This window comes from Collinsella aerofaciens, assembly GCF_902501475.1.
GTDB lineage: Bacteria > Actinomycetota > Coriobacteriia > Coriobacteriales > Coriobacteriaceae > Collinsella > Collinsella aerofaciens_AL.
The window spans coordinates 1-86,105 of sequence record NZ_CABWIF010000001.1 but is presented as its reverse complement, the minus strand read 5'-3'; the positions used below and the strand labels follow the sequence as shown (position 1 = coordinate 86,105).

The following is an 86,105-nucleotide window of genomic DNA, read 5'->3' as shown; positions in this document are numbered from 1 at the left end:
GGGCAGGGGCAGACGGCCATCCGGAGGCGCCCGATCGGCGGCCCCTCGGGGCTTGCCCGTATCGTAGGCAATGCGCCGAATGCTCGCCATCGAAATTTATCGGTGGCCCACTTCAGACTGTAATGGGGCTGCGGGGACGTCAGAAGTGGCAACGCGAGCCGCAAAGCCCGCCTCGGTCAGCTCGATGACCTCGGTAAACGTTGCGTCGAAGAATTTCTCGGTCAGCAGGCGGTATGGCGGATGGTCGGGCTCGCCGGGGTTTTCGCGCACGATCTCGTGCATAACGCCGATGGTCTTGAGCACATACTCTTTATGGATGGGATACTGCCCAAAACGCGTCGCAGCGGTATACAGGCGATCGGTCGCACGCGGAATCGAAACAATGCCGAGCGTCTTGCCAAACCAGTCAAAGTCGCCTTGCTTTTTAATGCGGAACTCCTCGCACGGCTTGCCGCCGTGCGCCTCCAGGTACTGATTCACGCGCGTATTCCATACGGTATCGGCCACCAGGTGCGACCAGACGCCCAGTGTCAAATCGAGCAACGACTGCGCCACATCTTCGGACGCAAGCGAGAACTCACGAGCGCCGGGACCGGCAACCGGCTCGGCATCCTTGTAGCGCTGGGGATAGTGCACGCGATTCAGTCGCTCCCGCTCCTCGATAATCGAGGTAGCCTCAGCGGGTTCGCCCGCGGGTGCGCCTTTAAGCAACGGTGCCACATAGGTATCCCAGAACTCATGCTCACGAGGCTTAGGGATGGGCTCAGGCTTGGCAAAGTGCGTAATGCGGTACGGGATGGGATCGGCGATACCAGGGACCATATAGCCCACGAAGATATCCGGAACCACGCAGCCAAACAAAAAGGCATTGCGGTCGCGCACGCTATTGGCAAGCGCACCGGTGCGCTCCAGCAAACGCTCCGTCTGAGCGATATGAATGTTCCAGCTTGGCATAGCCACCCCCATAAAAACCTGGATAACTATACCATCACGGCAAAGCCGCGCGGGCGGCTACGCACGCTCTACGCAGCAACTATTCCGCAGCGCCGCTCTCGGTTCCATACGACGACACCGGCGCCTCGACCACATGGTGATATCGATCGATATAGATGGCGCGGGCACCCAGGCGCCGCACCAAATCCTGATGATGTGTGCTCATCAAGACCGTCTTACCCGCCGCGACGTAGGCCAGCAAGAAGTTGACCACGATGTCGCATGAATCCTCGTCGAGCCCATTGGTAGGCTCGTCAAGGACCAAGATATCGGGGTTCATCGATACGACTGCCGCCAGCGCCACACGCTTCTTTTGCCCACCCGAAAGCTGATAGGGCGAGGCATCGACCAGGTCGGCAACTTGAAACAGTTCCATGGCATCATGCACGCGACGGTCGAGCTCGTCTGCCGGCAGCCCCATCTGCGCGGGACCAAAAGCAACTTCCTCACCCACCGTAGCGCAGAACAACTGGGCGTCGGCATTCTGGAACACAAAGCCCACGCGCTGATGAAAACGCTGAGCGGCCGCAGAATCCTTTAGAAACGCCGCATCGACCGCATGCCCGTCGAACAGGTACGCACCCGCGTCCGCAAGCTCAAGGCCGTTGATAAGACGCATAATCGTCGTCTTGCCGCAGCCGTTAGGACCAAGCAGAGCAACGAGCTCTCCACGGTTCACCTGCAATGAAACGCCATCGACCACCGTATGACCCGCATAGGAAAACACCACGTCGCGAAACTCGATGAGCGGCGTGACCTCGGCGCCGGCAGCACCGCTCGCACCCATCGCGTTATTCGTATCGTTTGCCAAAACGTCGCCCTTCCCTACTCACATCAACGGTTCGACCGTCCGCGCTACAGCACCGCGCACAACACGGCGAGCAACGCCACAACGGCCGCGTAAACCGCATCGCGCCAGCCAAAGCCGCCCCGCGCAGGAGCCGGATACGCACCGGCAAAGCCGCGACAGAGCATGGCCTCGTCCATCGCGCGGCTGCATTCCATCGCCTTGATAAAGGTCATGCCCATGATACCCGCGATCGAATCGGTACGCGAAAATCCCTCAGGCGCACGGCCAACGCTGCGCAGCATGACCGATTCGCACAAATTGTGCGCCGTGCGACCCAGCACCTCAATGTGCTTGAGCGCCATATCAAACGTAAAGATAACTTCGTCGGGCAGATGAAGCATCTTGAGCGCCGCCGACATGCGGCTCCACGTGAGGGTCCACGAAACGCCCAGCACCAGCGACACATTAATGAAGGTCTTGAGCGCAATTTTGAGCATGGCGCCCGTAGCGGAAGCGCCCAGCAGCAGGGCAGGCAGCGCCAAAACCACTGCGAGCCCCGCGGCGCCAAGCGCCGGCACAAAGGTCGCCCGCAGCCCGCGTACGGGGCGCACGGCAACGAGCACCAGCGCAATGGCCGCCATCAACATGAGGTACAGCGGGCTCTGTGTCAGACACACGCACAGGACGCAAACGAACATCCCCACCAGGCGCACCGGAGCCGAAACGCAAGAAAGGGCGCGGTCGACCATCGACCCGCCCTCGTGCGCGCCTCCACCCAGGCGAACCCGCTCAAGCAGGCTCGCCAGGTGCAGGACATTCTGTTGCATTACGCGATGCCGAGCGCCCGTGGGCTCGTAACGCTGCTCGTCCGCAAGCCAGCTAGGCAGCTCGACCGTCGCCATGAGCCCCGTTTTCCTTAACCGTCAGCGATATCAAACGAAATGCGATGGTGAGCACCGCCACGCCAATTACGCCCGAGAGGATATACATGGCAGCCTGGCCGGCAAAGCCAAGACCCTGCTCCTCGGAATAGGCCTGCAGATAATCGCCCGTGGGCAGTGCGTCGGCAAAGGTCGGGGTATCGAGGCCGACCGAAGCCTGCAGGCTGTCGTCGCCAGCCTCCTGAACGGCAGTCGCGGCGCCCTCGGCGTCCCACTCGCCCCAGGCGTCACCCGTGGCCAGCAGGCCCAGCGGCGTGGCCACGACAAGCACGGCGACCAGAATGAGCGTGGGGACCAGCGAGGTCTTCTTGGCAGTACCATCGCCGGCAAGCTGTCCATCGACGGCCTCGGGCCCGACGATAACACTCGGCGCCGTCTTCTTAATGAAACCGTAGATGGCGGCCGTCGCCACGCCCTCGATCACGCCGGCAACCAGCATATGCGGGATCAACATGGCCGGAATAGCCACGGACAGCGGGAAGGGGCAGTACAGCGGCGCGCCCGAAGCGTTGGTAAAGAGCATCGGCTGAATACCAAACTCGATTGCCGCGCACAGGGCCGCCAGGCACAGGCCGACCCAGCCGCTTACGACGGCCGAAACCGAGATGCCCCAGCCCTTGCCATGCAAACGGCTGTTGAGCGCACGAAACACGATAGCAGCGGCAAACGGCAGCACGAAGGCCATGTTAAAGCAGTTGGCGCCAAAGGACAGGATGCCGCCGTCGCCAAACAGCAGCGCCTGCAGCGCCAGCGCGACCGAGACAGCGATAGCCGCGGCCTCGGGGCCTAGCAGCAGCGCAATGAGGGCGCCGCCGACGGCGTGGCCTGTGGTGCCGCCAGGCAGCGGCACGTTGAACATCATGAGCAGGAAGGAGAACGCGGCGCAGATGCCCAGGAAAGCCATATGCTCGCGATCGAGCGTGGCGCGCACCTTCTTGATGCAGTGGACCCAAACGGGCACCATCGCCACCGCCATGACGGCATCGGTCTGCGGGGACAGATAATTATCTGGAATGTGCATGTACGCCTCCCGGTTATCGGCGCACGGAATTGCAACGCCGCTTGAATCACCTTGCCAGTGTTACGTATTGTCAGATTCGTAACACGCCGCGGGCTATCATAGCAAAACGGCGCACTGCCGACAAAGCAGCACGCCGTTATGTAATGCGCGTGTCATATATGCAGGCTCAACGGTGCCTCATACCGAGCATAGCGGTCACGTAGGACTCGGCAGCAGCCACCGCTGACCCATACCCCAGTGCAGGACCTAGCCGCGGACCTCGCCGTTTACGCCCTTGCACACCTTGGTAACGATCTTCTGGTGCGCCTTCTCGACCTCTTCGCTGGTGAGCGTGTGGTCGTCGGAGCGATACGTAAGCGCAAAGGCCATGGATTTCTTGCCCGCACCGATGCGGATGGGATCGCGGTAGACGTCGAACAGGCGCACGCCCTCGAGCAGCTTGCCGCCGGCGCTGGTAATACGGCGCTCAAGATCCTCGCAAGTCACGGAGTTGTCGACCACGATAGCAAGGTCGTGTTCAACGGCAGGGTACTGCGAGAACTCGCGGTAGTTCTCCTGGTTGCGGGCGCCCTTGATCAGCTTGTCCAGGTCGAGCTCAAAGGCAACGACAACCTCGTCGATGCCGCAGGCCTCGCGCGCCTCGGGGTGAATCTCGCCGACCCAGCCCAGCACGGTGCCGCCGGACAGAACCTCGGCCGCACGACCCGGCTGCAAGAAAGCGTAGCCCTCGCCCTCGACGGGACGGAAGCGAACCTTCTCGATGCGCAGCTGGGCGAGCAGCTCCTCGACAATGCCCTTGCCAAAGAAGAAACGCAGCTTACGGTACTTCATGCTCCAGGACTGCTCGCTCCACTGGCCCGAAAGCACACCCGCCACGGACTTGGTCTCCTTGGGCAGGCTGGCGTTCTCGCGACCGTGGAACAGGCTGCCGACCTCGTACAGGTGCACGTTGGGCGTACCGTGCGCCTCGTTGTAGGCCACGGATTGCAGCAGACCCGGCAGCAGCGAGCGACGCATCTCGGTCTGCTCGGCTACCAGCGGGTTCATGAGCACCACGGGGCAGCCGCGGCCCTCGGTGGACATGCCGATCTTCTCCAGGTCGCCCGGGGCGGCAAAGCCAAAGGTCGTGGTCTCGTTAAGGCCGCAGGCGCGCAGGATCTCGCCGACCTTGCGGGTGAGCTTCTGCTCGCGGGTCAGGCCGCCGATGTGGTTCTTGGCAGCCGGGATGGTCGCCGTCACACGGCCCATGCCCCACAGACGCAGGACCTCCTCGATCAGATCGATCTCGCGCGGCAGGTCGGGGCGGAAGCTCGGCGGAGTGACCATAAAGTCCTCGCCGTCGCGCTCGACGGTGCAGCCCAGGCGAGTGAGCGAACGCTCGATAAAGTCGGGCTCGATGTCGGCGCCGCAGATGGCATGCACGCGGGCCAGACGCAGCTTAATGCTGTCGATGGTCTTGGGCGCGGGGAAAACGTCGACATAGCCGGGAGCGACCTCGCCGCCGGCGATCTGTTCGATGAGCGCGCACGTGACGTTGGCGACATCCACGCAACCGGTCTCATCGACCTGGCGTTCAAAGCGAATGGAGGCATCGGAGATCAGCGACAGGTCGCGGCTGGTGTGCGAGGTGCGACCGGCGTTGAAGCAGGCACTCTCAACCATCACATCGACGGTATCGTCCTCGATCTCGGAATCCATGCCGCCCATAACGCCGGCCAACGCCACGGGGCGCTCGCCGTCGGTGATCAGGCCCATGCCGGCGTCGAGCGTGCGCTCCTCGCCGTCGAGGGTCGTGAACTTCTCGTCCTGTTGGGCGGCGCGAACCACCACGCGGCGATGGCCATCGCGCTCGGCAAAGGTGTCCAGGTCAAAGGCGTGCAGCGGCTGACCGGTGAGCATCATCACATAGTTGGTGATGTCGACGATGTTGTTGTGCGGGCGCACGCCCAGGGCGTTGAGGCGCTTGACCATCCAGTCGGGCGAGGGGCCGACCTTCACGTTGCGCACGATGCGGGCGACGTAGCGGTCGCACAGGCCCTCGTCGGCGATCTCGACAGAAAGCTCGTCGTCGGTCGCGCGGCCAGTCTCGGCCTTGATGGCGGGCAGCTCAACGTGGAAATCGCGGTCGAAGATGGCGCCGGTCTCGCGGGCCATGCCGATCATGGACAGGCAGTCGGGACGGTTGGGCGTGATCTCGCAGTCGAGCACGGTGTCGCTCGAGCCCACGTACTCGGCAAACGGCATGCCGCAGGGCGTATCCTCGGGCAGGATCATGATGCCGGAGTGGTCGCCGCCCAGGCCGAGCTCGCGCGCGGAGCAGTTCATGCCCATGGACACGACGCCGCGAAGCTTGCTCTTCTTGATCTTGACGTCGCCGGGAAGCACGGCGCCGATCATTGCCGTGACGATGTGGTCGCCGGCCTCAAAGTTCTGCGCGCCGCAGACGATCTGCAGCGGAGCGGGGTTGCCGTCGGCGTCGAGGTTCTTGTCGCCCACGTCGACCGAGCACACATACATGTGGTCGCTATCGGGGTGCGGGGTCTTGGTGAGCACCTGGGCGGTCACCACGTGGTCGAAGGACTCGCCCACGGTGTCGATCGCCTCGACCTCGGTGCCGGTACGGATATATTCGTCCGAAAGGGTCTTGGGATCCTCCGGAATATCGATCATGGTCTTGAGCCAGTCGTAAGAAACACGCATCTAACTGGTCTCCTTTCATCTGTAACGTCTGCAATAAACAGACGGAAAACTCCAGCTACGGAGACGGGTTTCCGAGGTGCCGCAGATTGCCTTGAAAGAGGAGGGCCGCGTACTTAGGTACGCAACCGACGATTGAAAGGCAAGGTGCGGTGGCTCGGGAAGCCGCCGGGACAGGTCAACTTAAAATTGGTTCAAGAAGCGCATATCACCTGTCATGAGCGTTCGCAGGTCGGGCAGGTCGTAGCGCAGTGCCGCGACGCGCTCGGCGCCAATACCAAAGGCGAAGCCGGTGTACTTCTCGGGGTCGATGCCGCAGTTGATCAGGACGTTGGGGTCGACCATGCCGCAGCCCAGGATCTCGATCCAGCCGCTGTGCTTGCAGAAGTTGCAGCCCTTGCCGCCGCACACGTGGCAGCTCACGTCCACCTCGCAGGAAGGCTCGGTGAAGGGGAAGAAGTGCGGGCGATAGCGCGTCTTGCGATCCTCGCCAAACATGCACTTAACAAAGTAGTCGAGCGTGCCCTTAAGATCGCCAAAGGTGATACCCTCGTCGACGACCAGGCCCTCGATCTGGTTGAACTGCGGCAGGTGGCAGGCGTCGGCCGTGTCGGGACGGTAGACGGTGCCCGGGCAGATCATGTAGATGGGCGGCTTCTGCGACTCCATGGTGTGGATCTGCACGCCCGAGGTCTGGGTGCGCAGCAGCACGTCGGACTCACCGTGAGCGTGAGCCTCAGGATGCGCGACGCTGCCGGGGTTGTTGTCGACCACATAGAACGTGTCGCGGGCCGATCGGCTCGGGTGATCCATGGGCGCGTTGAGCGCGGTGAAGTTGTAGTAGGAGGTATCGACCATGGGGCCGGACTCGACGGTGTAGCCGATGCCGCAGAAGATGTCCTCGGCCTCCTCGATGATCTGCTTGATCAGGTGCTGGTGACCGATCTGCGGACGGATGCCCGGCAGCGTGATGTCGACGGCCTCGTGCTCGAGTGCGTGCTTGAGGGCGGCGGCCTTCATCTCGGTGGTGCGCTCGTCGAGCATGCCCTCGATCAGCTGGCGCATCTCGTTGGCGCGTTTGCCCATCATGGGACGATCCTCGGGAGCGAGCTTGCCCATCATGCGCATCAGGCCGGTGATACGGCCCTTGCGGCCGAGCAGCTCAACGCGCGCGGCCTCGAGCTTGGCGGCGTCGTCAGCGCTAGTGACGAGCTCCTTGGCCTCTTCCTCGAGTTTGACCAGATCATCAATCAGACTCATGTCTTCCCTTTCGTCTCTCGCACATCCGCGCTCCGGGACGGCTGACGCCGCCCGATGTTGCGGATGCGCGGCCCGGTTCGGTAACAAAAAAACCGCCCTCGGGCATGTACATTGCCCAAGGACGGTTGAATTCCGCGGTACCACCTTGTTTGACCCGGCGGATGTCTGGCCCGCCGCGCCCACTCTGTGCCTCTTGTCGCGAGGCTCACGGCTTCCCTACTGGGGCTTCGCCGCCGCTGGCCGCGCGCCCGTTGAGGTTGCTGCTCGGGAGTGAACGCTTGGCCCTTGCCACCGCAGGAAGGCTTGCAGCCCATGACCTTCCCTCTCTTGCCGGCGACGCGGCGGGCAAAAACCCTCTCCGTCAACGCATTGGGTTATAGGATAACACATTTCGCGAGCGCATCGCCGCGTTCCGTTTTGTTCGCGCTGGGTACAAGGCAGGTAGCTGTGCAAACTGGCCGCGCACCCGCCTGCGGCGCTCGGCCTGCGAGATTAAGGATACGGCATGGGAAAGAAACTCGATAAGAAGGCCAAGACCGCCGTGGCAAAGGCTGCCAAGGGCGTCAAGGCTGCTAAAGTCAACAAGGCCGTCAAAAAGTTCCGCAAACTCGAGGGCAAGCTGTGGACTCGCGAGTACCTGCTCAAGATTGCCGAGTTCGATGGAGCGACGATTGCTCCTGCCAACGGCGCTACCGCCCGTGCCGACGCCATGGGCACGCTTGCCGGCGAGCATCACAAGCTGCTGACCAGCGAGAAGTCCGTTGAGCTCGTACGCTCGTTGGCACGCGAGACGGTTGCAGGCGGACACGTAGACGACCCGCAGTTGCTCGACGAGATCCGCGTGCTCGGCCGCGACCAGCGCGAGGCAAGCGTTATTCCTACCGAGGAGGCCGAGGCCTGGACCAGGCTCACCTGCGAGGCCGACGCCGTGTGGCACAAGGCCAAGACGGCCAACGACTGGGCGAGTTTTGAGCCCTATGTGGATAGAATCGTCGCCCAACTTAAGCATCAGGCCGAGCTCATGGACCCCAAGCGCGATCCCTACGATGTTTGGCTCGACCAGTACGAGCGCGGCCTTTCCGCCAAGAGCTTCGATGCGTTTTGCGATGAGGTCAAGGCGACGGTCGTGCCGCTCGTGCACGCCATCGGCGAGCGCGGCCAGCAGCCCGATGCCGACTTTTTGCACGCCCGCGTGCCCGAGGCCGCCCAGCGCGCCATGAGCTTCGACCTGATGAAGCTCGTCGGCCTGAACCTGGACGACACCACGCTTGCCTTTACCGAGCACCCGTTTAGCGAGGGCTTTGCCGTGGGTGACGCGCGCATCGCGACACACATCTACGAGGACGATTGCATCTCCAACGTCTACAGCATCATCCACGAGGCGGGGCACACCATGTACGAGCTGGGCGTCAATCCCGCCTATGCGCGCACCTGCCTGGAGGGCGGCACCTCCATGGGCATCCACGAGAGCCAGAGCCGCTTCTTTGAGAACACCGTGGGCCGCAGCCGTGCCTTTATGGGACCGCTGCTCGAGGTGCTGCGCCGCCACGCACCCGAGGTCTACGGCGACGTCGACGAGGACACGCTCTACCACGCCGTGAACATCGCGCAGCCTTCGCTGATCCGCACCGAGGCCGACGAGCTCACCTATCCGCTGCACGTTATGGTGCGCTACGAGATCGAGCGCATGCTGTTTGCCGGCGAGGCCACGGCCAAGGACATCCCCGCGCTTTGGAATCGCTTTATGGATGAGTACCTGGGCATTCCCGTTCCCGACGACACGCACGGCTGCCTACAGGATACGCACTGGAGCGGCGGCTCGTTTGGCTACTTCCCCACGTATGCGCTGGGCAGTGCCTACGATGCCATGTTTGTGCCGGCCATGTGCCGCGACGGTGTCGACCTTAACGGCGCCTGCGCGAGCGGCGACCTGACACCTGTCCGCGCCTGGCTGGGCGAGCACATTTGGCAGTGGGGCCGCGCCAAGGACGCGCCGGAGCTCATCAAGGGCGCGTGCGGCATGGCGTTCGATGCCCGCTACTACTGCAGCTACCTGCAGGACAAGTTCACCACGCTCTACGAACTGTAAGGCATAACCGACACGCCAACGCAAAGGGGACGCCGCGGAACCAATCCGCAGCGTCCCCTTTTTTCACCCAATAACTAGGTACCCAATGACTAGTTCGTTGACGCTAATGTCTTGGCAACGTCAGCGAAAACGGCCCCAAGCGAGCAAGGTGACGTGAAATGAAAGGGCGCTGACCTTCTGGTCGCGCCCTTGAAATTGAACGTCAGATTGCCACTTGGGGCCGTTTGCAGCGTCGAGCAGCTACGCGGTTTGGTAAAACCGCGTAGCTATAAAGCCTCGAGCGCGTTGGCGATGCGCTTCATGGCGGCATCGGCGGATGCTTGGTCGGGCGCCTCGGCCAGCACGCGGATAACCGACTCGGTTCCGCTCTTGCGCACGAGCACGCGGCCCTCGCCTGCCAGCGCAGCCTCGGCCTCGGCGATGGCGTTCTGCACGCCCATATTCTCGAGCGCGGCGTCCTTGTCCGCCACGTGCACGGCCACCTGCGCCTGTGGCAGCAGCTTGCACGGAGCCGTGAGCTGCGAGAGCGTCTCGCGCTCGGCACGAATCACTTCCATCACGCGCAGCGAGGTCATAATGCCGTCGCCCGTGCGCTCGATATCGCCAAAGATCGTATGGCCCGTCTGCTCGCCGCCCAGGCTGTAGCCGCCCTCGCGCATCTTGGCATACACGTGACGGTCGCCCACGCCGCTGGTCACGGCACTCAGGCCGGCAAGCTCCAACGACTTGATCAGGCCAAAGTTGCTGGCGATCGTCGGCACCACGGTACCGCCCGAGAGACGCCCGTGCTTGTTCAGATACACACCGCACACGTACAGGATCTGGTCACCGTCGACCACGCGGCCGCGCTCGTCCACGGCCAGGCAGCGGTCGGCATCGCCATCGTAGGCAAAACCCACATCCAGGCCCTGCTCCACCACGTGGCGCTGCAGGCGCTCAATATGCGTAGAGCCGCAGTCGACATTGATGTTAAAGCCGTCGGGCGCGGCATTGATCACGCGCACATCGGCGCCCAGTGCGTCGAACACCGGCTTGGCCACCGAGGATGCCGAGCCGTTGGCGCAGTCGATACCGATCTTGACGCCCTGCAGCGAAAAGTTCGCGCTGGCGATGAGCGAAGCAATGTAGCGGTTGCGACCCTGCATGTAGTCCACCGTGGCGCCGATGTGGTTGCCCGTTGCCAGCGGCACCTCGCTCTTGCCATCGATATAGTCCTCGATGAGCTCCAGTACGTCCTCGTCCATCTTAAAGCCGTCGCTGTTGACTAGCTTAATGCCGTTATCGCAAAACGGGTTGTGGCTCGCGCTGATCATGATGCCGCAATCGAAGCAGCCTTCCACAGTCTGATGCGCTACGCCCGGCGTCGGGATCACATGCAGCATATAGGCGTCCGCACCGCTCGCGACCAGGCCGCTCACCAGCGCCGCCTCGAACATATAGCTCGAGCGACGCGTGTCCTTGCCCACGATCACGCGTGCCTTGCGCTCGCGGTTGGCGCCGTAATACCAGCCCACAAAACGGCCAATCTTATAAGCGTGCTCTACCGTCAGCCCAACGTTGGCCTCACCGCGAAAGCCGTCGGTGCCAAAGTACTTCATATCTTACTTATCCTATTCGAACGTTTGAGCGGTTGGCGTGGTACGAACCTTAAGCTCTTTGTGCCCAGAGTCCTTCGAAGTCGTGACCGTGTACTCGACCTTTATGTCTTGTCCAAGAAGCATGTGGACACCGCCCCATGCAACCTTCAAGCCATCGTGCGTCGCTTCGTTCATCTCGATAGAACCGGAGCCCGAAGTCTTAATGTCCGAAATGCTGCCTCCCGCAGGAGCATAGAGATAAAGCCTCAGCACCTCATCATCAATATCCTGGCTAATGCCGTTATGGCCCTGGAAATAACCAGGCATCTCGGCCTTCTCCTGAGGGGTCATCGTGTTCTTGAGCGAGGTGGTCACTCGATACGTCGTCGAGCCATCGGCATTTTCAACCGAAGAATCGATGGTGACTCGCTTATCGAGGAACCAATCCATCTTTGAATAGCTGTAGTTGTTCACATAGACGCCCAAGATCGGAGCCTCCGACGTATCGGTTTGGAGAGCGCCCGATATTCCAAGAGCCTTCGCGGCCTTTTCCTCGTCATCATTTCTCGAATACATGAGGATGCGACCCTCGGAAGCACCCTTTTCGATGGCGGCAGCAATCTTAGTAATATCGCTGGAGCCCAGTTCGTCCACGATCTTGTTAAAAGCTGATCCGGCAACCGCCGCAAAAATGGCGTCCTGTTCCTCTACCGGGTAATTCCAATAAATATCGTGCAGCAGCACCTTTGCGGCGTTACTTCCATCAACGACGGTGCCGTCAGGAAGCTGTGTGCCGCCTACAACGCCGAGCATATACTGCAAAAATACCGGATCGACTGCAAATACGCCGTCGATGTCATCTCCGACAATGGCCTTCTGCATATCGCTGGCAAGCTGAGCCGCACGCGGATAATCAGGCGTCATCGTAACGTCGCCCATCGTGTATCCGAGCGTGTTGAATCCGGTCAGGCCCCATCCGGTCGTGAACAAGTTTGCCTCTTCATCGGTGATGGGAAGCGGGCTCAAAGGCTCTTTCATCATGTCGACTTTGACAAAATCGCCCAGTTCGAGCTTACCGTCAGTCACCGACATCACGCCGCGAGAACCGGGGAAACCGCCGCAGGCGCGGATCTCGACATTGCTCATCGCGAGCACAAGGTAATGACGCGTCTGGCCGTTGGCGCCGAGCATCTGGGGAAGGATGGGGGCGACCTTCTCCGCCGCGTCAACCGCGCCGTTGAGGGTGGCAAAGCCGTCCTTGGCCTTATCGACCAGCTCGGTCACCTGGGAAATATGAGTATCGCCAATGCCCTGAATCTTCTCATTGGCGCTCTTGAACACCTTCGAGCTGCTGGAAAGTGAATCGGCAACGGCCTGCAGCGCGGACACGTTAATCATACCGTCCTGGAACAGCTTGCCGGGCGTGGCCTGCGAAAGGTTGTCGGCCATGGGAACCAGCGCGTTGCTCGAGACATCGGACAGGGCATCAATCATGGTGCGGGCTGCGTTGATGTCACTGCCATACACCGGGATAAACGAAGCCGCCGTCCACAGCGGGCTCGAAGTCTCCGCCTTCATGTTGTCGCAGAGCTCATCGATCTTCTTCGCGTCGTCAGGCAGCGTCGAAAAATCGCCCGACGTGACCTTGTCCTTAAGGCCACCGACGATCTCGACAGCCTCCTTCGCTTCGCTCTTTACGGTCTTTGCCGAGTTAAGCAGCATAAAGCCGCTTGCGCCAAGCGCAACGAGAAGCACCGCGACTACAGCGGCAATAATGGCGCCGGTGTGACGCTTTTTGCGCTCGCCCTTGCGATGGCGATGACGGACCAGACCGTCAGAGGTCGAACTCGACGAAGCGTCGCTACCGTAGTTCAAGCCAAAATCGTAATAATCTTCCTTGGAACCCGAGCCCGCAAACTCGGTACCGCTATCATCCAGGCGGGCGAACGTGCCTGTCTCGGAGGCGCCGGTGTAAATCGTGCCGAGGTTACCCGTAAGCCCCGCGCCATCGGCAGAGGGAGTATTGTTGTCGGCCTTGCCGGCATTAACGTTGCCGGCGCCATTCGCGGCGTTGGCAGCACCTGCGTTGTTCGCAGGTACCGAAGGAGCCCCGCTCGGCTGCGACGCGGAGGTTGCACCGCCCGCAAAGACATTCCCTTTTGCACGGCCGGTCTTTTTTGCCTTTTGAGACTGCTCGTACAGAGCGGTAAACATCGCCGTCTCGCCCGGGGACACGCGCTTACCGGAACCGCCCTGTCCAGCGCCGCCCGGCGTGCCGGCCTTACCAGCCCCGTTCGGACGCGGCGGAACTGCAGGACGGCCGCTATCGCTGCCCTTAAAGTGATTACCAGCCATAAAGAAATCCTCGCAATTGAGTCGCAATGAAAAAGTCCATAACGTTACTAGTTTATGGCATTTTGAGCATCGACAGCTAAACTCCAGACACGGACGTCAATTGGCGAAAATGCGGCACAACACCTTTTCTGTCTTGGCGGCGGCGCTAGCTACACCGTGAGGAACATCATCACGATGATCATGGCAAAGCCGATAAGGTCGGTCGGCAAAAACACCGTACCCAGCATAACGGCGCTGGTGATGGTCGCCGAAACCGGCTCCACAGTTCCGATGAGGCTCGCACGTACCGAGCCGATGTCCTTAACGCCCTGCATATAGAGCATGTAAGCAAAAAACGAGCCGATAACCACGAACACCGCGAGCGCCTCGACGCCGGCAGCGTCGAGCGCCGGCATATGCGCCCAGGGCTGCACGAAGACGCACGAGACCACGCCCGCCGTGAGCATTGCCGAACCCGTGACGATGGGGCTGCCGTATTCGGGCAGGATCTTGGCGGGAATCACCGCCATACACGCGGCGCTGACCGCACACATAAGACCTGCTGCCAGGCCAAGCGGCGAAATATTCAGGCTGGTGGGGTCACCGCCGGTGGCGATTAAAAAGGTTCCACCCAGAGCCAGGCCAATGCCGATGACTTCGCGAGTACGCGGCATGCGGCGATCGATCACGCAGGTGTAGCCCATGATGATAACGAGCTGCAGGCACTGGAGCACCGTCGCGGTTCCGGCGTTCGTCAGGCGCACGGCCGAAAGATAGCAAAACTGGTTGAACAGCAGGCCAAAGGCGGTAAAGAGCAGCAGCTGCTTGCGATCGGCGGGTGTGGTCCAGAGCTTAATCAGGCGCTCGCGGTCGCGCGTAACAACCACGGCCATAAAGAGTAGACCGGCGAGAATCTGACGCACGCTCATAAGCCACAAGGTGTCGACGTGGTAGGTATCGAACAGAAAGCTCGCGCTGGTGCCCGAGAAGCCCCAAAACGAACCGCCCACCAGCGTAGCCAAAACGCCCGTGATCATCTTGCGCGACGACGCATCGTTAAGGCGCTCGCGCCAGGCGCGACGGGTGTTGCGGCTGAGCTCGTCGGTGCCCTCGGGCACATCAATGTTCGATATATCGGTCATCGGCACCGAAGCCCCTGCGCCTTCGACCTGCTCGACACACTCTTTGCTCATTCCACTCCCCCGAAACAGCCTGGAAACAATTCGTCTTACCTTACCACGGCGAAGTCACCAGCTGGAGGCTTGTCCGCTTATCGGTAGGACAATTCCGCAGGCGTCTTTCCATAGCTCGATACCGCAATGGCCTTGCATTATGCGACAGCCAAATCGCGGCAGCAGGCACTTTTGAGATGGATATGACAAAGCCCCCGAATTCCACAATGTAAGCGATTTTTAAAAATGTTCTTGCCACCGAGTTCAGGCTCCGTTATATTATCCCTTGCGCGCTTGCGTACCCTTGATCGGGCGTTTAGCTCAGGGGGAGAGCGCTTCCCTGACACGGAAGAGGTCAGAAGTTCAAATCTTCTAACGCCCACCAAATATTCGCAGCTCAGAGGCTATGCCCTCTGGGCTGTTTTGTTTTATGTCGCCAAATCCGCTGGCAGCTCCAACCGCCCAAACAACCACCCTGCCCATACACAAAACCGCGTCAGCGACCCAGGTGCCTATCCCGGCTGACTCCGCAGTCAATCAAAACCGCCCCAATAGCCACCGAGGCCGAGACCAACGCGTCTCGAACCCATCCGCACCGCAGCTTCTCGGCAAAACGCCGCGATGTCTGCGCCCTGCGGTATCCTTGAGCCACTTACACCTGCAGCACCAAGGAGCCGCCATGCGCACCGAGCTCGATGTTCCCTTTTCGCACAAAGAAGAAGCCAAGGCGCTGGGCGCCAAATGGGACCGGATCAAGAAAATCTGGTATGTACCCAGCGGCGTCAACCCCGAGCCCTTTGCCGAGTGGCTGCCCGGTGTTGACCGATCCGACCCCTCAGCGCCGTATATATATCTAGTACTGGGCAAGCGCGAATGCTGGAAGTGTCACAAAGAGACCTCGGTCGCGGCCTTCGGCATTCCCTATCGAACCGATAGCGACGAGTGCGTCGCCATCGCGCACGCGCCCAACGAATCCGGGCACATTGCCATCGACACGGCCAACGCCAACGCACTCGCCATCGTGCCCGCTCTTGGCTGCGTGCCGGGCGAGATCCGCGACTACCTTCATAAGCGCTGCGGCTACAAGCCCGTAGGCGCGCGAGCCTCCAAAGCCCCATCGCTCGGCAACACGTGCACCAGTTGCGACGCGCTGCAAGGCAGCCGCTATCTGTTCGAGGAGCCCTCGTCCCCGTTTGCCCTCACTGCCATCAACAAGCTGCCGGCACTGGAGTTTATACGCGTCGAAGTTGCCGGCGTCTTTGGCGTCCCGGCCACGCGTACCGACTTTGACCAGGCGCTCTTTACCTGGGCACGCGACCATCACGCCGAGTTCCACAAGCAACTCGGTGAGGGGATTTATTTGTAGAGACGGAGAAGCCTTCACAGCCAGCTCCTCCGCATCACCTATCCCTCGTCGCCGGCGTCATACACGATATCGAGGCCACAAACAGGGCATTTCTCCGGATACACCGGCATATGAACGCCTGTCTGTTTTCTCACTTCGTCGCTGAGTCTGTCGCGCGCATCGATGAACCGAATGTCGAGACACGGTATTTGCGAGCCGCAGCAAGGGCAGGTGACGACAAACGACCCGCAATCAACCTCTACGCTCGGAAACATATTGTTGTCTATAAGGGCACACGGCAGTTTTCCGTACTTCCCCATTGCAATATCGCCTCGCCAGCTCATACACGCTCCCCTCTCGCTATACAAAACAGGAAGAGCATGCACCGGCGGGCGTGCGCGAGATTGTATCGCCACGCGATCCGATCAAACAACACGATCGTCAAAGAATGCCAAAGCCAAATACGCTAATACGGCAGAAGCCCCGCCTTTTCACGCTTCTTTTCCGAGCGATCGAACTCAATGCGATGGGCCTCAAGAAACACCGTATTGGGTCGCCACTGACGCTCATTCGGCTGCCTTAGCGTCGCACCCGCAAAGGAAGCGTAGTCGGTCTTATCCAGCAGGTACGATCCGCACAGCCGATATTCGCCGCAAACAGGCTCAAACGAAATCAGGTGAGCATCAAATAGGGAATGAAGATCGCGCCGAAGCAGAATGCCATTGCTGGCAACCTGCGATTTGGGTCCCGAGTAATTCTCGATATGTGCAGCCTCCAGAGCTTCGCTGACGCCGCAGTCCGACACCGCGCAACGGCCGTCATAGGCGGCAACGAGCTGCTTGCGGAACCATTGCTGCCCCAATCGCTCGCGCCTTAACGCATAGCGGACCTTTTCGTCGTCGGTCGCACCCTGTCCGGCAAACTCAATATAGACGGGCATGTGCTTCAGATAACTCATGTCGGGTGCAAAACGAGGGTCCGGTCCGCCTTTATGAACAGGACCGTGCAGAACAAACCATCCGTTTTCGGGCTCGAACCGCTCAACAAACGCAAGGCCGAGCACCTTGTAGCCCACCTCGGTTGCAAATATGACTCCGACCGGAACGCCACATTCCATGCAGTTGAGCATTTTACGGTTATAGTCTTGGTCTCGAGAACCAACGGCGCCTGGCGCTTGAACCGAATACTTAATGACCCACGTACCGTCATCCAAATAGAGCGGAGGAACATCGGTGTAGAAGCTCTTTTTAGAGTTATGGACCGAAAGCGCAAAGATCTTATTGGGATCTTGCTTCACCCGATCCTGGCCCGGCCAGAAGATCCCTGAATCCCGCGTTACGGGAAAGAAGTCCGCGCCAATTCTCAAACGATACTGATACTGAGGGCTATCTTCCTTGGTGCGATGCGGAAGGCTGGTCCAAACGCCGCCGCGCTGTTCCTCACCCAGAAACCACTCCCATGCCTCAACGTATTCGGAAGGCACGAGACTGCAGGCACGGTCATAGCTTGGTCCATCCATCAACGGAACAGCAAGGTCAATGTCGTTCATCACCAGCACCTACAACCATACGAACGCGAGTCATGCCCCTCAATAATATGGCCGAGAGTCAATTATTACGAGATCTCATTCCGCGATCGGCACATCGTTGATGCTCTCGGTTTGCCGCTGGCGCGCTCATACCCCGCTATCCCACTCCCCTGTATACTGATGTAGCACGTGTTTCATCCGGGCTTATTGGGCCGGATTGTTCATGGGAGGGTCTTATGGCTGCTTCGAATCCGCCTAAGGGAAGCGTTTCTTCTTCGTCCATCAAGCCGGTGACGCGCAAGGCCGTGCGTTGCCAGCGCGAGGTCGCTTGGCTTGTCACGCAGGCGGCGGGCAGGCTTGTGGCGACCACTCAGGACGTCAATGCGCCTACGCCGAGCTTTGTGTTAGCAGCGGCGCTGGATTTTGTGCGCCAATTGGAGCTTGCCGCACAGGATGCCAGCGGCCACCTCGACTACCAGAATGTTATGGCGCCCGACCTGCAAACGTTCTGCCACATGGCCAAGTTGCCCGCCGCGCCCAATGCGCTTTCGGACGCGGGCTACATGTTTACGCTTTCGGGCGCGGACCTTATCCGCGACATCTATGCATACTGCAGCGAGCTCGCCGAGCGCCACGTCTTTGACGCGGCAGAAATCAAACCGGGATATGCTATCAAGCTGGTTCTTAGGCTGTTCTTGATGGATGGGTTCGGGACTATGCCAGCGTAAGCCGGATTTTTAACTTCGCCGTCGACTGGGCAACAACCGCCTTACCTTAGCGGGCGCCAATCGAGAGTCGATTATTGGGTCACCTCGTCCGCTGGCGCATTTATTCCGCACGCTCCGACAGTCGATACTTGCGGTTGCGACTCGTCGCCGGCGCTGTAGGCTCAAGCTCGCCTTGAGCAATGAGTGTGTTGACGCGCGACCTAACCTGGGAAATTGTGAGCCCTGTGTGCTCCGCCAACTCGCGCGTACCCAGCTCACCGCAACGCTTAAGTGCCGCCACAATTAAGTCACCGCCGTGGTCGACCGGCTCGACCTTTGAGCGATAGAGAACCACTTTGAACCGATCGAATCCCGGGCAGAACAGGGGCTCGGCCAAACCATGAGCACACATGGCGTCGATCATCATCGGAATGCCCGAGCCATTGCCCTCAGCCGGCGAACCTGCGCCATCCGGCAGCGGAACAATCGACATGAGTTTCATGAGCGTCGCGTTGCGGCACCGGGAGCTGCCGTCAAACAAGTTCTCGCGAGTCTTTCCTCCGTATAGGCCGCCGGGGTTCGTCACTTCGATACGGTCATCAAAGACGTCAACAGCGACCGACTGCCCACAGAACCGATCTCCGTATTCTCGGTGGATTACGGCGTTGGCGATTGCCTCGCGCAGGACCTCCTCGGGAATCTCCAGCGAGTCGACACGCGAGACGCCTTGGATCGTCGAGGTTCGCCGCAAATTCTTGGCGACTGCCGCGACGGCATCCGAGATCATTTCGCCCAACGTTCCCTCGCAGATCGTACGGTCCATGAACCTCAACGACCCCGCCGCGCCCTTCTGCGTTCCGGCATAGACCGCCACATCGATAAAGAGCTTAGGATAGAACTGCTGAGGATAGGCACCCGCAGCCAGGAGCCCGGCCTTAGTAACTTTGCCCTGGGAGTCGAGGAAATTCAGGCGCTCCAGCTTCGTTTTCTTGTCCGGCGCGCCGCGCATTGCCCGAGGTGTCAGCGAGAAAGCACGCTCTATCGTGCGATCGACCAGTGCCTCGTCAAGATCGCCTGCAACCGCGCCGGGCACTGCATCGCGATCGCTAGGACTCGTCCGCTCGTATGACGACAGTGCCAAAACCTCGGTCGATGAAAGTGGCACGTCTTTGTCATCAATGCGCTTGTAGCTGCCGCCCTGGGCGCCGCGTTCTATTACATAGCAGGGCTTGCTCGACGGGTCGAGCTCCTCAATCGTGATAACGAGAACCACGGTGCCCCGAAGCTCCACGCGCTCAATAGTGTATTTGGGCGGATTGGCCAGTTTTCCGCGACCGCCGGCATCACCCATGCCTGCGACAAATTGGTTGAGCACCTTCTCGGTCTCAAAGTCCTCAACCGGGACAAAGCCCGCGCGCTCGCTCACGCCGAGCACGATAATTCCGCCGGCGGTATTCGCGAATGCGCTAACCGTTTCCCATACGTCGCGAGAAAGCGTCGTGGCGCTCTCCTTGACCTCGACGCTAAGATCGTCCGAGCCCATGCGCCTTAAAGACTCGAGCAGACCGATCAGTTCGTTCTCGTTCATCTGCACGTCCTTTCGCTCGGTCCGGCGGAGAATGCCGCGAATAGATTTCCTTCGTCTCTCAGTTATCTCTCGTAATTATCTCTTGTCTCTCTGTTATCTCTCGTATTAGAGATGAGTGAAAGATGAGAGATAAGATATCTACCATCTGTTTCATTTAAACATGTTTTTGCTGGTAGAACAATCAGCATTGAGACAATACCGTGATTTCTTGTCTCTTTGCTGCTCAGTTATCTCTCATATTCATCTCTCGTCTTTCTGTTATCTCTCGTATTAGTGACGAATGAGAGATGAGAGATGCGTAAGCAATGGACGAGCGTGGATTTTTGGACAGTCGGAAAATCCCTCAAAAAAACGGGGCCGGCCTTACGCCGAGCCCCGTTTTCAAACGGTCAGTTAGCTATCCAACGCGCGAGCATAGGAGTTAACATTACGCCGCCGCGAACACTCCCAAGCCCGTTCCGATGATGCAGATTGCAAAGATGCCCAAGATGATCCAAATGGTCTTGACGCCCTTTTTGTACAGGGCGACGCAGGCAAAGGTTGCCAGCAAGGGCAGCAGACCGGGGAAGATCGAATCGAACAGATCCTGCAGGACAATCTCCGAACCGCCCACGTCAAAGGTCAAGGCAGTGGACAGTGAGACCTGTGCCGCAATCATGGCGCCGATAACGGTCATTCCGAGGACACCGGCAGCATGCGTCATGCGAGACATAAGGTTGTTCTCTTCGGACTGCTGCAAAAACTTGGTTCCCAGGTCGTATCCCAGATGGGCTGCGACGATACGCGTTGCAAAGTTAATCACGGAGTAAATGAGCGCGTACACGATGGGGCCGAGCGGGTTGCCCGTCGAAGCGATACCAATACCAATGCCGGCAGCGACCACGCGGAACGTACCCCAGTAGAACGAATCGCCAATGCCGGAAAGCGGTCCCATGAGACCGACCTTCATGGCGTTAATCGAGGACGTGTCGAAGTTCTTATCGGCAGCCGCCTGCTCTTCCATCGAAACCGTTAGGCCGGCTACAAACGGAAGCACATGAGGCGTGATGTTAAAGAACTCAGTATGGCGATCGAGCGCCGCATAGTAATCGTCGTCGTTGGGATAGATCTTTCGCAGGGGCTTCTGAATGGTGTACATGAAGCCCATTGCCATCATCTTGTCGTACGACTGCGAGCACTGGCTCGTAAACTGGCGAAGGAACATGCTCCGATACATATCGGGAGTCATAATCGCATCCTTCTTGGCCTCTTTGAGGTCGGTGTTCTGGGTAGCCATTAGAAGTCCTCCTCTTCATCTGCAGCAACCGCCTGCGGACCGGACGAGCCCTCGCGGAAGGCCAGGAGCAGCGCGACGCAAATGGCAGCTGCGGCGACGCCGACCACGTCCATCTTGAGGTAAATGACCATAATGAAGCCGATGAACAGCCAAGGAAGAAGCTTGTTGTCGCCCATGGTCCTAATAAGAAGAGCGAAGCCGATGCAGACCATGACGCCGGACGCAACGTTGAGGCCGTCCATCACAAACTGCGGAATAGCGTTAAGCGCATTGTTGATGAGGTCGGCACCAAAGAACAGCGAGCAAAACACCAGCAGTGCAGACGGAATGCCAATCGACAGCGGCACGATGGTCAGATGGTACAGATTCGCCTTGGCAAGATCGCGATTTGCCAGAGCGGTCTCAATCTTCTTGCAGGCAAAGGCACCCGGAACGGCGTAGCAGAAGTTGCGCCACACCTGAAGGAAGACGGAGACGGGAAGGGCGAGTGCGACGGCAGTTGCCGTGCCCGTACCCGTAATGACGGCAAACGCGCAGCCAAGCACGCCGGAGGCATAGACCTCGGGAGGAACCGCCGCGCCGACCATGATGGCGCCCATGAACATGGACTCCAAAGCAGCGCCGACGATAACGCCCTGCTGGACATCGCCAAGAATCAGGCCGACAAACAGGCTCGTAAACAGCGGACGACCAAGCATCGTAATGCCAAATAATTGCTCGTCCATGGACGCAATAAATGCGACCAGTGCAATTAGAAGATACTGGACAACCATTTAGATCAACCCCAGAAACAGGTCTGCAGGCGAGGCATTCTGCGCAGCTCGCCTGCAGACAACCACAGCAATTTGAGAGGATTAGTAGTTCATCTGGTGATAGTAACGACGCGTGGTGAGCGGGTGGTTACGGACGTGCTCGAGATGGCAGCTCAGACGCTCGGTGATGGTGTAGGTGACCATCGGGGAGACGATCTTGCGGAACTCGGGGTCGCTGAACGGCAGCTCGACCTCGGCGGTGTCAAACTTGTTCACGCGGACGTTGACGCCCTTCTCGTCGGCGAGCATGTGGGTGAAGTTGTCCACGCGGTCCATGAGCTTGCGGGTGTCGTCCTCGCCGTAGAGCATGATGAGGCTCGTGCCCTCCTCGCACAGTTCGATGGTGCCGTGGAAGAACTCGGCGGCGTGGATAGACTTGGTCTTGATCCACTGCATCTCCTCGAGAATGCACATAGCGTAGTCGTAGGCCTCACCCCAGAGCATGCCGGAGCCAATCACCATGTGGTAGTCGGTGTCCTTGAAGTCCTCAGCCATGGCGGCGCAGCGCTCGTCCTGGGCGTCCTTGGCCTTGATGAGGTACGGAGCGATGTTGCCGAACTCCTCCATGAAGGTGTCGTACTTGGGGAAGGCGCCGGCGTTCTTGAGGAAGCGGGCGACCAGCGTGATCTGGTAGGTGTAGATGGCCTCGCACAGAACGTCGTCCTCGGCGAAGCTGAAGAACTTGTAATCGGCGTACTCAGTGGCCGGGGTGTTGTCGTTGGAGACATACATCAGCGTGCGGGCGCCCTGCTCCTGGCAGAACTTGGCGGCCTCGATGATCTCGGGGGTGGTGCCGGTACGGGTGGAGAAGACGCAGACCGAGTCCTTGTTGAAGGTCTTGGGCGGGCATGCGAGGAACTCAGCGGCGATCTCGCAGTGGACGTCGACGTCGGCCGTGGTGGTCTCGACCCAATACTTCATCGGGAGCGTGTGGGCCCAGGTGCCGCCGCAGCCGATGAAGAAGATGTTGGAATAACCCTGCTCGCAGACCTCGTCCACGGCAGCCTCAATCTGAGGACGGAGAGCGAGGGCATCGCTCACAACCTTCTCGTAACGAGGCTCATCGAAATTGAACATCCCTTACTCCTAACTCACTTGGATGAACCCTTCATTCATCCCATGACGTTATAATACTTTATATAACTAACTATGCAAGAACTATTTCAGATTTTTTTGATTTTTCTTTAATAAAAAGCCCGCCGATCAAATAATCGACGGGCTAAAGAAAGGAGGATCTAGTTAATAAATGCTAGACAATGGCATGTTTCCAGCTAGAAAACGTCCTTGGCAAATACCTTTGAGTCATTGGGAACCTGACGGATTTCGATAACCACGCCATCGTTCACAAGCTCTTGGATATGCTCGGCATCGGTTTCGGTCGCAAAGATCGCGGGGGTCGGATGAAGCGTGGTCTCGGGAGACTTTCGAGTTCCGCCCAAATTGATCTCCTTGATGTCTTTGCAACCCTTAGCAAGGCGATAGGCATCCTCGATCGTCTCGACAATGATAAACAGCGAATACTTGTCGGTGACGCCGCTGTTGAGCGCCTCGATGGCCGCGTTTACGTCTTTTATGACGAGCTTCACGCCGTTGGGACGAGCCAGCCTCAAAGCGGCTTTTCTCATGTCGTCTTTTGCCACGGCATCGCTGGCACACAGGATGCAATCGACATCCAGCGCATGCGTCCAAGACATGGCGACCTGGCCGTGAATCAATCGGTAATCGACCCTCGTAAGCTTAATCATCGTAATCATCTCCGCGCGTAATAAAGGTAATGACAGGGTTGAATTATTCGTTGAAGCTTGAGCTAGAACTCTTCTTCTTCGACATCGGCAAGCATGTCCGCCGCCTCGCAAAGCTGAATAAACGAACGCGACCCCTCGACCGCGGCTTTGGCCTTGTCCGCATCCAGGGAGTCCAGCTGTGTAACCATTTCCACCAGCAGCGGCAAGTTCATTCCGGCGATCAACGTAAACGATCCGGTGGTCTGTCTCTGAATGAATTCGTTGTTTACAGAGCCGCCAAAGATGTCAGTTACGACAAACCACGTGTCGGCCGGATCCTTCGACTCCATCCAAGCATCGATAAGCGCTGCGACATCCCTCGTGTCGTCATCGACATAGGCGCACAGACACTCGATTCGGTCGTTGGCGCCCATCAGAATCTCCAGAGAGCTTTTCATACCTTGGGCGAGATAACCATGACTCGCTAGCAATATCTTATTCATAGTTCTCCAATATCAATAAGACGTACTATATTGTCATAACAAAGTATATAAGCAATTTCCTTTTTGCGGTGCGTTAATTCTCTAATTCCGCGAACGGTAACAATTGGTCGGTAAAACGGCCGCTCCTTTTACAGAACGGCCGCCCTTGCTTACAGATAGAACTTCAGTCGCTCGGTGCAGTACACCTGACGGGAGATGAAAAGCGGCTCGCCGCTTGGAGCATAACGTTTATCGACAAACAGAAGCAGCGGAGAGTCCAGCTCCACGTTAAGGTATGCCGCCTCGAGCTCGCTCGCATAGCAGACCTCGAGCGTACGCGTGTTGGGGCCCATCTTGATCCCCTGGCGATCGAGTACCGCCATCAGCGAATCCTCGAGGGATTCATGCTCCAAAAAAGAAAGCGCAGCGGAATAGCTATTGGTTTCCAGCATCGTGGGCTTGTCATCCACAAGGCGCAGACGACGACTACGCAATACCTTTTGGGTATCGTCTACGCCCAGGAACTTCGCGTCTCGCAGGCTTGGGAAGTCCCAGCCCATTGCGAGAACCCTGGTAGACGCCTGTTTTCCCGCAAGCTGGCACGAATGGGTAAAGCTCTCACGGTCGTCCGCGGCATACATCTGTGTGTCCGACGAAACGAACGTGCCCTTGCCGCGGGCCCTCTCAACAAGCCCAGCATCTTCCATTTCTTTAATTGCGGATCGAACCGTTATTCGGCTCACGCCAAATTGCTCGATGAGCTCCGCCTCGGTCGGGAGCTTATCTCCCGGGCGGTACGTGCCGTTGGCGATCGAATCAGAAAGCGCACGAACAATCTGTTTGTACAGGGGGATAACGCTATTTGCTTCAACCATATCAACCATACCTTTGCAAGGAATCAGCAGCTTATAGATAGATGACTTATATTGTATTAGAACTTTTTAGGAGTCCATATATTTCCTAAATGATTCGGTAAACGGGGTGTTATTTCACTTTAGCGGGATGCAGCGGCTACCCGCGGCATTCGTTATCAACCTAGCTAGGCTAGTCCACCCACATCGTCTCCAGTTCGCCGCAGAGCCGCGGCCCCATATGGGTATACTCTCGAGGATTCGACTCGATTCGCCCCCGCTGGGGCGTCAAAGGAGACTGCATATGTCCACCACCTTAACCGACCCGCGCGCCGCTGCCGCCGCGCTGCTGGTGCCCGGCACCACCTGTCACGGCTTTGCCGTCGAGCGCTGCGAGACCGTGCTCGAGCTCGACTCGGACGCCTACGTGCTGCGCCACACCGCCTCGGGCGCCCGCCTGCTGTACCTGGCGTGCGACGACGAAAACAAGGCTTTTGCCATTGGCTTTAAGACGCCGCCGGCCGATTCCACCGGCGTGTTCCATATCCTCGAGCACTCGGTGCTGTGCGGATCGGCCAAGTTTCCCGTCAAGGAGCCGTTTGTCGACCTGATCAAAAGTTCCATGCAGACGTTCCTCAACGCCATGACCTACCCCGACAAAACCATCTACCCCGTTGCCACCACCAACGAGCAGGATCTGTACAACCTGATGGACGTGTACCTGGACGCGGTGTTCAACCCGGCCATCTACACCAAGCCCACCATTTTTGAGCAGGAGGGCTGGCACTACGAGCTGGACCTGCCGGAGGGCGCCGAGGGCGAGGGCAACGGCAGTTCCGCAAGCCTGCGCGAGGGAACGCTACGCTATAACGGCGTGGTTTTCAATGAGATGAAGGGCGCGCTGTCCGACCCCATGAGCGTGCTGGACGACGCCGTCAACGCCGCGCTTTATCCCGACACCGCCTATGCGCACGAGAGCGGCGGCGACCCGCGCGCGATCCCTGCGCTCACCTACGAGCAGTTCCTGGACACGCACGCGCGCCACTACAATCCTTCCAACTCCTACATCACGCTCTACGGCGACCTGGACGTGGACCGTGCACTGGCCTTTTTGGACGAGCGCTATCTGTCGCAGCCGAGTGCCGCGAGCCGCCGCATGGACGCAGCCGTCGCCGCCGGCGAGGACCCGTCCACGCTGGCGCCCAATCCGCTGGTCGTGCAGGCGCCCGTGACCTGCGAGTACAAGCGTGTCGAGATGGCAACCACACCCGAGAACGCCCTGGTGGGCCTGGGTCTTGTGCTGGGCAGCGCGCTCGACCGCAAGCGCACGATCGCGGCGGACATCCTGTTCGAGGCACTGCTGGGTTCCAACGAGGCGCCGGTTAAGAAGGCCATTCTGGCCGCCGGCCTGGGCGGCAACGTGGTGAGCTACACCGCGGCCGAGAGCCTGCAGCCCTACGAGATCATCATGCTGCAAAACGCGCAGCCCGGCGTGGCGCGCGAGCTGCGCCGCGTGTTCCAGGACGCCTGCCGCGACCTGTGCGAGCACGGCGTTCCGCGCGAGCGCCTAGAGGCCATCATCAGCAGCAACGAATACGACCTGCGCCAGCGCGACTACGGTATCGCCGACGGCGTGGCCATTGCGTGCGACGCGCTGAGCACCTGGCTCTACGATGACGACGCCGCGACGCTGGCGCTCAAGTACGGCCCGGTGTACGAGGAGCTGCGCGGCGAGCTGGACGGCAGCTATTTTGAGGACCTGCTGCGCGAGCTGGTGCTGGAAAACGACCACATGGCGCTAGTCGAGCTGGTGCCGGTGGATGCCGCCGAGGGTGCGGAGAGTGCCGAGGCTGCCGAGCTGGCAGCCAAGCGCGATGCCATGACCGATGCCGAGCAGGCCGATGTGGTCGAGCGCACGGCCGCGCTGCGCGCCGCGCAGGAGGCGAATGACGCGCCCGAGGCCAAGGCTACGCTGCCACGCCTGCGCGTGTCCGACATTGGCGAGGCGCGCCCCGAGCCGCCGCTGGTCGTGGACACGACCGCGCCCATCCCCTGCCTGTGCCACGGCATCCCCACCAACCGCCTGGCCTACGCCATGCAGTATTTCGACCTGAGCTGCGTCGCGTTTGAAGACCTGCCCTATGTGACCCTGCTCTGCCGCCTGCTCAAACAGCTGCCCACGAGCGAACACTCGGCCGAGGAGCTCGACAACCTTATCGCCGGCAAGCTGGGCTTTTTGAGCTTTACGACCGAGGTCATGACCCAGCCCGACGTGGACGGCGTGCGCCCCTACCTGCTGGTGAGCGCCGGCGCCCTGTCCGAAAAGATCGATGCGCTGGCGAGCCTGCCGCGCGAGGTGTGGTCGAGCACGCTGTTGCTCGATGCCGACGCCGACCGCGTGCGCGACGTGCTCACGCAGATTCGCATTGGGCTTGAGCAGGGCTTTATTAACAACGGTCACTCGGCGGCGCTTGGTCGCGCGATGAGCTACAGCTCGCCTTCGGCCGTGGTGCGCGAGCAGCTTTCGGGCGTGGACTTCTACCTGTTCCTGCGCGATCTGCTCGACCACTTTGACGAGCGCCTGGACGACCTGCGCGCCAAGCTTGCCGAGCTGGCAGGCCGCATCTTTGTGTCCGATGGCTGTCTGGCGAGCTTTACCGGCAGCGATGAGGACTTTGACGCGTACTGGGCCGCCGCGGGCGACCTGGGGTTGGGCGCGGGCGACGGTGCTGTTGCCGGCCGCGACACGCTCGTGGTGCCGACGCCGTGCGACCGTCACGAGGCTTTCGTCATCCCCAGCGACATCTGCTTTGCGGCAAGCGCATGCGACCCGCGTCGCCTGGGCATTGACGTGACGGGCGCCTGGGCGGTTGCCGCCAACGCGCTCTCCTACGACTACCTGTGGAACGAGATCCGCGTGAAAGGCGGGGCGTACGGCTGCGGATTCCGCGCGGCAGGCGAGCGTCAGGCGGCGTTCTACACCTACCGCGACCCGGCAATCGACCCCTCGATTGAGCGCGTGGCGCGCGCAGGCGAATGGCTCGGCAGCTTTGAGCCCGACGAGGCAGCCTTTGAGGGCTTTATCGTGAGCTGCGTGAGCGGCATGGATGCGCCGGTGAAGCCGTACGCGCTCACCAAACGCCGCAACACGACCTACCTGGCCGGACTCGATCCGCATGCACGCGAGGAGCGCCGCGCCCAGATGCTCGCCGCCACGCCCGGTGAGCTGCGCTCGCTCGGCGCCGACGTGACGCGCATCGCAGCCGTCTCGCCCACCTGCGTCTTTGGCGGCCGAGACGTCATCGCCAAGAGCAACGCCGGCTTCAACGTCATCGACCTGCTGGGCTAACGCACAGCAAAGGTAGATTTTTGGGACATGCCTGAAAATCTACCTTTTCTTTTGCCGCTGCCTGGGCGGGGCAGCTCAGCCCGTCACACCAGTTTGTCTAAATCTGTAACATCTAGGCAGCAATATTGGCTCCAGATGTTACAAATCGAGACGTTTTCGGATGACGCCGGCCCTTTGTCTCAATCTATAACAGCTAGGCCCGATTTTGCCGAGTTACTGTTACAGATCGAGACACACCGCCGCGAACACCCACTCTTCGTCAAAACCCACGAAGATGTCCATGAACTGCTCCCCTTGCGATGGTTTGCGTGGTGGTTTCGACATTTGACCAGATAAAACCTACCAAAATAAACCTGTCCCTTTTTGGCAGGTTTGAGAGAGGGGCCGGGATGGATAAGGCCGAGTTGCGGCGGGCGGTAATTGCCCGACGCGACGCTCTAGATTTGGATATGCGGGCGGCAAAGTCTGCTGCTGTATGCGCGCGGCTCGTTGAGTTGCTGGGCGGCTCGGGTCCCGTGGCCCCGCGCACCGTTGCCGTCTATGCCGCCATGGGCTCCGAGGCAGATCCTGCCGCGTTTGCCGCAGCGGCCGCAAAACACGGCTGGCGCGTGGCCTATCCGTGCATGTTCTCGGCAGCTGACACCGTGGCTTCTGGCCAGCGCATGTGCATGCGGGCAGTTACTGCCGGCGATGCGTCCGAGGCCCCGTTTATCGCCCACCCTACGCGGGCCTTCGCAGCCACGGACGTCGACAGCAGCCGTTTTCCTATCGTGCCTGCCGAGGCGCTCGATATGATCGTCGTGCCGCTCGTAGCCTTCGACCACACCGGCGCGCGCCTGGGCTATGGCGGCGGCTGCTACGACCGCTACCTGCCCACGCTCTCGCCCGCATGCCAAATCATCGGCATCGCCTTTGACGAGCAGCGTGTCGACCACGTTCCCACCGACACCCACGACCTGCCGCTACCCCACATCATCAGCGCCTAACCGCCGTTGTATCGCACCCGCAAGATGGGCATCCGAAAATCCACGCTCGTCACGCCGCAGCCACAACCGCAACCGCGGCCGTAGCCTAGTGCTCCTCGCCGGCGCGGGCCAGGTCGTAGGGCGTGGTCTGGTAGACGTAGTAGTTGAGCCAGTTGGTGTAGAGCAGCTGGGCCTGGCTGCGCCAGACGTTGCGCGGCTCGGCGGTGGGGTCGTCACCGGGGAAGTAATGCGCCGGCACCTGGGGGTTGAGCCCGCGCTTCACGTCGCGCTCGTACTCCAGGCGCAGCGTGTCGGTATCGTACTCGGGATGGCCAAAGACAAAGAAGCGGCGACTGTCGGTCGACTTGACGATGTACAGGCCCACCTCGTCTGATACGGCCACGACCTCAAGCTGCGACTCGGCCTCCACGTCCTCGCGGCGCACATCGGTATTGCGTGAATGCACGGCATAGAAGCGGTCGTCAAAGCCGCGGACCAGCGGGCTTTGCGGCTTCACCAGATAATGCTCAAACACGCCGCTCGCCTTGGCCGGCAGGTCGCACTTCTGGATACCGTAATGATGGTAGAGTCCTGCCTGTGCACCCCAGCAAATATGCAGCGTAGAGTGCACGTGCGTGGTGGACCAATCCATGATCTGGCAGAGCTCGGGCCAGTAGTCGACCTCCTCGAACGGCATCTGCTCCACCGGCGCGCCCGTGATGATCAGGCCGTCGTAGTGAATATCGCGGATGTCGTCGAACGTACGGTAGAACGTCTCCAGGTGGCCGGCACTCACGTGCGTGGCCTCGTGCGTCTTGGTGCGTAGCAGGTCCACCTCTACCTGCAGCGGCGTGTTGGAGAGCTTGCGCATGATCTGCGTCTCGGTGGCGATCTTGGTTGGCATGAGGTTGAGGATGAGCACGCGCAGCGGACGGATGTCCTGGTGCAGCGCGCGGTACTCGGTCATGACAAAGATGTTCTCGCTCTCGAGCTGCGCGGCGGCAGGGAGGGCGTCGGGGATGCGAATGGGCATGGATGCTCCTTACGAGTCAGTTGCAGCTATGGTACAACGAGCGGCCCCATCCGCGCGAGTGCATCGCCCCGAGACACCGTCAGCGGCCCAAATCACTCCAAAAGTAGAGATTAAGGCATGTCCCAAAAATCTACGGCGCTTTAGCCTAGCAAAGTGGCAGCAGGACGCTACAATGGTTCGATGCGAAAAACTCGGCCGAAAGGATACGTATATGTACCAGACGCGTAAGATCGGTGTGGTCGGCCAGGGCCACGTAGGAGCACATGTCGCCAACAGCCTGCTCATGCAGGGCATTGCCGATGAGCTGTACCTCTGCGATATCAACGAGGCAAAGGTGACGTCCGAGGTCCAAGACCTGCGCGACTCCCTTTCGTTTGTCCCGTACAACACCAAGATCGTCAACTGCTACGACCACTACGAGGAGCTGGCCTGCTGCGACGTCATCGTCAACGCCGCCGGCAAGGTCGCACTGGCCGCCGGCAACCGCGACGGCGAGCTGTTCTTTACCACCGACGCCGCCCGCACCTTTGCCAAGCGCATCGTCGATGCCGGCTTCGACGGCATCTTCGTGAGCATCTCCAACCCCTGCGACGTCGTGTGCACCGAGCTGTGGCACCTGACCGGCTACGATCCCAAGAAGATCATCGGCTCGGGCTGTGGCCTGGACTCTGCCCGCCTGCGCACCGAGATCTCCAAGAAGGTCGGGGTGAGCCCCAAGTCCATCGACGCCTACATGATCGGCGAGCATGGCTTTAGCCAGCTGGCCGCCTTTAAGGCCGCAACCATCGCCGGCAAGAGCCTCAACGAGCTTCAGGCCGAGAACCCCGACAAGTACGCCTTCGACCACATGGAAGTCGAGGAGCTCGCACGCAAGGGCGGCTATGTGACCTACGCCGGCAAGCAGTGCACCGAGTACGCCGTTGCCAACTCCGCCGCGCGCGTCTGCGCCGCCGTGCTGCACAACGAGCACGCCGTGCTTTCGGCCTCTACGCTTATGACCGGCCAATATGGCGAGGAGGGCATCTTTACCTCCCTGCCGTGCGTGATCGGCGCCGAGGGCGTCGAGGAGGTCTACACGCTCGACCTTTCCGAGCACGAGCTCGAGGGCTTCCACAAGAGCTGTCAGCACATCCGCGACAACATCGCCCAGCTCGACTGGTGGGACGCCGAGGCCTACGACGCCAAGTAGTCCGCCGGTTGATGCGACAACTCACTCATACGGACACAATGTAAAGCGGGCCGCGCCGGAAACCCACCGGCGCGGCCCGCTTTTTGACTCACGCGACACGCCTGCAGATTTAGGTCTAATACTTTTCCCGAAAAGTGAACGAGCAAAAACGAGCCCTCGAAGCATCGGCACTTTGTGGAGACCATTTCCTGCAGTTTCATTAAGATTTTCCTGCTGTTTTGGCGTCAAAAAATGTCGATGCTTCGGGGGTCCAAAATAGGTCGTTCACTTCTCGGGAAAAGTATTTGACTTCGTTTTCGACAAACAGAAAGGGGCGCCGTGACGCAAACGGGGCCCGCGCTTGGCGAAGGCCCCGTCATGAAAAATCGCGTTCCCCGTTACCTAGTACTGCTCGACGCCCATGTAGCGGCGAACCTCGGGACTGTGGTCAAATACCTTGCCGCGGGCGGCGCGCAGCTCACAGCTCATCGCATAGAAGAAGATCGGCTCCAGGTACGAACGCACGCTGGCGGGCACCTCGCCCACGCCGTACTCAAGCGCATCGAGCACCATGACTGTATCGGTGTGCGTGTTGAGAAATGCCAGTGCGCGCTCCTCCATGGGGCGACACTCGCCAGCGCCAAGCTGCACAAAGTAGAACACGCCGGGCTCGGTAGCCTCGAAGGGACCGTGGAAATACTCGCCGGAATGGATGTAGCAGCAGTGCTGCCACTGCATCTCCATGAGCGAGCAGATGGCCATAGCGTAGGTCTGGCTAAAGTTGGGGCCGGAGCCCAGGATATAGAAGAACTTGTGCTGCTGGCAGAGCTCGGCAAAGCGATCGCCCAGCTCGGCGTTGACTTTCTCGCGGGCAGCGGGCAGCAGTGCGTCCATCTGCTTAAGGCCGGCGTACATGTCGGCGAGCGCCTCGTAGCCCTCCTGCTGGTCGAGCAGCTCGGCGGCGATCAGAGCGCCGATGCCCTGCGGAACTTCGGCCTGCGACTCGCCCTTGCCCCACGGGTAAACCCAGGTGGTCCACTTGCCGTTATCGATCTTGGAGCCCGCGTAGTCAGTCATAGTCACGACCTCGGCACCGGCGGCCAGCGCCATCTCGCAGCCGTCGACGACCTCTTGCGTGTTACCGCTGTGGCTACAGGCGATGACGAGCGACTTCGGCCCTAGACTCTTGGGGGCCATAAGGCAAAACTCGCGCGCCGTGTAGACCGTCGAAGTAAACGTGGTTGCCTCGCGCTTGAGCAGCTCATTGGCCGGCATAAGGTCAATCATCGAACCGCCGCAGGCGATCCAAAAGACATTCTCGATCTTACCCTTGCGCTCGATAATTTCCTGAACCAGATCGTGTGCGTTCACGGTGACATTCCTCCCTGTGTGGCGGCTTTGAGCGGCGACAGCTCGTACCTGCGGTCGTTCTATATTGTCCTATTTATAGCACGCAAGCTGTCGCAGGTGAATTCATTTCACCAAACTTGTTCTGTATTGTTCTATCTATGGACGTTAGATGTCGAACACGTAGCGCGACCCCACGATCTTTTGGCGCCCGAGCAGCAAGGGCCGCTCGTCCGCATCGGTAAAGTACGCCTCCATATAAAAGAGCGGCTCGCCGACCGGCACCTCCAACAGCGGGGCCGTCTGAGCATCAGCGAGCGCGATCTCCACGGTACAGGGATCGGACTTGAGCGGTGCGCGGCCCGAATGCACGGCAACGAGCGCAAAAATCGAATTGTCGGCGAGGTCCTCGTCGGCAAGCTGCTGCAGATAGGGATGGTCGGCCAGCACAAAGGCGTTGTTCTCGAGCATGACGGGCACGCCATCGGCCGTGCGCACACGCTCGACCACGATGAGCTCGCAGCCGGGTTCCACGCCAAAAAACGCCGCGTCCTCGCGCGTCGCCGCAACCACCGTGCGCGACACCAGGCGCGCTCCGGCCGCCATGTCGTTGGCAGCGCAGGCCTCGGTAAAACTCTGGACGTCGCCTTTCTGGACAATCTTGCGCTTGAGCTTGGGCGCACACACAAACGTGCCCCTCCCCTGCTGACGGTTGAGATATCCCGCGCGCGACAACTCCTCAATGGCGCGACGCACGGTAATGCGCCCCACGCCGTAGGACTTCGCGAGCTCCATCTCGGAAGGAATGCGCGAGCCGGCAGCGTACACGCCGCGCGCGATCTCGCCCTTTAGGTCGTCCATAACCTGCTGGTACAGCGGCACGGCGGACACGTCAGTACGGTCGGTCTTGCTATCGGCTACCATCGTTACGCTCCATCCCGTGCATGCTCGGATTCAAACTCTTCAATCGCCGCCATAAACTGCTCGCCAAAGGCGTCGGCTTTTTTCTCACCAATGCCGTTGACCCGGATAAGCTCGTCGCGCGTCTGAGGGCGCAGGCGGCACAGACCGCGCAGGGCCTTATCGGAGAAGACCATGTACGGCGCCATCTCCAGCTCGATCGAAATCTCCTTGCGGAGTGCCCGCAAGCGCTCGAACAGCTCGGCATCGTCGCCCACGCGCGGGCGCTGATCCAGCTCGGCCTCCTCGCGCAGCAGATCCACCGCGCGGAGGGCGCGGGCCGAGGCCTTGCGCTTGGATGCACGACGCTTAACGGTAAAGGCAAACGCCTCGTCCTCGACCTCGCCGGCACGCGGGCCCAGTCCCACGACCGGGTACTGTCCCTGTGAGGTTGCCAAATAACCGCGGCCGCACAGCTGCCCGATGATGTCCTTGATGCGCCCGACCGATTCGCTCGACAGCTCACCGTAGCCGCGGTCCTCGTCCAGATGCATCTGGCGAATGCGCTCGGTGTTGCCGCCGTGGAGCACGTCGGCGATCAGCGACTTGCCAAAACGCATGGGACGCGTAGCCACATAGCGCACGGCGGCGCGGGCCATATCGGTGACGTCCTCGACCTCGAACTGCGTGAGGCAGTTGCTGCAGTTGCCGCAGCCCTCGGCGTCGTCCGTGGCGGCACCGCTAGCACCGGCTGCGGCGGTATGCTCGGCCGCAGCCTCGTCGCCAAAGTAGCGCAGCATGTATTCGCGCAGGCAGCCGGTGGTATTGCAGTAGCCCTCCATCTGGCTGAGCAGGCGGTATCGATTCTGGAGCGCCCACGCGCGTTGCTCGTCATCGAGCGCCTCGTCGGCAGCATCGCCGCGATCGATCAAAAAGCGACGCATGCGAAAATCATTGCCGTTCCACAGCAAATGGCAGCTGGCTGGGTCTCCATCGCGGCCGGCGCGGCCCGCCTCCTGGTAGTACGCCTCGATGCTCTCGGGCACGTTGTTATGAATCACGTAGCGCACGTTGGGCTTGTCGATACCCATGCCAAAGGCGTTGGTGGCAACCATTACCTGGATATCGTCGTCGATAAAGGCGCGCTGGCTTTGCCGGCGGGCGTCGTTGCCCATGCCGGCATGGTAGCGGCCAACGCGAATGCCGCTGGAGCCCAGCGCCTCGGCAAGCCCGCTTGCCAGCGCATCGACGGTCTTGCGAGTCGAGCAATACACGATGCCGCTTTCGCTCGAATGTGCGATCACATAGTCGCGCACCCACGCGGCCTTGGCCTTGTCGCCCATCTCCTCGCAGCCAAAGTAGAGGTTCTTGCGATCGAAGCCCGTCACCACCGTCGCGGGGTTTTGCAGGCCGAGCATCTGCTGAATGTCCGCGCGCACGCGCTCGGTCGCCGTAGCGGTAAAGGCAGCCACGATGGGGCGCTGCGGCAGGGAATCGATGAACTCGCGAATCTGCAGGTAGGCGGGACGGAAATCCTGGCCCCACTGGCTTACGCAGTGGGCCTCGTCAATGGCCACGAGCGGCACGCCAATGCCGGCGGCGGCCGCGGCCTCCCGCGCAAAAGCTAAAAAGCGCGGCTCGAGCAGACGCTCGGGCGCCACGTACATAAGCTGGTAGCGGCCCTCGCGCGCCCGCTTGAGCACGGTGTTTTGCTGGGCCGGAGTAAGACTGGAGTTGAGATAGCTGGGTCGCGCACCCGCCGCGAGCAATGCACGGGTCTGATCCTCCATAAGCGACAGCAGCGGACTCACCACAAAGGTGATACCGGGCAGCATGAGCGCGGGCACCTGATAGCAAATGGACTTGCCGGCGCCCGTGGGCATAACGCCCAGCGCATCGCGGCCGGCAAGGATCGCATCGACCATGCGGTCCTGCCCCGGGCGAAACGAGGTGTAGCCAAAATAGGCGTCGAGCGTATCGAGCGCCATCTGCTGCATGCTATCGGTCATGGTTTCCTAACGTTCAAGTCATCTGCCGCCGATTATACGCCGCCACGCGGACAGCAGCACACGGCCGCCGCCCAGACTAGTCGTTTAAGAACGCCTCCAACGGCTAAGGAGTGTCCCCAGGTGCCGGCAGAAAAGGAACGTCCCCAAGTGCCGGCCCGGCAACGCCGATGTTTTGGCGCGGACAGCGAAAGCCCGCCAGAGCGAGCAAGGTGCCTTGAAACGAGGCGGCATTGACCTTCTGGTCATGCCGCCGAAGTTGAAAGGCAGATTGCCGCTCTGGCGGGCTTGCAGCGTCGAGCCGTTGCGCGGTTTGGAAAACCGCGCAACTAGAGCTACATCACCATAACGTAGCGCGATCCCACGTAGTACTGCTTACCCATCAGGACCGGCTCGCCATTGGGGCCCGTGAAGCCGGCACGCAGGTTGAGCAGCGGATCGTGCGGAGCAATGCCCAGCTCGGCCGCCTGCTCGGTATTGGCACGAACGGCCTCGACCGTGCGGTAGCCAACCGAGACAATCGGCGTTCCGCCAACACGCTCGACCTCGGCAAAAATCGACTTGTCCTCAAGATCGGCCGTCAACAGCTCACGGTAGGCGTCAAACGGCACAAAGATGTTCTCCTCAAAGATGGGCTCGCCGTCGGCTGTACGCACGCGCTTAATATGCAGCAGCAGCGCGTCCTTCTGCAGGCCAAAGAACTCCATCTCGTTTTGACGTGCCGGCACAATCTGGCGATCGACCACATGTGCGCCCGCCTTCATGCCATTATCGGCACACAGCGCGGTAAACGTCTGCAGCGTCGAAGCGTGGAACTGGCGGTTGATGTGCGGCGTGGAGACAAAGGTGCCACGGCCCTGCTGCTTAACCAGGTAGCCATCGGAGCACAGCTCCTCGACGGCGCGGCGCACCGTAATGCGGCTCACATCGTACTGCTCGGCTAGCTCAAGCTCGGACGGAATACGCTCCTTGGGTGCATAAACACCTTTCTCGATCGCATCCTTGATTTCGTCGTAAATCTGCTGGTAAAGCGGTGCATTTTTGGGTGCAGGCATATCTAATCACTCTTATCGAAATATCGAAATAACTAATACGTATATAACGTCTAGTTTCATATTACCTCATAATGATAAAACGATACACCCTCCCTACCAAAAAGCGACAGCTTCATTTTGGTAGGTTTTATCTGGGCAAACGAGAGCCTCTCGAAAGCAACGGGGCTTTCGGGGGGCTCGTTCGGATGGGTTGCGCAGGACCGGCAAAATGCCAATACCCTACTTGCCGTCGTCCTGCTGCAGGCTGTCCTGTTCGCTGAGGCGCGCCTGCCTGCTGGCCATGCGTGCGGGCTTGTCGGGATCGGGAACGGCCGTGGGCATGGGCTCGTCGACATGACCACCCCACCAGCCGCCCACAAAGTTGAGCGTGTGGAACACGTTGATCACGGCGCCGGAATCAACGTCGCACACCAGCTTGATAATGTCCTGACTCTCGTAGGTCGAGACAACGGTGTTCAGCAGGTACATCTTTTCGCGGCTATATCCGCCGACGACCTCGGCGCAGCTAATGCCGTGCTGAAAATGGTTTACGTAGGCAGTCATGACCTCGTCTGCCTTACGCGTCGTGATCTGCAGCGTCACGCGATCGTAGCGACGATAGAAACTGTCGATGGTCTTGGTCGAAATAAACTGGAACACGATGGAATACGCCGCCTTGTCCCAGCCAAACATAAAGCCAAAGATCGCCAGGATAAAGCAGTTGAAACCAAAGATGACGCCCCAGATGGTCTTGCCCGTGTGGTTGGAGACCCACAGCGCGATAAAGTCGGTGCCGCCGGTGGATGCGCCGGATTTAAGTGCGATGGCAGCGCCCAGACCCGAGACCACGCCGCCAAAAATGATGAGCATGATCTTGTCGCCCAAAAATGGAGCGAAGTGAAAGACGTTGAGGAACAGCGACGAGAGCACGACCTGCATCATCGAGAAGATGACGAAGCGCTTGCTGATGCCGCTCCAGCATAGGAGCGCCACGGGGATGTTGAGCGCGAGCATACCGAGCGAGATGTCGATGTGAACGCCGCCCAGCGAGGTAACGCGATCGAGCAGGACCGCAACGCCGGTGAGGCCGCTCGGAAGCAAGTCGGCGGGCTGAATGAACGCCTGGATCAGGAATGTCTGGAGAACGGCGGAAATCGTGACCGCCACAGCGGTAATGGCGCGGCGTACGATGGTGAGGCGGCCGAGCACGAGCACGCGGTCCGTGAGCTGATCGATGGCGTTCGCCACGCAGGCTCCTTTCGAAGGCAGATGTAGTTGTGGGGTATGTCCGCGATTGTAGCATGGAGCGTGCGGGGGCGCTTCAATTCACCCTCTCTCGACAACCAAAGCGGGACCAGCAACTCCACGACCAAAGGCCCAAATTACAAGTGAGTAGACTTTACGCGACCTGCAGAGCACACCCAAAACCGCCACCCCTGTGACCTGCGGTTTTACTAGAGCAGATGCGCTTTGCGCTCGTCCTGCACCAAAAAGTCTACACACTTAATCCGAATCGAAGCCAAACGGATCCAAATAGATGACAAATTAAGCCAATCCGCAGCAAAAGACGCGTGAATCAGTGCTTCTCGCGGCGGATTGACGCTACAAAGCGGCCAAAATGTCGGTCAGATTATCGATAACGGCATTGGCTCGCGATTGATCGAGGTTGACACCCTCGTGCGGACGCAGCGCCAGGACGCGGGCGCCGGAGCGCTTACCAGCCTCGATGCCCAAAGGCGAATCCTCGATAACCAGGCACTCGGAAGGCTCCACCCCCAGCGCCTCCATGGCACGCAGGTAGATCTCGGGGTCGGGCTTAAACGCACTGCACTCGTGACCGCTGATGGTGTAGTCCAGCACGTCGGCGATGCCGGCAATCTCCACCAGCTCGTCAATCAACTCGCGATAGGACGAGCTCGCGATGGCACACTTCACGCCGCGCTCGTGCAGCTTGCGCATCACCGGCTCCGTCTGCTCGTTGAGCAGCTCGGCATACGGAACGGGGTGCTCCGGGCTGTAGACCTGCTTGTACTCCACGCGCAGGCGCTCGCGCAGCTCAACATCGTCGGGCACCAGCGCCTCCCAAATGGCCGGCTCGTTAGACCCCGAAAGATCGGGAATCTCGTCAAAGTGGAACCCCTTCTCTTCCATAAACGCCACGCGGCGGCGGTTGTAGAACCACTCGGTATCGACCAGCACGCCGTCCATGTCAAACAGCACTGCCTTGATCATACGCATCTCCTCCCACCTGCCAAAAAGGGGCAGGTTTATTTTGGTAGGTTTTATCTGGGGTTTTATGACGCGACAGACACGCCCCCAAAGCAAAAAGGGGACGGGGCGCAAACCCCATCCCCTCTCAATCAACCCGTAAGGTCTACTTACTTGTGATTAGTAGGAAAGCTTCCACATGTAGCGACGCATGGTCAGCGGGTGCTGACGGGCCTCGGCGATCTGGTTGCCGTACTCACGCATAACGGCGAGGTGCAGCAGCGGGTTGAAGTAGGTGACGACGCTCGCGGGCACGGCGTCAGCTAGGCCGTAGTCCTTGGAGTCGATCAGAGCGACCTTGGCGCCCATGCGCTCAAGGAAGGTGAGGGCGCGGGCGTCCATCGGACGGGTGGCGCCATCGGACATGAAGAAGACGTAGGGCTTACCCTCGGTGGAAACCTCGAACGGGCCGTGGAAGTACTCGCCGGTGTTGTAGGCGGCGGCATCGATCCACTGCATCTCGGTGAACAGGAAGGCGGCGTGAGAATAAGCCATCTTCTCGGAGGCACCGGAGGCCATGAAGTAGATCATCTTGTCGTCCTTGAAGTCCTCGGCGAACTTCTTGGCGAGCTTCTTGCAGTGCTGAGCGGCGTTCTCGCAGAGATCGAAGACGTTGGTGAGGCCGGTGATCATGTCCTCGTAGTGGTCATAGCCCTCGGTCTGCTGAAGGATCTCGACAGCAAGAGCGATGGCATAGCCGGGCTTCTCGCACTTGGCAGCGTAGTTGGCGTGGAAGCCGTGAACGATGACGTGGTCGGCGTCGACGGTCAGAGCGGAGCCAGCCTTGTTGGTGAGGGAGACGACCGGGCAGTTGTGCTTCTTGGCGGTCTTGTTGGCCTCGACGGTCTCGGGCGTGGAGCCACCGAGGGAGCAGGTGATCACGAAGGTGTGCTCGTTGACCCAGGAAGGCGTGTCGTAGTTGAACTCGTTAGCGGTGAAGATCTGAACGTTCAGCTTGTCCGTGTTGTTGGCCAGGAAGTACTTGGCGGGGTAAAGGTCGGACATGGAAGCACCGCAACCGACGAAGGCGACGCTGTGGATCTCGTGGTTGGACAGGACGTCAGCGACGATCTGCTTAGGGAGGTTAAGGTCGATCTCGTACATCTGACACATTCCTTTCGATTTTTGCGGCGCCACATTGCCGGGCGCTCGCAGGGTTACCGTGGTTTGGACCGAGTCGCCGGCCCGTTGAGGATGCGACAAAGGGACTGTCCCATTGTCGCATTTTGGGGATGGAAGCCTGCCTGGGGTATGGGATGCCAGGCAGGCCCCCGGGGGAAAGCGGTTAGACGCTTGGTCGCGACTAGGCCAGGATGCCGGCCGCGGAGAGGGCGATGCCGCCCACGATGGCGATCACGAGAAGCCAACCGGTGTTGACGTTCTTCTTGATGAGCCAGTACATAAGGCCGGTGAGGCCGAGGGAGATCATCTGGGGCATCATGCCATCCAGGATGTCCTGAATCACGACGGTGCCGTCAGCGAACTGCAGCGGGGTGGTGGCGCCGATCAGCGTGGCGATCATGCCGCCCACGGACATAAGACCCACGATGCCGCAGACATACATGAGCTTCTCCATGAGATCGCCGCCCTGAAGCTTGCTCAGGTACTCGTGGCCGCCCTGATAGCCCATCTTGGCTGCGAACCAAGTGATCAGCACAGAGGGGACGATGGAGATGAGCATGGCCAGGATCGGGCCCATGATAGAGCCCTGCTGAGCCAGCTGAACGCCCAGGCCAAAGGCGATAACGCGGATGGTGCCCTGGAAGAAGGAGTCACCGATGCCGGAAAGCGGACCCATGAGGGAGGTCTTGACCGCGTTGATCGAATCGGGATCGAAGTTCTCGGGATCCTTGGCGTACTCCTCCTCCATGGAGGCGGCGAGGCCCAGGATGAAAGCGCTCGTCTGCGGGGTGCAGTTGTAGAACGCCATGTGACGGTGGTAAGCCTCTTTCTTAGCAGCGAGCTGCTTGGGGTCGGACTCATCCGGATAGAGGCGATCGAGCGTGGGAACCATGCCGTAGAGGAAGCCCATGTTCATCTGACGCTCGTAGTTCCAAGAGGCCTGGATGGCCCAGGAGCGCCAGAAGAACTGGCTGACCTTCTTGTTCAGGGACACGTCCTTGGTTGCGGTTGCCATAGTGTGTTCCTCCTTAGTCTTCGTCGTCTTCGAGCGGATCGTAGTCGGAATCGACACCGGCGGCTGCATGGGAACCGTTGAACTTGAAGCCCATGAAGACGACAGCCAGGCACACACCGATCAGAGCGACCGCGATGACGGACAGGTTGAGGTAAGCGGCGAGCAGGAAACCGATGAACAGGAACGGAGTCATACCCTTCTTGATCATCATGGTGAGCAGCAGGGCCAAGCCGTAGGCGGTCATGATCTTGGTCGAAACGTTAAGACCAGTGGACAGCCACTCGGGAACCATGTTGACGATGGCCTGAACCAGGTCGGTGCCAACAAAGACGGCGAGGAAGATCGGCAGGAAGTACATGACGGCGTACAGACCGGAGCCGGCGCAGATGTGCATACGGTAGGCGGTCTTGAACTTTCCGTTATCGATCGCGCTATCTGCCACATGGGTGAGGGCGGCGATGATGGAACGGAACACGATGCCGAGGAGCTGACCCAGGACGGCGACCGGGATGGCGATCGTCATGGCGGTCTCGGCGGAAGCATCGGTCAGGCACGCAAAGGCAGCGGCCACGATGCCGCCCAGGACCATATCGGGCGGAACGGCGGCGCCGACCTGCACCAGGCCCATGGACACGAGCTCGACGGCGGCACCGACGGCAAGGCCGGTGGGCACATCGCCCAGCAGCAGACCGACGAGCGTAGCGCCAAGGAGGGGCTGCTCGAAGTTAAGACGACCGAGCAGGCGGGAGTCCCACATGCAGAACACGCCGACGAGGCCGACGAGCACCGCACTGATGAACGTATTCATACCCTTCTCCTTTCAGTCAGGCAAAAGCCTGGTTGATTACAGCTTGGCGTCGATGTCGACGCTCTGATACGTAGGGGTCTGCTGGACGTAGAGCTTGATGCCCATGTCGAGCAGCTGGTTGACGTCTGCCTTCTGGGTGGCGTCGAGGAAGACGGAGCTGTCCTTGCCGCCGACCTGATCGGCACCGTCGTGGTTGGCGGTGGCGCCCAGGTTGATGGCGTCGAGCTTGTAGCCCTGGCAGAACTGCAGCATCTCGGCAGTGTTGCCAAAGACGAACATGACGCGCTCGCCGAGGGTGTTGAGCTTGTCCATCTTGGCGAGGGCACGCTCGACGGTGAAGACGTTCAGGCGAACGCCCTGGGGCTTGGCCAGCTTAAGAGCGCCCTTCTTGATGTCATCGTTGGCGGCAGCGTTGTCGACGACGATGATGCGCTCGGCCTGAACCTTGGTGGTCCAGGTAAAGACGACCTGGCCGTGCAGCAGACGGTAGTCAAGACGTGCGAGGACGATCTTGGCGGGGCCGGAGCTGTGACGGGACGCCTTGGCCTTCTTGGCGGGAGCCGCGGCGACCTCGACCGGCGCGTTGGGGTTGGTCAGACCGGTGCGGGCCTCGTTGATGAGGGCTGCGAGCTCGGCGCCCTTGACGGGGACGGGGCTCATAGCGAGCGTGAGCGCCAGCGGAATGTTGAAACCGCTGACAACCGTGAACTTCGTGCCGTTCTTGGAAAGCTCGACCATGTTGTTGTTGACCGAGCTGCCGAGCATATCGGTCAGCACATAGACGGTGTCGTCCGCGTTGAACGTGGCGACCATGGCGTCCACCTTATTGGTGATGGGCTCCTTGTCGTCACGAGCAAGCGACACGACGTGGACGTTCGACACGTCGCCGAGAACCATCTCGAGCGTGTCTTTGGCGCCTGCGGCCAGGCCGCCATGAGATGCGAGAATGATCTGATTCATCTTGCCTCCTCCTTTTCGTTATGGTCATTATAACGTCTTATACGTTGCGGATATTGCTAATTAGTATAAAGACCGTTCGCGGATGAAAATCGACCGTTGACGGGTTTAACGTACTTGAAACGTTGGGGCTGGGTAGGCCGGCGATGGCTTGATAGCCCCAGATCAGACGCCTTGCCAATCCCCTATCGCACGAAGTACCAGGGGCTTTCCTGCACGGTGGGCTCCAACGCAATGCCCGTGCGCTCCTTAAACAGATCCATGTCCTGAGATTTTTCGGTCCACCACGCGTTGGGCTTAAAGGTCATGCTCTCAACAACATGACCGACAAACACACTGTTGCGTAGCTTGGAGAAGTCGGTGTTCATAATCAGGATGGACGCGAGCACCAGCACGATGCCCAGGACTTTGATCACGCCGGCGGGCTCGGCATAGACACCAATGCCCACCAGTACGGTGACGACCGTCTCGAAAGACATTACGACGGGAACTTTCGATGTCTCGAGCCCCATGGACAGACCCTGCATATATAAGATGTAAGCCACGGCTGTGGGGATGAGTCCAAAGCCAAGGAACAGCAGCAGCAGCTGTGGCGACATTGCCGCGGCGACATCCGGCCACGGAGCCGCGATAGCCGCCATAACCGCACCGCCAAAAACAAAGCCCCAAAACGTGACAGCCAGCGGGTGGACCGTCTTGGTTGCTATCCGGCTAAACACCGCGAGCGACGCACCACAAAGGCCTGCAATCACGCCCGACATGACGCCCCAAACCGAAAAATGAAAACCGGAAAGGTCGCCATTGGTCACCGCAAGCACGCAGCCAACGATGTTAAAGACAATGGCAACGAGCTTGTTGGGGGTCACGTCCTCGCGATAAAGCACGCGGCCGAGCATGACGCCAAACACCGGCGAGGTGTAGAGCAGCACCGAGGCCGTAGACATACCCACCTCGCGCATGCACTCGTAATAGCAGGTGTTGGCGGCGGCCAGACCGACGATACCGACAAGCGCGCAGGGAACAAGCTCTTTAGGGCTTGCCTTGAACAGTGCCAGCGGACCCTGAGCCACGGTAGACCCCTCACCCGGACGGCAGCCCATAAACATCAGGACCGGCGCCAAGATAAGCGCTCCGACCAACAGGCGAAAGGCAGCCATGCTCTGGGACGAAACGCCCATGGCCGAGATGCCGTTTACAAAGATTCCGATGCTGCCCCACATAAGCGCGGCGACCAGCACCAGCACATAGCCCAGATTGCTTTTCTTCAACGCAGCCTCCTCGGTATTGTTTCCAATATGTTTCACACTACGTTATAGTCGTTATATACATTTTTCAAGACACAAATCGGCGAGCGGAAAAATCTGCTCTACCGCTACAACCCATTGGTGCAAAGGGGTCAGGTTCATATGCGCCAACTTGGTGCAAAGTAACCTGTCCCCAATGACTAGGACTGTCCCCAAGTGCCGAACGTCTCCAAGTGCCGCATCTGGGCCAAGGCGACGCCGATGCTTTGGCAACGCCAGCGAAAACCCACCTGAGCGAGCAAGGTGCCTTGAAGCGAAGCGGCATTGACCTTCTGGTCATGCCGCTGAAGCTGAAAGGCAGATTGCCGCTCAGGTGGGTTTGCAGCGTCGAGCCGTTACGGCGTTTGGTAAAACGCCGTAACTAATAATCCAGCTTCCACATGTAGCGGCGCGTCATGTAGTCCTTGTGGGTGACGGCAGAGAGCGCGCGCATGTACACGTTGTTGAGGATCGGGGCAAAGATCAGGTGGTTGAAGTACTCGCTCACGCTGTCCTTGATGTCGTTGAGACCGAGCTCCTTGGCGTCGAGCTGATAGACGCGCTCGCCACCGTACTGGTTGACGAAGCGGATGCCGCGCTCGTCGTTGCAGCGGCTGCGGCCGACGCTGATGAGCTGGAACAGCGAGGTGCGCTTGTCCAGGATCTCGAAGGGACCGTGGAAGAAGTCGCAGGTGTTGATGGTGCATGAGTCGATCTGCAGCATCTCCTGCACGTTGCAGATGCTAAAGACGTAGGCGGCACCAAAGAGCGGACCCTGAGCCATGACGTTGATGCAGGGCTTGTCGGCGTTCTGCTCGGCCCACTTGGCAGCAAGCGGACGGGTGTACTCGACGGCCTTGCGATAGATGGGGTCGACCAAGTCGAACGCGGCCATGGCGGTCTCGTACTCGGCATAGCCCTCGGTCTGCTGCGTGAGCTCCATGGCGATCATAGTCACGACGGCAGAGTTGGTACGACCCATGCAGGACTCGTCGACGGCCAGGCTGTCGTACTGGATCTTGTAGTCGCAGACCTCGGTGAGGCCGGACTCGTCAACATAGATGGCGATGGTGCTGGCGCCGTGGTCCTTGGCGACCTGGGCGGCGACGATGGTCTCCTTGGTGCCGCGCATGGACACGACGACGGCCAGGGTGTTCTCGTTAACGTAGGCAGGGGTTGCGTGCACGAACTCGTTGCTAGTGTAGCTGGAGCTCACGACCTGCGTGGCCTCGTGCTCCATAAAGTACTGGGCAGGATAGTTACCGCCGTTGGATCCGCCAGCGCCAATCCACACGACGCGCTTGATGCCGCCCTTGTCAGCCTTGTCAGCCAAAACCTGGGAGACGACGTCCTTAACCTGTTCCTGAGTAGTCATCGTGCATCAGCCTTTCTTCTCGTTTGATGCTCATCACAGGCATACAAGTTACATACATGTTTTGGTTATGTCGACTAGTTGTATGCTATATTTGTCTTAGAAATTTTGCTGATGCTGTTTTCGATAACTAGTTACCAGCGGTTTTGTTGTTGTATTGAATACATGCTTGATTAGATACGCATATAGGTTAGATACAGGTTGATCGCATGAACGCTTCATCTAAAAAGAAACTGAGCCAATACGAGCGCTTGGCGGGCATGCTGCGCGACCGCATCGCCGCCGGCACCTACGCGCGCGGAGACAAGCTGCCGTCCGAGATGGAACTCATGGACGAATCGGGGCTGTCGCGTAGCACCGTACGCCACGCCCTTAAGGTGCTCGTTGATGAGGGCCTGGTGCGCACCGAGCGCGGGCGTGGCGCCTTTGTGGCCGACACGCCGGCGCTCCACGAGAACAACCTGGTGTTTTCGAGCTACACGACACAGGTCCAGGGTCAGGGTATGAAGCCCACCACGCGCACGGTGGACTCGGGCTTTGCCAAGGCCGCGGGCAATGCGGCCAAGTTCTTCGATGTCGCCGTGGGCAGCAAGCTCGTCAAACTTGTCCGCCTGCGTTATCTGGACGATGCGCCGCTGTGCCTGGAGACCACCTATCTACCACCGAGCTTTGAAGCACTCATCGATCGCGATATCAACGGTTCGCTCTACGCCACGCTGCGCCAGGAATTCCATCGCGCGCCGGCACAGGGGCATAAGACCTTTGAGGTGTGCTATGCCTCGCAAAACGAGGCGTTTTTGCTCAACGTTAAGCGCGGGCAGGCGCTGATTCTAATCACCGACTACGTCTACGACACCGACGGCCGCCCGCTCCATGTCTCCAAGCGCATCCAACGCACCGACCGCGCCAAATACACCGAGCCCATCGGCTAACCTGCCAAAATAAACCTGTCCCTAAATGGTAGGTTTGGGGAGGTCGGGGAACCAGGTTGGTTTGGGTTGGTTAGGGACGCGCTCGGCCAGGACCAGCTCCATCCAGCACATGTCGTACCAGCGGCCGAACTTTTGGGCGCAGCGGTCGAAGGCGCCCACCAGGCGATATCCCATATGGGCATGGAAATCCTGACTGTTGTGCGTCAGGTATTCGTCGTCCTTATCGTGCGGCACGGCAATGAGCGCGCACATGTTGGTGATGCCCATCGCGATCAGGCACTGCTTGAGCGCATCATGCAGCTTGCGGCCCAGCCCGCCGTGACGCGCGTCGCGCGCCAGGTAGATCGATGTCTCGACCGACCAGTCGTATGCCTCGCGGCTGTTAAGCGCGCTCACATAGGCATAGCCTACCGGACGCCCGTCCAGCTCCATCACCAAATACGGATAGCGCTTGAGCGTACGCTCGATGCGCCCGGCGAACTCCTCAACGCTCGGCACCTCATATTCGCAGGTAATCGCCGTCTGGCGCACATACGGCTCATAGATGGCAAGCAACGCCGGAGCATCATCGGGCGTCGCCAGGCGAATCGTCGGCTCGGACATCTCGGTCATACAACCCTTCCCCCTCAAAAACAAAGACCGCCTTGCGCCAAACCCAGCGCAAGGCGGCCCCTCGTCATTACATCAGGCTACAGGACAGCCGCCAACGCGTCGATATCCTCCTGCGTCGTGGCCCAGCTGGTGCAAAAGCGCACCACCGTGTGGGTCTCGTCGTACTTTTCCCAGTACTCGATCGCCGCATGCTCGCGAATGCGCGCCATGTCCTCGTTGGGCAGAATCACGAACTGCTGGTTGGTCGGTGTCTCCAAGAAGAACTGGTAGCCGCGCTCGTGCAGCACACGACGCAGCGCCTGAGCCGTCTCGATCGCCTGTCGACCAATCTCAAAATACAAGCCATCGGTAAAGAGTGCCTCAAACTGCACGCCCGTCAGGCGGCCCTTGGCCAACAGCGCGCCGTGCTGCTTAATGCGCGGAATGGGATGTGCCGGAGCGTGCATGCCGCAGAACACCACAGCCTCGCCGCAGAGCGCGCCGCACTTGGTGCCGCCGATGTAGAACACGTCGCACAGCTGCGCCAGCTCGGGCAGGGTAATGTCGCACTCATCGGCCGCCAGCGCATAGGCCAGGTGAGCACCGTCCACAAACAGCGGAATCTCGCGCTTCTGGCATACCGCATGAATTGCCGCGAGCTCGGCCTTGGAATACAGCGTGCCGTACTCAGTCGATAGGCTCACGTACACGGCGCCCGGGAACACCGTGTGCTCGTAGCTCTCGTTTTCGTAGAACACCTGGATATAGTTCTCGAGGTCCTCGGCGTGCATCTTGCCCTCGTAGCCGGGGATGGTGAGCACCTTGTGGCCGCCAAACTCGATGGCGCCCGCCTCGTGGCAGGCAACATGACCGGTCTCGGCGGCAACAACGCCCTGGTAGGGCGCGAGCAGCATATCAATCACCGTCGCGTTGGCCTGCGTGCCGCCCACCAGAAAAAACACGTCGGCATCGGGGGCCTGGCAGGCCTCGCGGATAAGTTGCTTGGCGCACTCGGTATGCGCATCGGTACCGTAGCCGGGCTGCGGCTCCATGTTGGTATCGACGAGCGCCTGCAGCACTGCCGGATGTGCGCCGTGGGAATAGTCGTTGTTAAACGCGAGCATGGCAATCCTCTCTTACCGGGTATCGGCCAGATGATTCAAACGGGGCTATTGTACGCCGTGCGGATAGGCAATGTGCGCGGCAAGGCACTCAAGCGCCAGCACCAGGGCAAAGCCGCAGCTCACGTCACTCAAAAAGTGCGCCCCGATCACGATACGGCCAAAGGCGACGAGCGCCGCGACCACAGCCGCCGTCCAAAAGACCACCCGACGGCGCGAGGGCTTTTCCTTAAAGGCCACCGCGGGAAGTCCGGCGAGCATAAGACCGATCGCCGCATGCGCGGTGTGCCCGCTCGCGAACGACTTAAAGCCGTCCTTGATTACGCCGGCCGCAATATAACTCCACTTGTCGGGGTTGCCGATCACCCACCACGGCTGAAAATTGAGCCCCGGTGTGACCTCGATCACGCGCATGCGCGGACGCGACCACAGCGGCTTGACGATCACGTTGAGGATAATGGCCTGAGCGACCCACACGGCAAGCACCATCAACGCCCAGCGCGTAAGCTCGTCGGGCTCAGTCGCGCGCGTGAGGCGATAGACGATAAGGTTGGCGACGATGACCAGCACAAACGTCAGCACCAACTGAGCCGCGATGAGTTTGCCGCCAACCCTCAGGGACGAAACGATCTCGTAGCCGGTCAGACCAACGTTGACGAGGATGCCGAGCACGGCGAGCCATTTGCTCCCCTTGGAGTCGGGACGCACCGCGCGCACGAGCATAACGCCCGCGATGCTCGCCGTCAGCTCGAACGGCAGCTCACCGGCCGCCTCGACAAAGCGACCGTACATGCTGCCGATATTGAACAGCGCGCTCGAGATCTGATAATCGAAGAAACTGCCCACGCCCAGACAAAGACACAGGACAACCGCGATAATGGCGACATCTTTCTTATAGATGTATCCGAACATGCTTTCCTTTCGATGGAGCCAGAATGCCCAAATGGGGTGTTTGCAGCGTCGACTCGCTAGTCATCATCACTAGCACCCAACTGCTGCAGCAGCATGAGCGCCGCCGCCACCGGGCCGGTGCCGTCGTTGGCGTCGAGGCCGCGACCCAGGCCGCTGCCCGCGCCAGCGCCCGCCTTGTAGGGCACCGACAGTTTGCGGCTCTTGGGGAAGTTCACCGCGCCATAGCGGGTCTTTAGTTCAAAGGCCACCTTCTTGGGCACGTCGACGCCCAAAAACGCGATGCGGCCGCCGCTGAGCGTGACGCTCTCGAGCCCCAAGCGCTCGCCGCGAATGCGGATTCGTGCGCGGTTGAACAGGTTGAGCCCCGCCAACGGCAACTCACCGTGCGCGGCCTCGGTCTCTTCCTGCACCTCATCGATGCTCTCCAGGTCCTCGGCCGCTGCGAGCTTACGGTACACGAGCACGCGCTGGTCCACCGCCGGCAGGTACTCCTCGGACAAGAAGTAGTCGGCCGGCAGGTTAATGCCCACGCTCGCCGCCTCCACGCCGGCATCGTCGTCGCCGCGCGCCTCGGCCACGGCCTGGCCCAGCATCTGCGTAAACAGGTCAAAGCCCACGCTCGACAGGTTGCCGTGCTGCTCGGCGCCCATAAGCGAGCCGGCGCCGCGAATCTCCAGGTCGCGCATGGCGATGCGCATGCCGCTGCCCAGGTCCTGGAACTCGGAAAGTGCGGTCAGACGCGCCGTAGCCTCCTCGGTGAGCGGCAGCTCACCCGGGAACATAAAGTACGCGTATGCCTGCGTGGCCGAGCGGCCCACACGGCCCTTGAGCTGGTAGAGCTGTGCCAGGCCCAAGCGCTGCGAGTCCTCGATGATCAGCGTGTTGGCCGTTGCGTTGTCGATGCCGCTCTCCACGATGGTCGTGGCGATGAGCACGTCGATCTTCTTGGTCGCGAACTCGATCATCACGTCCTCGACCTCGCGCGGGCTCATCTTGCCGTGCGCCACGCCCACGCGCGCCTCGGGCGCGGCCTCGTGCACGCGCGCCACGGCATCATCGATGGTCTTGACGCGGTTGGACACGTAATACACCTGACCGCCGCGGCCCACCTCCAGGCGAATCGCCGCACTCACCACGTCGGGGTCGTACTCCCCCACGTGCACGATCACGGGACGACGCCCGGTCGGCGGTGTGGTGATCAGGCTCATGTCGCGCACGCCGCTCGTGGCCATCTGCATAGTTCGCGGAATAGGCGTTGCCGAGAGCGTGAGCACGTCGATTTGCTCGCGCAGGTTTTTGAGCTGCTCCTTGTGCTGCACACCAAAGCGCTGCTCTTCGTCGATGATCACCATGCCCAGGTTCTTGGGGTTCACGTCGGCAGAAAGCAAGCGGTGCGTGCCGATGAGCACATCAATCGTGCCCTCGGCAAACGCCTTAAGCGCGCGCTTTTGCTGCGCCGGGGTGCGGAAGCGGCTGAGCACTTCGACCTCGAGGCCAAACGGGGCAAAGCGCTCAAAGAACGTCTCGTAGTGCTGCTGGGCCAGAATGGTCGTGGGGCAGAGCACCATGACTTGGCGGCCGGAGTCCACGCACTTAAACGCCGCGCGCAGGGCAACCTCGGTCTTGCCAAAGCCCACGTCGCCGCACAGCAGGCGGTCCATGGGCTTGGGCGCCTCCATGTCAGCCTTGATGTCGGCGATAGCCTCCAGCTGGTCGCGCGTCTCGTCGTAGGGGAAGCTCTCCTCCATCTCGATCTGCTCGGGCGTATCGGGCGGACAGGCGATACCGGTAATCGACGAGCGGCGCGTATACAGGTCGACCAGATCAAACGCCAGCTTTTTGGCGTTCTTGCGCGCCTTGTTGGTGGCACGCGTCCAGTCGGCGGTATTGAGCCTGGTCAGGCGCGGCTTGTCGCCGTCGGGGCCAACATAGCGTGTGATTCGGTCGACCTGCTCGAGCGGCACGTAGAGCTTGTCGCCGTCGGCATATTCCAGCAAAAAGTAGTCGCGCTCCTTGCCGCCCACTTCCTGGCGCGCGATCTCGCTAAAGAGCGCGATGCCGTGAGTAGCGTGCACCACGTAGTCGCCCGGCTTAAACGGGAACGTGATCTGCGTAATGTCCACCTTGCGGCGGCTGCGCGCGCGGTTGGCGTCCATGCGGGCGTTGAGGTCGGCGATCGAGAACACGGCCAAATTGGCGTCGGGCACCACCACGCCCTGCGGCAGGGCAGCGTCCACAAAGGTCACGCGCCCGCGCGAGATGGTGGGCACGGCGGCGCCGGCGGCAGCCTGCGCGGCGCCCGCCTCGAGCGAGCGGGCGTTAAGCGCGTCGGCGCGGCGCTCGCGAATTGCAGCATGAGCATCCTGGCGGACAGCACGGTCGGCGGAATCCGCCGCTGCCACGCGCACGCGCTCGCCAATGACGCCTGCGTTTTCGGGCGCGGCCGTCAGCGACTCCTCAAAGGTAATGCCCTCGTCGCCAAAGGTGAGCTCCATCGACTCGCGCGCACCGCGGTCGGGGATGGCAAACACGCAGGCATAGCGCTTGCCCACGACCTCCTGGATGCGCGTCATAAAACGGTTGTCCGAGCCTGCGATGGCCGGCTGCTCAATCTTGAGCTCGGCCGTCACCGCACCACCGGCACGGATGAGGCTCACATAGTTCAGGCGCTGCTGGGCACCAAAATCGAGCTGTTGGGCGCGCACGTACAGACCATCCAGGCGGTCGATCCCTGCCTCGCCGGCACGGGCCTCGATATCCTCGTAGGCGCGCAGACAGTCGTCGAACAGCGAGCGCGGCTCGGACAGGACCACGAGCGCCTTGCCGCTCACGTGTGCCAGCGGGCTTACGGTCTGGCCGTACATCACCGGCAAAAAGCGGTCGAGCTCGGGCGTGACGATGCGTGCATCCACCATCTCGAGCAGCGCCGCCAGTTTGCTATCGTCCTGGCTGGCGCGATAGAGCGCCACATGCATGTTGTGGACGGCCTCGTCGGTAAGCGCCAGCTCACGGCAGGGGAAGATCTCAATACTGTCCTCGTTACCGATGGTCTGCCCCGTTGAGCTCACCATGCGGCGGATGCGGTCAATCTCGTCGCCAAAGAACTCAATGCGCACGGGCGCTTTCTCCTGCGCGGGAAACACCTCGACGGTGTCGCCGTGAACGCGGAACAGACCGGGCGCATCAGCGGCGCCGGCATTGGTGTAGCCCATGCCCACCAGGCGATGCGGCACCTCGTCAAAAGGAATCTCCTCGCCCACCGCAAAGATCGTGGACTCCCAGTAGCGGCTCTCGACTGGTGGCACGCAGCGCAGCAACGCGCGAGCCGAGGCAACCATGATGCAGTTGTCCCCGCGCACGATGCGTCCCAGGGCCTCGCAGCGCTGCGCCACCACGGCGTCGTCGGGCGCCTGCTCGCGCCACGGATAATCCTTGCGCTCAGGAAAACGGCATACATGCGCCAGGCCCACGTAGGCGGCAAGGCTACGAGCGGCGCGATCGGCCGCATCCTCGCCACTCACAACGTAGACCGTGGGGCGCGGGCGGCGCGCAAACTGAGCGGCCGCCATAAGCGTGCGACCCGACTGCGACACGGCCAGCGTCACGTCCTCGCCGGCATCGAGTCCGGCCTCGACGGTCTGCAGCGCCTCGGCAGTGTAGAGCTGCGCGGCTATACGGTGAATGAGCATGCTGTTCCTCCGGCATCGCAACGCCAAAAGCCCGCCGGGGCAAGCTCGGCGGGTCGTACGTCAAATACATTGTCTGTCATGGTAGCGCATGGAGAGGACTCCGGCTCAAGGGCAAACCCAGCCCCGCAAAAAACGCCAGACGAAGATGCGTTCCGCCCTACCCCGCTACGCGCACGCTGGGGCACAAATCTGCCAGCGGACACTCGTCACACTTAGGCTTGCGGGCGTCGCAGATCTCGCGACCGAAGGTGATCCACTGATGGTTGACCGACTCCCAATACTCGTGCGGCAAAATCTTGAGCAGATCCTGCTCGGTCTTGAGCGGCTCCTTGGCATGCGTCTTAGGACTCAGCATCAGGCGGTGCGCAATGCGGTTGACGTGTGTGTCCACCGCAATACCCTCCACGATGCCATACCCCACGTTGAGCACGATGTTTGCCGTCTTGCGTCCCACGCCCGGCAGCTTCACGAGTTCCTTCATGTCGGCCGGCACCTCGCCGCCATAGTCGGCGACGATCATCTGCGCGGCCTCGACGGCATGCTTGGCTTTGCTCTTGTAGAAGCCGAGTGACTTGATAGTGTCTGCCACGTCAGCCACACTCGCCCCAGCCATGGCCTCGGGTGTGGGCCACTGGGCAAACAGCCGCGGCGTCACTTTGTTGACCTGTGCATCGGTCGTTTGCGCCGAAAGCAGCACCGCGATCAGCAGGCGGAAGGGATTCTCGTGGTCCAAAAAGCACTCGACCGGGCCATAGCGACGGTTGAGGCGCTCACACACCTCGATGGCGCGCTCGCGCTTGGCGGCATTGGTCTCGCGTGGCATAACGACTCCTCGGCTCAACGGCACAATAAACTTATGGGCACAATTGTCCCACGTCCGAGACGCTTACGCCTCCAAGAATGCGCCGGTCTGACGGCTCCACAGGCTCGCGTACTCGCCACCCGCCTCGACAAGCTGCGCATGCGTGCCGTCCTCGACAATCTCGCCATCGGCCAGCACCACAATGCGGTCGAGCGCCGCCACGGTGGACAGGCGATGTGCCACCACAATGGAGGTGCGGCCGCGCATCAGGTTCTCGAGCGCCTCCTGCACCAGCGCCTCGGACTCGCTGTCCAAGGCAGACGTCGCCTCGTCGAGCACTAGAATCGGCGCGTCGGTTAGGATGGCGCGGGCGATAGCCACGCGCTGACGCTGGCCGCCCGAGAGCTTGACGCCGCGCTCACCCACCATGGTGTCAAAGCCACGGGGCAAGCGGTCGATAAACTCGGTCGCATTAGCCAAGCGAGCCGCCTCGCGGATCTGCTCGTCGGTGGCGTCGGGGCGTCCGTAGGCGATATTCTCGCGAATGGAGCGATGGAACAGCAGCGCCTCCTGCGGCACGTAGGCAACCTGGCGGCGCAGGCTCTGCTGCGTGCAGCGCGAGACGTCTTGGCCGTCCACGAGCACGCAGCCGCCCTGAACATCGTCCAGGCGCAGCAGCAGCTTGGTGAGCGTCGTCTTACCCGAGCCCGATTTGCCCACCAGGCCCACGCGTTGGCCCACCGCCACATGAAGTGTCAGGTTATCGAACACGCTCTCGCCCGCCGCAGCGTCACGGTACGCAAAGCTCAGCTGCTCAAAATCAATCGCGCCCTCGGTCACTTTGAGCTCAGGGGCGTCCGGGTCATCTGCCACCAAACGTGGCTCGTCCAGCACGCGCGTCATCTCGGCCGCATCGCCGAGCGCGCGGTTAATGCGCTGCATCATGGAGCTTACGTAGTTCAGGCGCATGGTGAGGTTATAGGTGTAGGTAAAGATCATGACGAGCGAGCCGGCCGAGATGCCAAACCACGCGTTGCCGCCCGCCACGAACACACTCACCACGGCCATGGTGATGACGATAAGGCCCGATGTCGTAAAGTTGCGCTGCATCATGGCGTGCATCGAGACCGTCTCGGCGTCGCGCGCGGCACGATCGGCGGCGTCGAACAGATCGCGTTCAAAGTCCTCGCGCCCGCAGGTCTTGACGGCCAAGATGTTCGTGACCGCGTCGGACAGCACGCCCGACAGTTTGTTCTGCGCGGCGGACGTCGCGGCCGAAAGCGGCATGATGCGCTTGTACATAAGCCAGACAAACGCGATGTAGACGACCATGATGCCCACCAGGATCACGGTAAACGTCGGCACCACCGGGGCGAGTGCGGCCACGGTGCAGATGACCGAGGTGATGGTGGGGATGAGCGAATACACCGTCACGTCCACCAGCCCCGTATAGCCGCTCATAAAACGACTCGTCTGACTCACGAGCGATCCGCCAAAGCGGCTGGTATGGAATGTCATGGATTGGTTGGAGAGCGTGTCGAAGCATAGGCGCGCCAGGTGATAGTTGCCCGCGATCTCGAGCTTGTAGACGGTGTAGTCCTGCAACTTGGAGAGGATCTGACCCACCAGGTTAACGAGTACGAGCGCCAGGATATAGGGGCCGAAGACCTCAAACACCTGGTCACCCGCCACGGGACCGGCTTGAACGCGGTCGACAATGAGGGCCATCACATAGGTATTGGCAAACGTCAGCAAAAAGATGTAGCCCGACGACGAGAACACCGAGAGAAAGACAATCAGCGACTGCGTGCGCGTGACGCCCCAAAACCGCTGCAGCGTGCGACGCACGGTGGAGCGGCTGAGCGGGCTGGTGCTTCTCTGAGACATGGGCTTCCTTTCGCATCTGATTGGGCGAAACGCCATTGTTGCATACTAAAGCGCACTTCAGGCAAGTGCGACGCGAAAAGCGCCCGCGCCCCGCGCTTGCGCAGGCGCCCCGCCGTCTTGTTGCAATTAGTCCTCGTCTTCTTGGTCTGTGGGAAGGCCCGCGGGCGTGAGTCCCAAAATCTCATCGGCTTGATCGGCGTCTTCCAGCGCGTCGATATCCTTGAGCTTGCGCTCCATAACGTTGGTGCGCGTGGTGATAATGCCCTCGACCGTTTTGCCCGCGGTCTCGATCTGCTGCTGGGCGCGGCGCAGCGCCTTTTGATAGCGCGGCAGCTCGGCCTTGACAGCGGAGAGCACGCGCAGTACATCGTCGGTGCGTTTTTGCAGCTTAAACGTTTGGTAACTCATCTGCAGGCTGTTGAGAATGGCCGCCATGGTGCTAGGGCCGGCAACGTTGACGTGATAGTCGCGGCCCAGGGTCTCGATAAGCCCGGGGCGGCTGACGACCTCGGCGTACAGTCCTTCAAACGGCACGAACATGATGCCAAAGTTGGTCGTTGCCGGCACACTCAGGTACTTTTCGCAGATGTCCTTGGCCTCGCGCTTGACCATGGTGTCGAGCGTCTTACGCGCAGCCGCCACGGTCTCCGCATCGCCCGACTCCTGCGCGTCGAGCAGGTGCTCGTACGCGTCGCCCGGAAACTTGGAGTCAATCGGCAGCAGCACGGGGTCGCCCTCGTCCACCGGCAGCTTGACGGCAAACTCAACGCGCTCCGAGGCGCCGGGCTTGGTGGCGACGTTTTCCAGATACTGGTCGGGTGTAAGGATGTCCGCCAGAATTGCACCCAGCTGCACCTCGCCCAAAATGCCACGCGCCTTCACATTGCCCAGTACGCGCTTAAGATCGCCCACGCCGGTGGCGATGGATTGCATATCGCCCAGGCCCTTGTAGACGGCTTCGAGCTGGTCGCTCACCTGCTTAAACGATGACGACAGGCGATCGTTGAGCGTGCGGGAGAGCTTCTCGTCCACCGTTGCGCGCATCTGATCGAGTTGCACGTTGTTGTCTTTGCGGATAGCACCCAGCTGGGCATCGACCGTCTCGCGCACCTTGTCCAGGCGGTGCTCGATGCCCTCGCGGTTGGCACCGAGCTGTTGGGCCGTCTCGCGGCGCAGGTCATCCATCCGGTCACCAGCTTGCGAAAACTCACGCGCGATGGTCAGGTAACGTTGCTGCTCCACGGCCGCATCTGTCGTCTGCTGCTGCGCGATGGCATTGGCCGTGCGGCGAGTTTCGGCCAGCGCGACGTTCAGGGCATCGAGCGCGTTGTTGGCCTGCTCGAGTGCTGCCAGCGTTTCCGCGCTACTGTCGCCACGCTCCCGCAACTCGGCACGCAGGCTCTTGAGCTGGAGGGCGCAAGCCACAGCAACCCCCACCGCCACCAAGGCGATCACAACAAGCACAATATCAATAGCAGACATAAACTCCGCCCAACAAACCCAATCGAGCACCGATCAAAACCGCGATCAATCTTACCCCGTCACACACACGGATCACTCACTGCCTTGCAGACAAATTTCTCTTAGAGCCGCGGACGCTAAAACGCTAGCTCTCCCAGCCGGCACGAATGGTTGTTACGACATCGCCTAGGCGCTGGCCGAGGGCTGACAGATGTTGGAGCACTTCGCTGGGCGAAGCGCCGTTGAGGATGCAGGTGAGCGCATACGAGACCAAGAAAATCGCCGCAAGTCCTAGCGGAATGAGCACGATCATCGCCAATGTGCGCAGGCGCTGGCCCACGCGGCGACGACGCGCACGACGCTTGTCGAACGCGAGCTCCTGCGCATATGAATCTTGCTGTACGGAATAGGCCTCTGGTGCCGATTCGCACCCGGGCACAGCTGCAGGCACAGCAGCGGGCACGACATTTTGCGCAAAGGGCTGGGCTGCCGCCCCTTGCATTTGCATCTCCATGAGTCGTTGCTGCTGACGCAGCATGCGCTCAGCTTGTTGCTGCGGAGTCTCAAGAAACAGATCCATGCTGGCCTCCAAAATCGGAGCATTCGACGCTTACGACCAGCATCCCGCACCGCCATGACCGCGACAACGCAATCGCCGGCAATAGCCACAAAGTTTCTTTTGCTCAAAAGCTGTCGAAAAGCTCAACAACTCCCCTACCAGCACTTTCTCTGAGCTTTTTTCGCCAACAATCTTTTGGCCTTCCACCCTCACACCAACTGACCAAAATCTAACCAAAAGCTTGACGAAAATTGTGGAGACCGGGACCCCACACAAAAAGTGCCGCCCCAAAGGGGCGGCACACAAACTTATTATCAGCTTTTCTGTAACGAGCATGCGACGACTCAACGCCGGGGCGCAGGGCAGGGAAACCTTTGCCTCGCGCGACCCTGCGAAGCCGTGAGCGAGAGGGAAAGGTTTCCCCGCCCTGCGCTCCGTGGTCGGTGAGGACAGACTACATGCCCGCGAGACCGCGGGCGGCGGTGGCGCACATAAACGCCAAGGCTAAAATCACGAGCGAGCCCGCAATGTCTGCCAGCACGCCCATTGCACGGCGCTCAAACAACCAGCTCTCAAAGTGCGGGGCAACGTTGCGCCAAACACGCCACAGCAAGATGCCCATACCGATGACGCCCGGGATATTGAGCAGTAGGATCTCGGAGCACAAAAGACCGATCAGGTTGCCGGCGACAAAACCAGCATTGCCCTCGCAGTATTTGCGGTAGACCATATACAGCATGTACGCCACAAACGGCTGCAAGCACGCAGAAATAAACGTGACCACCATCGAGGGCTCCTGCGAAAAGACCTCGGTGAGTTTATCGACACTCGTGGCGTCCTTCGAAGCCAAGAATAAACCGATAACCACAAGGGGCACCACGCCCAAAATTACCTCGACCAGAGTAAACAACTTGGCAGTCAAATCCTCACTAGCCGAATTCAAATGAGGCGCCCACTCAGGATGAGCATGCGCGCCGACCTTCTTGTCCTTCTCGGCACGATCGGCCTTTTTGCCCTCGGCAACCCGACGACCAGGATCCTTGCGAGTTCCCGCCGCAGCAACCCGAGCCCGAGACTTCTTGCCCATAAAAAACACCCCATCAGGTAGTAGATAAACTAAAAGTCGCTACCCAGTGTACCCCACCCATGAACGGTGCCATCCCAACCAGCCCCCATACAAAAACGTGCCGCCCCTATCGGGGCGGCACACAAACTTCTTATCAGCTTTTCAGTAACGAGCACGCGACGACCCAACGCCGGAGCGCAGGGCGGGGAAATACCTTTGCCTCGCGCGACCCTGCGGAGCCGTGAGCGAGAGGGAAAGGTATTTCCCCGCCCTGCGCTCCGCAGCAGTCAGCGCCAAGCGCTAGTAGTTCACCACCTGCTCCTCAAAGTACGCCTTCGGGTGGTTGCACACCGGGCACACCTCGGGCGCCTCGGCACCAACGTGCAGGTGCCCGCAGTTCAGGCACTTCCACACCTTCACGCCCTCACGCTCAAACACCTCGCCCGACTCGATGCGCTCGACGAGTTTGTTGTAGCGCTCCTCGTGGGCCTTCTCGACGGCGGCGACGCCACGGAACTTCTCGGCGATCTCGGCAAAGCCCTCCTCCTCGGCGGTCTTGGCGAACTCGTCGTACATCGTGGTCCACTCGTAGTTCTCGCCCGCGGCGGCGTCACGCAGGTTGTCCAGAGTGCCCGGAACGGCGCCGTCGTGCAGATACTTAAACCACAGCTTGGCGTGCTCGGACTCGTTGCCCGCCGTCTCGGCAAAGATATTCGAGATCTGAACGTAGCCGTCCTTCTTGGCCTTAGATGCGTAGTAGCGATACTTGGTGTGTGCCTGGGACTCACCGGCAAAAGCGGTCTCGAGGTTCTTCTTGGTTTGGGAATTCTCAAAATCCATAGGTGTACTTCCCTTCAACACGTGCCGCCCATAGGCTTTGAGCGACCTTGTCTTTAGGATGCCCTCAAGCCGCGAATTTAAACCTTACAATCCCGTTCTTCAGATTTGAGCGGGCTACACACTCAACCAACGATCGTCCTCGGCTCGGCAAAAGCCCTCGCGCTCCAGGTCAGCTAGAATGCCCGCGATCAAGTCGCACTCGACCGGCCCGCGACCGGCTGCCGCTTCCATCTCGTTAACGCCCACCACGGCATCAGCAAGCGTAATCCCCGCCGGCTGCCCATCGCGCGCTGCCAACAACATACGCACGATATGCGCGCGCTTTTGGCGGCGCGAGCCCTCAAACTTGGACTGACGACTATAGCCCGCCGACCGCCTGGACGGATTGGGCAGCGTCTTTTTAAGATACGCGCCGTAATCCAGCAATGCGTAATACCACGCGCGCGGCGTGTCGGCATCGTCTTGAGGCGCGGCAAAGGGCGCGATCTCGTCCGCCGCCGCACCGGGGGCCGCCGGACAGGCAGCTTGGATCAGCGGCACCAGTTCGCGATCGGGAACGGCCGGCACATCGGGAAAGAAATGATGCAAAAAGACCGTGCGCACATTGGTCTCCAGATACACGCCCGGAAGATCAAACGCAAACGAACGGATGCCCTGCGCCGTTGCCGGGCCAATGCCGGGCAGAGCGACCAAGTCACGCGTCTCGCGCGGAAACTCCCCATCCCAGTCCTCTACAACGCACTGTGCAGCCCTGTGAAGCGCCAAGGCGCGGCGATTATAGCCCATCCCCTGCCACGCATCCAAGACATCGGAAGGGGCAGCCTGAGCGAGCGCCTGAACAGTCGGAAAACGATCGAGCCACACCGGCATGCGCGCCTCCACACGCGGCACCTGTGTTTGCTGCAGCATGACCTCAGAAAGCCAAATGATGTACGGATCGCGTGTGCGGCGCCACGGAAGGTCGCGATAACGCAGGACCCCTTCCGAACGAATCATCGAACGAAAGGGGTCCTGAATCATGGCTATGCTCCTTATGCGGCGCTATTCCTCCCGGTAAGCGCACGCGCAGGTGGCGTACTCGGGAAACGCTTCGCGGTCGGCGAACTTGGGATCGACGGCCGGGAACTGGCGGTGAGCGACGATGTCGCCGAGCGAAACGGAATCGAGGTAGTCGCGCATCAACGCCTGGGCTCCGGCCCACAGGGGATGATAGCAGCACGCGCCCATGCGCGCACAGTCACCATCGGGCGCGGTGCAATCGTTCATAACCATAGGACCCTGAACGGCCTCGACGACCTGGCGGATAGTAACATCGTCCGGACTGACCTTGAGACGCATGCCACCGTGGACGCCACGCAGGCTCTCCACAATACCGGCCTGGACCAAACCGTGCTGAATCGAGCGGGCAAACGAATGCGGGACATTGACCTCTTCGGCAGCGGTGCGAACAGAAAGCAAACGCTCCGGATCCTCGGCAAGCATCGCCAGCATACGAAGGGCGTAATCAGTCTTCCTCGATATGTCCATTTTTCCCCTTTCAAGGAATACGAACAGCTCGAACGAGCTCCGGGGCCGAGCTTGTGTCGAGACGCTAAATGACCGCCAGGACATCCAAATGGTAAATCGGATATCCACTGAGTGCCGCGCTTGGAGCGAAATGCATCAGATGCGGCGCACAGTGCAATTTAGTATAACCTAACCCCCTGTCTCGTTGAACAGGTGTTGCGCAACAAAGCTGTTGTTCAGACAGATATACTTATTAGATTTTACTTGCGTTCCCGAAGGCGTGGGGATTCTGGGCGAAGATGCACCAGGGCGATCGTTCTATCGAAATAAAGTACATCAAACGCAAAAAGCCACGTCCGAAGACGTGGCTTTAATTGCGTTGGCGGGAAGTACGGGGCTCGAACCCGCGACCTCCGACGTGACAGGCCGGCGCTCTAACCAAACTGAGCTAACTCCCCAGGCAGACGTTCGCGTTTGTTTCCGCTCGCGTGCGCTGCGGGGATTAGTATACACAGAAGTCTGTCCGGCGCGCAACAACTTTTTTGAAAAAATTTTTCGGTCCCTCCGGGAGGGTCTCCGGGGCCGGCTGGCGCGGGTTAAGTTTGCTGCTCTACAGTCCTGCGCAAGACGGAAAGCACATTAAGTGCTTTCCTTTGCGTGCGGAACTCGCGACAAACTTAACCCGCGCCAGCCGGCCCCGGAGACCCTCCCTGCCGTCACTTTGTTCGAGCCGTTGTTGTTGCTCGCCGCTTCGCGGCTCGGCGGCCCCGTTCTCCGCGGCGGGGTTGTCTAAGGTTCTTGTTGAAGCTCGGCCATTGGCTCAAATGGAAACGGGGGACGCATCTGCATCCCCCTTTTTTGTTGCGGTTAGTCTAGGTCAATAAACTTGGTGCTTAGGATCTTGCCGTCTTTGACGAGCATTCTGGCCATGGTGGGGTCTCGGGTGCCTCTGGGGTAGCTGGCGCTGCCCGGGTTGAGGACTAAGCAACGGCCCACTTGGGCTTCTTTGGTTACGTGGGTGTGGCCGTTGATGGCTACGTCTACGGATCCCACCGGAAGGTCTTCGCGGTAGTGGGCTACGGCGAATTTAAGGCCTTCGTAGGTAAAGAGTGCAAGACGGTCTACATCGGGGCCGTAGTCGCGGTAGTAATCGTTGTTACCCAGTACGGCCCGCACGGGGGCGATGGTGCATAGGTGCTCGTAGTCCATCTCTGACGTGAGGTCGCCGGCGTGGATAATCAGGTCTGCGCCCTCAAGCTCATCCAAGAGCGCAGGCGATAAATAGCCGTGGGTGTCCGAGATGATGTCGATGCGCTTGGCGCTTGCACTGTTCATGGGATCCCTTCCGCAAAAAACGATTCGGCAGATACATACAAAAAAGGCCCCACGGCTCCGCAGACGATGGGTCTACAGGGCTGCGGGGCCAGTGTGCTAGAGACTCAGGGCCTTTTTGAGCGGCACGACGCGGCGGCGCGAAACCGGCACGCGTTCGTCGACGCCCGTAATGCCCAGCTGGATGGCACCCGAGGGCACCGTCTCGACATCCGTGACGCACGCCAAGTTGACGATATAGCGGCGGTGAACACGGAAGAAGCCAAAGTCGCAGAGCTTGGCCTCAAACTGCGCCAGCGAGGTTGTCGACAAAAAGCGATCATCGACGGTATAGATGCAGGAGTAATCGTCCTTGGCCATGATAAAGCGAATGTCGTCCACGGGAATGAGCACCTTGCGGCCGCCCTTTTCCACCGGGATACGCTCGATGGTCACCTTGCTGTCCGTAACCGGCTTGGCGCGTTGCATGACCTTCTCGATCGCGCGATCCAAGCGAGCTTCCTCGACCGGCTTCATCAGATAATCGACGGCATCCACGTCGAATGCCTCGACCGCATGGTCACTATACGCAGTCACAAACACGATCGCCGGCGGATTTTTGAGCTTATGCAGCGCCTCGGCAAGTTGCAGGCCCGAGGCACCGGGCATCGAGATATCGAGAAACACGACATCCACGCGACTTTCCATAAGCATCTCGATGGCGGAGCGGACGCTCGACGCCTCCGTGATCGTGCCGATCTTGCCCGTTTGCTCGAGCAGGAAGCGAAGCTCCGAGCGAGCCGGCGCCTCATCATCCACAATCATCGCACGCAGCATAGGGATAAAACCTTTCGTCAACTAACTACGCCGGGCATCCGTCGCATGACGTTGAGCCCGTAGCCTTTTATTTTACTCTTGAATGTCGAAGATGCTCTCTGACAAATCAAGATGAAGGAGCACTTTGGTGCCCTTGCCCGGCGCCGATTCGACACGCGTATAGGAGTGCGGCCCATAAAAGCGATGGATGCGCTCCGAAATATTGTGCATGGCCACACCGGCGCCGCCACCCTGGGGAGAGCTGGCGTCGGGACGGGCAGAGCGCTCGTCAAACAGTCTGGCGGCGGTACCCTCATCCATGCCCACGCCATTATCGGCCACGGCAATCAAGATTGCATCCTCGCCGTCTTGGTGAACGGTCACGTCGATCCTCAGGGCGTCGTCATCGCCCATACCATGACGTACGGCGTTCTCGACAATCGGCTGGATCACGAACGCCGGCACCAGCGTATCTTCCACGTCCTCGGACACATCGAACGTCGCAAGCACGCGGTCCTCGCCAAAGCGGGCCTTCTCAAAGGTAAGGTAGCGCTTGGTCTGTGCAACCTCGCGCGAGACCGGAATAAGCGATCCCGAGTTGTCGAGCGTGGCACGATAGAACGATGAGAACTCACGAAGCAGTTCGCGGGCCCGCAGCGGGTCGGTGCGCGTAAACGATGCAATGGTGTTCAGCGTGTTGAACAGGAAGTGCGGGTTAATCTGCGCCTGCAGCGCACGCACCTCGGCGCGCGCTGTGAGTTCCTTTTGCACCTCGAGCTCGTGGATGGCGAGCTGCGTGGACAAGATCTCGGCAAAGCCCGAGGCAAGCGCGTACTGGGTACGGTCGACGGCGCGCGGGGTCTTGTAGTAGAACTTGAGCGTGCCGACGGTACGATCGCCCACCTTGATGGGGGCGATAATGCCGGCGGGGACTTGGTTGTGCGAGCCATCCGAGCCCACGACATCCACCATACGGTTGAACGACTGCACGATGCCATGTTCGATAACGTAGCGTGTGGCAAGCGTGTGGATGGGAGAATCTGGCAGTAGTTTTTCCTCAAACTCGCCCGCGCAGGCCAACACGTTGCCCTCGTCGGTGATGGCCACCGTCATGGCGCGCGTCTCGGGCAGGATACGCCGGCACACCAAAAGCGCCGATTCCTGCGTCAGACCGCCCTTAATGTCCTCGAGCATGGCCGAGGCCACCGAGAGCGTCTCCTCGGTGTACTGGGAGCGCACCGAATCGGGATTGAGCGTCAAAAAGATAAAGATGCACAGAAAGATGCACAGCAGCGCGCAGGCAATCACCGTGGCGATCGGCTCGATACCGGTCACCAAGGCAAAAATAAAGTACACCAGCACGCAAATGGCGCAGGCAACGGCAATGATGCGAAAGATTGATATTGAACTATCGCGCTGGGCGCGGCGGTCGATCATTCGGCCCCCTCCAGGATACTGATCAGTTGTGCGTCACGCCAAAGCCCGTCCATGATCTTGGGCCAAAAGCTCTGGAAACGCAGGTAGCTTGCGGCGTTTTGGCGCGCGTAGGTCTTGGCCTCGTCAATACCGTGGCGCCAAATGCGCAGGTAGCCCTCATGCTCGCGGGTAAACACGCTGCGGACCATAGCGGTCTTGCGCACGCGGTCGTCGAGCTCGCGCGAAATCCACGGGCCCGGGTAGGGCATGAGTGATGCCGCCGTAACGGGAATGAGCTCCTTTTGATGCGCGGCGAATGTCAACTTGGCCCGTTCGTAGTACCAACGGTATACATCCTGCATAAAGCGCGGTGAGCGCTTTTCGGACTCCGGAGGCAGATGGCGCACGGTCCACTCGTTATCGAACCACACGTCGTAGCCAAACATGCGCATGTTAAAGAGGTAATCCAAGTCCTCGCCGCGGGTGATAAACGGGTCAAAGGCCACACGCGTAAAGGCGCGGGCGTGCAGGGCCATCAGGCCGCCGCACACGTAGTTGGAGCGCGAGATGCGGGTGCCCGAGAGCGCCTTTTTCATCCAACGGTTGAACTCGATGCGCTTGGTCCACCAACGATGGCAGATGCCCGCCTTGTCCGTGGGAGCCAGCGGCGAGCCGTCGCGATCGTAGAAATAGCCGCTCTTGACCAAGATCGGCAAGCCCTGACGCGTCTGCTGCCCCAACGCATAGGTCGCGCGCTTCATAAAGTCGGCGTCGATGACAGTCTCATCGTCATCCAAAAAGATAACCGCGTCATGCCCCAGCACAGCGGCACAGGCTAGCCCCATATTGCGGATGGCACCGTAGCCTCGCAGGCTCACGCACTCGCCCGAACCCTTGGGCGCGATCTGAGCAACCCGGTCTGCAATGCGCGAGGCCTGGGTGTTGGTGACAACGGTGACCTTGAGCGTGGGATGCGCGTCGACAATCTCGTGCACGCGCAGCGACACATCGGCTGTGGCAGAAACGGGACAGACCACCAAAAGGATGATGCGCGGGATGTCACGTACCTGCTCAAGCGAGGCCAGGCAGCGGTCGAGTTCGGGATTGTCGGCGTTGAGTCGCGTCGAATGGTCATAGGTGCCAGGGGCGTTTGCGCAAGCGTCATCGCCCGCCCAATACGTTGGAATCACGACTGTGGCGTTCATGCCTTACCCTCCCCGCAACACAAAAACGGGACGCCGCCAAACACAGGCGACGCCCCGCGGCCTAGCTGATTCCATCATACCCACTTGGGCAAATCATTGCTCGCAAGTCGCAATGTTTATTGCGGATAACCCCAAAAGAGTACCGTGGACAGGCACAATAGCCGCTCGCTCCTATGCGGCATGCTCTGCCGCCCGAGTCATGCGGGACAGGCGGACCAGCAGCATAAAGCCAACGATCAGCAGCACGCCAATGGAAAGGACGCCCAGCGACGGGTTGCCTGTCAGCGAGGTGACGACCGACACTAGGAAGGTGCCCATGACGCTTGCATAGCGACCGAAGATGTCAAAGAAGCCGTAGTACTCGTTGGACTTTTCCTTGGGGATAATGCGGCCAAAGTAGCTACGGCTAAGCGCCTGCACGCCGCCCTGGAACAGGCCGACCATAATGGCAAGCACCCAAAACTCAAAGGCGGTCTTTAGGAAGAACGCGGCGAACAGCACAATGCCCATATAGGCGGCGACTGCCACCAAGATCATGTTGAGCGTGCCCACGCGTCCGGCGAGCTTGCCGTAGATGATGGCGGACGGAAAGGCCACGAACTGCGTAACGAGCAGCGCCAGCACTAGCTGCGTCGAATCGATGCCCAAGGCCGATCCGTAACTGGTGGCCATGGAAATGACCGTGTGCACACCGTCGATATAGAAGAAGAACGCAATCATGTAGACCAGCACGGTCTTGTTGTGGGCGATCTCGCGCATGGTGTGTCCGACCTCGGAGAACACACCGCCCACGATGTGGCCGATAGTGTCCTCGGGACCGCGCTCGCGACCGTACTTTTGCTTATAGGTGCGAATGAGCGGCAGGGTAAAGATGAGCCACCAGGCACCAGTGATGACAAACGACAGACGCGTTGCCAGCATGGTAGGGACGCCAAGAGCGGGGCCACCCATGATGAGCGCCAGGCAGATGACGAACGGCACGGTGGAACCGATGTAGCCCCAGGCATAGCCCGAGCTGGACACGGCGTCCATGCGCTCGTCGGTGGTAATGTCGGGCAGCATGGCGTCGTAGAACGTCATAGAAGAGTTAAGGCCGATAGTGCACAGCACGTACACGGTCAAAAATGCCATGGCGGACATTGGGATAGCCTGCGCCAGACAAAGCACCAGGCCCGTGAGGAAGAAGCCCAAGAAGAACTTGATCTTGTTGCCGGCGTAGTCGGCAAGCGCGCCCAGAATGGGCATGAGCATGGCGATGACCAGTGAGGCAATCGTCTGTGCGTTGCCCCAAGCGACCACCAGGTCGGCCGAGGAAGCACCGGTATTGATGGCGTTAAAGTAAATGGGCACCACCGAGGTATTGAGCAGCACGAGCGCCGAATTGCCCACATCGTACATAACCCAGTTACGCTCGAGCTTGGTGTATTTCATGGACAGGGACCCTTCGTGTTCGCCCGATATGCAGTTAGTTCATCGTACCCCAATTGTCCAGAACCGCCGGTAAGGATTCGGCAAAGGGGCACGCACGGGCCCTATTCCTCGCGGTCGAACTCCTCATCGGCATTGAGCACGCGACCGCTGTAGTTGACGTGACTGGTCACGGCATCCATGTCACCGGTCTCGATAAAACGTGCGACCGTGCACTCGTAATCGCCCAGCGCGCGATCAAAGACCTCGGGGAAACTCTCGTTCGAGACCTCGTCGGTAAAGGGATTCTTCCATGTCAGATGGCCCAGGTTACCGGTGCGCTCGGGCAGCTCCGTCGTCACGCGATGGGCAAGGCCGTCGAGCAGCGAGTAGTCGTGCACCAAGCCCTCAACCAGCGAGATCGCGCGCGTCTTTGCGGAGCCGGCCGGCTCAATCGCGCGGTAAAGTCGCTGCATATTGGCAACGGCAGCACCGTACTCCCCCGCCGGAATGTCAATGCCGTACACGCGTCCGGCAACATAGCTCATCAGCACGCCGGCCACGCGATTGATGCGATCGGTGGTGACGATCTCGCCCGCCGGCGGGTAATCGTCGACCGTAGCGCCATCGCGTTTAAGCTGCAGCATCAGCACATCCAGGTCGCTCTCGATCACGGCATGGACCTGACTGCTCGAATCCTCAAGCTCTGAATCGGACTCGACAATGCCAAACTGCTGCTCATAGACAAAGGGATGGGCGTTGCGGTCGAGCACGTAATGAGACAGCAGGCCCAGCGCAAAGGCACGACCCAAGCTGGCGTCGCGCGGCAGCAGATGCGACACGCCGTCGCGCAGGCACGCGAACTGGCGAGACATGCGCGACCGATGCATGACCTGCGCCAGCAGCGTGCAGTCGGAAACACGCGGTGTCAGAATGTGAAAGAAAAACGGGTCGGGGCCTTGGTTGCCCAAGATAAAGGCAATGCGCTCTTCATCGGACGTGATGACGCCCTGCGGAAGACGGTCGATGCTTTCCTCGCCAAACAGATGATGGGTGATAAGCGCGGGCATAATGATCCTTTCGATTTCATTCGATGCCACCCATTATGCCCACCGCGCGCCCATGCCAAACCCGCGGTGGTAAACGGCGCATCGCATGCTGTATGCGACGACCATTCCCCTTCGCCGCAAAAACAGAATGAAAGCTTAATATCATCCCGCTCGTGCGCCGAAGCAACTGTTTGCCCGTCGATGCGGTAAGGCATTAATGGTCTACTATTTCAATACACGCGTCTTCATGCTGTATCAATGAGAAGATCACGTATATCGCAAAGCAGTTCAAGCAACCCGGCGTCGTTCGGAGGCATCCATGATTACCGTTGCCGACATTTTGGCCTTACCGGCATTCGAGCGGATTGATTTAGTCGCACCCATCGAAGATGCCGGGGAGCACCGCGTCTACAACGTTGGTATCTTAGACTGCCCTCCTTCAATCAACGACTACAGCGCATACATGCCCGGCGAGTTCATTCTCACCAATCTTGGTTTTTGCTATGAAGACCCCGACCTATCCGACGCGTCGCTCATTGCCATGATTGAAAGGCGTGTCGCAGCCATTGCCGTTAAACGTGTGTACTCGCCATGTTTTACCGATGCAGTCGCCCAAGCAAGTGTACGCATGGGCGTCCCGGTATATCTCTATTCCGGCGCTTACCATGAGCGCGTCGCATTCGAGTCGCTCAACCTCTTGCAGCGCGATCTCGACGCATCCGACAAAAGCGACGCAGTCGACACGCTCCTATCGGGAAAGCCAAAAGCCCAAGTAAGACAAGAGATCAACAAGTTGGCGGGCCTTACCGGATCGACGATGCGCTGCATTGCCATCTCTGCCGAAAAAGATGATCGCTGCTCACTGTACGCAATTCAAGACACCCTCAACGATTTTCTGGACTCGTTTCGACAGCGACACGAGGATGTCCAAAACGCATGCGCGTTTCGCTACCACGATGCGCTGCTCGTTTTCGTCTCGTATGCCACCGATAAACAGCACGAGGGCGTCTTCTGTGACCTAGAAAATGCCATTCGAGGAGTTGGCGTCAACTACTGCGGCATAGGCGACCTGGTGCCCCTCGGCGAGGCAGATATCTCCATTCGTCAGGCAACAATCCTTCTCAATGAAGCCCATCTGAGCGGAACGCGCAGACTTGAGTGGTCGGATCTGTCCATGGGCGCCTTCTCGTATGCAGCGCAGACCAACCCCATGTTCGAGCGCACCGCGCAAGGTTTTCGCCACCGCATCGAAAGCTACGACACACAAAACTCTACCGAACTGGTCCAAACGGCACGTGCCTTTGTGCACTGCAGCGGCGACATCATCGACACCGCCGATCGCCTACACCAACACCCCAACACCGTCCGATATCGGTTGCGGCGTATTCGAGCACTCCTCGACATGGGCGATTCACACGACCGCGAGCTGCTCGTATTCCTTTCCCTCACTTTCCTCAGCAGATAGTGCGAGTTAACTCGAATCGTCATTTTTCACAAAACAACTCCGAATACGCTCGGACAATTGGCCTTGCAAGCCGCCAATTGCTCACGAATAACAATTCATTTGTAAAAAATAACAAATAGACCCCCGGAAGGCTTTGAGTTGGTACCAAACACACGGCATCTGGGTGCTCCTAGACTTTGAGTCATGGTTTCGGCGTGCCGCTGCACCGGCGCCCGACTACAGGTATCGATGCCCCATCCGGGGCGAACGAAACGCCTGACCTGTCTGGAGGGGCCCACGTGCGGGGCGTCCGTCGGGGGTAGGCAAGAACCGACGAAAGGAAACATGACTATGACTGATTCGGTTTTCCAGGGTCGCCACCTGCTCTCCACGAGGGACTACACCAGGGACGAGCTCATGTGGCTCATCGGCTTCGCCGAGCACCTCAAGGACCTCAAGAAGCAGAACGTCCCGCACCGCTACCTCGAGGGCAAGAACGTCGCGCTGCTCTTCGAGAAGACCTCCACCCGCACCCGCGCAGCCTTCACCACCGCCTGCATCGACCTGGGCGCCCACCCCGAGTACCTGGGCAAGGGCGACATCCAGCTGGGCAAGAAGGAGACGGTCCTCGACACCGCCAAGGTGCTCGGCTCCATGTTCGACGCCATCGAGTTCCGCGGCTTCAAGCAGGAGCACGTCGAGCAGCTCGCCGAGCACTCCGGCGTGCCCGTCTGGAACGGCCTCACTGACCGCGAGCACCCCACGCAGATGCTCGCCGACTTCATGACCATCAAGGAGCACTTCGGCAGGCTCGAGGGCCTCACGCTCGCCTACTGCGGCCAGGGTCGCAACAACGTCCAGAACTCCCTGATGATCACCTCCGCCATCCTCGGTGTGAACTACGTCAACGCCACCCCCAAGGAGCTCGAGCCCGACCCCGAGATCGTCGCCCTCGCGCAGAAGTTCGCCGCCGAGTCCGGCGCGACCATCCGCGTCACCAACGACCCCGTGGACGCCGTCCGCGGCGCCGACGCCGTCTACACCAACGTCTGGGCGGCCATGGGCGAGGAGTCCCAGTTCGCCGAGCGCGTCCGCCTGATGTCCCCGTTCCAGGTCAACGCCGAGCTCGTCTCCCACATCGAGAACCCCGACTGGATCTTCCTGCACTGCCTCCCGGCCTTCCACAACGCCGAGACCGAGTACGCCGCCAAGATCAAGGAGGAGCACGGCATCGAGGCCATGGAGTGCACCGACGACGTGATCTACAGCGAGCACTCCCGCTGCTTCGAGGAGGCCGAGAACCGCATGCACACCATCAAGGCCATCATGGCCGCGACCCTCGGCAACCTCTACATCCCGCGCGTCTAACCGCGCCACGGACCGACCGCACGCCGCGGCCCGCCCCTCCGGGCCGCGGCGCCTCACGTAAGGAAATACACCATGGCTGAAGAAATCAAGGAAAAGCCGGCGAGGAAGAAATTCCAGATGCCGAACACCTATGTGATCCTGTTCGCCGTCATCGCCTTCATCGCCCTCCTGACCTGGTTCGTCCCCGGCGGAGCCTACGAGCTCTCCGAGGGCGGCGACGCCATCGCCGGCACCTACCACGTGGTCGAGAGCAACCCCCAGGGCCTCTGGGACATCTTCATGGCCCCCATCACCGGCATGCTCGGCGGTGGCACGGTCTCCGGCGCCATTTCGATCTCCCTCACCATCATGCTGTTCGGCAGCTTACTCGAGATGATGGATCGCACCTGCGCGCTCAAGACGGCCATCAAGCGCATCACTATCGCCAATCAGAACAACATGCATGCGCTGATCGCCATCCTCGTTATCCTGATGGCGTTCTTCGGTACGCTCGAAGGCGCCTATGAGGAAGGCATCGTCTACTTCCTGATGTTCGTGCCCGTCATCCTGGCCCTCGGCCTCGATACGGTCACCGCGATCATGATCGTCGTCCTCGGCACCCAGATCGGCTGCCTCTCGTCGATCATTAACCCGTTCTCCACGGGCATCGCATCGGGTATCGCCGGCATCTCCCCTGGCGAGGGCATGATTCCCCGCATCGCGATGTTCGTCATCTTCACCGGCCTCGTCATCCTCCTGATCTGCCGCTACGCCGACAAGATCAAGGCGCATCCCGAGAAGTCCGTCCAGTTCTTCCGGCGCGAGCAGGACCTCAAGGAGTTCCCCGCCGCCGACGACGAGGACCTCACCCTCACCGGTCGCCAGAAGGGCGCGCTCGCACTGTTCGTACTTACCTTCGTCTTTATGATCGTCGGTCTGACCCCCTGGACCTCCCTCAACCCCGAGTGGACGTTCTTCGAGGACTTCGTCGCATGGGTCGCCGCAACCCCGGGCCTGCGCAACGTCCTGGGCACCGACATCACCGCCTTCGGAAACTGGTATTTCCCCGAGCTCTCGATGATCACCCTGATCATGGTCATCCTCATCGGCGTAGTCATGCACTATGATGCCGACACTATCATCGATACGATTCTCAAGGGCGCCTCCGGCCTGGTCTCCACCGCCTTCGTCGTGCCGCTGGCACGCGGCATCCAGGTCGTCATGGACAACGGCCAGATCACCCCGTCCATCCTCAACATGTGCGAGAACGCGCTGGCCTCCCTGCCGCCCTTCGCCTTCGTCGTCGTCGCCCTGGTCTGCTACTTCCTCATCGCCTGCCTGATCCCCAGCTCCACCGGCCTCGCCGCCGCCACCATGGGCATCATGGGCACGCTGTCCACCTTCGCCGGCGTCGACGTCTACATCATGGTCATCATCTACCTCATGGCGCTCGGCCTGGCCAAGATGATCACCCCGTGCTCCATCGTCGTCATGACGTGCACGGCCGCGGCGCACATGAGCTACGGCGACTGGGTCAAGAAGATCGCCCCCATCGTCGCCGTCCTGTTCGCCGCCTGCTGCGCCTTCCTCTGCGTCCTCGTGATGCTCTAGGTCTAGGCGCTACTCCCCCGCGGGAATCCTCGCGCGGCGGGCAAGCCCCTCCGTTTTTCCCGCCGCGCGCATTCCATCTAAGGTATGTAGGTCTTAAAGAAAGGAACCTGCCATGTCTGAAGAGAAAATCTACGTCTCCAACGCCACCAATCCGCTCAAAAAGGTCATGATGTGCTCGCCGAAGTACTACACCTTCAACGGCATCAACGTCATCACCTCCGAATGGATGAAGAAGGGCGATACCGAACAGAACGACATCATGGTCAAGGAATGGCAGATGCTCGTTGACGCCTACAAGGATAACGGCATCGAGGTCGTCGAGGTCGAGGCCAACCCCAAGTACGAGGTCATGACCTTTGCCCGCGACTATGGTTGCATGATCAAGGAAGGCGCCGTCATGGGCCACTTCCGTCATCCGGTCCGCCAGATCGAGGCCCAGTCCTATGAGGCAAAGCTTAAGGAGATGGGTGTCCCCATCGTCGCCCGCGTTAACGCAGGTTGCATGGAGGGCGGCGACTTCTGGATGGTCGATGAGCATACGCTCGCCTGGGGCATGGTCGATCGTACCGATGAACAGGGAGTCGCCAGCCTCCGCCATCAGCTCGAGAAGTTTGGCTATACCGTCGTCGGCGTTCCCTGCCCGCCCGACAACCTGCACCTTGACATGATCTTTAACATCGTCGCTCCCCAAGTTGCGCTCGCTTGCATTGACCAGCTGCCCTATAACTTCCTGCAGATGCTCAAGCGCCGCGGCTTCGAGCTCATCCCCGTCGCCAGTGAGGATATGTACAAGCACGGCTGCAACGTCCAGTGCATCGGCAACAACAAGGTCGTTGCCATCGAGAAGAACAAGCACATCAACGACAAGATGCGCGCTCTGGGCATCGAGGTCATCGACGTGCCGCTCGACCAGATCCTGCACGCCGGCGGCGGCCCGCACTGCCTGACCCAGCCGATCGAGCGTCCGTAGTCCGAACGTTTCGCCTGGACAGTATTTGTCCGAGCCTCTCATGGGGCGCCGCTCCGCTGGATTCCGGCGCTGCGGCGCCCCTTTTTACCCACAAGCCCCTCAAAGGGGAAAGGAAGCACCCATGAAGATCTTGATCAGCGATTATGCCGAGAGCATGATGCCCCAGCACGACCTCGAAACCGAGACCCTCAAATCTCATCTGGGTGAGGATATCGATGTTGAGGTTTACGCGTATACCGATGAGGCACGCGAGGAGTTCTACGAGCATCTTGCCGATGCCGACGCTCTGCTCACTGCCTTCATCAAGGTGGACAAGGAAGCGTTCGAGCACGCTCCCAACCTCAAGGTCATCGCCATCAACGCCACCGGCTATGACAACGTAGACATGGACGAGGCAACTGCGCGCGGCGTGGGCGTCTGCCCCGTCGGCGAATACTGCACCTGGGATGTCTCCGAAAGCGCCATCGCCTATATGTACGCGCTCAACAAGAACTTCAAGTTCTACATCGGTCAGATTGAGCAGGAGCACCGTTGGGATTACGCCGCGGCTCCCGAGGTGCCTCGTCTTGAAGACCAGACCCTCGGCATCTTTGGTTTTGGCAAAATCGGCAAGTGCACCGCCCGTAAAGCCAAGGGCCTTGTCAAGCGCATCATCTCCAACGACCCCTTTATCGACCAGAACCTTTTTGGGCAAAACGGTGTCGAGCAGGCCGAGATCGACGAGGTTTTGGCCGAGGCCGACATCATTATCAATCATATGAATCTTAACGAGACGAACTATCATTACTTTGACGCCGAGAAGTTCGCCAAGATGAAGAAAAAGCCCATCGTCATTAACCTGGGCCGTGGCCTCTGCATGGACGAACCCGCTCTTATCGAAGCTCTCGATTCTGGCCAGATTCGCGCGTTTGGCGCCGATGTTCTGTATGGCGAGACGCCCGACCTGGCAAACCACCCGCTCGTTGGCCGCGACAACGTGATTATCACGCCGCACTCTGCGTTCTATTCGTCTTCGTCGCTACGCGACCTCATGATCTTCCCGTGCAACAACATCGGACACTTCCTCAAGGGCGAAAAGGACCAGCTCTTCAAGTTGGTTAACGACGTTCCTGTCGTAAACGTGTTGTAGGAGCTTAAACTGCTTCCAGAACACGTGGCTCAACGGGATGAAGGCCTATTCTTCATCCCGTTTTATTGCTCCCCCTATCGTCTAAGCGACGTGCAGTCGCCGCGAACCAAAACAGCAGGGGCCACCAGACCAACAGAAAAGGGATCACTAGGGACCAGTCCTTAAAAATACCCGCATCTATATGCGACAACGTATATCACATTGTACGTTTACCGATAGGTCGGCTCGTTTGCGGAATACATGCCACCATAGATGTCCTCACATACTCACCGGATGGTATTATTGATATGTGATGCACGCTTTATTAAACGCATTACTTCCCCGACTTGAAGGGTGCAGCTTTCAAGTCGACAACAGAGTCAAGACCTTATTGATTAACGAGAGCCCCGTCTCCCATGGCGGAGGCAGGGCTTTCCGTGAAGGAGCTTTGTATGTCGGATAAGGCTGCCGCATCTGGCAAAGAACGTAAGCCACGCCAGATGCCCTCATCTTTTACCATTCTCTTTGGCTGCCTGTTGCTCGTGGCCATCGCCTCGTGGGTCGTCTCGTCATTTAGCCCTGACGTGCAGGCCGCAACGCTTGGCAACTTTATGGCTTCTCCCTTCTTGGGCTTTGAGAGCGCCATGCAGGTCTGCGTGTTCATTCTTGTGCTTGGCGGTTTCCTGGGCGTAGTCCAAAAAACGGGCGCGCTCGACACCGGCATCGCCGTGCTCGTCCGTAAACTAGGCGGTAATGATCTATTGCTCGTTCCTGTTCTCATGCTCGCCTTTGGCATCTGCGGATCCACGTACGGCATGCTCGAGGAATCCGTCCCCTTCTACCTGCTCCTGGCATCGGTCACGTTTGCCATGGGTTGGGATCCGCTCGTTGGATGCATGGTAGTTCTCATGGGCTGCGGCCTTGGCGTTTTGGGATCGACGGTCAACCCGTTTTCGACCGGACTCGCGCTTGATGCTCTCAAGGCAGCCGGCATCCCCTATGACCAGGGACTCATGATCGGCATCGGTCTGGTTATGTTCGCCATCGCCGAGATTTCGGGCATCATTTTTGTCATGCGGTATGCCAAGTGCGTCCGCACCGACCGCGCCGCCTCATCGCTCACCCCCGAGGAATGGGAGACCGCCGAGCGTCTCTACGGCGACAAGGACGGCGATTCCGCCGAGGACGCGCACGTCGAGCTTTCCAAAATTCAAAAGCGCGTCCTTGTTCTCTTCGCCCTCACGTTTGTCGTCATGATCATCGGCTTTATTCCGTGGCAGACATTCGGAGTTGGCCTATTTGATATCGGTGCCAAGGGCGATGACCTCAGCACCGCATGGAGCGCACTTTTGACTGGCCTGCCACTTGGTCAGTGGTACTTTACCGAATGCGGCATCTGGTTCTTCACCATGACAATTATTATCGGCAAGGTTGCCGGTATGCAGGAGAAAGAACTCGTCGACACCATCCTGCACGGCTGCGCCGACCTTGTTTCTGTCGCGCTCGTCGTCGCCGTCGCCCGCGGCGTCTCCGTGCTCATGTCCATCACCGGACTCGATGTGTGGATCCTCACCAACGCCGCCAACGCGCTCGCCGGCGTATCCGCCACAGTCTTTGCCCCGCTCTCCTATGCGCTCTACTTTGCCCTGTCTTTCCTCATCCCCTCGAGTACGGGCATGGCAACCGTCTCGATGCCTATCATGGGACCGTTGGCGGCATCCTTAGGCTTTGCCCCCGAAGCCATGGTCGCAATCTACCTCGCCACACACGGCGTTGTAGCGATGATCACTCCCACATGCGGGTCCATCATGGCTGGCCTCGAGCTTGCCCAGGTAAGCTACGCGACCTACATCAAGACGGCCGCCAAATACATGGTCCTGCTTACCGTGATTACCGTTTCGTTTGTCACCGTGCTGATGCTCGTTTTGTAATCGGCGGGCGCACCACAAATCACATCTTTTGAAAGGGGCCCAAAGAGCCCCTTTCTCTTAGCTCGAGGAGGGTGTCGCTTTATAGCGCCAAACTCGCCCCCGTTCGTGCCGTTTACCGAGCTTTTGGCGCGCGCACGCATTTGTTGTACATCTTTTTTGTAGGATAGACGGGTTATACATGAGGCAAGGCGGTTTAAATGGCATATGGTTTTAACGACGGCGATCAACGGCGACAGAGCGTTCGCCTTGCCGGTCGCGCTACGCCGACGCCCGGAAGCTCGTCTTCTTCCACCGCCGCCAGCCCGCAGTATCCAAGCAGCTCGCAACGGCAGCCCCGCCCTACGCCTCGGCAAAACACCAGCGGTTCTGAGACTCGAGGGCAGGCTAGTACCGCTGCGACTCGCAGACGCGACGGTGCCGTCGCTTCGAGCAGATCCAACGCTAAAACCGAACGGCGCAGTCGCAGTACCGATCAACGCCAAAGCACGCGCTCTTTCACGGGCACGCGCCAGCGCCAGACCGATGTGCCGCAACTGCGTCGCAACGGTCGCCCCCAGCCCGGCATCTTTGTCCGCCGTTCTTTTTCGCGCCCGCAGAACGGACGCAGCGGCCTGAGCTCTCGCCCGGCATCTCGAGCCGGCTCCGGCGCTCCCGCTCTACCCTTCCGCCGCGCACGCATCGCGCTTTGCTCCATCGTCGCGTGCCTGCTCTTTTTATTTTTAGGCTCGTGTATCTCCCACGGATCAGCCGGTCTCGAGCCCACCGCCGAGGACAAGCTGCTCAAGGCCCCCGTCGCGCCCGGTTATTCTTTCGCCTTTTCGACCCCGCGCTCGCAATGGCAAGCCGGCACGATGCCCCATATCTATCAGATCGACCCTGCATGGTCGGAGCTGCCTTACGCCGGCGGTACCATCCGCCAAAATGCTTGCGGGCCTACGTGCCTCACCATGGTCTATATCTTTAAGACGGGACGCACCGATATGACTCCCGTCGATATGTGCGCGCTTTCCGAGGCAGGCAATTACGCCCCCACCGGTGCAACCGAATGGTCGTTTATGACGAGCGGTGCGTGGCAGTTGGGACTTAACGGAACGGAGCTTCATAACGATCGCGACTCGATGACTCAGGCGCTGCGTTCGGGAGCGCCCGTCATCGCCGCCGTTCGGCCGGGCACCTTTACCAACGTGGGCCACTACATTGTACTTTACGGTATTGACGACGCCGACCAGATTGAAGTCTTCGATCCCAACTCGGCCAGCCGCAGCGCCCGACGCTGGGGCGTCGTAGAGGTCCTCAACGAAGTCGAAGCCATGTGGGCCTACTACTAGTCATTGGGCACTCATTGGGGACAGACTTAAATGAGTGGTCGTCGGGGACAGTCTTACGGACGCCGGCCGAGAGCAAACGAAAAGGGCCATCCCGAACTGCTTGGAACTGCCAGCACGGAAAGCGCATCCTGCTTTGGGGCCCAATAGCGGGATGCGCTTTCCGTTAGCGGCCCGTTTGGGAAACTAGGGACCGCTTTTCGACAAAAATCCGGGATGCATTTTCCGATTGAGGGCCTCAAGGGAAACCGCACCCCATGTTGGACGCTCATTCTGGGATGTGCTTTCCGCAGTTGATCGATGCGGCCTTTAAGGACTGTCCCAAGCTGCCGGCAGGAAAGGAACGTCCCCAAGTGCCGGGTTTCCGCAGCCTGCAATGCTCCTCATGAACAGCCGCCTCAATAACAAAAGCCCCTGCGGCCGAAGCGGACCGCGGGGGCAACAGACCTGCAAGAGTTAACTCAAGTCCTCGCCATTTGATGCAATGACCTTTTGGTACCAGCAGAAGCTGTCCTTTCGGTAGCGATCGAACGTGCCTTTGCCCGTATCATCGGCATCAACATAAACAAAGCCATAGCGCTTCTTCATCTGCCCCGTCGAGGCCGACACCAAATCGATACAGCCCCACGGCGTGTATCCCATCAGGTCAACACCGTCCTCGACAATTGCATCGCGCAGCGCAAGAATATGCCTTCGCAGGTAATCAATATGATACGCATCGTGGACTTTGCCGTCTTCCAGCGCATCGAGTCCGCCCACACCGTTCTCGGCGATAAAGAGCGGAAGATGGTAACGATCGTGGTAGCCGGCAAGCGTCACGCGCAAACCCAGCGCATCGATCTGCCACTTCCAGGCAGTCTCTTTATCCTTGAGGTACGGATTGCGCAACGTCGGGAACACGTTGCCCTCCGCCTTCTCGGCGATCACCTGATCATCGGCGCACACCAAGCGCGAGCAATAGTACGAGAACGAGATGAAGTCGACCGTATGCTCTGCCAGATACTCCGTATCGCCCGGCTCAAAGGGCACGTGAACACCCTCTTTCTCGAGTGCACGCAGCTTCCAAGCAGGATAGGCGCCCGCAGCCATCACGTCTGTGTAGAAGTAGCGGCCGCGGTCCTCCTCATACGCAAGCCATACGTCCTCGGGCGCACAACGGTACGGATAGGTCGCACCGGCAGCGACCATGCAACCCACCTTGTTTGCGGGATCGATCTTGTGCAGAATCTCGACAGCGCGAGCGCTCGCCATAAACATATGGTGCGAGAACGCCGCGGTCACGGCTGCACGGTCACGCTCATCCTCGAGCGTGACACCCGCGTTGAGATAGGACAGCGCCACGCTGTTGATCTCGTTGAACGTAAGCCAATAACGCACGAGGCCCTGGTACGCGCGTCCGACGGTCTCGACGTAGTGCGCATACCGCTCGATCATCTCTCGGCTTTGCCAGCCACCATAGCGCTCGACCAGAGCCAACGGATAGTCGTAGTGCGACAGCGTCACAAGCGGCTCGATTCCATGCTCGCGCAGCGCCTCGAATACCTGACGGTAAAACTCCAAGCCCTCGCCGTTGGGCTCGGTCTCCATCCCTGTGGGAAAAATACGGCTCCAGCAAATTGAAAGACGCAGGCACTTAAAGCCCATCTCGGCAAAGAGCTCGACATCCTCGTGCCAATGATGGAAGAAGTCGTTGCCCCAGCGGCATGGATACAGCCTGTCCGGATCGTCCACGGGCTTTTGCCTGCCAAACATTACATCCCAGCGGTCGGAACCCTGTGGGATCAGGTCGGAGTGCGACATGCCGCGGCCGCCCTCGTTCCAGCCCCCTTCGGCCTGGTTGGCGGCGAGGGCACCACCCCACAAAAAGCCCTCGGGCATACCGGCGGCAGACGTTCTGTCAAAGTAACTCATGCTACTCAGCATCCTCGGCAGAAGCTGCCGCGGCGTTCTCCTGCTCCTGAGCCAGGAGCTGGTTATCGTACACCTTAAAGAACGGGTACCAGACCACAGCCATGACCACGATCAAAACGATCGTAAACACCCAGATGCGCGGGTCGAGGCACTGGACAAAGCCCTGAACGAAGATGGGGAACGTGCCGCTCACCAAGATGTAGAAGTTAGAGACAAGACCCAGTGAGACCGCACCCCAATACAGCAGGGCCGAGATCATGCCGCCTAGCACAAACGGAATCATGAGGATCGGGTTGAAGATGATGGGCGCGCCGAAGATCGCGGGCTCGGAGATACGGAAGAAGCTCGGCACGATCGATGCCCTGCCAAATGCCTTGAGCTGCTGCGACTTTGCCCTAAACGCGCAGAGCGCCAAAAAAGAGAACGTATTACCCGTGCCGCCGATGAGGTTGATGGCCAACGACATGAGCGCCGGGTGGAACTCAAGCGGCTGCCCGGCAGCATAGAGCGAGGCGTTGGCGGCAAAGGCGGCAAGCGTGACCGGGGCGGTGATGGGCATTACGATCATGTTGCCGTGGACGCCAAAGCACCAAAACAGCAGCGTCATGAAGCAGATAAGCAGTGCGCCGGGCACAGAGTCAACTGCGACGGAAAGCGGGGCAGCGAGCAGCTTCTCGATAACCGAGGGGATGGACAGCGCGGGATCGATCATCTGGATCAGCAGGTTGCCGCCAAAGAAGATGAGGATGTTGGCGAGCATAGGTACGATGGCGCCAAAGGTTTCGGACAAAAACGGCGGCACGCCATCGGGCATCTTGATGGTGATGCCCTTGGTCTGGCAGAAGCGCGTGACCTCGACGGAGACCAAGGCAACGATGATGGCGGTAAACAGGCCCTGCGCACCCAGATAGGTGCAGGGGACCGCCTGGAGCACGGACTCGTCAGCAAGCTGGTAGTAGGACGACGGCGCCGCGGCGATCAGGAACATCACCAGCGAGGTCATACCGGCGTTAAGCTTGGGCATCTTGTAGGTGCCCGCCAGGTTATAGGCGATTGCGAACGTCACGATCACCGACAGTATGCCCATCGTCATGTTGAAGGGAATGAGCAGCGTGAGCTTATTGGCCGTGGCAAAATCGAGCCAAGGGCCAAAGACGGACCAGAACCCGCCCTGCGCCACCAGGTCGGCCGTGACCGGCGGGTTGGCGAGGATCATAAAGACGGCAGATACCAAGATGAAGCTGATCGCGCTCATAAAGCCCTTTTGCATGGAGGCAAAGTGGCGCTCGGTGCCGCAGAAATTGGCGATAGGGGTCAGTTTTTCCTGAAGCAGGGTCATGAACTTCTCCATGGTTGCCTCCTAACCCAACAGCGACTGGGCGAGTGCCAGCACGTTGGCGGCGTTGCCCATGCCGTAGTCCTGTGCGGGGATGACCGCGGTCGGCTTACCGCTCCCCTGCTTGACGGTGTTGAGCTGGTAGGACACCTGCGGCCCCAAGAGCAGCACGTCATAATTGGCGCACGTCTCCTGATACTCGCCGATACCCACCGCATCGATATCGAGCTCGATGCCGTTTTGCTCCGCATATTTCTCGAGTTTCTTCATCAGAATGCTTGTAGACAGACCAGCTGCGCAAACAAGAAGGATCTTCATAAGGGATTCCCTTCGCATTGATTGGTTGGATAGTCACCGCACGCCGCTAGGCGTTCTTGGTTGCAGTGCGCTCATACAGGCAGATCAGCTCCTGCACGAGCTCCTGAGCAAGCATGGAGCACATGAGGTGGTCCTGAGCATGGACCAGCAACACATCCACCGACAGATGCTCGCCCGCTGCCTCAGTCGAAAGCAGCTGCGTTTGGATGTGGTGAGCCTTGATTCCCGCATCCTTTGACTGCTTCATGAGTTTGGCGGCGGCGTCAAAATCCCCCGCCTTTGCCTTTTCAAGGGCTTCGAAGGCAAGGCTGCGTGCCTCTCCCGCTGCAGCGACCAGCTGAAACGAAACCATCTCGGTTCCCTGATCGTCCATAACGGTCTCCTCTCCCGTGATGTTTGGTTTGTACTTGAATATTCGAAACGCCTATCTCCCGCCCGCAATCCTCGAGGTTTATTGCAGGTAGACTGACAGGGTCATCGACAAAAGAAGTCTTAAGCCGTATGCGCTTGCACAAGCGCCATCAGCTCATGCCAGGACCGGCGCTCGCGTAGGCGCTCGACCCCCTGGCGGTCCATAAAGATCTCGGCGAGCAGTGAGCTCAAGATCCGCGCCTCATCGCCGCCCGACCGGGCAAACGACACCATAAAGACGATATCGACCTCATGGCCGTATTCGTCCCAAAGAATGGGATGTTCGAGCAGGCCCACGGTAACAAAGGCCTCGGCGCTCAAGGGATGCATCCCATGGGGCATGGCTACCCCATTGCCAAACGAGGTGGCGCTCGCGCTCTCGCGCTCGGCGACCTCTTGGGCAAACTGGGCATCGACACGGCCGCTCTCGACGGCGCGCTCGGAGAGATATCGGAGAACGGCCTGCTTCGACGACGCCTCAACGCGGTTGAAGAACAGGGCACGGCTAAAGAAAGAGCTCACGGAGTCCGATTGCGCAGTGTCGTCGCTCAGCACCTTGCGGATAGCGTTGACATCGCTCGTCTCCAAGAAGAAATCGGCCTCGCGGACGGGCACGGGCAACTTGACGTTGAGCGGCACCGTTGTGAACACGTAGTCGATATGCGAAAAATCGAACGTTCCCACGCGGGCGACATCGCATGTCTCAATCGAATCGATATACATGCCAAACTGCTTGCGGTACTGGTGCTCGAGCATACGGGCGCTTCCCGCTCCCGAGGCGCACACGATCAGGATGCGTTTGCGACGCGGCTGGTCGGCTTGCTGCTCGAGGGCCAGGGCAAATGCCATGGCGATGTAGCCGAGCTCTTCATCAGAGGGCTGGCTGCCAAAATGACGCTCGAGTACCTGCGAGGTGCCAGCTGCCATCGAATAGGCCAACGGAAACCTCGTCTTGATATCGGGCAGCATGGGGTTATCCATATGCATGTGATATTCAAGGCGATAGCCCAGAGGGCCGATATGCCGAGCAAGGTTCATGCGAAGTTCAAGATCGCCGCTAAAGTCAAACCTAAACTCATCGTTGACCGCACGTACCATCTCGGAAGCAATCTCCCACATCTCGTCCGAGATAACGGCAGAGCCCTTCTCGGGCACGCCCGTGCCCCTGCCGAGCAAATGGATTGCGATAAAGGCAACCTCTTCTCGGGGCATGCTCACGCCCAGGGCATCCTTGATGTTTGCGGCAATCTGGAAAGCCGCGGCGTATTCGCGCGTTCCCTCCAGTTTTTGAACGTCCGATTCTGCAGCTGGGACATAGCAGCCCTGCTCGATGCGGCCAAGAGCAATGTAAAGATGCATGATGAGATTGCGGGATGCCAGCGAGCTCACCGTGACGGGCGAGGCCGTCAGGGCATCGTCCACACATGCGGCGATGGCCCGCAGGCGCTCGGCGAGCTTTGCATCGTCGGTGTCGGGCAACACGGGCCTCACCAGCGAGGCCAGGCACAGGCGCCGTTGCGACTCCCCGCCCGCAACGCGGATTCCGTAGCGTGGGCGCTTTTCGAGCGTTAAGTCAAATTGGGCGAGTTTCTGCTCTACCAGACGCATGTCATTGGACAGAGTTCGCGCCGAAACGTAGAGTAAATCCGCATACTCCTCAATCGTCACCCACTGGGACCGCATGAGGAGGTCGTTAAGAAGGAAGGACACACGGCCGTCGCGCGTATCAGGAATGCCCGGATGGGCCTGAGCCGCACCGTCTAGCAAGCGAGCAAGCTCATCTGCACGTGCAACATCGATACGATACTGCCCCTTGCTGCCAACGATGCGCGCAACCCCTGCAAGGTTGTCGTTTGCGCGATGGATATAGTTTCTCACGGCGCGCTCGCTTACCTCGAGACGCTTGGCAAGTACCGCGACAGCGACAGGCTGAGCGTCCTCGATCATATTTACAAGCTGCTTGACGCGAGCATCCATGTCCTCCTCCTTTCCCTGCGTCTAGTCTAACGCGGTAAAGAATGACACTCCACGTCGCGCTCGTTCCGCCAACTCGGAACAGGTTGCGGGGAGTCCAGCCGAACTTATAGGGAGCACGGAGAAAGGACCCGAAAGCCATGTGCCGGTGTGAGATGCGCTTTCCGCAGTCATTGGGGACAGACTTAAATGAGTAGTCGTTGTGGACGTTCTTGTTTGACTAGTCGTTTAAGAACGTCTCCAATGACTAGGTGAATAGCAAAAGCCCCGCAGTCGGAGCGGACCGCGGGGCTCATGAAGAGAGGCTAGTTTGTGGGCGCTTTGCCTGGCGCCCACGGGAGAGGCAACGGAGTAGGGGCTACTCGTGGATGCGGGTACCGGAGAGGCCGGCCATGGTCTCGGCGGCCTTGTCCAGGGCGCCGATGATGCAGGTGCGGCCCTTGCGGGAGCGGGCGAACTTGATGGCGGCGCGGACCTTGGGCTCCATGGAACCCTTGCCGAACTGACCCTCGTCGGCCAGGCGCTCGGCCTCGTCGGCGGTGAGGTCCTCGAGCTCCTCCTGGTTGGGCTTGCCAAAGTTGATGGCGACGTGCTCGACGGCGGTCAGCAGGAACAGGACGTCGGCGTCGCAGTCCTCGGCCAGCAGCTCGCCGCCCAGGTCCTTGTCGATGACGGCGGGAACGCCCTTGTAGCAGCCCTTGTTCTCGTAGTCGCGGACGACGGGGATGCCGCCGCCACCGCAGGCGATGACGATGAACTCGTTGTCGAGCAGGTTGAGGATGGAGTCGGCCTCGACGATCTTCTTGGGATCGGGGGAGGCGACGACGCGACGCCAGCCGCGGCCGGAATCCTCGACGAAGACCTTGGAGGGATCCTCGGCCATGAACTCCTTGGCCTGCTCCTCGGTGTAGAAGGGGCCGATCGGCTTGGTCGGGTTCTTGAACGCGGGATCGTCGGGATCGCACTCGATCTGGGTGACGACGGTGGCGGCGTGCCAACGCTTGTAGCGCTTGTGCATCTCGCGGCCGATGCCCTGCTGCAGGTGATAGCCGATGTAGCCCTGGGACATGGCGCCGCACTCGGGCAGCGGCATCTCGGGGGTGCCGATGGCGTCGTGGGCGGCGGCGAAGGCGTTCTGGATCATGCCGACCTGCGGGCCGTTGCCGTGGGTGATGATGATCTCGTTGCCCTGCTCGATGAGGCCGAGGAGAGCGTGGGCGGTGTTGCTCACGGCCTCGATCTGCTCGACGGGGTTGTTGCCGAGGGCGTTGCCGCCGAGGGCGACGACAATACGATCGGGCTTGCCAAGAGGCTTAGACATTGCTGGAATCCTTTCTGTAAAAGGCCTACAACCCATTAATAACCCGCGTCCGTGCGATACGCGAGTTTATTAGGGTTTATATTCTCTTTATCGCTCATTTTATTCATTTTGGAAATACCTAAGCGGCGAACGGTCGATTTTACCCGCTCAGCGTAAAGAAGCCCAGTTCAGGTATATCTACGCCATTTACGTGCAACTTTATTTAAATAGAGCAGGGATTAGACCAGATTATGCAAACTACATCTCTGCTAAACACAAAACGGACAGCGCAATATCTTACTCGCGCTATACGAGATTCTATGCACTTATAAGTCGAGTATGCACCCCTGCAAAAACAAGGGGCTTTTCATCCAGCAAAAGGAATAAAGAAGAGCTCCGAAAAGGCGGCAACAGCCAAGTCCCCCCATCTATCTCCAAAGTGGCGCGAGGTTTCGCGGCAAAGCCGCGAAACAGCGAAGGGGACGGAATACCCGACCAACCACGTCCGTCATCCGCCCACACAATCCAAGGACGTAGTCGTAGCAGGATCTGAGGGCTAACCTTCGCGGACACTCCGCAGGACGAAAGAACCCCCGCCGCACGTAATGTGAACTGCACCCCAAAACTTGGACGGCTTAAATAAGAACTACGCCGCAAGGGACTGTCTCCGGAACTCCTCCGGGGTCAGTCCCTTCAGTTTAACCTGGCGCCTCCTCGTGTTCCAATGGACCACGA

The 86,105-nt window shown here is 60.0% G+C and carries 69 protein-coding genes and 2 tRNA genes; 15 read left to right on the top strand and 56 right to left on the bottom strand.

Going from position 1 to position 86,105, the window contains the following annotated elements; all coding sequences use genetic code 11:
• Positions 1-96: 96 nt before the first annotated feature.
• From GDJ93_RS00355 to pheS, 6 genes are all read right to left on the bottom strand, one after another.
• Positions 97-954 (bottom strand): hypothetical protein, encoded by an 858-nt coding sequence (locus GDJ93_RS00355; RefSeq protein ID WP_152067336.1) that lies wholly within the window; start codon positions 952-954, stop codon positions 97-99.
• Between the two features lie 79 nt (positions 955-1,033).
• The gene (locus tag GDJ93_RS00350) at positions 1,034-1,804 is read right to left on the bottom strand and encodes an energy-coupling factor ABC transporter ATP-binding protein (protein ID WP_152067335.1); all 771 of its coding nucleotides are present in this window, start codon (positions 1,802-1,804) and stop codon (positions 1,034-1,036) included.
• 44 nt (positions 1,805-1,848) lie between these two features.
• Complete coding sequence (locus tag GDJ93_RS00345; RefSeq protein ID WP_152067334.1) at positions 1,849-2,685, bottom strand: energy-coupling factor transporter transmembrane component T family protein; 837 nt, start codon at positions 2,683-2,685, stop codon at positions 1,849-1,851.
• Complete coding sequence (gene cbiM, locus GDJ93_RS00340; protein ID WP_152067333.1) at positions 2,663-3,745, bottom strand: cobalt transporter CbiM; 1,083 nt, start codon at positions 3,743-3,745, stop codon at positions 2,663-2,665. Before cbiM ends, GDJ93_RS00345 begins: the two co-directional genes overlap by 23 nt.
• Positions 3,746-3,991: 246 nt before the next feature.
• Positions 3,992-6,445, bottom strand: coding sequence for a phenylalanine--tRNA ligase subunit beta (gene pheT / locus GDJ93_RS00335; RefSeq protein WP_152067332.1), 2,454 nt, complete (start codon positions 6,443-6,445; stop codon positions 3,992-3,994).
• A 180-nt stretch (positions 6,446-6,625) separates the two neighbouring features.
• On the bottom strand, positions 6,626-7,702 hold the full coding sequence (pheS, locus tag GDJ93_RS00330; protein ID WP_117770495.1) for a phenylalanine--tRNA ligase subunit alpha: 1,077 nt from the start codon (positions 7,700-7,702) through the stop codon (positions 6,626-6,628).
• A gap of 505 nt (positions 7,703-8,207) precedes the next feature.
• Between pheS and GDJ93_RS00325 the strand changes: the two genes are divergently transcribed.
• On the top strand, positions 8,208-9,791 hold the full coding sequence (locus GDJ93_RS00325) for a carboxypeptidase M32 (RefSeq protein ID WP_152067331.1): 1,584 nt from the start codon (positions 8,208-8,210) through the stop codon (positions 9,789-9,791).
• 266 nt (positions 9,792-10,057) lie between these two features.
• Here the strand turns inward: GDJ93_RS00325 and glmM are convergent, their stop codons facing one another.
• The 3 genes from glmM to GDJ93_RS00310 all read right to left on the bottom strand — a co-directional run bounded on the left by glmM (position 10,058) and on the right by GDJ93_RS00310 (position 14,895).
• Positions 10,058-11,389 (bottom strand): phosphoglucosamine mutase, encoded by a 1,332-nt coding sequence (gene glmM / locus GDJ93_RS00320; RefSeq protein WP_117770316.1) that lies wholly within the window; start codon positions 11,387-11,389, stop codon positions 10,058-10,060.
• A 12-nt stretch (positions 11,390-11,401) separates the two neighbouring features.
• Positions 11,402-13,723, bottom strand: a complete 2,322-nt coding sequence (locus GDJ93_RS00315; RefSeq protein WP_152067330.1) for a DUF4012 domain-containing protein — start codon at positions 13,721-13,723, stop codon at positions 11,402-11,404.
• Between the two features lie 149 nt (positions 13,724-13,872).
• Complete coding sequence (locus tag GDJ93_RS00310; RefSeq protein WP_193221392.1) at positions 13,873-14,895, bottom strand: DMT family transporter; 1,023 nt, start codon at positions 14,893-14,895, stop codon at positions 13,873-13,875.
• 289 nt (positions 14,896-15,184) lie between these two features.
• Here GDJ93_RS00310 and GDJ93_RS00305 point away from each other — a divergent pair.
• Together GDJ93_RS00305 and GDJ93_RS00300 are read left to right on the top strand one after the other, a co-directional pair.
• A tRNA-Val gene (locus GDJ93_RS00305) sits at positions 15,185-15,259 on the top strand.
• Between the two features lie 294 nt (positions 15,260-15,553).
• On the top strand, positions 15,554-16,240 hold the full coding sequence (locus GDJ93_RS00300) for a DUF5710 domain-containing protein (protein WP_152067329.1): 687 nt from the start codon (positions 15,554-15,556) through the stop codon (positions 16,238-16,240).
• Positions 16,241-16,685: 445 nt separating this feature from the next.
• Here the strand turns inward: GDJ93_RS00300 and GDJ93_RS00295 are convergent, their stop codons facing one another.
• Positions 16,686-17,768 (bottom strand): HNH endonuclease, encoded by a 1,083-nt coding sequence (locus GDJ93_RS00295; protein ID WP_152067328.1) that lies wholly within the window; start codon positions 17,766-17,768, stop codon positions 16,686-16,688.
• Positions 17,769-17,983: 215 nt separating this feature from the next.
• Between GDJ93_RS00295 and GDJ93_RS00290 the strand changes: the two genes are divergently transcribed.
• A complete protein-coding gene (locus GDJ93_RS00290; RefSeq protein ID WP_152067327.1) occupies positions 17,984-18,475 on the top strand; it encodes a hypothetical protein in 492 nt (163 codons plus the stop codon).
• 100 nt (positions 18,476-18,575) lie between these two features.
• Here the strand turns inward: GDJ93_RS00290 and GDJ93_RS00285 are convergent, their stop codons facing one another.
• The 7 genes from GDJ93_RS00285 to GDJ93_RS00255 all read right to left on the bottom strand — a co-directional run bounded on the left by GDJ93_RS00285 (position 18,576) and on the right by GDJ93_RS00255 (position 25,211).
• The gene (locus GDJ93_RS00285) at positions 18,576-20,042 is read right to left on the bottom strand and encodes an ATP-binding protein (RefSeq protein WP_152067326.1); all 1,467 of its coding nucleotides are present in this window, start codon (positions 20,040-20,042) and stop codon (positions 18,576-18,578) included.
• Between the two features lie 427 nt (positions 20,043-20,469).
• Entirely contained in the window at positions 20,470-21,318 is an 849-nt protein-coding gene (locus GDJ93_RS00280) for a PTS system mannose/fructose/sorbose family transporter subunit IID (RefSeq protein ID WP_138339748.1), read from the bottom strand.
• On the bottom strand, positions 21,318-22,091 hold the full coding sequence (locus GDJ93_RS00275; RefSeq protein WP_152067325.1) for a PTS mannose/fructose/sorbose/N-acetylgalactosamine transporter subunit IIC: 774 nt from the start codon (positions 22,089-22,091) through the stop codon (positions 21,318-21,320). The genes GDJ93_RS00280 and GDJ93_RS00275 overlap by 1 nt, the downstream gene beginning before the upstream one ends.
• A gap of 81 nt (positions 22,092-22,172) precedes the next feature.
• The gene (locus GDJ93_RS00270; RefSeq protein ID WP_117640663.1) at positions 22,173-23,207 is read right to left on the bottom strand and encodes an SIS domain-containing protein; all 1,035 of its coding nucleotides are present in this window, start codon (positions 23,205-23,207) and stop codon (positions 22,173-22,175) included.
• 194 nt (positions 23,208-23,401) lie between these two features.
• Positions 23,402-23,875 carry a PTS sugar transporter subunit IIB gene (locus tag GDJ93_RS00265; protein ID WP_138339750.1) on the bottom strand — a complete coding sequence of 158 codons (474 nt, stop codon included), beginning with the start codon at positions 23,873-23,875 and terminating at the stop codon, positions 23,402-23,404.
• 62 nt (positions 23,876-23,937) lie between these two features.
• The gene (locus GDJ93_RS00260; RefSeq protein WP_152067324.1) at positions 23,938-24,357 is read right to left on the bottom strand and encodes a PTS sugar transporter subunit IIA; all 420 of its coding nucleotides are present in this window, start codon (positions 24,355-24,357) and stop codon (positions 23,938-23,940) included.
• 149 nt (positions 24,358-24,506) lie between these two features.
• Complete coding sequence (locus GDJ93_RS00255; RefSeq protein ID WP_152067323.1) at positions 24,507-25,211, bottom strand: GntR family transcriptional regulator; 705 nt, start codon at positions 25,209-25,211, stop codon at positions 24,507-24,509.
• Positions 25,212-25,491: 280 nt separating this feature from the next.
• On the opposite strand from GDJ93_RS00255, the gene GDJ93_RS00250 reads away from it, so the two are divergent.
• Both GDJ93_RS00250 and GDJ93_RS00245 read left to right on the top strand, forming a co-directional pair.
• Entirely contained in the window at positions 25,492-28,536 is a 3,045-nt protein-coding gene (locus tag GDJ93_RS00250) for an insulinase family protein (RefSeq protein ID WP_152067322.1), read from the top strand.
• Between the two features lie 389 nt (positions 28,537-28,925).
• Positions 28,926-29,522 (top strand): 5-formyltetrahydrofolate cyclo-ligase, encoded by a 597-nt coding sequence (locus tag GDJ93_RS00245; protein WP_193221391.1) that lies wholly within the window; start codon positions 28,926-28,928, stop codon positions 29,520-29,522.
• Positions 29,523-29,607: 85 nt separating this feature from the next.
• On the opposite strand, the gene metA is transcribed toward GDJ93_RS00245, so the two are convergent.
• Positions 29,608-30,534 (bottom strand): homoserine O-acetyltransferase MetA, encoded by a 927-nt coding sequence (gene metA, locus GDJ93_RS00240; protein WP_152067320.1) that lies wholly within the window; start codon positions 30,532-30,534, stop codon positions 29,608-29,610.
• A 211-nt stretch (positions 30,535-30,745) separates the two neighbouring features.
• Between metA and GDJ93_RS00235 the strand changes: the two genes are divergently transcribed.
• Entirely contained in the window at positions 30,746-31,723 is a 978-nt protein-coding gene (locus GDJ93_RS00235; RefSeq protein ID WP_152067319.1) for an L-lactate dehydrogenase, read from the top strand.
• A gap of 381 nt (positions 31,724-32,104) precedes the next feature.
• Here the strand turns inward: GDJ93_RS00235 and GDJ93_RS00230 are convergent, their stop codons facing one another.
• From GDJ93_RS00230 to GDJ93_RS00175, 12 genes are all read right to left on the bottom strand, one after another.
• Positions 32,105-33,073 (bottom strand): SIS domain-containing protein, encoded by a 969-nt coding sequence (locus GDJ93_RS00230; protein ID WP_152067318.1) that lies wholly within the window; start codon positions 33,071-33,073, stop codon positions 32,105-32,107.
• 144 nt (positions 33,074-33,217) lie between these two features.
• Positions 33,218-33,973 carry a GntR family transcriptional regulator gene (locus GDJ93_RS00225; RefSeq protein ID WP_152067317.1) on the bottom strand — a complete coding sequence of 252 codons (756 nt, stop codon included), beginning with the start codon at positions 33,971-33,973 and terminating at the stop codon, positions 33,218-33,220.
• Between the two features lie 2 nt (positions 33,974-33,975).
• The gene (locus GDJ93_RS00220) at positions 33,976-35,958 is read right to left on the bottom strand and encodes a RecQ family ATP-dependent DNA helicase (protein WP_152067316.1); all 1,983 of its coding nucleotides are present in this window, start codon (positions 35,956-35,958) and stop codon (positions 33,976-33,978) included.
• 332 nt (positions 35,959-36,290) lie between these two features.
• Positions 36,291-37,010 carry a GntR family transcriptional regulator gene (locus GDJ93_RS00215; RefSeq protein ID WP_152067315.1) on the bottom strand — a complete coding sequence of 240 codons (720 nt, stop codon included), beginning with the start codon at positions 37,008-37,010 and terminating at the stop codon, positions 36,291-36,293.
• Between the two features lie 219 nt (positions 37,011-37,229).
• A complete protein-coding gene (locus GDJ93_RS00210; RefSeq protein WP_055310101.1) occupies positions 37,230-38,237 on the bottom strand; it encodes a YitT family protein in 1,008 nt (335 codons plus the stop codon).
• A gap of 354 nt (positions 38,238-38,591) precedes the next feature.
• Complete coding sequence (locus GDJ93_RS00205) at positions 38,592-39,221, bottom strand: HAD family hydrolase (protein ID WP_193221390.1); 630 nt, start codon at positions 39,219-39,221, stop codon at positions 38,592-38,594.
• 156 nt (positions 39,222-39,377) lie between these two features.
• Positions 39,378-40,361, bottom strand: a complete 984-nt coding sequence (locus tag GDJ93_RS00200) for an SIS domain-containing protein (protein ID WP_226812387.1) — start codon at positions 40,359-40,361, stop codon at positions 39,378-39,380.
• Between the two features lie 199 nt (positions 40,362-40,560).
• Positions 40,561-41,394: a PTS system mannose/fructose/sorbose family transporter subunit IID gene (locus GDJ93_RS00195; protein WP_152067312.1), complete on the bottom strand. Its 834-nt coding sequence runs from the start codon at positions 41,392-41,394 to the stop codon at positions 40,561-40,563.
• Between the two features lie 13 nt (positions 41,395-41,407).
• Positions 41,408-42,202 (bottom strand): PTS mannose/fructose/sorbose/N-acetylgalactosamine transporter subunit IIC, encoded by a 795-nt coding sequence (locus tag GDJ93_RS00190; protein WP_152067311.1) that lies wholly within the window; start codon positions 42,200-42,202, stop codon positions 41,408-41,410.
• Positions 42,203-42,238: 36 nt separating this feature from the next.
• The gene (locus GDJ93_RS00185; RefSeq protein WP_152067310.1) at positions 42,239-43,162 is read right to left on the bottom strand and encodes a PTS sugar transporter subunit IIAB; all 924 of its coding nucleotides are present in this window, start codon (positions 43,160-43,162) and stop codon (positions 42,239-42,241) included.
• Positions 43,163-43,344: 182 nt separating this feature from the next.
• Positions 43,345-44,427, bottom strand: coding sequence for a DMT family transporter (locus GDJ93_RS00180; RefSeq protein WP_152067309.1), 1,083 nt, complete (start codon positions 44,425-44,427; stop codon positions 43,345-43,347).
• 397 nt (positions 44,428-44,824) lie between these two features.
• Positions 44,825-45,817: an SIS domain-containing protein gene (locus GDJ93_RS00175; protein ID WP_006235139.1), complete on the bottom strand. Its 993-nt coding sequence runs from the start codon at positions 45,815-45,817 to the stop codon at positions 44,825-44,827.
• A gap of 206 nt (positions 45,818-46,023) precedes the next feature.
• On the opposite strand from GDJ93_RS00175, the gene GDJ93_RS00170 reads away from it, so the two are divergent.
• On the top strand, positions 46,024-46,746 hold the full coding sequence (locus GDJ93_RS00170; RefSeq protein ID WP_152067308.1) for a GntR family transcriptional regulator: 723 nt from the start codon (positions 46,024-46,026) through the stop codon (positions 46,744-46,746).
• 21 nt (positions 46,747-46,767) lie between these two features.
• On the opposite strand, the gene GDJ93_RS00165 is transcribed toward GDJ93_RS00170, so the two are convergent.
• The 19 genes from GDJ93_RS00165 to GDJ93_RS00075 all read right to left on the bottom strand — a co-directional run bounded on the left by GDJ93_RS00165 (position 46,768) and on the right by GDJ93_RS00075 (position 68,405).
• The gene (locus tag GDJ93_RS00165; protein WP_152067307.1) at positions 46,768-47,358 is read right to left on the bottom strand and encodes a GNAT family N-acetyltransferase; all 591 of its coding nucleotides are present in this window, start codon (positions 47,356-47,358) and stop codon (positions 46,768-46,770) included.
• A gap of 77 nt (positions 47,359-47,435) precedes the next feature.
• Positions 47,436-48,461: a threonine aldolase family protein gene (locus GDJ93_RS00160; protein WP_152067306.1), complete on the bottom strand. Its 1,026-nt coding sequence runs from the start codon at positions 48,459-48,461 to the stop codon at positions 47,436-47,438.
• Between the two features lie 45 nt (positions 48,462-48,506).
• The gene (locus GDJ93_RS00155) at positions 48,507-49,370 is read right to left on the bottom strand and encodes a phosphatase PAP2 family protein (protein ID WP_152067305.1); all 864 of its coding nucleotides are present in this window, start codon (positions 49,368-49,370) and stop codon (positions 48,507-48,509) included.
• 56 nt (positions 49,371-49,426) lie between these two features.
• The gene (mfd, locus tag GDJ93_RS00150; RefSeq protein WP_152067304.1) at positions 49,427-53,059 is read right to left on the bottom strand and encodes a transcription-repair coupling factor; all 3,633 of its coding nucleotides are present in this window, start codon (positions 53,057-53,059) and stop codon (positions 49,427-49,429) included.
• 157 nt (positions 53,060-53,216) lie between these two features.
• Positions 53,217-53,882: an endonuclease III gene (gene nth, locus GDJ93_RS00145; protein WP_035136768.1), complete on the bottom strand. Its 666-nt coding sequence runs from the start codon at positions 53,880-53,882 to the stop codon at positions 53,217-53,219.
• Between the two features lie 63 nt (positions 53,883-53,945).
• On the bottom strand, positions 53,946-55,748 hold the full coding sequence (locus tag GDJ93_RS00140) for an ABC transporter ATP-binding protein (protein ID WP_152067303.1): 1,803 nt from the start codon (positions 55,746-55,748) through the stop codon (positions 53,946-53,948).
• Positions 55,749-55,874: 126 nt separating this feature from the next.
• Positions 55,875-57,230, bottom strand: coding sequence for a DNA recombination protein RmuC (locus GDJ93_RS00135; protein ID WP_152067302.1), 1,356 nt, complete (start codon positions 57,228-57,230; stop codon positions 55,875-55,877).
• 124 nt (positions 57,231-57,354) lie between these two features.
• Positions 57,355-57,789, bottom strand: coding sequence for a hypothetical protein (locus GDJ93_RS00130; RefSeq protein WP_152067301.1), 435 nt, complete (start codon positions 57,787-57,789; stop codon positions 57,355-57,357).
• 433 nt (positions 57,790-58,222) lie between these two features.
• Complete coding sequence (locus GDJ93_RS00125) at positions 58,223-58,855, bottom strand: hypothetical protein (protein WP_152067300.1); 633 nt, start codon at positions 58,853-58,855, stop codon at positions 58,223-58,225.
• A 279-nt stretch (positions 58,856-59,134) separates the two neighbouring features.
• On the bottom strand, positions 59,135-59,674 hold the full coding sequence (gene rbr, locus GDJ93_RS00120) for a rubrerythrin (RefSeq protein ID WP_006235152.1): 540 nt from the start codon (positions 59,672-59,674) through the stop codon (positions 59,135-59,137).
• A gap of 114 nt (positions 59,675-59,788) precedes the next feature.
• Positions 59,789-60,694, bottom strand: a complete 906-nt coding sequence (locus GDJ93_RS00115) for an HhH-GPD family protein (protein ID WP_152067299.1) — start codon at positions 60,692-60,694, stop codon at positions 59,789-59,791.
• 21 nt (positions 60,695-60,715) lie between these two features.
• Positions 60,716-61,201, bottom strand: coding sequence for an RrF2 family transcriptional regulator (locus GDJ93_RS00110; RefSeq protein WP_152067298.1), 486 nt, complete (start codon positions 61,199-61,201; stop codon positions 60,716-60,718).
• A gap of 359 nt (positions 61,202-61,560) precedes the next feature.
• A tRNA-Asp gene (locus GDJ93_RS00105) sits at positions 61,561-61,638 on the bottom strand.
• A gap of 409 nt (positions 61,639-62,047) precedes the next feature.
• Positions 62,048-62,515, bottom strand: coding sequence for a YfcE family phosphodiesterase (locus GDJ93_RS00100; RefSeq protein WP_152067297.1), 468 nt, complete (start codon positions 62,513-62,515; stop codon positions 62,048-62,050).
• Positions 62,516-62,611: 96 nt separating this feature from the next.
• The gene (locus tag GDJ93_RS00095; protein WP_006235156.1) at positions 62,612-63,328 is read right to left on the bottom strand and encodes a LytR/AlgR family response regulator transcription factor; all 717 of its coding nucleotides are present in this window, start codon (positions 63,326-63,328) and stop codon (positions 62,612-62,614) included.
• 72 nt (positions 63,329-63,400) lie between these two features.
• Positions 63,401-64,744, bottom strand: a complete 1,344-nt coding sequence (locus tag GDJ93_RS00090) for a histidine kinase (protein WP_152067296.1) — start codon at positions 64,742-64,744, stop codon at positions 63,401-63,403.
• Positions 64,741-65,928 carry a glycosyltransferase gene (locus tag GDJ93_RS00085; protein ID WP_152067295.1) on the bottom strand — a complete coding sequence of 396 codons (1,188 nt, stop codon included), beginning with the start codon at positions 65,926-65,928 and terminating at the stop codon, positions 64,741-64,743. Before GDJ93_RS00085 ends, GDJ93_RS00090 begins: the two co-directional genes overlap by 4 nt.
• Positions 65,929-66,099: 171 nt before the next feature.
• Positions 66,100-67,359 carry an MFS transporter gene (locus GDJ93_RS00080; protein ID WP_152067294.1) on the bottom strand — a complete coding sequence of 420 codons (1,260 nt, stop codon included), beginning with the start codon at positions 67,357-67,359 and terminating at the stop codon, positions 66,100-66,102.
• A 101-nt stretch (positions 67,360-67,460) separates the two neighbouring features.
• Positions 67,461-68,405: a zinc dependent phospholipase C family protein gene (locus GDJ93_RS00075; protein WP_117848797.1), complete on the bottom strand. Its 945-nt coding sequence runs from the start codon at positions 68,403-68,405 to the stop codon at positions 67,461-67,463.
• 298 nt (positions 68,406-68,703) lie between these two features.
• On the opposite strand from GDJ93_RS00075, the gene GDJ93_RS00070 reads away from it, so the two are divergent.
• From GDJ93_RS00070 to GDJ93_RS10045, 7 genes are all read left to right on the top strand, one after another.
• Positions 68,704-69,849 (top strand): helix-turn-helix domain-containing protein, encoded by a 1,146-nt coding sequence (locus GDJ93_RS00070; protein WP_152067293.1) that lies wholly within the window; start codon positions 68,704-68,706, stop codon positions 69,847-69,849.
• Positions 69,850-70,179: 330 nt separating this feature from the next.
• Positions 70,180-71,196 carry an ornithine carbamoyltransferase gene (argF, locus tag GDJ93_RS00065; RefSeq protein ID WP_152067292.1) on the top strand — a complete coding sequence of 339 codons (1,017 nt, stop codon included), beginning with the start codon at positions 70,180-70,182 and terminating at the stop codon, positions 71,194-71,196.
• A gap of 72 nt (positions 71,197-71,268) precedes the next feature.
• A complete protein-coding gene (locus GDJ93_RS00060) occupies positions 71,269-72,786 on the top strand; it encodes a YfcC family protein (RefSeq protein ID WP_152067291.1) in 1,518 nt (505 codons plus the stop codon).
• A gap of 112 nt (positions 72,787-72,898) precedes the next feature.
• Positions 72,899-73,756, top strand: coding sequence for a dimethylarginine dimethylaminohydrolase family protein (locus GDJ93_RS00055; RefSeq protein WP_152067290.1), 858 nt, complete (start codon positions 72,899-72,901; stop codon positions 73,754-73,756).
• 121 nt (positions 73,757-73,877) lie between these two features.
• Complete coding sequence (locus GDJ93_RS00050; protein WP_152067289.1) at positions 73,878-74,885, top strand: NAD(P)-dependent oxidoreductase; 1,008 nt, start codon at positions 73,878-73,880, stop codon at positions 74,883-74,885.
• Positions 74,886-75,316: 431 nt separating this feature from the next.
• Positions 75,317-76,795, top strand: a complete 1,479-nt coding sequence (locus GDJ93_RS00045; RefSeq protein WP_152067288.1) for a YfcC family protein — start codon at positions 75,317-75,319, stop codon at positions 76,793-76,795.
• Between the two features lie 524 nt (positions 76,796-77,319).
• The gene (locus tag GDJ93_RS10045; RefSeq protein ID WP_226812386.1) at positions 77,320-78,123 is read left to right on the top strand and encodes a C39 family peptidase; all 804 of its coding nucleotides are present in this window, start codon (positions 77,320-77,322) and stop codon (positions 78,121-78,123) included.
• 453 nt (positions 78,124-78,576) lie between these two features.
• Here GDJ93_RS10045 and GDJ93_RS00035 read toward each other — a convergent pair whose 3' ends face one another.
• The 7 genes from GDJ93_RS00035 to GDJ93_RS00005 all read right to left on the bottom strand — a co-directional run bounded on the left by GDJ93_RS00035 (position 78,577) and on the right by GDJ93_RS00005 (position 86,103).
• Entirely contained in the window at positions 78,577-80,031 is a 1,455-nt protein-coding gene (locus GDJ93_RS00035) for a family 1 glycosylhydrolase (protein ID WP_117776360.1), read from the bottom strand.
• Between the two features lies 1 nt (position 80,032).
• Positions 80,033-81,382: a PTS sugar transporter subunit IIC gene (locus tag GDJ93_RS00030; RefSeq protein ID WP_152067287.1), complete on the bottom strand. Its 1,350-nt coding sequence runs from the start codon at positions 81,380-81,382 to the stop codon at positions 80,033-80,035.
• A gap of 9 nt (positions 81,383-81,391) precedes the next feature.
• A complete protein-coding gene (locus GDJ93_RS00025; RefSeq protein WP_117648560.1) occupies positions 81,392-81,685 on the bottom strand; it encodes a PTS sugar transporter subunit IIB in 294 nt (97 codons plus the stop codon).
• A gap of 46 nt (positions 81,686-81,731) precedes the next feature.
• Positions 81,732-82,058, bottom strand: coding sequence for a PTS lactose/cellobiose transporter subunit IIA (locus GDJ93_RS00020; protein WP_117757821.1), 327 nt, complete (start codon positions 82,056-82,058; stop codon positions 81,732-81,734).
• Between the two features lie 119 nt (positions 82,059-82,177).
• On the bottom strand, positions 82,178-84,073 hold the full coding sequence (locus GDJ93_RS00015; protein ID WP_152067286.1) for a BglG family transcription antiterminator: 1,896 nt from the start codon (positions 84,071-84,073) through the stop codon (positions 82,178-82,180).
• Between the two features lie 355 nt (positions 84,074-84,428).
• Positions 84,429-85,391 (bottom strand): carbamate kinase, encoded by a 963-nt coding sequence (gene arcC, locus GDJ93_RS00010; protein WP_006235166.1) that lies wholly within the window; start codon positions 85,389-85,391, stop codon positions 84,429-84,431.
• A 625-nt stretch (positions 85,392-86,016) separates the two neighbouring features.
• Complete coding sequence (locus tag GDJ93_RS00005) at positions 86,017-86,103, bottom strand: IS3 family transposase (RefSeq protein WP_226812388.1); 87 nt, start codon at positions 86,101-86,103, stop codon at positions 86,017-86,019.
• Positions 86,104-86,105: the final 2 nt, after the last annotated feature.

Coding starts and splice junctions, on each gene's coding strand:
- GDJ93_RS00355 (WP_152067336.1), bottom strand. CDS start 954: ATGCCAAGCTGGAACATTCATATCGCTCAGACGGAGCGTTTGCTGGAG.
- GDJ93_RS00345 (WP_152067334.1), bottom strand. CDS start 2,685: ATGGCGACGGTCGAGCTGCCTAGCTGGCTTGCGGACGAGCAGCGTTAC.
- cbiM (WP_152067333.1), bottom strand. CDS start 3,745: ATGCACATTCCAGATAATTATCTGTCCCCGCAGACCGATGCCGTCATG.
- pheT (WP_152067332.1), bottom strand. CDS start 6,445: ATGCGTGTTTCTTACGACTGGCTCAAGACCATGATCGATATTCCGGAG.
- pheS (WP_117770495.1), bottom strand. CDS start 7,702: ATGAGTCTGATTGATGATCTGGTCAAACTCGAGGAAGAGGCCAAGGAG.
- GDJ93_RS00325 (WP_152067331.1), top strand. CDS start 8,208: ATGGGAAAGAAACTCGATAAGAAGGCCAAGACCGCCGTGGCAAAGGCT.
- glmM (WP_117770316.1), bottom strand. CDS start 11,389: ATGAAGTACTTTGGCACCGACGGCTTTCGCGGTGAGGCCAACGTTGGG.
- GDJ93_RS00315 (WP_152067330.1), bottom strand. CDS start 13,723: ATGGCTGGTAATCACTTTAAGGGCAGCGATAGCGGCCGTCCTGCAGTT.
- GDJ93_RS00310 (WP_193221392.1), bottom strand. CDS start 14,895: ATGAGCAAAGAGTGTGTCGAGCAGGTCGAAGGCGCAGGGGCTTCGGTG.
- GDJ93_RS00300 (WP_152067329.1), top strand. CDS start 15,554: ATGCGCACCGAGCTCGATGTTCCCTTTTCGCACAAAGAAGAAGCCAAG.
- GDJ93_RS00295 (WP_152067328.1), bottom strand. CDS start 17,768: ATGAACGACATTGACCTTGCTGTTCCGTTGATGGATGGACCAAGCTAT.
- GDJ93_RS00290 (WP_152067327.1), top strand. CDS start 17,984: ATGGCTGCTTCGAATCCGCCTAAGGGAAGCGTTTCTTCTTCGTCCATC.
- GDJ93_RS00285 (WP_152067326.1), bottom strand. CDS start 20,042: ATGAACGAGAACGAACTGATCGGTCTGCTCGAGTCTTTAAGGCGCATG.
- GDJ93_RS00280 (WP_138339748.1), bottom strand. CDS start 21,318: ATGGCTACCCAGAACACCGACCTCAAAGAGGCCAAGAAGGATGCGATT.
- GDJ93_RS00275 (WP_152067325.1), bottom strand. CDS start 22,091: ATGGTTGTCCAGTATCTTCTAATTGCACTGGTCGCATTTATTGCGTCC.
- GDJ93_RS00270 (WP_117640663.1), bottom strand. CDS start 23,207: ATGTTCAATTTCGATGAGCCTCGTTACGAGAAGGTTGTGAGCGATGCC.
- GDJ93_RS00265 (WP_138339750.1), bottom strand. CDS start 23,875: ATGATTAAGCTTACGAGGGTCGATTACCGATTGATTCACGGCCAGGTC.
- GDJ93_RS00260 (WP_152067324.1), bottom strand. CDS start 24,357: ATGAATAAGATATTGCTAGCGAGTCATGGTTATCTCGCCCAAGGTATG.
- GDJ93_RS00255 (WP_152067323.1), bottom strand. CDS start 25,211: ATGGTTGAAGCAAATAGCGTTATCCCCCTGTACAAACAGATTGTTCGT.
- GDJ93_RS00250 (WP_152067322.1), top strand. CDS start 25,492: ATGTCCACCACCTTAACCGACCCGCGCGCCGCTGCCGCCGCGCTGCTG.
- GDJ93_RS00245 (WP_193221391.1), top strand. CDS start 28,926: ATGGATAAGGCCGAGTTGCGGCGGGCGGTAATTGCCCGACGCGACGCT.
- metA (WP_152067320.1), bottom strand. CDS start 30,534: ATGCCCATTCGCATCCCCGACGCCCTCCCTGCCGCCGCGCAGCTCGAG.
- GDJ93_RS00235 (WP_152067319.1), top strand. CDS start 30,746: ATGTACCAGACGCGTAAGATCGGTGTGGTCGGCCAGGGCCACGTAGGA.
- GDJ93_RS00225 (WP_152067317.1), bottom strand. CDS start 33,973: ATGGTAGCCGATAGCAAGACCGACCGTACTGACGTGTCCGCCGTGCCG.
- GDJ93_RS00220 (WP_152067316.1), bottom strand. CDS start 35,958: ATGACCGATAGCATGCAGCAGATGGCGCTCGATACGCTCGACGCCTAT.
- GDJ93_RS00215 (WP_152067315.1), bottom strand. CDS start 37,010: ATGCCTGCACCCAAAAATGCACCGCTTTACCAGCAGATTTACGACGAA.
- GDJ93_RS00205 (WP_193221390.1), bottom strand. CDS start 39,221: ATGATCAAGGCAGTGCTGTTTGACATGGACGGCGTGCTGGTCGATACC.
- GDJ93_RS00200 (WP_226812387.1), bottom strand. CDS start 40,361: ATGTACGAGATCGACCTTAACCTCCCTAAGCAGATCGTCGCTGACGTC.
- GDJ93_RS00195 (WP_152067312.1), bottom strand. CDS start 41,394: ATGGCAACCGCAACCAAGGACGTGTCCCTGAACAAGAAGGTCAGCCAG.
- GDJ93_RS00190 (WP_152067311.1), bottom strand. CDS start 42,202: ATGAATACGTTCATCAGTGCGGTGCTCGTCGGCCTCGTCGGCGTGTTC.
- GDJ93_RS00185 (WP_152067310.1), bottom strand. CDS start 43,162: ATGAATCAGATCATTCTCGCATCTCATGGCGGCCTGGCCGCAGGCGCC.
- GDJ93_RS00175 (WP_006235139.1), bottom strand. CDS start 45,817: ATGACTACTCAGGAACAGGTTAAGGACGTCGTCTCCCAGGTTTTGGCT.
- GDJ93_RS00170 (WP_152067308.1), top strand. CDS start 46,024: ATGAACGCTTCATCTAAAAAGAAACTGAGCCAATACGAGCGCTTGGCG.
- GDJ93_RS00165 (WP_152067307.1), bottom strand. CDS start 47,358: ATGACCGAGATGTCCGAGCCGACGATTCGCCTGGCGACGCCCGATGAT.
- GDJ93_RS00160 (WP_152067306.1), bottom strand. CDS start 48,461: ATGCTCGCGTTTAACAACGACTATTCCCACGGCGCACATCCGGCAGTG.
- GDJ93_RS00155 (WP_152067305.1), bottom strand. CDS start 49,370: ATGTTCGGATACATCTATAAGAAAGATGTCGCCATTATCGCGGTTGTC.
- mfd (WP_152067304.1), bottom strand. CDS start 53,059: ATGCTCATTCACCGTATAGCCGCGCAGCTCTACACTGCCGAGGCGCTG.
- nth (WP_035136768.1), bottom strand. CDS start 53,882: ATGCCACGCGAGACCAATGCCGCCAAGCGCGAGCGCGCCATCGAGGTG.
- GDJ93_RS00140 (WP_152067303.1), bottom strand. CDS start 55,748: ATGTCTCAGAGAAGCACCAGCCCGCTCAGCCGCTCCACCGTGCGTCGC.
- GDJ93_RS00135 (WP_152067302.1), bottom strand. CDS start 57,230: ATGTCTGCTATTGATATTGTGCTTGTTGTGATCGCCTTGGTGGCGGTG.
- GDJ93_RS00130 (WP_152067301.1), bottom strand. CDS start 57,789: ATGGATCTGTTTCTTGAGACTCCGCAGCAACAAGCTGAGCGCATGCTG.
- GDJ93_RS00125 (WP_152067300.1), bottom strand. CDS start 58,855: ATGGGCAAGAAGTCTCGGGCTCGGGTTGCTGCGGCGGGAACTCGCAAG.
- rbr (WP_006235152.1), bottom strand. CDS start 59,674: ATGGATTTTGAGAATTCCCAAACCAAGAAGAACCTCGAGACCGCTTTT.
- GDJ93_RS00115 (WP_152067299.1), bottom strand. CDS start 60,694: ATGATTCAGGACCCCTTTCGTTCGATGATTCGTTCGGAAGGGGTCCTG.
- GDJ93_RS00110 (WP_152067298.1), bottom strand. CDS start 61,201: ATGGACATATCGAGGAAGACTGATTACGCCCTTCGTATGCTGGCGATG.
- GDJ93_RS00100 (WP_152067297.1), bottom strand. CDS start 62,515: ATGAACAGTGCAAGCGCCAAGCGCATCGACATCATCTCGGACACCCAC.
- GDJ93_RS00095 (WP_006235156.1), bottom strand. CDS start 63,328: ATGCTGCGTGCGATGATTGTGGATGATGAGGCGCCGGCTCGCTCGGAG.
- GDJ93_RS00090 (WP_152067296.1), bottom strand. CDS start 64,744: ATGATCGACCGCCGCGCCCAGCGCGATAGTTCAATATCAATCTTTCGC.
- GDJ93_RS00085 (WP_152067295.1), bottom strand. CDS start 65,928: ATGAACGCCACAGTCGTGATTCCAACGTATTGGGCGGGCGATGACGCT.
- GDJ93_RS00080 (WP_152067294.1), bottom strand. CDS start 67,359: ATGAAATACACCAAGCTCGAGCGTAACTGGGTTATGTACGATGTGGGC.
- GDJ93_RS00075 (WP_117848797.1), bottom strand. CDS start 68,405: ATGCCCGCGCTTATCACCCATCATCTGTTTGGCGAGGAAAGCATCGAC.
- GDJ93_RS00070 (WP_152067293.1), top strand. CDS start 68,704: ATGATTACCGTTGCCGACATTTTGGCCTTACCGGCATTCGAGCGGATT.
- argF (WP_152067292.1), top strand. CDS start 70,180: ATGACTGATTCGGTTTTCCAGGGTCGCCACCTGCTCTCCACGAGGGAC.
- GDJ93_RS00060 (WP_152067291.1), top strand. CDS start 71,269: ATGGCTGAAGAAATCAAGGAAAAGCCGGCGAGGAAGAAATTCCAGATG.
- GDJ93_RS00055 (WP_152067290.1), top strand. CDS start 72,899: ATGTCTGAAGAGAAAATCTACGTCTCCAACGCCACCAATCCGCTCAAA.
- GDJ93_RS00050 (WP_152067289.1), top strand. CDS start 73,878: ATGAAGATCTTGATCAGCGATTATGCCGAGAGCATGATGCCCCAGCAC.
- GDJ93_RS00045 (WP_152067288.1), top strand. CDS start 75,317: ATGTCGGATAAGGCTGCCGCATCTGGCAAAGAACGTAAGCCACGCCAG.
- GDJ93_RS00035 (WP_117776360.1), bottom strand. CDS start 80,031: ATGAGTTACTTTGACAGAACGTCTGCCGCCGGTATGCCCGAGGGCTTT.
- GDJ93_RS00030 (WP_152067287.1), bottom strand. CDS start 81,382: ATGGAGAAGTTCATGACCCTGCTTCAGGAAAAACTGACCCCTATCGCC.
- GDJ93_RS00025 (WP_117648560.1), bottom strand. CDS start 81,685: ATGAAGATCCTTCTTGTTTGCGCAGCTGGTCTGTCTACAAGCATTCTG.
- GDJ93_RS00020 (WP_117757821.1), bottom strand. CDS start 82,058: ATGGACGATCAGGGAACCGAGATGGTTTCGTTTCAGCTGGTCGCTGCA.
- GDJ93_RS00015 (WP_152067286.1), bottom strand. CDS start 84,073: ATGGATGCTCGCGTCAAGCAGCTTGTAAATATGATCGAGGACGCTCAG.
- arcC (WP_006235166.1), bottom strand. CDS start 85,391: ATGTCTAAGCCTCTTGGCAAGCCCGATCGTATTGTCGTCGCCCTCGGC.